This is a genomic window from Halorubellus litoreus (assembly GCF_055378595.1).
In genome coordinates, this window is record NZ_AP043834.1 from 339,712 (window position 1) to 453,122 (window position 113,411).

Here is a 113,411-nt window from a genome sequence, read left to right on the forward strand (position 1 = left end):
GTGGGCGCCGTCGCCGTGATGGTGCTCGTGAAGACCGTGCTCGACCTCCGCGGGCACTGGCGGGCGCACGACCGGGCGAACCGGCGCTCGAGTTCGACGACGGCGACGGGCGTCGAGTGACGTTCTCGACGATGTCCGTCGTGTCGCTCCGCGCGGCGGACGCTCGCTGGGTCGACGACCCGGTGGCGCCCTGGGTCGATGGGCCGCAGACGGAGTCGGCTGGCTGCGGGGGAAGTCGGCTGGCTGCGGACGGAGTCGCGGGGCCGCGGACGCGTCGTTCACGTGCGCGGGCTGGCGGTGCGGGCGTTCCCGACCCGTTCAAATAGGCCTCTAGTTATAAATCACCGCCGGGTGAAGGTGGCTTTATGCATCGTGTACTCCTTCCGGTTCATCTGAACGTCGAACGGGCACTCAGTCAGGCGAACTTCGTCGCGTCTCTCGCTGACGACGGTATGGACGTGGAAGCGTACGTGCTGTTCGTGTTCACGGGCCGCGAGCGCTCGCCGGATACGCCCGACGAGATGAAGCGGTTCGATTCGCCGACGCGCATCGACGCGGTTCGACGCGTGATGGAGGTCCTCGACGAGGCGGGCGTCGACTATCACATCCAGGAGGACAGTGGCGAGGTCGCCCAGGACATCATCGACGTCGCGGACTCGGTGGACGCGGACCAGATAGTTCTCGGTGGACGGAAGCGGTCGCCGGCGGGGAAGATCCTGTTCGGGAGCGTCACGCAGGAGGTCCTCCTGAACACGGACCGGCCGGTGACGGTGACGACGGCCGAGGAAGAGGAGGAGTAACGCGCGGAGCCGTTCCGCGGGGGGCTGTCGGCGGTCGCGCATCAGCGGGTGCGTCGGCGGTAGAATTCGCGGGTACGTCGGGGGTAGAGGACGACGAGCACGGCGTCTGACCGGTCAGGGGTCGCTGTCGGGCGCGCTTCTCTTCTAGATCGACTCGGGCGAAGCTCCGTGGCTGTCCCTGGGACGTTCCGGGGGAGCGTTTTTGAGGGCTCCGGGAGTTGGGGGAGTCATGTTCACACGACGCACGCGATGCGGTGGTGGGTGGCGGTGACGCGGACGACGGACGTCGTCGTCGAGGCGTTCGAGGCGGCGGGCGTGGAGACGGTGTTCGGATTCCCGTGCGAGCAGATGGACCCGTACTACGCGAGTCTCGCCGAGAGCGACCTCCGGCACGTCCTCGCGCGCAGCGAGGCGAGCGCGGCGCTGATGGCGGACGGGTACGCGCGGGCGGCGCGGACGCTCGGCGTCGTCGACGGCGTGAGCGGGCCGGGCGCGGCGTACATCGGCGCCGGGCTCTCCGAGGCGTCGGGCGCGTCGTCGCCGGTGCTCGCGCTCACGGGCGGGAACGACCGGGCGACGCGCGGGAACGGCGTCATCCAGGACGCGGACAACGAGGCGGTCCTGGAGCCGTGGACGACCTCGACCGCGGACCCGGAATCCCCGACGCGAGCGGTCGAAGCCGTCCAGCGCGCCGTCCGCACCGCGACCGCGACCGTCCCGTCGCCGGCGCACGTGAACCTCTCCGAGGACGTCCTCGGTGGGGACGTCGCATCGAACGAAGCGGCGGACGACGCGAGCGACGAGCCGGCAGCGAGTTCGTTCCTGCGCGGTGACGTCGACGCGTCGTATCCGCGCGAGCGCCCCGAGCCGAGCGCTGACGCGGTCGTGGACGTCCTCGACCTGCTCGCTGGCGCGGAGCGTCCGGTCGTGGTCGCGGGCGAGGGCGTCGTTCGCGCCGACGCGACGGCGGCACTCGCGCGGTTCGCGAGGACCGCGGACGTGCCGGTGGTGACGTCGATGAACGGGAAGGGCGCGGTCGCGGAGACGGAGCCGCACGCCCTCGGTGTGGTCGGCCGCTGGGGGTTCTGTCGGGTGGCGAACGACGCGCTCGCCGACGCGGACCTCGTGCTCGGGTTCGGGACGCGATTCGGCGAGCTGACGTCGGTCGGGTGGTCGCTCGTCCCCGAGGACGCGCCGCTCGTGCACGTCGACCTCGACCCGGAGTGGCTCGGCCGGAACTACGAGCCCGCGGTCGGTATCCGCGCGGACCTGCGGGCGACGCTCGACGCGCTCGCGGACGCGGTCGACGCGGACGCCCCGGCTGGCGCCGACGCTCGCGCGGACCGGGTCGCGTCGCTCGCCGCGGACCGCGAAGCGTGGCGCGAGGAGCACCGCGACGACCTGACGAGCGACCGCTCGCCGATCCAGCCCCAGCGCGTCGTCCACGAGTTGAACGAACGGATCCCCGCCGAGGGCGTGCTGGTGAGCGCGACGAGTTTCCCCGGGTTCTTCTCGGGGGCGTTCTACGAGACCGAGGAGCCGGGACTGCGGTACCTGCAGGCGCGCGGGAGCGACGGCATCAACGCCGCGCTGCCCCAGGGCCTCGGGGTGCAGGCGGCGCGCCCGGACGCCCCGGTGGTCGTGCTCTCCGGGGACGGCGGCATCGGCTACCACATTGCGGACCTCGAGACGGCGGCGCGCGAGGACCTGCCCGTGACCGTCGTCGTGACGAACAACGAGTCGCTGGGGTCGTCGAAGATGAGTCAGATGGCGACGCACAGCGTCGACCAGTCCACGGACTTCGACCCGAGCGTCGACTACGCGCAGGTCGCGCGCGGGTTCGGCTGCGAGGGCGAACGCATCGAGGACGCCGAGCGCGTCGGGCCAGCCATCGAGGACGCCATCGCGTCCGAGGAACCGACGCTGCTCGACGTCCACGTCGACCCGTTCGCCGCGCCGCCGCTGCTCGTCGATTGAGCCCCGCGGCGTCGTGGCACCTCAGAATACGGCGTCGTACACGGCCGCCTCCGTTTCCTCGTATCGGGCGTCGAGGACGTCGCGGAGGTAGTCGGCGCCGAACGTCGCTTCCAGATCGAACGGGCCGACGTCGCCCCCGCTGCCGCGCTTGAGGACGTCGTTCACGGTGTCGCGGTCGCCGACGCCGTCGTCGACGAGGCGGTGCGCTTCGTTGACGAGCGCGGCGAGCACGGGCGTGACGTCGTGCGGGTCGTCGACCTCGGGGAGGAGGCACGTCTCGCCGTCCCACTCGAAGAACCCATGGCCGCTCTTCTTGCCGAGGTCGTCGCGGTCGACCATCGCGTCCATGCGTTCGCGGACGGATTCGGGCGGCGCGTACCGGTCGCCGTACGCGTCGGCGAGGTTCTCGACGGTGTGCAGGTGGACGTCGACGCCGATGAGGTCGACGAACTCGATGGGGCCGCGGTCGAACCCGACGTTGCGCGCGCCGCGGTCGACGGCGGCGGGGTCGGCGTCGAGCAGCTCCCACGTGCCGGCGCACTTGATGCTGGCGGAGAGCCTGCTGAGGCAGTTCGCGCGGTACTCGGCGCCGAGGACGACGGGATGGCGGTCGATGGCGTCGGCGACGGCGCGGGCGACAGCGATGGCGCGGTCGGTGGCGTCGTCGCCGGCGATCTCGACGAGGTCGCGGGAGAGTGCGGGGTTCGCGAAGTGGAAGAGGACGACGCGCTCGGGGTGGGTGGCGTCGGCGGCTATCTCGCCGGGCGTGAGCGAGGACGTGTTCGTGCCGACGACGGCGTCCGCGTCGAGGACGCGTTCGAGGTCGGCGAGCACCGCGCGCTTGAGGTCGAGTGTCTCGGGGACCGCCTCGACGACGAACCCGCAGTCGGCGAGTGCGTCGACGTCGGTCGCGTACTCGATGCGGGCCGTGAGGTCGTCGTCGGGGTCGAAGCCGCCGGCGCGGAGCGCGTCCGCGAGCGCGGTCTCGTGGTAGTCGCGGGCGGCGTCGAGGGCGTCGGAGTCGACGTCGACGAGCGTGACGTCGAACCCGGCGTTCGCGAGGAGGCCGGCGACGTCGCGGCCCATGAGGCCCGCGCCGACGACGCCTGTTCGTTCGAGGTCGAGTGCGTCGGTGTGTCTCTGTTGTGTCATCGGTGTCGTGTGGTGTCAGTCCGCGTCTGGGTCGGTCGTGAGTTCGGTGCGACTCGTGCTGGCCGTCCGGGTGCGGACGAGGTAGTACCCGCCGAGGACGGCGAGTGCGGCGAGCCACGCGACGAACAACGTGGGCGATTGCGTGGCGAGGAGGGCGAGCAGGAGGCAGTTGAGTGGGACGGCGAGCGCGGCCATGGCGGCGAGTGCACGGCCGGGGAGGGGGAGGGTGTCGGCGACGTCCTCCGGGTGGTCGCGGACGGCGACGATGGCGGCGAGCATGACGGGGACGACGAGGGCGGCACCGCCGAACCCGAGGAGGGCGCCGAGGTCGGCGATGGGGAGCGGGGAGACGAGCGCGGCCGCAGAGCACGCGTAGACGAGCGCGGTCGCCCAGTGTGGGGTGCCGAAGCGGTCGTTGGTCGCGGCGAGCGCGTTCGGGGCGAGGCCGTCGGCGGCGAGCGCTTCGAGGTACTTCGGGGTGATGATGTAGACGGCGTTGATGCTGGTCGCGATGGCGAACAGCGCGCCGCCGACGACGAACAACTCCTCGAAGCCGCGGGGGAGGATGGCTTCGGCGGGGACGGCGAGCGTCGCGCCGGCCATGGCGTCCGCGCCGACGGTCCCGACGGCGACGAGCCCGATGCCGGCGTACGTGACGAGGACGAGTGGGACGGACACCGCGAACGACTTCGGGATGGTGACGGTGGCGTCGCGGACGTCGCCGCCGACGTCGACGACGAAGTTCGCGCCGAGGCAGACGAAGTAGAGGACGCCGGCGGCGGTGAGGACGCCGACGGTGCCGCCGGGGAACGCGGGCGTCAGGTTCGCGGGGTCGACGGCGGGGATGCCGAACGCGACGAACGAGGCGAGGGCGGCGACGAGTCCGACGAACATGACGAGCTGGGCGGTGGCGGCGGGACGGAGCCCGAGGAGGTTCACGGCGAAGAACAGCGTGAGGAGCGCGAACCCGACTGCGGTGGGGCTGACGGGGAGGAGGGCGTCGACGTACTGGCCGGCGGTGAGCGCGTACAGCGGGAGCCCGCCGGTGAACATGCTGACGCCCAGTCCCATGGCGGCGAGGAACGCGAGCGGCCGGGAGACCAGGGCGGCTGGGTAGCGGTAGTTCCCGCCCGTGGTGGGGTAGGCGGCGCCGAGCATCGCGGTGGGGAGGAGGCCGAGGATGGCGATGCCGAACGCGACGCAGAACGCGAGCACGACTCCGGGGCCGGCGAGACCGACGGCGACGCCCGTGAGACTGAAGAGTGCGCCGCCGACGATGAGGCCGACCTCGATGCTCACCGCGTGCAGCAGGCCGATGTCACCGTCCCCACCCTCGGTTCGAGCCATTCGGTATCACGTCTCATGCGGGTGCGGGTGAAAGTAGTTTTCCCGCGACGAGCGTCTCGCCGGGGGGCATCGAGCGGAGCGTCGAACCGGGGCGTCGGCGTGGTCGTTCGTACTCGGGCGCGGGGCCTGGTCGGACGCGCTCAGGCGCGTGCCTGCTCGACCGTGTCGGTTCGGTTGTCGGCGTCCCCGCTGCGGCCGTCGAGGACGACCGCGTTGTAGGTCGCGCCGAGGAGGAGGACGACGCCGGTGAAGTACAGCCACGTGACGAAGAGGAGGATGCTCGCGATGAGGTTGCTCTCCTCGCCGCCGAGCGAGGCGTACACCTGGAACCCGATCTGGAGGAGCGTCCACCCGACGGCCGCGATGACCGTCCCGGGGAGGGCGTCGCGTGGTTCGTGGTCGACGTCCGGGAAGAGGTAGTACATCGGGAGGAACGCGAGGACGAGCGCGCCGAGGAGGACGAACGGGACGAGGAGCCCGAGGAACGGGATGGTGGAGATGAACGAGACGACGCTGGTTGCGCCGACCATCGCGACGACGCCGAGCGTGAGCGTGGCGAGGACGAGCAGGCTCTTCTTGATCTGGTCGAGGAACGTGTCCTCGGCGGTCGTCTCGTAGATCGTGGAGAACGCGGTGTCGAGCCCGCGGAACACCTTGATGGCGCCCCAGACGAGGACGAGCGCGCCGATGACGGTCGCACCGAGCGTGGACCCGGTGCTGGCGTCGCGCTGCGAGTCGATCATCACCTCGATGACGCCGCCGACCGCTGGCGAGACGCTCTGCGTTGCGACCTCGACGATGCGAGCCTGGAGCTCGGGCGCGCCCAGGACGGAGACGACGAGGAAGAGGAAGAGCAGGAGTGGGACGAGGGAGACGAACGCGCTGTACGCGATGCTGCCGGCGAGAAACGTGACGTTCTTCTCGCCGAAGACGGTCTTCACCTCCTTTGCGCGTGAGACGACCAGGTCGAGGTCCATGGGTACAGTATGGTCGCGAGGCGCCGTAATGCCATGGCTTCAGTGGGGTGGTCGCGACTCAGGGGGTGGCGTACTCGCTGAGGGTGCGGTTCTCGTAGTTCCGGTTGGCTTTCCCGATGGCGAGGAGTTCGAAGTCGTGGACGTCGACGCCGCTTCGGTCGCGGATGTCTGCTTTCGCGGTGTCGGGGAGCGAGACGGTGTCGACGACGGTGAGCGCGTGGCCGTGGAGGAAGTAGGAACTCGCCATACTGGTCGCCCGGAGCCCGAGGACGGCGTCGCTGGGCGTCGATTCGAGGATTCGTTTCGCGTCACGGCGCTGGTAGACGTCGCACGGGAGGTCCTCGACGGGGAAGACGCTGGACGCGGCGCCGTGTGGAATGCGCGTCCCGACCAACTTCTGATGCTTCTCACTCATACAAGGAAACAATAGTATGCTTCCTGCTTATTTCTTCTGGTGGGTGGTCGTCCGCGACGCGGCCGCCGTTCCCGCGAGCGTCCAGGCTCGGGCTCGGATGGCGGATTGCGAAGGAAGGAGCGCGGGGCAGTGACCGCTCAGTTCGACTGGTCGCTCGCCGCATCGAGGGACGCGAAGAACCCGTAGTGAGCGACGACGCCACCGGCGAGCGTCAGGTGGTAGACCCACCGCGGGCCCTGCAGCACGTCGAACAGGAGCGTGACGACGGCGACCCAGACGACCGCGAACGCGAGGTCCGCGAGCACCGTCTCCCGGTTCTCGACGACGTGGTCGCGGACGCGGTCGAGGCGGGACGTCGCGGTCATTCGCCGTCGCCTCCGCGGTCCTCGGCGTCCTCGCCGGCGTGCCCGGTGTCGACGACGAGCACCGACTTGTGGGTCTCCCGAAGGACGTGCTCGGTGACGCTCCCGAGGACGACCCGGGAGAGGCCGCTTCGGCCGTGGCTCCCCATCACGATCAGGTCGACGTCCGCGTCGTCCGCGAAGTCCGCGATGACCGACGCGGGCCGCCCGGCGCGTGCATGCTCTTCGACGTCGACGCCGCGTTCGCGAGCGCGCTCCGCGACGTACGCGGTCGCGTCGCTCGCTCGCGCCTCGAGGTCGTCCATCTCGCCGAACCGCCCCTGGCGGATGCGGTCGACCTGCTCCGCGCCGAGACTGATACCGACGGAGTCCGTGTCGACGACGTACAGCGCCGACACCGTCGCGTCGAACCGCGAGGCAACCTCCAACGCTTCGTCGACCGCGTGTTCGGACGTCTCGCTACCGTCGGTCGGGATGAGTACGTGCTCGTACATCGGTCACACCTCCTCCGTCGCCGCGTCGTCGTCGGTGGCCGCGTCACGACTGCCGTCGGTCGCGGCGTCGCGGCCACCGTCGGTCGCCACACCACCGTTTCCGCTGTTCCCGACGACGTCCTCGGCGGACTGCTGTTGCCCCATCGGTTCGGGGCTGTGGCACTGCCGGACGATGCGCTTTATCTCCTCGCTCGGTTCCTCCGTCGCGTACGACACCGCGATGGTGACCGCGAACACGACGGGCGTTCCGGCGAGCGCGGCGCCGATGGCGGGGAACACGTCCGCGTAGACCGGGACGATTGCGCCGGCGTCTCCGGCGGCGTCGCCGAGGAACCCGACGTAGTTCGGGAGCACCTCGTTGATGATCGCGGTGAACCAGATGAGGAGGCCCGTGGTCATCCCGGCGAGCGCCCCCTGCCGGTTCGTGTTCTCCCACCAGAGCCCGAGGAAGAACATCGGGAACAGCACGAGGCCGGCGAGCGAGAACGCGTACGCGACGAGTTCGCCGACGAGCGCGGGCGGGTCGAGCGCGGTGACGGTGACGACGGCGCCGAGCGCGACGATGGTCGCGCGACCGACGAGGAGCTGCTGGCGCTGGGTCGCGTCGGGATTCACGATGTTCGTGTAGATGTCGTGCGCGGCGGCGGAGGACGCGGCGATGAACAATCCGGCGGTGGTCGCGATGGCGGCGGCGATGCCGCCGGCGGCGACGAGACCGACGAACCACGTCGGGAGGTTCGCGAGCTGGCTCGCGATGACGACGATGACGTCGCCTTCGGCACCGCTCATGCCGTTCGCGCCGTAGACGGCGCCGACGTTCTTCGCGTAGAGGTCGGTGCCGAACGCGGCGAACGCGGGCGCGGAGAGGTACAGCAGGCAGATGAAGAACAGCCCCCAGACGGTCGACCAGCGCGCGGTCCGCTCGCTCTCGACGGTGTAGAACCGCACGAGCACGTGCGGGAGCCCGCACGTCCCGACGATGAGCGAGAAGGCGGTCGCGATCCAGAGGTAGTAGCTACCGGAGGTGAACGGTTCGGTGAACTCGCGGCCGAGCTGGTCGAGGAGCATCCCGTACTCGACCTGCGGGAGCACCGTCGAGTACCCTTGCGTGAACCCGACGGCGTAGAGGCCGGCGAGGAACGCGACGATGAGGATGACGTACTGGACGGCCATGTTCTTCGTCGCGCCGAGCATCCCCGACAGGGCGAGGTACCCGACCGTGATGGCCATCAGGAGGACGACCATCGTCGCGTAGTCGCCGCCGAAGACGTAGATGCCGACGAGCCCCATCCCGCGTGCTTGCCCGACGGCGTACACGAACCCGATGAGGATGGTGGTGAGGGCGGCGATGGCGCGGGCGGTGTCGGAGTCGAAGCGGTCGCCGACGAAGTCCGGCGCGGTGTACTTCCCGAACCGCCGCATCTGTGCGGCGAGGAAGATGAGGAGGATGAAGTACCCCGTCGACCAGCCGACGACGAACGCGAGCCCGTAGTACCCCGAGAGGGCGATGAGCGCCGCCATCCCGAGGTACGACGCGGCGGACATCCAGTTCGCGCCGATGGCCATGCCGTTCTCGACGTTCCCGATGGAGCGCCCGGCGACCCAGAGGTCGTCGGTGTCGGCGACCCGGAACGCGTACCCGATGCCGAGGAACAGCAGGAGCATCCCCGTCACCATGATGGCGGGGACGAGCTTGAACGAGCCGTTCAGGGCGTCCGGGAGGAGCTGGAGCGGCGTCGCGGTCGCGTCGAGCGCGAGGCTGGCAGCCGCGGCGGTCGGTGCGGTGGCGAGCGTCATTGTTCGACCCCACCGTCGGCGGCGGTCGGTTCGGCGGGTGCGTCCTCCTCGCTCTCACCGGCGGCGTCCGTGCCGTGGTCGATGCCGTACTCGTCGTCGAGCTGGTCGCGCTTGCGAGCGTAGACGAACGAGAGCACGAGCGCGCCGGTGGGCGCGCCGATCGCAGTGGTGATGTAATGCAGCGGGAACCCGATGACCGTGATGCTCGTCATCGCGTCCGGCGCGAGCGCGGTCGCCGTCACGGGCCCGAAGACGACGACCGCCCACGCGGCGAACATCGCCCAGACCACGCGGAGGTGGTCGCGCATGAACGGCGTCGACGGCTTGAAGATGTTCACCTCGCGTTCGAGGTAGTCGACGTCCTCGCCGCTGTCTGTGGCGGGTGTGTCGGTGGTGACGGTGCCGCCGTCGGTCCGCGGGTGCGGTGCGGCCGGGTCGTGGGGGTGTTCGGTCGGCGCGTCGGTGGCTGCGGCGTCGCCATCTTCGGTGGCTGCGCCGTCGCGTTCTCCGCTCGATGCGTCGGTCGTAGTCGAGCCGCGACCCGTGGTCCGGTCGCGGGCCGTGGTCGACTCGCGTTGTGAGTCAGTGTCTCTCATGCTGTGTGCGTTGTCTGGTCGGTGGTCGGTCTGCGGTCGTCGCGGAAAGCGTCGGGGGTCGGCTGTCGATTCTCCTGGGGCTGCGGCGCGTGACGGGGCGAGCGTGCGCTCCTCGGTCAGTCACCTCCCGCGTCCACGGCGGCCTGGATGTCCTCGACGATGCCGGGGTTCCGGAGCGTCGAGGTGTTCCCGAGGTCGTCGCCGTTCGCGATGTCCTCCAGCAGGCGCCGCATGATCTTCCCGGAGCGCGTCTTCGGGAGTTCGGGCGTGAAGACGACGCTTTCGGGGCGGGCGATGGGGCCGATGGCGTCCTCGACGCCCTCGATTATCTTCCCGCGGAGTTCGCTCCCGCCCTCGGCGTCGTCCTCGGTGATGACGTACGCGTGCACGGCCTCGCCCTTCACCGGGTGGTTCCCGCCGACGACGGCGGCTTCGGCGACGCCTTCGACGCCGACGATGGCGCTCTCGATCTCCATGGTGCCGAGGCGGTGCCCGGAGACGTTGATGACGTCGTCGACCCTACCGAGGACGGTGATGTAGCCGTCGTCGTCTATCTTCGCGCCGTCCTCGGGGAAGTACGTCCAGTCGTCGGGGTCGTCGCTGTCGGTGTCCGAGTACTCCGCCCAGTACTCCTGGACGTAGCGTTCGTCGTTCTGGTAGAGCGTGCGGAGCATCCCCGGCCACGGCTTGTCGACGGTGAGGTAGCCGGCCTCGCCGGCGTCGACCTCGTCGCCGACGGCGTCGACGACGTTCACGTCCATTCCCGGCAGTGGCGGGCCCGCCGCTCCCGGCTTCATGTTCTTCACGCCGGGGAGCGTGGTTATCATCATCCCGCCGGTCTCGGTCTGCCACCACGTGTCTACGACGGGACAGGATTCGTCGCCGACGTGCTCGTAGTACCACTTCCACGCCCGCGGGTTGATGGGTTCGCCGACGGTCCCGAGCAGGCGGAGGCTGGAGAGGTCGTGCTCGGCGGGATAGCGCTCGCCCCACTTCATGAACGCGCGGATGGCCGTCGGCGCGGTGTACAGCTGCGTGGTCTCGTACTCCTCGACGATGTCCCACATCCGGTCCTTCTCGGGGTAGTCGGGCGTCCCCTCGTACATCACCGTCGTCGTCCCGAGCGAGAGGGGCCCGTAGACGATGTAGGAGTGCCCCGTGATCCACCCGATGTCCGCCGAGCACCAGTACGTGTCCTCGGGCTTGACGTCGAGCACGGCCTGGCTCGTCCACGTGACCCACGACAGGTACCCGCCCGTGGTGTGCTTCACGCCCTTCGGCTGGCCGGTCGTCCCGGACGTGTACATGAGGAAGAGCATGTCCTCGGCGTCCCGACTCACGGGGTCGACCTCGGCGCCCGCGTGGTCGTCGACGAGCGCGTCGTAGTCGTGGTCGCTACCGGTCGCACCCCCGTTCCCGCCGTCGCGCATCGGGTGGTCGTACGCGTCGCCGAGGCGGTCGACGACGACGCCCGTCACGTCGTGGTCGACGCCGCCGAGCCCGTCGTCGGCCTTCGCCTTGTGCTCCAGGGCGTCGCCGCGACGGTAGTAGCCGTCGCACGTCACGAGGTACTCGCTGTCCGCGCTGTTCATCCGCGTCGCGAGCGCGTCCGCGGAGAACCCCGCGAACACGACGCTATGGGGGGCGCCGATGCGAGCGCACGCCAGCATCGCGACCGGGAGTTCGGGCACCATCGGCATGTACATCGTGACGACGTCGTCTTCGCCGACGCCGAGGTCCCGGAGCGCGGCCGCGAACTCGTTGACCTCGCGGTGGAGTTCGCGGTACGTGTACGTGCGGTTCGCCTCGTCAGTCGGCTCGCCGATCCACTCGATGGCGGCCTCGTCGCCGCGCTCGTCGAGGTGGCGGTCGAGCGCGTTGTAGCTCGCGTTCAACTCGCCGCCGGTGAACCACTCGAAGAACGGCGGGTTCGAGTCGTCGAGCACCGTGTCGTACTCGGTGTCCCAGTCGAGGAGGTCGGCAGCCTGCTCCCAGCACTCGGGCCACTCCGATTCGAAGTCGTCGTATATCTCCGGGTCGGTGACGTTCGCCTGCTCGACGAACGACGCCGGTGGTTCGAACTCGTCGGCGTCCGCGATGCGCGCCTCGATGCTATGTTCGGTCTCGCCCGACATACCTCGCACCGCGACACCCGACGTAAAAAGGACGGTAACTAATCCGAGGAACGACCGTGATGGAATCCCGGAAGCCGCGAGAAACGCAACGAAACGGGCTCGACGTTGGGGAACGTGCGTTCTCGATGGCGACCATGGTCGGCCGGCGTGGTCGACGGGACGCGACGGCCGCGCCTAAACAGATAGTCACTCGTTCGCGGCGGTCGCCGGTGGCGTCCCGCGAGCGCTCAGGATTCGAAGAACGCGTCCAGGAGCTTGCGTTGGGCGACCCGGAGGTGGTTGTGGAGCGTCGGCGCGGCGACGTCCAGCGAATCGGCGAGTTCCTCGCCCGTGGACTCGCGAGGCCACTGGAAGTACCCGCCGTGGTACGCGGACTGGAGAACCGCGAGCTGGCGGTCGGTGAGGTCCTCGCGGAGTCGGTCCTGGAACCCGCGGGCGTGCTCGACGGTTCGTTCGACGGTCTCCTGGCCGACGAGCGCCGAGTCCGGCCACGCGTCCCGGACGCGGTCGCGGACGGCTCTGACGTCGGCGTCCGCGGGCACGACGGCGGTCAGTCGACCGCCGTCGGCGTCGACGCGGTAGGACTGGACGCGTGCGTCGAGTTCGACGAGCGTCCGCGCCGGCGAGTCCTGCACGACGAACTCGAAGACCGGGCCGTCGTCGCCGTCGTCGACGTACCGGACGCGAGCCACGCCGGCCGCGTCCTCGTCGTCGGCCGCGTCGACGACGTCCTTCGGTGCGACGTCGGCCACCTCCGCGTACAGCACGAGCCCGGGGCCGCCCGGGACGACGCCGGTGACCTCGACCGTGGTGTCGAGCGAGTCGGCGAGCGCGACCAGGACCGCGTCCCGGTCGTGGACGTCGAACCGGAGTTCCGTGACGACGTCCGCGACGAGCCGCCGGCGGCGACGGGTCGCCTCGAACGCGCGAGCGACGAGCGCGCCGAGCGCATCGTGGAGCGCGGCGACCGTCCCGGCCGCGTCGGGGACGTGCTCGACGCCGAGGCCGAGCGCGTACGCGACGCCCTCGAACTCGCCGAGAGGGAGCGTGAGGACGCCCCCGCGGTCGCGGTCGAAGCTGCGGACGCCACCGCGCTCGCCACCGGCCGGTTCACCGTCCTTCGCGGTGCTATCGCCACCGCCGGCGTCCCGGATTTCGGCTGCTGCGACGGCGGCGTCGACACCGGCGTTCGCGACGACCTCGGCGGTCGCGTCGTCGTCGGTCCACCGGCCGACCCACGCGTACCGGTAGCCGTCCGTGCTCGCGACCCGTTCGACGACCGCGTCGAACAGCGCCTTCGGTGACTCCTGGTCGCCGAGTGCGTCGCCGACGGCGGCCAGCAGGCTCGCGGCCTGCCTGACGGGCTCGGGCGTCCCGTCGTCGGCCGCGACTGCCGCGGCGTCGTCGACCGCGGCCGCGACCTCCGCGGGGCTCGGGTCGTCGAGGTACGGTGCGAGGCCGGCGACGCTCTCGAACCCAGCGACCGCGGCGACGACGCGAACGTCGACGCCCTGCCGGAGGAGTGAGACGACGAAGTGCTCGCGGAGCGACCGCGAGTCGACGTCGGCGAAGCGGTCGTCGCCGGTCGCGGCCGCGGCGCGGTCGGCGACCTCGCGGACGAGCATCTGGACGCGCCGCGCGGAGACGTCGACGAGCGATTCGCTCTCACCGACGTCGTTCGACGCGGCGTACTTCTCGACGTCGTGCGCGACCGCTGGCGGGAGCACCGTCGCGTGGTCGTCGACCGACGCCACCGTCGTTCCATCCACCGAACCGACGTCGCCGGGGCTGAGGGACGCGATCTCGGCGGGCCGCAGGCCCGCCTCGCCGCAGAGGCGGACGACGAGGTCCTCGCGGTGCGTGCGGGCGTGCCGGCGGAGCCGCGCGTAGTCGGCGTCCGAGAGCGGGTCGACCACGTTTCGCGCTAGCAGACGAAGCGCAATAGTTCTAGGGTTCAAAAACTGCTATCCTGGCGTTCGAGAGCGGGACTGCTCGAATAGATGCGCCGATTTGTTTCGCTTCTCTGTTGACCACGAAACGATGGGTGGGGGGCGGGGGGTCGGCTCGCTGGTCGTCGAGAAACGTGTCCGAAGCGAGGAGGCCGGCCGTGAGAACGTGGTTCTCGGCGTCGACCGTCGTCAGTCGTCGTGGCGCGCTTCCAGTTCCCCGACGACCTCGGGGTTCCGGAGCGCGCTCGTGTCGCCGTAGGACTCGCCGTTCGCGATGTCCTCGAGGAGGCGACGCATGATCTTCCCGGAGCGCGTCTTCGGGAGGTCCGGCGTGAACACGACCTGGTCGAGGCGCACGCCCGCGCCGATGGCGGCCGCGACCGCGTCGTCGAGCGCGTCCCGGAGCGTCGACACGTCGGTGCGGTCGTCGTCGGTCGTGACGTACGCGACGAGCGCGTTCCCCGAGTCCGGGTCGTCGCGCGCGATGACCGCCGCCTCCGCGACGCCGTCGACCTCGACGAGCGCGTGCTCGATCTCGCCCGTACTGAACCGACGCCCGTCGACGTTCACCACGTCGTCCGCGCGACCCAGCACCGTCACGTACCCCGCGTCGTCCACGACCGCTTCGTCGCCGACCCGATACCACCACCCGTCGGCCGCGCCGCCGCCACCGTCCTCCTCGGAGCCCGCGTCCCCGTCGTCGAGCGCGCCCGACTCCACCGCCACGCGCTCGCCCCACGCCGTCCCGGTCGCGAGCTCGCGCGCCATCGCGGGCCACGGCCGGTCCACGGTCAACCAGCCGCGAACGCCCGGCTCGACCGGGTCGCCCGCACCGTCGCGGACGGAGACCGACACGCCCGCGAGCGGCCGCCCCACGGACCCCGGTTTCGCGTCGTCGACGCCCGGGAGCGTCGACAGGAGGACCGCGCCCGTCTCCGTCTGCCACCACGTGTCCACGACCGGACAGTCGCCGCCGCCGACGTGCTGGAAGTACCACGCCCACGTCTCCGCGTCGAACGGCTCGCCGACGCTCCCCAGGACGCGGAGACTCGAGAGGTCGTGCCGCTCAGGGTACTCCGCGCCCCACTTCGCGAACGACCGGACGACCGTCGGCGCGGTGTAGAACACCTCCACGTCGAGGGCCTCGACGAGCGCCCACGGGCGGTCGCGGTCGACCGCGTCCGGACTCCACTCCGTCAGCACCGTCGTCGCGCCGAGCGCGAGCGGCCCGTACACGCCGTAGGAGTGCCCCGTGATCCACCCCGGGTCCGCCGTCGACCACACCGTCGTGTCCGCAGTAACGTCGAGGACGCGCCCGGTCGACCACGCCACCTGCGCGAGGTACCCGCCCGTCGTGTGCGTGACGCTCTTCGGCTCGCCGGTCGTCCCCGACGTGTAGATGCGGAACAGCGGGTCCGTCGCCGCGCGCGCCACCGGCGCCACGGTCGCGTCGCGGTTCGCGTCCACGAGCGCGTCGTACGCGTACCGGTTCTCGCGGTCGACGTCCGGGTCGGTCCCGAGGCGGTCGACGACGACCGTCGCGTCCAGGTCGTACGACAGCGACATCGTCGCGTTGTCAGCGCGACGGCGCTGGTCGACCGCCTCCCCGCGCCGATAGTAGCCGTCGCTCGTCACGAGGTACCGCGAGTCCGCGCGCTCCATCCGCGTCGCGAGCGCGTCCGCGGAGAACCCCGCGAACACGACGTTGTGGACCGCGCCGAGGCGAGCGCACGCCAGCATCGTCACGACGACCGCGGGCACCGCCGGGAGGTACGTCGTCACCACGTCGTCCTCGCCGACACCGAGGTCGCGGAGTCCGGCGGCGACCGCGTTCACCTCGCGGTGGAGCTCGCGGTACGTGTACGTCCGGGACTCCCCCAGGTGACCGTTCCACTCCAGCGCGACCGCTTCACCGCGGTCGTCGAGGTGGCGGTCGACGCAGTTCGCACACGCGTTCAACTCACCGCCCTGGAACCACTCGAACGGCGGGCCGCCGTCGGCGGCCGAGGAGAGAACGCGCTCGTAATCGACGGTCCAGTCGAGCGCGTTCGCGGCCGTCGCCCACGCGTCCGGCCAGTCCGCGTCGAACGACGCCCTGTCGTCCGAGGTCGGCGTTACACGCCCCTCGAACGCCGCCGGTGGCGGAACGAGCGTCCGGTCGTCGGGCGAAGAGCCGTCGGATGCCGTCATCACTCCTGCTTACTCGCTCGCTCGCTTAAGGATTGGCCTCCCTCTGGCGATACGGCTCGCGTTCGGCCGCGAGACCCGCGGGTATCGACGACGGGTAACGACGAAGAGTGCGGTCGCGTCGACGCGGCGGGCAGGGCAAGTGCGCCGCGTCGACGCGGTGTGTCAGACAGGCTGGTGCTCCGTCTGGCCGAGGCGTCCTGGCAGGCGCCCCAGCCGCTTCCCCCGGAGTCGATGGGCGGTCGACTCGGGCGTGCGGCCGGCAGCGATGGGCTGTCGCGCCGGCGATTCGGTCAGGCGGACCGAAGCACCACCTGATGCTACCACGGCATCTCACTTCAAGGACACGTTCACTCAAACGGTCGTTTGAGTCCGCTCGTCCCGACGGACGGCGGGAACGGGTGTCGAACGAACGACCGCCTCGTGGCGGTCACGTCATCGCGTCGTTCCCGACGTGCGGATGCCGTCGGACGTAGTCGACGAGCCGGGGCGCGTACTCGCGGAAGTCCGGGCACTCGATGCCCTCGTCGGCGAGGACCGCGCTCGCTTCGGTCGTGTCGTAGCGCGTCGGATGCGTGAAGTAGTCGACGATAGCGGGGTCGATACCCGTCCAGTCCCGGAACGCGTCGACCTCGCGGAGCAACCACTGGAACGCGGCCTTCGAGAAGCGGACGTCGACGGTCCACGTGTTCGCCGCCGCGGCGAACGCGGCCTGCATCTCCGCGACCGAGGGCGGGTCGGGGTCCGCGAGCTGATAGACCTCTCCGCGGGTGTCCTCGCGCGCGCTGATGGCGTCGATGGCGTCGACGACGAAGTCCCGGGGGACGACGTTCACCTCGACCGCACCGGGGTCACCGAACTCGGGGACGACCGCGACCCCGGGCTGGTCGAGGAAGTACCTGATGACGTGATAGGGGCCGTCGTACTTCTGGGTCTCGCCGGTCTCGCTGTCGCCGACCGCGATACTCGGCCGGTACACCGTCGCCGGGAGGCCGTCGTCCATCGCGTCCTGTACGCGGACCTCCGCGAGGAACTTCGTGGACTCGTAGTGGTTGTTGAACGATTGCCCTTCGACGAGCATGTCCTCGGTGAACTCACCGGGATAGCGGCCGCTGACGTAGCACGTGGAGACGTAGTGGAGTCGGTCGAAGGGGTCGCAGGCGCGACAGAAGTCGAGGACGCGCTCGGTGCCGTCGACGTTCACGGCCATCGCGAAGTCGCGGTCGACGCCGAGGTCGTAGACGGCCGCGAGATGATACACCTCGGTCGTCCGGTCCGCGAGCGCGTCCCGGGCGAACTCGCCGTCGTCGGGGAGTCCGAGGTCGGGCTCGGTGATGTCGCCTTCGACGAGCGCGATGGCGTCGTCGACGCCGTGCTCGCGTTCGAGGTCGTCGCGGCGGTCCTCGGCGAGGTCGCGGAACTTCGACTGGACGAGGCAGGTGACGTGCTCGCCGCGAGAGAGGAGACGGTCGACGAGCGCGCTCCCGAGGAATCCCGGGAAACCGGTGAGGAAGACCGTATCGTCTGACATGGCCGTGTCGTCGGCCGCCCGTGTGAAGGGTCTGTCGCCGGAACCGCGTCGACGCCGCCGACCGCGGAGGTGCTGTCGCCGGAACCGCGTCGACGTTACTGCGCGGACCGGAACGAACCGAGCGCCTTCAGGGCCGTCCCCTGCGTGGTCGCTGCCGTACTGTACTTCGGCCCACCCCAGTTGTACATGACGAGGCTCACCGGCCACGAACCGTCGTCGCGCTGCGTCTCGAGGAGGTAGTTCACGCCGTGCTGGACCGCGTCCGAGTTCGGTGACACGCCCGCGGCGAACAACGCCTGGAGCGCCCACGCAGTCTGCTCCGGCGTCGACTCGTCCGGCTCGTACGGGACGTCCATCGGGTCGTCCTGTTCCGCCGCGTAACTGCTCTCCTCGCCCCATCCACCGTCGTCGTTCTGCTTCTCTCGGAGGACCGAGACGGCGTCCTGTACGACGTCGCGGTCCATGTCGACGCCGACCTCGCGGAACCCGCGGAGCACGCGCGCCGTCCCGTACGTGAACGCCTGCCCCCAGATGGCGACCCACATCCCGTTGTCCGAACGCGCGTCCTCCAGCCACGAGACCGCGTCGCGGACCGCCTGCGAGTTCCCGACCGTGTACCCGAGTTTCCCGAGCGCCGAGAGCGCACCGCCCGTGACGTCCGTCGCTCGGTTCCGACCGAAGAACCGCCGGAAGACCGCGGGATGCAACCGGTCGCGGACCGCGTCCTCCACGGCGTCGTCGAGCGGGTCGAAGTCCTTCGCGAACGTCGACCAGCTCCCGTCGCTGTTCTGGACGTCAAGCAGGAACTCCGCGTCAGCGCCCATCTGGGGCGCCATGAACGGCGCGAGCGCCTCCATGCACATCGACGTCGTGTCCCAGTCGCTGTAGATGTTCTCCCGGTACCCCCAGCCGTCGCCCTGGTGATTCCTGTACGTCGCCATCGGCCGGTCGAGCTTCGCGTTTATCGGTTTGGCGGCGTGTTCGGGGACGCGAGCGTTGTACAGCCACTGTGCGGCCTCGCGGACGCGCTCGTCGTCCGTGTCCAGTCCGGACGCGAGGAGCGCGTCGATGACCTTCGCGGTGTCCCACGTCGGGAGGTTCCATATCTCCACGCGGCCCGCGTCGGTCACGCGGTTCCGCGCGATCCAGTCGACGGGATACCGGACGGCGTCCTCGCCGGCAGGCGACACGCCGGTCTCGCGGAGCGCGAGGATCGCGAGAACCGACACCATCGACGTCGCCCACACGCCGCTACTGAGGCGGCGACTGATGAGCACGCGCTTCAGGAGCGGGCGGAGCTTCCGGTCGCGTTCGCTCAACGACCGCTTCTTCTCCGAGGCGATGAGGAAGTGCGCGCAGATGGCGGCGACGAACGACTGCCGGAAGCTCTGACCGGTCGCAGAGATGGTGTCACCGTCGAACGCCTCCGTGTACGCCATGAGTCGACCGATCTCGAGGGGTGCGTCGAGCGGAAACAGCTCCTCGTAGCTGTACGCGTCGGAGAGCGCCGCGTACATCACTCGCATGTCGTAGGTGAGTCCGGTGTCGACGTCGTCGCCGTCGGACACCGTCGGCGCGAACTCGAACCCTTCGCGTTCGTTCTCCGCTTCGATGTCCGCGACCACGTCGTCGTACCGCGAATCGTCGGCGAGGTCGAACAGGAGCAGCGCGCCGTAGTTCGTCGTGACGTCCCCCCAGCCACCGCCGTCCTCGCGAGCGTCGAGCAGGAACGAGATGCAGCGTTCCTTCACGTCCTCGCGGCGGTCGAGATGCTCGAGCAGTATCGCGTAGTACAGCGTCTGTCTGTACTTGCCGTTCTCGTTGAGGCCGAGGATGTGGGTCTCCCAGTGGCGGAACGTCCGTCCGCCCAGCTGGTTCGTGCCGCGACGGTTCGAGAACAGGTACTCGTGCGAGGCTTCGATGGCGTCCGCGACGTCGCCGTCGGAGACGTCGACCGACCCGGTCGGTCCTCCATCGGCGGTCGTGTCGTCGTCGGTCCCCTCTCCTTCGAACGTCGCGACGTCGACGTTCGGGATCGTGGTCGCGACCCCGCCGAGGAACGCTCGCCGGGGGATGCGAGGTGCGTAGTGCATGCCGCGAACATTTCATAACGCAGCAAATAACCTTACGATTACGCTCTGCACTATGAATAAAAACTCAGAGGGGGCGCGTTGGCGGTCAGACGTCGGGTCCGAGGTCGTCGAGGACGGCGTCCACCAGCTTCGCCTCCGCACGCTGGAGGTGGTCGCTGGCGGCCGCCGGCGAACAGTCGAGCTCGGCCGCGACGTCCTCGTGGGTCGCGCCGCGTGGCTGCCCGTAGTACTCCAGGCGATGCGCGGCCCGGACGGCCTCGAGCTGGCGGTCGCTCAGCGCGTTCCGCGGGTCGTCGAGCACTCCACGGAACGACCCGACCTCGTCGATGCGGACCTCGAACGCGTCGGGCGCGACGTCCAGTGCAGCTTGCAGCGGCGCCGGGTCGCCGACCGCGCGACACTGGACCTCGCCGTCGCGGTACACTATCGGCGTCCGGATGACGAGCCCGGCCTGTGGACCGAGTCGCTGGAGCGCGCCGAACAGCGGCGTCTCGGCCGGCCGCATGACGACGAGCGCGTACGCCCACTCGCCGTCGCTCGAAGCGACCTCCACGGACTCGATGCCCGGCGAGTCGGTGGCCTCGCGCTCGAACGTCGACGTGTCCCCGTCGATGGCGAACAGGAGCGTCTCCACGCCGTCCATCGTCGTGTTCACGTCCAGAAGCCGTGCCTCGTCGACGTCCCGCGAGTTCGCGAGGAGGTTGTAGAACTTCGGTGCGTCCTCGGCAGCCATCCGGGCGGTTGCTCGCAGGCGCTTCATCGCTGCCACCCACGAGAGACGTCCTTAAAAAACCGGTTTCTATGCCTCGCAGAACGTTCTCGTATCCCGAACCGATACATTATTCCAACAGATGGCCGACCAAGAATTAATGACTGGGACGAACGACACCGACCGCCCGACCGACGAGGCACCTGCCATCGACGTCGAAGACCTCACCTTCCGGTACGCCGACGGCACGACCGCCGTCGACGACATCACGTTCTCCATCCCGGAAGGCGAGTTCTTCGGGTTCCTCGGCCCGAACGGCGCCGGGAAGACGACGACGATAAAGATACTCGCGACGCTACTGGAACCGACCACGGGCACCGTCCGCGTGAACGGCTACGACGCGACCGAGCAACGGACGGCGGTACGAGGGTCCATCGGGTACATGGCCCAAGCGGTCAGCGTCGACGAGGAACTGACCGCCCGCGAGAACCTCCGGTTCGCGTGCGAGGCGTACGGCGTCCCGAGCGAGCACCGCGACGACCGCATCGACGAACTCCTCGCGCTCGCCGACCTCGCGGACGTCGCCGACCGGCCAGCCGAACAGTTCTCCGGCGGCATGAAGAAACGTCTCGACGCGGCGACGGCACTCGTCCACGACCCCGAACTCGTGTTCCTCGACGAACCGACCACCGGCTTGGACCCGAAGGCCCGCAACCGCCTCTGGGACTACTTCCGGCGGATCAACGACCAGGGGACGACCGTGTTCCTCACCACGCAGTACCTCGAGGAGGCGGACTCGCTGTGCGACCGGCTCTCGGTCATCAAGGACGGGGAACTCGTCGAGGACGGGTCGCCGGAGTCGCTCAAGCGCCGCGTCGGCGGGCAGGTGCTCCGCGTCGACCTGGCTGGTGACGAGTCATCGGTCACGGCCGCGGCGGACGTCGCCCGCGACTGCGACGTCCTGGACGCCGACTCGACCGTCGAGTGCGGTTCGGGGAGCGTTCGCGTGACGACCCAGCGCGCGAACGAGGTCGGGACCGAACTCCTCGTCGAACTCCGCGACGCCGGCCATACGGTCACCGGGTTCGACATCGAGGAGGCGACGCTCGACGACGTGTTCCTCGCCATCGCGGACGAGGACGTCGCCGACCTCGACGCGGACGCCGAGCCGGCGGAGGCGAGTCGATGAGTACGCCCGACGCAGACGTCGTCGGCCCGAACACGGGGAACTCGGTCCTCGGCGATGCCTGGGTGAACTTCAAGCGCTGGAACCGGAAGACGGTCCGGAACCCGACGGCGTTCGTCCTCGAGATCGTCGTCGCGGTGTTCTCGCTACTCCTGTTCACCGCGGTGTTCGGCGACGTCGGCGGGTTCGCGCTGGAACGTGCGGGGTTCGCGGGCGTGGAGTACGTCACGTTCCTGCTGCCCGCGGTCCTCCTGCAGGCGACGATGGGGTCCGCGTTCACGTCCGGGATGGGGCTCGTGAGCGACCTGGAGAGCGGGATGTTCGAGAAGGTCGTGGTGACGCCGATGACGTGGACGGCCGTGTTCGCGGGGAAGGCCGCGTCCGAGCTCGCGCGTATCGTCCTCCAGTTGCTCGCCGTCCTCGGCCTGGGGGTGCTGATGGGTGCGGACGTGACGACCGGCGTGCCGGGGGTGCTCGGCATCGTCGTCGTGTGCCTCCTCGTCGGGCTGCTGTTCATGTCCATCTCGAACGTCATCGGGCTCGTCACGCGCGACGAGGAGGTTTTGAACGCTGCTTCGATGCTGTTCATGTTCCCGCTGTTGTTCCTCTCGCCGGCGTTCATCCCGATGTCGTCGGAGGTCGAACTGATAGCGACGTTCAATCCGGTGACGTACGCGGTGGACGCGGTCCGCGCGTTCGTCCTCGGCGAGGACGTCATGACCGTGGTCACCGTCTCCCGGTTCGGCGGGATGTACGACACGCTCGTCCCGGCGTTCGCGGTACTCGTCGGGTTGAACGTCGTGTTCGGTGCTATCACGGTGTCGTTGCTCTCGCGAGCGAGCAGCGCCGAAGCGGAGTGAGGGCCATCGAACGCGACCACGGCATCGAGCGCCAGACTGGCGCCATCTGGAACGCACCACTGGGACGAAAACTTCTTATTTGAGAAGTAAAATAACTTGAAATATAATGGGGAGAAAATTCGCATATAGTCGCCTGCGCTGCGGCCGTGCTCGCCAGGAGCGAGCGCGACGCCGACCGACACCAGCGACGCACCGACCAGACGGACAGTCCGACGCGACCGTGACGAACCAGGTGAGTACCGGCCATCGATGTCGACGATAGACAGACTCGCGTCGGTGGCCACCGACCATCCGGCCATCGTCGTCGCCGTCATGCTCGTCCTGACCGGGGTCTTCGGCGCCGGCCTCGCCGACGTCGAGGAGTCCTCGTCGATAAGCGGGTTATCCGGCGACTCACCCGCCAGAGAAGCGTACGACGAGGTCGAACAGCGGTTCTCCGACCAGGGGTCGAACACGACCGTCACGATGGTCGCGGTCCGCAACGACACCGGGAACGCGTTGTCGAGAGGGTCGTTGCTCTCGACGCTCCGTTACCAGCGGTCACTCCACCAGAACCGAACGCTGAACCGGACGCTCGCTGGCGATCAGGCGACCGCGAGCGTGGCGAACGTCGTCGCTCGGGCAGCGGTCGCAGCGGAGCGCGAGCGAACGCTCCCAGACCCCGTCCTCACGGACTGGACGGACTCCGAGCGCACGGACATCGACGCGAGCGAGAACGCGTCTGCTCGCCCGGAGCCGCCGACGCTCGACGAACAGATAACGCAACTCGAATCGATGAACGCGTCCCAGGTGTCGACGGTCGTGGAGCGCGTCCTCGACCCGGACCGGTCGTCGCCGGGGAAACGCGCGGCACTGCGCTTGCTCCCGCAGTCCTACGAGCCCGGGTCGACGACCGCGGATACGCACCTCGTGGTCGTCGTCCAGGAGACCGGCGGTGACGTCGCCGTCGAGGTCGCCCTCCCCGAGCGCGTGACCGACGGGCAGGTCGCGGCGAGAGAACTCGCGAAGGACCGGTCGGACGGCCAGCAGTACTACCTCTACAGCGGCGGCCTGATGAGCGGTCAGCAGTCGACGGCCATCTCGGATAGTCTCGCGATACTCGGCCCGCTCGCACTGCTGTTCGTCCTGGTCGTGCTCTCGATAGCCTACCGTGACCCCGTCGACATCGTCCTCGGCCTCCTCGGCATCGGCGTCGTCCTCGCGTGGACGATGGGGCTCATGGGGTGGCTCGGTATCGCGTTCGGACAGACGATGATCGCGGTGCCGATACTCCTCATCGGGCTGTCGGTCGACTACGCGCTCCACGTGGTGATGCGGTACCGCGAGGAGCGAGCGGACGAGGCGGCGTCGCCGGCCACGGCGATGCGTCGGTCGCTCGTCGGGGTCGGGCCCGCGCTCGCGCTCGTGACGGCGACGACCGCCATCGGATTCCTCGCGAACCTCACGAGTCAGATGGGGGACATCCGGATGTTCGGCGTGGTTTCGGCGATCGGTATCCTGGCGACGCTCTGCGTGTTCGGCCTGCTCGTGCCGGCACTGAAGGTCGGCGTGGATTCGCTGCTTGCACGCGTCGGACTGGACCGGCGGCCGTCCTCGCTCGGGTCGAACGAGACCGTCAGCGGACTCCTGCGTGGCGGCGCGTCGGCGGCAACGCGGGCGCCGGTCGCGGTGTTGGTGCTGGTCGCGCTCGTGACGGCCGGCGGTGCGGTCGGCGCGACCCAGGTCGACATCGCGACGCCGGAGACGTCGTTCATGGCGGACGACCCGCCGGCGTGGACGGAGGACCTCCCGGAGGCGGTCCAGCCGAGCGAGTACTTCCTGAAGGAGAACCGCCGGTTCATCTACGGGAACTTCCAGACGCCGGACAAGCAGGGGTACGTGTACGTCGAGGGGAACGTGACGTCGGCGGCGGTCCTCGACGACGTGACGCGTGCGACCGACGTCGCGGAGTCGTCAGACGCCGTGTTGACGGGGCCTGACGGCGACCCGGTGGTCGTGACGCCGGTGACGGCGATGCGGACTGCGGCCTCCCAGAACGATTCGTTCAACGCGACGTTCCACGCGGCGGACACGGACGGGAACGGCGTTCCGGACCGGAACGTCGCGTCGGTCTACGACGCGTTCTACGAGACGACTCCGCGCCTCGCCGCGCGGACGCTCCACCGGAGCGACGACGGCACCTACGACGGCTTGCTCGTCCGTATCGCGGTGAACGGGAACCTCGACCGGGATGCGGCGGTGGCGCCGCTGTACGGTGCTGCGGAGACGATGGAGGACGCGGACGGCGTGTCGGTCATCGCGACCGGGTCGCCGGTCACGTCGAAGAACCTGAACGACGGACTGGCGACGACTGTCATCGAGAGTCTGACGTTGACGCTCGGTGTCGTGCTCGTGTTGCTGACCGTCATCTTCCACGTCCGTGAGGGGGCGGCGTCGCTCGGTCTGGTCACGCTCCTCCCCATCTTCTGTAGTGTGACGTGGTTGCTCGGGACGATGTGGTTGTTGTCCATCCCGATCGGACTCACGACGGCGCTGGTCGGAAGCATCTCGGTCGGGTTGGGCGTGGACTACGCCATCCACGTCAGCGAGCGGTTCGCCGAGGAGTTCGAGGGGGAGACTGATTCCGAGACGGCGTTGCAGCGGACGAGTACTGGGACCGGCAGTGCGTTGTTCAGTAGTGCGATGACGACCGCGGCCGGGTTCGGCGTGCTCTCGTTCGCGCTGCTGCCGGCACTCCGGCAGTTCGGTATCGTGCTCGCCATCGGTATCGTGTACTCGTTCGTCGCGAGCGTGTACGTGCAGCCGAGCCTCCTCGAACTCTGGTCGCGGTACCGGTCGGAGACCACTCTCCCGGCGAAGGCGACGCCTTCGGCTTCGGACGACTGACAGTATCTTCTCGGTATATATTTTTACATACTAGTATTAATTTATTTAATAACTAGCCTACTATCCAACAGATACAAATAGTGATTGTTATTACTAGCTCTCGCTGTGAAATTAAAAGGGTGCGGGTGTGCGAACTCGTGGGGGATAGAACCGAAAGAGGGCTCTGGGGCTGCTTCGCCGAACTGGCCGACGGCCGACGGCGAACCGGGGGGCACGGAACGATGAGGGGGCCGAAGTACACCGTGAGCGATATCTACGACCTCGTCGTCAGTTGCAGCCTGTACCTGAACGTCAACTCGGTGCTGATACTCGTCATCTCGGCGGTGTACCTCGGCGGCGGGTACTTCGCGGCAGGCGAGGGGTTCGTGACCGCCACCGCCGTGATGACGCTCATCTACGTCGTCGACAGGCTCGACGTGACCGAGGAGGACGAGATAAACAACCCGGGGCGAACAGCACTCGTCCGAAAGTACCACGCGGAACTCGTCGGGCTCGGAGTGGTGACGTTCCTCCTGTTCGAACTATCGCTGTTCGCGACAGTGTTCTCCCCGGACGTGACCGGCGTCGCGACGGTCGCGCTCGCGCACGTCCCCCTCGTCGTCCTCGCGCTCTACGACGAGATAAAGACGGTCCCGCTCCCCCTCGACTCGCTCGCGGTCGCGTTCACGTGGGGGTACATGCTCGTGTTCATCTTCGTGTTCATTTCGCCGCTGTCGGTCTCCGTAGCCGACGCCGCCGGACTGTTCAGTGGGTGGTTCCTCATCGTCTTCGCCGGTCTCGAAGCGCGGAACGCGAAGGACGTCGAGGGCGACCGGGAGGCGGGGAAGGTCACGCTCGCCTCGCGGTTCGGGTGTCGACGGACCAAGCAGGCCGAGGTGGCGCTCAAGTCCCTCGGCACGCTCGTCCTCGTGGTGCTCTCGGGGAGTCCCGTCGTCCTCGCGCTGCTGGCCTGCCACCTCGGGTCGCTCTGGTTCTTCGGAACGCTCGAGACGAACTTCCGAGGGGAACGGGACGGCTCGGGAACGGCGTCGACGTGACCGAAGACCCGACACGAACATAATTTCAACGCTCCTATATCAGTAGTAATATACGGTTCCGTCCGGTAGCCCGTTCCATGTCAGACGCGCAGTCCCCGCCGAAGCCCGAGGGCACGCCGTTCTTGGGGCACGCCCTGGAGTACGCACGGGACCCTATCGACGCGATAGAGACGTTCGGAAACAAGGGCGACATCGTCGAGGTGGACACGCCCATACAGTCGTTCTACCTCGTCACCGGCCCGGACATGATTCAGGAGATCCTCGTGAAGAAGCACGGGAGCTTCACCATCGGTCCCGCTCAACAGGAGAGCTTCGCTGGCATCACGGACAACGCCGTGAACATGTCCACGGGCGAGGACTGGCGGCGACGCCGGAAAGCGATGGGACCGGCGTTCACGGGGGACACCGTGGAGGCGTACCGACAGCGGATGATCGACGAAGCCGTCGAGTCGGTCCGCGCGTGGTCCGACGGCGAGACGTTCGACCTCCACAAGGAGATGCGCGTGTTCACGATGCGGATGCTCACCGATACGCTCCTCGGCATCGACATCCGCGGGGACGAGGACGTCGTCATCTCCGCGTCGGACGCACTCATCGACCGCGCGAACCTCCGGCGGATCGGTCGCTACCTCCCGGACTGGGTGCCGACGCCGACCGACCGCCGGTTCGAGCAGTCCGTCCGCACTCTCGACGAGTACGTCGAGGAGTGCATCCAGGAACGACGAGGGGAATCCGAGGGTGAAGACGTCTGCTCGCTCCTTCTGAAAGCAGCAGACAGGGGCGTGCTCTCGACGGTCGAGGTGCGACACAACCTCGTCGGACTCCTCCTCGCCGGAACCTCTTCCCCGGGCGGGTCGCTCATGCACGCCTGGCGGTTGCTCGACGAGCACCCGTCGGTCCTCGAGTCGCTCCGCGACGAGTACGACCGCGTCGTCGACGGGGACGCCCTCGAACCCGCAGACGTCGACGAACTGGAGCTCGCCCAGCACGTGCTCTCGGAGACGCTCCGGCTCTACCCGCCGACCGTCGGCGTCAACCGGATGGCGACCGAGTCGGTGACCGTCGGCGGCTACGAGTTCGACGAGGGAACGCAGTTCATCCTTCCGCAGTGGGTCCCCCATCGCGACGAGCGCTTCTGGACGGACCCGGAGTCGTTCGATCCGTCGCGATGGCAGGGCGACTTCGACAGACCGCAGTTCTCGTACTTCCCGTTCAGTGGCGGCCCGCGGTTCTGTCCGGGGAAGAAGGTGGCGCGTCAGGAGATGGTCATCGCACTCGCGGAGATGGTCGGTCGCGTCGACCTGGACGTGTCCGTCGACGGCGACATCGAGTTCACGCCGTCGATGACGCTTCGGCCCGCGACCGAACACGTGGCGACCGTCCAGCGGCGATGACCTCCATTCGAGGACGCGGCTGGGGACCCGCGAACCGAGCTCGCGAGGACGACTGGCCTGCGACGGGGGTGGTCGCGCGGTGAGTTCGCCGCGTGCGGACGCGTCGGAGTCCGAGACCGTGGGTGGTTGCGAGCGGTCACTGCGGCGGGACGTGGTCGCGAACTTCCGCCGGTGGAACGTGAAGACGATGCGGAGTCCGTTCGTCATCATCGTCTCGCTCGTCCAACCGATACTGACGCTCTTGATGTTCGGATTGGTCTTCGGCGGTGCCGCGTCGATCGTCCTCGCTGACACCGGGTTCGAGGGCGTGAACTACGTGACGTTCATCGTGCCGGCGGTCGTCATGCAGGTGTCGCTCGCGTCTGCGTTGACGTCCGGTATCGGACTGGTGACGGACATCGAGAGCGGGATGTTCGAGAAGGTACTCGCCAGTCCGATGCGGACGACGGCGGTGTTCGCGGGGAAGGGCATGTCCGAGTTCCTCCGTATCGTCGTGCAGGTGCTCGTCGTGCTCGCGCTCGCGGTTGCGGTCGGTGGAGAGGTCGCGACGGGTGCGTTCGGTGTCGTCGCCGTTCTCGTCATCTGTCTGCTGGTCGCGCTCTGGTTCATGATCGTCTCGAACGCGCTCGGGGTGGTGACGACCGACGAGGAGTCGATCAGTGCGGGGACGAACCTCCTCCAGTTCCCGTTGTTGTTCCTCTCCTCGGCGTTCCTCCCGCTGTCGGCGCTGCCGGGATGGATTCGCGCGTTCGCGACGGTGAATCCGGTGACGTACGCGGTGGACGCCCTTCGCGCGCTCGTCCTCGGTCGTCGCGTGCCGATGGTGGTCGAGGTGTCGTGGTTCGGTGGCATCCTCGATCCGGTCTTGGTCGCGGTTGTTGTCCTGGTCGGACTGAACGTCGCGTTCGGCGGGCTCCTCGTGGCGTACGTCGACCGGGTCGACGCGTCGACGTTCGTCTGAGCGCAGTCGCCCTCGGGGGGTGTCGAGCGCGTCAGATTGGACCGTAACCGTTGTATGATTACGGAGGAAAGAGGTGTGTAGAAAAGAAGATGGACGTGTTCAGGCTGGCCGATCTGGCGACGCAACCGCGGTTCCTGCTCCCGATGCTGTTCCCGGTGATGGCGTACCTCGGGTGGCGATGGGGGGGCGGCGGTCGCTTACGGAATCATCTCCTCGCGGTGCTGGGCATCGACGTGGCCGGCTTCCTGCTGGCGATGGCGCTCGAAGCGCAACCGATCGACGGGGACCTGGTGAACGTTCTCCAGGGCGTGGCGTTGCTCGCGGTCGCCGTACTCATGTACGCGGTCTGGCGCTGGTTCGACTGGTCGTCGCTCGTTCAGGGATGGGCGCTCGTTGCCGCGGTGAGTGTGCTCGTGTGGCTCCCGGCACGGACGGTTTTCACGCTCTCCGGTGGCGTCATCATCCCCACCGCAACGTTACTGTATCTCGCGACGCAGCGTCGGGTGCTCGCGGTTCTCCTGCCGATACCGGCGTTCAGGGTCGTGGTCGCCGTGACCCGGGAGGGATTCGGCGCGGTGGACGTCCTGGTTGCGCTGTCGCTGGCGGCTGGGGCGGTCGCGTTCGTGTTGCTCGGCTGGGACTCGGATGCGGACAGTCCGTTCGCGGTCTCGCTCGAGAACTGACGCCGGACTACTTCCGAGCTGCGGGACGCCAACTAGGTATTTTTCGAAGGGTCTTAACGGGAAGAATACGTGTTTGTCGACGATGTTGAAGCTTGGGGACGTGAATCCGGAACAGGAACGGGGACGGGAACGCTCGACGCGACCGACCGAGAGCGAGGTCACCGGGCGACCATGAGCGGGACTGCGGCGACAGCTGGCGACGACGGCCCTGCACCACGGGACGGGAACTCGTTCGTCGGCGACGCGTGGGCGAACTGCAAGCGATGGCATCGGAAGGCGCTCCGGAACCCGTTCGTCATCGTCGTCGTCCTCGTGCAACCCATCGTGGCTCTCCTCTTGTTCACGGAGGTGTTCCGCGCGGTCGGTGCTGCAGCACTCGCGGAGACGGGGCTCGAATCCGTCGAGTACGTCACGTTCCTGCTGCCGGCGGTCGTCGTGCAGGCGGCGCTGGCGGCGGCTATCTCGTCTGGGGTCGGGACGTTCGACGACATCCGGTCGGGGATGTTCGAGAAGGTGCTCGTGTCGCCGATGAGTACCGGGGCGGTGTTCGCCGGGAAGGCCGCGGCGGAACTCGCTCGGATCGTCGTCCAGGTGCTCGTCGTCGTCGCGCTCGGCGTCGCTATCGGCGCGCGGATCGAGACGGGGTTGCTGGGCGTCGTCGGCATCGTCCTCGTCGCCGTGCTATTCGCGCTCTGGTTCATGGCGGTCTCGAACGCCATCGCGCTCGTCGTGGAGACCGAGGAAGTCATCATCGCGGTCGCGAACCTCCTCCAGTTCCCGTTACTGTTCCTCTCCTCCGGGTTGCTGCCACTCGGAGCGTTCCCGGATTGGGTTCGAGCGGTCGCCGCCGTGAATCCGGTGTCGTACGCGGTCGACGCGGTTCGCGCGCTCGTTCTGGGCGGGGACGCAGTGACGGTCGTCTCTGTGTCCGGCCTCGGGCCGATTCTGGGCGCGTTCGTTCCCGCGGTGTGTCTCCTTGCGGCGCTGACGTTCGTCTGTGGTGCGTTCACCGCGTCACTGATGGCTCGTTTCGGCGACGACGCTGGCGCGTAACGACCGAGTGCGAGGATTGTGCGTGCCCCGGGTTCTTCGTTGGGAGTTAGCGTGAGGCGTGCGCTGTCGTTTCGGGCGTGGGTTCGACCGCTTCAGTGTCGTCCTTGACGTCGGTCGTGTCCATCGGAGAGCGAACGGGGACGGTCGTCTGGAAGACGTGCGTGGCAGCTCCACGATGGGCAGCGGCGTGGATCTCAAACGGATCCCATAGACGGCTGTCTTGTTCGAGCGGCCGTCCGGGACCGTCAGTGATTTCGACGGCGACGCCGTCCTCGTCGGCGCTGGCTCTCCGCGTGCCCGCGAAGGTGTCGAGCATGACGTCGTCTGCGTCGACCTGGTCGAGCGCCCACGTAGCAGCGTGGACCGTCTCGTTCGTGGTTGGGTTGGTCGCGCCCCCGTCCTTGCGGACGGCGGTGACAACGGTCCTGGGCGGCGAGTATTGGGGTTCCAGCGCGCAGAAGAGCGCGACTGCGGCACCGTTCGTTGCTGCGTCTGGATGGGTGACGCCGCTGTCGCGATGACAGTGATATCTGGTGAACGCGTGCCGGTCGGGGACGTACTGTGTGGCGTCGACGACGAGTGTGTCGTGCTTGTTGCAGCGGTATTTGTCCACTGTGACCGTTCTCATCGATGGCCTCCGTCGTCGGTAGCGAGGAAGAAGGCTGTCCGCGTTCGGGGTGGCGTCGGCTCGGGGCGACCGACACGAAAACCAGTCGTCCAAGACATTGATTCAAATACAATTAGCACGAAACAAAAGCGTTCGGTTCCTGTCATGCCTCCTGGCCGGGTGAATGCTTCCTCGTCGTGCTGGGCGAGCTTTGGGGGGATGGACCCCGGAGCGAAGGAATTTTATAATTGGGTCACACCGGCTGTGGTGTAAAGCATACTTTACGACAAACGAGCTTTCCACTACCGCCATGTTCGAACGCGAACTCGACCACGACCCGCTCGTCGCCCGGAAGCGCAACAGGCGCGTCATCTGGGGGCTCGTCGCCCTCGGGTGCGTCGCGTACCTCGCCGGCCTCGCGCTCGACTACCCGCTCGTCAGCGTGGGCCTCTACTGGTTGTGCTACCTCGGGTTCATCGCGTACGGGTCACTCACCGACGCGGACTCGTACGACGAACGAGACCACGAGATCATGGCGAAGGGCGCTGGCACGACGCTCACCGTCGCCGCGTTCGCACTCATCGCCGGTGCACCGGGGATGGCTGCACTCCAGGCCGCGGACGTCGCGGCCGCTCCCGAGGCGTTCTGGGGGGCGATGTCCGCGCTCGCCGGCGTCTTCGGCGTCTACATAATCGCCGTGCAGTACCACCAACGACTGATATGACGAACTCACTCACTTCCATGCTCGGAGACGACGACTCGGACCCGCTCGCGAACCGCCGCCGCGACAGACGCCTGTTCGCCGCTCTCGTCGCCGCCGCGATGACCTCGTTCCTCACGCTCGACCTCCTCGGACATCACGTGGTCGCCGTCGCGACGTACTGGACGCTCTCCGTCGTCGCGTTCGCCGTTCTCTACCGGAGCGACGTCGTCGTTGACGAGCGCGACGTGGCCCTCGAACAACTCGCGAGCCACCACACGATACTCGCCGTCGTCGCTGCACTCGTCGTCCTCGGCCCCGGCCTCAGCGCGCTCGCGGATGCCGGCATCTACGACGCACCGCCGCTCGTCGACGGCGCCCTCCTCGGCTGGGTGGCCGTCCTGGCAGCCTGGGGGCTCGCGTACGGGGTGACGCGACTCCGCCGATGAAGAACCACGTCCGCGAGCACCGGACCGACGCCGACATGAGTCAGGCCGACCTGGCCGCCGCCGTCGACGTCAGCCGGCAGACCATCAACAGCATCGAACGCGATCGCTACGACCCGTCGCTCGAACTCGCACTGAAGCTCGCCGCGTACTTCGACTGCCTCGTCGAAGACCTCTTCGAGCTCGAGGCGGACGCCGAGACCGCCTGATCACCGACCCGCCCGAGAAACGAACGCAAACGGACCGCCAGAGAAACCATCGCTCGCTCGACAGCGAGTCGTCGAATAACGGAGACGCTCACCAGCCACGCGACCGCCTCGCTCGACACGCCACGACACGGATTCACCCACCGATGACCGACGCACACACCACCACGTCCGGAGTTGCATCGCCCACCAATTCGACCGGTCCGTCCCCGCCCTCAGCACCCTCCTCTGGGTGGTCGGCAAGTTCCCCATCCGCCGCGGCCTCATCGCGCCGCTCGTCGCGTACGTCTTCGTGACTATCCACACCCGCACCCCTCTTTCTCCCCGCACCCCTCTTTCTCCCCGCACCCCTCTTTCTCCCCGCACCCCTCTTTCTCCCCGCACCCTCCCCGCACCGCCCCATGACGCCCTCGCGCCGCGCCGCCCGTTGCGTCCCGGGCGTCGCGAGCCCGTGGTCGAGGGCTCGGCCGCGGTGCGGTGCGCACTAGCCCTGGGGGGTGCCCAAACGATTTGTGCGATGGGTTGGTGGTGGGTGGTATGAGTGCGCGGACGCGGGTGACGAGCGTGGAGGCGGTGCACGAGTCGGGGTCGTACCTGTTCGCGGTTCGGGATTCGTACGGTGACGATGGTGAGGTGGTGGTGGTGCCGTGCGAGGATGGGGTGGCGGCGTTCCGGAACTTCTGCGTGCACGAGCCCGATCAGCGGCTGGCGCGGGAGGGTGTTGGGGCGGTGGTGCGGGATGGGGAGATGATCTGTCCGCGGCATGGGTCGACGTTCGATACGTGTTCGGGGGACTGTGATAGCGGGAAGGCGGAGGGGATGACGCTCGCGGACGTGGACGTGGTGGTGGAGGACGGGCAGGTGTACTTGGTGGACGAGGAGTTGACGTATCTCTACGAGGGGCCGGTGCAGGGTGACGACGACGATGACGACATGCCGTCGTCGACGTCGCACATCAACCTGTAGGGGGGTATTGAGGCGTTAATCGGGCGCTGTCGCTCGGGTATCTACTCAGTGTAACTGGTCAGTGTGACTCGTATTCGCGGTGTGGGTGCCGGTCTGGTCGCCCGTCCTCGATGTATCTCGTGGCGTGCTAACAGCTACCGGGCGGTGTATATACGAGTGGTGCTAACCCGAGGTTAGTTCGGCGGCGACGACGAGGTGCGTGGTCGTCGGCGACCCCTACCACATGGACGAGGAAACCACGTACGCGGCGCTGTATCGGGAGACGATTCCGTCGGTTGTGTCGGTGTACCTGACCGCCGACGCCGACGACCCCCGGTCGAGCGGTGGTGCCGGGTCCGGGTTCGTGTTCGACGAACGCGGGTTCGTCGTGACGAACGCGCACGTCGTCCGGGACGCTGACGCAGTCGACGTGCGATTCAGTGGCGGCGAGTGGCGGACGGCGACCGTCGACGGCGTGGACCCGTACACGGACCTGGCGGTCCTGTACGTCGACGACCTGCCCGTGGAGGCGGTGCCGCTCCCGGTCGCTCGCGAGAACCCAGTGCCGGGGACGGCGGTCGCGGCGTTCGGGAACCCGATGGGGTTGGATGGGACGATGACGCGCGGTATCGTCTCCGGGACGAGTCGGTCGTCGCCGTCGGGGAACGGGTTCGCTATCCCGGACAGCATCCAGACCGACGCGGCGATCAATCCGGGGAACAGCGGCGGGCCGCTCGTCGACCTCGACGGGCGCGTCGTCGGTGTGAATCGCGCGAGGAGCGGGGACAACATCGGGTTCGCGATCAGTGCCCCTATTCTGCGTCGGGTCGCGCCGTCGCTCGTCGAGTACGGCGAGGTCGGGCACTCGTACGCGCGCATCCGGACGCTCGACGTGTCGCCGACGGTCGCGGCGGGGAACGACCTCGACGAACCGGGTGGGGTGCTCGTCGTCGACGTCGGTGACGGGCCGGCGGCGGGCGTCCTCGTGCCTGCGAGTGGAACGCGGACGGTCCGGGGGCGCGAGGTTCCGGTCGGTGGGGACGTGGTCGTCGGTATCGACGGGCGGCCGGTGAACTCCCACGAGGAGCTCACGCGGTACCTCGTGACGGAGACCGAGCCCGGGCAGGTCGTCTCGGTCGAGGTGCTCCGGGACGGTGAGCGCGTCACCGAGCGGTTCGCGCTCGACGAACGGCCAGCGCCTGGTGAGCGGTCGCGGTGGCGTGGGCGCCGCCGGAGGGGCGCGAGCGGGTGAGGTGGTCGCGGTGGTGTCGACGACGACAGACCGCCGCGAGGGCCTGGCGCGGTAGCGAGTAGCTCGAGCGGGTTCGGTCAGTGTCGGGTCTGCATGCGGCCGTGTTCGCGGACGGTGGCAGCGAGTTCGCGGTAGAGGTGCGCGCAGGAGTCCTCGGGGGTTCGGTGTGGGGCGACGGTGCCGAGGGTGTCGAAGTCGCCGACGAGGACGAGGCGTTTCCGGGCGCGTGTGAGGGCGACGTTGAGACGGCGTGGCCCGACGGTCGGCGTCTCGAGGAAGCCACTGTTCCCGGTGTCGTTGCTGCGGACGAACGAGACGACGATGGCCTCGCGTTCGCCGCCCTGGAAGGAGTCGACGGTGTCGACGGTGACGAGGCGGCCGCCGGGGACGTCGCCGTTCGCGAGTCGCGAGCGGATGCGGTCGGCCTGCGCGGCGTACATCGAGATGACGCCGACGTCGGCCGGGTCGAGTGCGCCGTCGACGAGCGCCGTGACCTCGTCGGCGACCGCGTCGACCTCGGTCGGGTTGTAGTAGGAGTCGCCGCCGTCCTCCTGGCGCTCGGGGCCGTGGACGTCGACGGCCACGAGCGGCTCGCGGTCGTCGACGCGCCAGTCGGCGTTCCTCGCGGCGGTCTCGAGCCGGCCGTCGTAGAACGCGTCGTTCGGGAACGCGGCGATGGCGTCGTGCATCCGGTACTGGCGGCCGAGGAGGACGGCGACGTCGTCGCCGTACGCGTCGAGGACGTCCTCGAACCACGACCGTCGGAGGTCGGGGTCAGTACCGGCGTCGGTTTCGTCGGCGTCGGCGTCGACGGCGGCGTACGGCGGGAGTTGTCGGTGGTCGCCGGCGAGCACGACGCGCTCGGTGGCGTCGAGGACGATGGCGGTCGCGGCGCGACTGGCTTGGGTCGCTTCGTCGACGACGCCGACGTCGAACGCGTCCGCGTCGAAGCGCGCGGCGCCGTTCGTGGTGGCGGCGACGACGTCGGCGGTGGCGACGGACGCGCTCGCGTACTCGCGGTTCACGACGTCGTTCGTGGACTGCCGGCCGACGCGCGCGACGTCGACGTCGATGTCGCCCTGTGCGCCTGTCGCGAACGCGTGGAGCGTCCCGGCTTCGGGCGAGTCGAGCGTGCTGTCGCCGACGAGGAGGTTGTCGACGGCCTGGTTCGAGTGCGCGGTGACGAGCACGCGTTCGCCGCGGCTCGCGGCGTGCAGGACGAACGCGGTGAGCGTCCGGGTCTTCCCCGTTCCGGGTGGGCCGTGAACGAGCGCGACGTCCTGGGCGTCCGCGGCCCACTTGAGTGCGCGTTCCTGGTACTCGTTCAGGTCGAGTGGCGTGCTCGGCGTCGACATGGTGTCGCCGTCGAAGCGGATCGGGCGTGTCGTCGCGAACAGCGCGCGTTTCGCGTCGCGTTCGGCGACGGCGTCGAGCGCGTCCGTCCGGCGTTCGAACGGGACGGGGTTCAGGAGCGGGGCGAGGTAGAAGTCGCGGTCGCGGTCCGTGAGGAGGTCCTCGAATCGCTCCAGTGGAACGTCCCCGGCGCGTGCGGGTTTGACGCGGACGACCGGGTCGTCGACGCGGGTCGTGCGCACGGCGAGTGGCAGGTCGGGGTCGTGGTCGTCGCTGTCGACGAGCAGGACGCTGTCGCGATGCAGCGTCGGTCCCGTTCGCCCGTCGTGCGCGCCGGTCGTGGTTCCCTCGGGGCGTTGGAGGACGAACTCGCCGATGTGGTCCTCGCGGTTCGCGCGCCCGAGCGACACGAACGGCCCGGCTGCGACGCCTTCGTTCGCGAGCGCGCGCAGGGTCGCGTTCCGGTGCCGGGCGCGATTCGCGCGTCTGGCTGCGGCGCGCTCGGCGGTCACGGTCGCCCGGAGGTCGTCGAAGAACGCGTCCACGTCGTCGGGCGACCGCGACGCGTCGGGGTCGACGACCGTCGGCGGCACCGCGCCCGCATCCTCGTCGGCGTCGTCGCTATCGCTGGCCTCGCTCGACGTGGGTTCCACGTCGCCCTGCTCGTCGGGATGCCACAACCGCAAGCGGTCACAGACCGTCGTTCGCGCGGCGTCGGCGACGTCGACGAACCGGACCGTGCCGTCGATACCGAACCCGGTGTCGTACCACCCGAACTGCTCGGATTCGGGCCGCCAGAGCACGTACTCGTCGGTGACGCGCGGGCCGTCGGCGTCGTGGAGCGGGACCGCGTATCCCTTCGCGTCCGGCGGGGATTCCCGAACCGTCTCCGCGGCGCGGTCCAGCGCCGTCGCGAGCGCGCTCGCCCCCATCGTTCCCCCGAATCGCTCCGGGTCGCCAGGGTCGTCGTCGGCGCGGTACAGCGACGCGCCCGCGACGCTCCACGCGTCGTCGAGGTCGTCGACCCGGTCGTCGCTCGGGCCGTGGTCTCCTTCCGTCATGGCGAGTCGTCTCGTCCGTGCGGAATCGACCGTTCGGTATAGGCGCTCCGTTCGCGGCCGGCGACTCGCCCGGCGCGTGCGAAGATCCTCGCTCGCGGTGCGTGCGAAGAACCCACTCGCGGTGCGTGCGACGACCTCACTCGGTGCGGGCGCCGTGGATGGAGAAGCGCGCGCCGCCTGCGTCGCTCTCGTCGACGCTGACGGTCCAGCCGTGCTCGCTGGCGACGTCGGTGACGATGGCGAGCCCCAGTCCGGTTCCGGTCTCTGAGGTCGTGTGGCCGGTGTCGAAGACGCGCTCGCGGTCGGCTTCGGGGATGCCGGGGCCGTCGTCGGCGACGTAGAATCCGTCGTCGAGCGCGCCGACCGTGATCGTCACGTCGCCGCTGGCCGCGGTGTCCTCGACGGCGCTCCGAGCGTCCGAGTCCCCCGTCGCGTCGCGGTCGGTGGTCGTTGCTTCGTGCTCGACGGCGTCATCGGCCCCCGGCCGATTGCTCGTGGAACCATGTTCCACGGCGTTCCCGGACTCCGTCCGGGAGCAGGGAGAGCCGTGCTCGACCGCGTTCCGGAGGAGGTTCTCGAGGAGTTGACTGAGTCGTCGTTCGTCGGCCCAGAGCGTCGTGTTCTCGCCGAAGTGCACGGTCGCGTCGCCGAGGTCGAGCGTTCGGAGGGAGCGGTGGACGGTCTCGTGGAGGTCGACCGGTGCCGTGTCGAGGTGGTCTTCGCCGTGGCGCGCGACCGCGAGGACGTCCTCGATGATGGCGTCCATCCTGTCGAGCGCGTCGGATGCTCTGTCCAGATGCGGGTCGTCGCAGTCCATCGCGACGAGGTCGATGGCGCCGACGGCGACCGCGAGCGGGTTCCGGAGGTCGTGGCTCACGACGCTCGCGAACCGCTCGAGGCGTTCGTTCGTCGCTTCGAGCTCGCGCTGTCGCTGGTGCCGTTCGGTCACGTCCCGGTTCACGGCGAGGATGCCTTCGACGTCGGGGTCCTCGAGGAGGTTCACGGCGCGGTTCTCCATCCACCGCCAGTCGCCGTCCTGGTTACGGTAGCGGTACTCGGTCGTCACCGCTTCGGTCGGGTTCGCGAGGAGGTACTCGAAGTCCGCGAGGACGTCCTGGCGGTCGTCCGGGTGGATGTACTGGAGGACGCTCTCGCCCTCGAGGTCTCGCCGTTCGTACCCGAGGACGTCCGCGGACGGATGACTCTGGAACGTTATCTCGCCGGCTGCGTCGGTGACGTAGAACGCGTCCGGGCTGTTCTCGAGGAGTGCCTCCTGGCGGTGCAGGCGGCGTTCGCGAACGCGGCGCTCGGTGACGTCGCGCGCGAACCCCTGGACGATGTGGACGTCGTCGCCGCGGTACACGGGGCTGGCGCTGACCTCGGTGTCGATACGGACGCCGTCTTCGCGTCGCAGGACGACGGGGAGGTCGTGGACGACGTCGCCGTCGAGGACGCGCTGGAACCCCGAGACGGCCGTCTCGAGGCTGTCCGCGTCGACGAGCATTTGGAATTGCTCGTCGACGAGGTCGTCCGGCGCGTACCCGAGCAGGCTCTCGACGGCGGGTGAGACGTACCGGATGGTGCCGTCCGCTTCGATGCGGAATATCGCGTCGGGACTCAGTTCGCTTATCTCGCGGAACCGACGTTCGCTCTCGCGACGACTCGACGGGTCGAGCGAGACGCGGTCGGTTCGGATGCTCGTGGTCTGCGTTCGTTCGACGGCTTCGCGGACGCGCCGTGCGAGTTCCCTGGCGGTGCGGCGACCTGGCGGGGACGGGACGTAGTCGGTGACGCCCCGGCGGACGGCCTCGCTCGCGACCGCTTCGCTGCCCTCGTCGGTCGCGAGCACGAACGGAAGGACGGGATGGTGGTCGCGGACGGCGGCGAGGAACTCCGGGCCGGTGGCGTCGGGGAGTGGGTGGTCGGCGAGCACGCAGTCGTACACGTCCGCGTCGAGTCGCGCGAGCGCCTCCTCGGCGGTCGCCGCGACGTCGACCTTGAGGAAGTCCGATTCGCGTTCCAGGGCGGCGCGCAGTCGCGCTGCGCTCTCGCTTGCTGCCGGCACGAGCAGCACGCGGACGGGTAGTGTCATGGAAGACGTACGACGCCGTTCGTCAAAAGCAGTGGGCCTGTATTGCCGGAATCGGCCGCGAGGGCGACAGGTTACGTCGTTCTGCTGGCCGGCGTCGGTAGCGTGCCTCCGGTAACTCGTTCTGCTGGCCGGCGTCGGTAGCGTGCCTCCGGTGACTCGTTCACTCGCCGGCGTCTTCGTGGTCGGTGCCGGAGTCCATGCCGGACTGCATGAACTGCGCGAGGATGCCGCCGATGCGGGAGTCGGCGGTCCACATCGCTTCCTCGCCGAGCGGGTCGTCGTCGGTCTCGACCGCGAGCAGGACGGTGCTGTCGTCGACCATGAGCGCGCGTCCGGCGAAGTCCGCGGGGTTGTCCTCGGACATGACGACGACCTGCACGGGATCGTCGGCGAACCGGTCGTTCACCGACCGGTCTGCGGTGAGGACCGTGACGCGTCGGCCGCGGGCGGCGGCGTCCCGGAGCGACGCGGTGACGCGCTCACTCAGGGAATCGCCTTCGGGGGCGACGAGGACGACGAACGCGTCGGCGTCCTCGACGAGGGAGACGATGCGGTCGTCGATGGGTTGGCGACCGCGGAGCGTGGAGACGTCCTGGCCCTTCGAGTGGTCGCTGCCGGTCGCCTGGATGGCTTCGAGGTTCTCGAACGCGCGCGAGCGCTCCCGGTCGAGGCGCTCGGTGAGGAGGTCGCGTGCGGTCGCCAGGTCGACCGGCCGGTACTCCTTCGGGCTGGATTCGACGACCTCGACGAGTCCGCGTTCGGCGAGTTCGTCCGCGGCGCCGTACACCTGCGAGCGCGGGACGTCGGAGCGGTCGCTGACGGCCTGTGCGGTCCCGGCGCCGAGTTCCTGGAGGGCGACGAACACGCGCGCCTCGTAGTTCGGCAGGCCGAGTCGTTTCAGTGCGGCGACGGCGTCCTGTGCGCTCATGGTGAGTGGCGGAGTCTGTGTCGGGTGGCGTCGCGAATCGCGTTCGGTCGCGTATCGCGTTCGGTCGCGACGATGCGACCGCGTGCTCGGTCGTCGAACGCGGTCGCGTCCGGTGGTATCGGGTCTACGGGGAGGGGTCGTATCAGTCCCCCGGTCCCGAATCCAGTGTTTGTTGTAGGATTCTACAATACTTATTTGCTCCGGCGTCGTAGGGACGCCCAGATGACACTCCCGGCACGCTACGCGGCCTTCGTCACCACCTACAGCAAGACGGTGGTCGCGCTCATGCTCGTCGCGACGCTCCTCGTCGGCGCGGGCGCCGCGAACCTCGACGGTGGCCTCTCCATCACGAGCTTCGAGAGCGACTCCGCGGCCGCACAGAAACTCGACTACGCCGAGGCGAACTTCACGACCGACGGCGAGAACAGCACCGTCGTCCAGGTCGTCGTCCGCGGCGACGACGTCCTCACGAAGGAATCGCTCCTCTCGACGCTCCGATTCCAGCGCGCGATACGCGACGACTCCGACGTGAACGCGACGCTCCGCGCCGACCAGCCGGTCGTCGGCCTGTCGAACGTCGTCGCGACCGCCGCCATCAGGGCGGAGGCCGCCCGGAACGGGAGCGGCGGCGGACCCCCCGGGGGTTCTGACGGGTCGTCAGGTGGTGCCGCTGGCCCGCCGAGTCAGCCGACGCTCGACGAGCAGATCGCGCAACTCGAGTCGATGTCGCCCGCAGAGGTCGAGTCCGTCGTCGCGGACGTCCTCGACCCGGAGCGCGAGGACCGCGGGCCCGTCGACCCGTACACGCTCCTCGCGACCGACTACGAGGCCGGGTCGACGTCCGCGAGCGGCCGCATCATGTTCGTCTTCCAGGACACGAGCGGGGCCGCGTCCGACGACCTCCCCGCGGCCGTGACCGACGGGCAACTCGCTATCCAGGAATACGCCGAGGACGTCATCGAACCCGAGGCGTTCGCGTTCGGGCTCGGTATCGTCGACGAGGAGGCCGGGACCGCGACCGGCGAGAGCTTCGCGTTCATCTCGCCCGTCGCGCTCCTCCTCATCGTCGCCCTCCTCGGGGTCGCGTACCGGGACGTCCTCGACGTCGCGCTCGGCCTGCTCGGCGTCGTCCTCGTCCTCGTCTGGATGGGCGGCGCGATGGGGTGGCTCGGCATCGGCGTCACGCAACTCATCATCGCCGTCCCGTTCCTCCTCATCGGGTTGAGTATCGACTACGCGCTCCACGTCGTCATGCGGTACCGCGAGGCGAAACTCGACGACTCCGACCGCGACGTCCGGCAGGCGATGACGCGCGGGCTCACCGGCGTCGTCGTCGCGATCGGCGCGGCGACGTTCTCGACCGCGGTCGGGTTCGGGTCGAACCTCGTCAGTCCTATCGTCTCCATCCAGCAGTTCGGGACCGTCGCCGCGGTCGGTATCGTCTCCGCGTTCCTCGTGTTCGGCGTCCTCCTCCCACCGCTGAAGGTCGAACTCGAGGAGGTCGCGGAGCGTATCGGGTTCGCTCGCAAGAAGCGCCCGTTCGGCCGCGGTGGCGTCGCCGGCCGCGCGCTCTCGACGGGCGCGACGGTCGCACGGCGGGCGCCCGTGGTCGTCGTCGCGCTCGCGCTCGTCCTCAGCGCCGGTGGCGGCGTCGCCGCGACCGACATCGACACGAGCATCGACCAGGTGGACTTCCTCCCGCGGGACACTCCCGACTGGATGAGTTCGCTCCCCGAGCCGTTCGCGCCGAGCGACTACTCGCTCCGGTCGAACGCGGTCTACATCAACGAGCAGTTCGTGCAGTCACGCGACCAATCCAGGGCGATATTCCTCGTCGAGGGCGACGTCACCGCGCCCGACACGCTCGAACGGCTCGCCGCCGCCGAAGGCGACCTCGAGGGCACCGAGACCGCGGTCACGCTCGCCGACGGCAGCCTCCGCGTCGACGGCCCGCTCGAGGTCGTCCAACGGACGGCCGCCGCGAACGAGACGGTCGCGGACGTCGTCGCCCGCAACGACGCGGACGGCGACGGCGTCCCGGACGGGAACCTCACTGCGGTGTACGACGCGGTCTACCGCGCGAACCCAGACGCCGCGGAAGCCGCGTTCTACCGCGAGGGCGGCGAGTACCGCGCGCTCCGCGTGAGCGTCGCGCTCGTCGGCGGCGCCGACACCGGCACCGTCACCGCGGAGATGCGCGACGTCGCCACCGCGATGGAGTCCGGGAGCGACCTCACCGTCACCGCCACCGGGACGCCCATCGTCCAAGAGCTCGTCCAGCGCGGGCTCCTGGAGACGCTCGTCACCGGGTTCGCGATAACGTTCGGCGTCATCATCGTCTTCCTGACGGGGGTCTTCTGGCGGCGGTACGACACGCTCTCGCTCGGCGCGGTCGTCATGACGCCGGTCGTGTTCGCGCTCGCGTGGCTGTTCGGGACGATGTACCTCGCAGGCATCTCGTTCAACACCGAGACCGCCATCATCGCGAGCATCGCCATCGGTATCGGCGTCGACTACGCCATCCACATCGGCGAACGCTTCGTCGAGGAACTCGGCGAGCAAGGCGACGCCGTTCCGGCGCTCGAACGCACCCTCCAGGGGACCGGCGGGGCGCTGCTCGCGAGCGCCGTCTCCACCGCGGGCGGGTTCGGCGTCCTCATGCTCGCGCTCGTCCCGAGCCTCCAGCGGTTCGGGTTCGTCACCGCGACCGCCATCATCTACGCGTTCCTCGCGAGCGTCTTCGTCCTCCCGAGCCTCCTCGTGCTCTGGACGCGCTACGCCGACGTGGACATCGAACCAGCCGCTCGCCCCGCGCCGGGCGACGACTGACCGACATCGCCACTCGCAAGGCGACGACTGACCCACGTCGCCACTCGCCCACGGACGTCCGTCGACCGGTCGACCCTCACGCGGCGGAAGCGGGATCGCGTGGCGGAAGCGGGATCGCGTGGCGGAAGCGGGATTGGACGGAGGAAGCGAGAGTAGGGGAGTGTGCCGACCTGCGAGCGAGGGGCGCGAGTCTCGGGCCGGTCGAACGACTGGTGGGACGAAGAACCTGCTAGCGTGGCGCGAGGCCGACTGGTCGTCGGCGGCCGCGTCCGGGGACTGACGCCATCACGTCACCGTGTCAGTTACTGACCGAGACCGAGCCGCCGGCCGCGACGTACACGGTGTACCCGAGGTACTCGAAGGACATCTCGAGGCTCGGTTCGTCCGCGTTGGTCTCGTTGGACGAGACCAGCGCGTTCAGGAGGTCGCCGTCGAGGACGTCGAACAACGGCGGGTCGAGGTCCACTGGCTCCACGCCCTCCGCGTCGGCGATGGCCTGTACGATGCGCTGCGTCGGTTCCGCCCACGTTCTCGTCTCCACATTCATCGAACCAGATACGTGAGGGGTTAGCATAAACATTCGCGAACTTCTATGCGGGATCCCCGTGCACGAAACGCGTTCACCGCCAGAATACGTCGACGCGGGCCGGAGTGCGTCGATTCAGGGCGTTCCGACGTCGTCCGGCAGACCGGGAGCATCGACTCGTTTCGAGCGGGCGAGCGTCTCGTCGCCGACGCGGAGACCGAGCGCTCGCAGCCCCTGGGCGGTCTCGGTGAGTGCGTCGGTCGACCGCGCCACGGTCTCGACGTGAACGTTGTCCGCTCCACGCACGAGTTCGAGGACGTTCACGACGCCCGGAACGTCGAGCGCCGTGGACCTGGAGGGCCTACAGGATACGGCGGTCGGTCTCGTCGAGGGCGCCCGCTGTCATGCGAGGACTACGTCCGCTGTGCGACGAGCGTGTGACGGTTATGCACGGTGGGCTCCTGCGGCCGTCAGACGTGGTCGACGAGTGCGCCGACGACCTTCTCCTCGGCGAGCCGGAGGTGTTCCTCGAACGTGCGGCGGTCGACGCCCATCGCGGCGGCGAGTTCGGTGGTGGTCGTGCGACGCGGCACGTCGTAGTAGCCGTCGGCCCACGCGGCGCGGATGGCTTCCGTCTGGCGGTCGGAGAGGTCGGGTGCGGCCGACGCGATGCTCGCACCTGCTTGCGGGACGGCGTCGACCTCGCGTTTCTCGCGTACCGTCACGTCGAACGACGCGCGGACGTCCTCGTAGAACGCCGCGAGGTTCCCGGCGTCGAGCGTGAGGACGCGCACGAGTTTCCCGCCGTCCTCGTACCGGAGTGGCGGGAGGAGCAGGCAGTCGTGGCGCTCGAGGTAGCCCTCGACGTTCCCTTCGGTGTGCGGGCGCAGGCAGTCCTCCGTGACGACGACCGCTTCGGTGCCGCGTTCGACGACGTCCGCGACGCCGACCGCGGCGTCGACCGCCTCGCGCACCGCGTCGGTCGCGTCACCGCGGACGTGCAGGAGGTCGCAGTGCTCGTTGCACCAGAGTTCGACGCGTGCAGCGCCGTCCGCGGTCGCGTCCGCGTAGGGGACGTCACCGCGGATGTGGAACGTCGCCTCGTACATCTCGTCGACGATGACGCCCCGGCCGTACTTTAACCCCACTCCGTGTGGAGGTGAACGCGGCGGGTACCTACTATCGACTGGACATATCGGAATCCGTAATCGAGTGACGGCGGGTAGGCTCGCACGATGCCGAACTCGAATCTCTGGATGGCCGTGGCACTGCTGGGATTGACGTCCATCGGCTTCGGCGTGGTCCTGGCGTTGAACGTCATCTCGGGCGGTGTCGGCGTCGGATTCGTCGCCGTCGGTCTCGCGCTCCTCCTCGTCTCGCAGGGCGCGCTCTCGGTGTACGTCGTCGTCGCGAACGACCCGAAGACGCGGGGCGGTGCGCTGGACGGCCAGTAGCCGTCCCGTCTGCGGTTCGCTCGTCCACAGCGACGTCTGCGTGGACCTGTTCGCCGCGAGCGTTTATGTCGACCGCCGCCGACGTTCGTGGTATGACAACACCACTCAAGACGGCGCGGCGCGAGGTCGCGCTGGACGCCGGCAACCCCGGCCGCCTGCCGACCACGCGCGACAGTCCGAACCCCGGACAGAACACCGCTGTCGTCGACATCGACGCCAACGACGACTGAAGAACGCAAGGACGATGCCAGCCACGAACGACGGCGCGTACGCCGAACGTGCTCGCGGCGACGACTGCGTGCTGATAGCCGACGAGACGGGCGTCATCCGCTGGGCGTCGCCGACCGTCGAACGCGTCCTCGGGCGACCGCGGAGCGACCTCTCGACGGAGACCACCGTCGCGGACCTCCTCGGTGCCACGTTCGTCGACCGCCTCGACCCCGGTGACCCGGACGACGACGCACCGACGCGGCGAGAGACGACCGTCTCTGGCCCCGACGGTCGCGACATCCCCGTTACTGTCACCGTAGAGGACGTCGACCCGTCGAGTTCGCTGGTGGCGTACCACTGCCGTCGTGCAGGCCCCGAATCTCCGGACGTGGCGACGGTCCTGTCGCGCGTCACCGACGGCGTCGTCGAACTCGACGCCGACTGGCGGTACACGTTCGTGAACGACAAAGCCGCGGCACTCGTCGACGAACCACGCGAGTCCCTCCTCGGTCGCTCCATCTGGGACGTCTTCGAGGTGGTCGCGGGCACGCGGATGCAGGCCGCGTTCGAGCGAGCGATGACGCGACAGGAACCGGTGACGATGGAGTGGTACGCCGACACCCTCGACACGTGGTTCGAGATCCGCGCGTTCCCGTCACCGACCGGGCTCTCGATATACTTCACGGACGTCGCCGAGCGCATCGAGCGCGTGCGCGCGCTCCGACACGAACGCGACGTCTTCGACGAACTCCTCGAACTGGCGCCGATGGGTATCGCCGTGCACGACGCCGACGGACGGTTCGTTCGCGTCAACCAGCGCGGCGCCGAGATACTCGGTCTCCCGCCCGAGGCCCTCGTCGGATCGACGCTCACCGACCGCGCGTGGAACGCGCTCGACGCCGACGGCGACCCGCTGCCCGTCGAGTCGTTCCCGCTGAATCACGTGCTCGAGACGGGTGACGCGGTACGGAACGTCGAACTCTCCCTCGGTCATCCCGACGAGTCACGTCTCTGGTTGGTCGTCGGCGCCGCGCCCGTCTTCGACGACGACGGTGACGTCTCCAGGGTCGTCGTGACGTTCGAGGACGTCACCGACCGCAAGCGCGCGGAGACGAAGCTCAGAGAACGCGAGCGCCTGTTCAGCGGCGTGTTCGAGGGCACGCTCGACGCGCTCGTTCTCGCCGACGACGACGGAAACTACGTCGCCGTCAACGAAGCGGCGTGCGACCTCTACGGGCTCCCCGAATCGGAACTCCTCGGACGACACCCGCGCGACTTCGCGCCGCCCGAGATGGACGTCGACGCGGTCTGGGAGACGTTCCTCGAGGACGGGTCGATGCGCGGCGAGTTCACGCTCGTCAGACCGGACGGCGACGTCCGCATCACGGACTTCGCGGCGACGGCGAACGTCCGCCCCGGCCAGCACCTCTCCGCGCTCAGGGACATCACCGAACGGCGGGAAGCGACGGCGCGACTGGAAGCCCAGCGCGACGAGCTCGACAGACTGAACCGCGTGAACGAGATCATCCGGGACGTCAACCGAGCGATCATCGCTGCGACGGACCGCGACGCGGTCGAGGAGGCGGTCTGTCGGACGCTCGGCGCGACGGACACGTACCCGCTCGCGGTCTCCGCTCGCGTGACGTTCGGCGACGAGATCCAGTTCGAGCACGCCGCCGGTGCGACGCCAGCGGAGATGAACGCCCTCCAGGCGTCGACAGCCGGCACGCTCAAGGACGCGATCGTGGAGGCCGTGGAGACGGTGACGCCGACCGTCGTCGACGTCGAGCGCGACGACCGACTCTCGCAGGCCTTCGACGAGTACGCTGCGACCGAAGCCGTCCGTGCTATCGCGAACGTCCCGCTGTCGTACGAGGGCGTCGTTCACGGCGTCCTCACGATCGGCGCGGCCGACGAGGACGCGTTCGCGTCGGAGGAACTGGCCGTCCTCGCGGAACTCGGGCAACTGCTCGGCACCGCGATCGACTCGATACGCACGAAGCACCTGCTTCACGCGACCGTCCTCGAGGAACTGGAGCTCGACGTCTCCGGCGACCCGGCGCCGTTACCGACGCTGAACGAACGCGTCGGTGGGACGTGGACGCTGGAGGGCGTGGTTCCGGTCGAGGACCACGAGTACTTGCTCTACCTCACCGCCGTCGATACCGACGACGACGCGCTCGAGCGCGCCGCCGCCGACCTCGACGTCGTCGAATCCGTTCGTGTCGTGGGCGCGGACGGTGACCGGTTCGCGTTCGAACTCCGGGTCAGCGAGGCGTCACCGGTCAGCGCGCTCCTGGACGCCGGCGGCTGGATCCGCGGTGGGACGATCGAGGGCGGCCGCGCCCGGTTCGTGGTGGACGTGACCGCGGGGTCCGACGTCCGAGCGTACCTGGACCGCGTCGAACACCGCGGCGTCGACGCGAACCTCGTCGCGAAGCGAGAGGTGGAGCGAACCGTCCCGGGCGCGCTGTTCGACACGATGACCGAATCGGAACTCACGGACCGCCAGCGGAGCGTCCTCGAGGCAGCGTACCTCTCGGGGTACTTCGAGTGGCCGCGTCGACGCACGACCGGCGAGGAACTGGCGGTCGCACTAGATATCTCGTCGTCGACGCTCCACCAGCACCTGCGGATCGCCATGGCGAAGGTGCTCTCGCAGTACCTCGGGCTCGACTCGGTCGAATCGTCGACGGACGACCCGACCTGACGTGGCGGTGACAAACCGGCTTGTTCCGGTAGGACGCTCTTGAGCGTGAGGCGTGTTCACGCTAGTGATGACAGTGGAGTACGGGGTTCGACGGGCGCCGGAACGTGTCGCGTGGTCGGTGCTGGCGAGACCGCTCACACGGTCTGTGCTCGCGATCCTCACGACAGCGAACGAACCGCTCGACCGCTCGACGCTCGCCGAGACCATCGCGGAGCGAGCAGCGGCCGGGAGGGCCCCGGACAGCCCGCGCGACGACAGGGACGTCGAGGTGTACCTCCATCACTCCGTCCTCCCGAAACTCGACGCTAACGCCCTCCTCGAGTACGACCCAGTGAACGGCATCGTCGTGTGCGAGGACCTACCAATCACGGGCGACGAGTGGCTCGAACCGACGGTCCTCGACGACTTCGCCGACTTCGAGACCCGGTCCTGAGTACGCCGCCGTCGTCGCGACTCGCGTCGAGCGCGAACGACGCGACTCGAGAGAACAGACCGCACGAGCCTTCTTCAGAAACTACAACCGGCCAAGCAGAGTTCGACGACGCCGGAGCTCCCGTCGGTGAAGTAGAACGTCACCCTGAGGTCCGCGCCCTTCATTTCCGCGTTCTTCCCGCTACTATCTCTGAAACGGTCGAACTCGAAGGACTTCGTCTGGCCGGCGTTCAGCGGAACGGACTGGTCGAAGTCGACCCGCGTATCGCTGCTCGGGTCACTGCTATCGACGGGTATCTCGTTGGAGACGACCGACCCTCCCGGTGCGATGAGGATGCCGCCCCCGTCGACCTGGGTGGCGTTCGGGTTCGTGGTCTCGTTCACGCCCACGCCGACGAGACTCACGTCGACGTTGCCCGTGTTCTCGAGTTCGAACTCGTACTTCCCGCTGTTCCCGGCGGCCTTGGCGCTCCCCGCTATCTCCTGGACGACGTTCGACTGCGGGACGTCGATGACGCGCTGGAGCTCGATGCGCCCCGTCGTGGTGCCGTTCGCGGAGCGTACCGCCGTGATGTCCGCGGTCACCTCGTCAGCGCCCTTGACAGCCAACTCGGTCGACGACCCGCTCCCCAGCGTGAACGTGACCGGGTCGGTGACGTAGGTACCGTCGTCGCCGAGGTCCCACTCGATACCGGTCTCGACGGCGTCCAGCGTGACGTCCATCGTCGCCGAGGACCGGTTCGTGAACGTCGGCGTGACGCTCGTATCAGTCAACCCCTCCATGCCGAGGACGGCGTTCGGGTCGTCGGTGACCGCCGCGTTCGCCCCGCGACCGAGGACTGCGGACGTGTACGCTTCGGGTTTGAGGACGTTCAGGCCGATTCCGATGCCGGCGACGCCGGTGGCGACCGCTGCGAGCAGGTTCCGGCGGCCCGTGCCCCCGTTGCGGCGAGGGTGTCGTCGTGGCATCCGTGACTCACCTCGTCGTCAGTCGCTCGGTCGTTCCCGGTTCTCGGCGGCTTCGAAGTTCTCGAAGTTCGGGAACTCGGTCTCCTCTAAGTCCTCCTTGCGGAGCCCGAACAGTTCCGTGCTTCCGGCGTCCTCGCCGACGTCCGGCGTGAACTTGTACATCACGTCGTTCTCGACGACGATGTACTCCTCGACGGGACGGTGGAAGAGCACGCGGCGGTTCGTGTCGATGGCGAGGTTCACGAGGTCGTTCAGGTTCGTGACCTCGACCGTGTTCACGTCGCCCTGGGGCGTGTACGACTCGACTTCGGTCACCCAGTCCCGGAACCGCTGCCACTGTATCTCGCGAGCGACCTCGTCGGCGTCGATGAACCGACCGCTCACGACGGTCGCGACCCCGAACACGACCGAGGACAACAGGGCGATGATGGCGAGCCAGTTCACGAACGGCGACACGCCACCGCTCGCGTCCGGATTCGCCCCGGTGCGGTGGGTCGCGCGGTCGCTCCCGGTCGGGAGCGCGTACAGCTGGCCGACCGGCTCGATGCCGCCGCCGGTCTGGATGGTGCGCGTGACCGTCCGCCCGGTCGGCGTCTCGTAGGAGTACGTCGCCGTCGCCGCGATGGACACCGACACGGACACGCCGTCGCCGAACTCCGCTTCCAGGTCGTCACGCATCTCGAAGACGTCCTCGATGGGGATGTCGGCGGTGACGTTCGCCGAACTCCGGGGTCGGTCGACCGCGGCGACGACGACGTCCTTCTCGTAGAACCCGCTCCCGTCTCCCGCGGCTCGCGTCGCGGTGTACGTGAGCGTGACGTTGAGGGCATCGAGCGACCCGCGGTCGACGGTCGCGGTCGCGTTCACGGTCGGGTCGCTCGCGTTCCGGCGCGGGTACAGCGACGCGTCCCGGAGCGTCTCGCCCTTCTCGTACGCGTCGGTGTCGTTGCGGACGGTGACGGTCGCGTGCTGTTCGACGCTCGCCGCGTGGAACGACGTCGCCTCGTCGTCGTCGGCGAGCGGGCTGAGTGCGCTCGCCTCCGTCACGAACCCCGTCGTGAGCATCGTCGTGGTGAAGAGCGCGACGACGACGCACGCGACGACGATCGCTTTCGTGTTCGTGGCGAGCGCGTGCTTGAACCGGAGCCACGAGTACGATTCCATCATCGTGGGTCACCGTTCCGTGTCGGGGTCCGCGTCGACCGCGACGGGAACTCGCGACCGAACGTCGCGGACGTGGAGGGGCTTGGATGAGTCATGTCAGTCGAGGTGGGGCGTGTCGGTTCGCTTGCGGCGCCGGCGTCGCTGGATGGCTTTCCGACTCGCTCGAAGCGGGAGTCGCGGGTCGATGAACAGGAGTGCGGCGACGAGGACGGTCCCGCCGATGGGGAGCGCGGCAGCGAACCCGGCGACGAACGGATGCACGTCGACGAGCGTGGCGAGCACCGGCTTGGGGAGCGTCGCCGGGAACGAGTAGACGGTGATGGTGCCCCGCTGCACCTGCGGGTCGTCGACGGGGTCGTTCACCACGGTTACCTCGCGCGTTCCGCCGCTTGCAGCGCTGACGGAGCGGATTCGGAGGTCGCCGTCGACCTCGGCGGTCGTCTCTAGCCCCCAGATGACGGGCGAGGACACCTCGATGGTGCGCTCGCCGACCTCGCCGGGCGCGACGATACCGGGGTTCTCGCCGGTCGCGGTGGTCGTCGTCAGTATCTCCGCGTCGACGCTCGCCGGCGCCGCCACCGTCGCCGCCGGGACGACGACGAGGATGGCGACGGCGAGCACGACGACGTGCACGCGGACGGGGACGGCCGCGACGGTCTCGCGGACCGCCTGCCCGCCCGTCGTCGTGTACAGGAGCGACGCGCCCAGGAGCGCCCAGACGCCGAACGCGAACACCGGATTCGTCAAGACGAGCCCGGCGTAGGGTATCACGAGCGGCTGGCCGAATATCGTCGGGACGGTCCCATAGACCTGGTCGGGCGACACCGGCGGGTCGCCCGCCGCCTGGTCGCTCGCGGCGTTCGCGTCGCCCTGCGTGACGAACGCCTCGCCGTCCGCGGTCCGATCGACGAGCCGATGCAGGACCGCGCGGTCCCGCGTCGGCGTCTCGAACAGCGCGATCTCGCCGACCGTCGGCTCCGTGTCGAGCACGACGACGAGCGAGTGCGTCTCCGCCGTCGGCACCATGCTCCCCGACTCCGGCGTCGCGACCACGACCGGCGCGATACCCGGCGCTATCGCGCCGAGCGTGAGCAGCATCCCCAACGCCATCACGGCGAGTACCGCACCTCGGTTCATGAAGAATGTCTACTGTTAGGCGGTGAACTTCATCGCCCCGGTGATGTCGGAGTTCGACGTCGGGGTCTGGATCTCGATGACGGCGTAGGCCTCGTCGGTGGTCTCGCCGCTCGCGTCGAGCGGGATGTCGAGGGACGACCCGGGCGACGCGGTGCCGACCTTGTTCGAGGAGGACGTGTGGACGTGGATGTTGAAGACGGCGTTGGTGGGGAGGTTCATCGCGCTGCTGGAACCGTCGGTCAGCGCGAGCGTGATGGTCTCGGAGGAGTCAGAGTTGTTCGAGATTTTGAACGCGTACGTCGAGGTCGGTGAGCTGTCGTCGCCGTACCAGAACGTCGAGTCGACGTTGAGTCCGCTGGAACTCGCGTCCGTGTTGATCTGGAGTTTGCCATTGGTCTTGCTGACGGCACCGACGCCGCCGTCTACGAGACCGATGATCGCGCTCGCGTCCGCAGCGACGCTCGAGGTCACGTCACGTTCGACCGTCGCGCTTGTGTACGCTATCGAGCCGACTGTGCTGGCGCCGACGATGCCGGTGGCGCTGAGCAGGAATTCTCTCCTGTGCATTGTCGAACCATATTATCTCTCTTACTGACTTAATCATGTTGGCCAAATCGTGGATTTCTCCTCGATTTAGGCAAATTACAGACGACGTGGCATGGGATACCATGGTCTGCAAAACGGGAAAATTGGGGGTTCAGCCGCTCTCAACGGGAATCACCGTTAAGGACGCAGCTCGAACCGAACGCTCGATACAGTCGGCAAAAATTGCTGACACGCTAAAACGTCGAGAGTCCGGCCTCGAGTCGGTCCAGTCCTTCGCGGAGTCGGGCCCTCGAGTTCGCGAACGACAGCCGGAGGTGGCCGCGGCCGGCGTCGCCGAATCCGCTCCCCGGGGCGAGGACGACGCCGTGCTCGCGCAGCAGGTGCTTGGCGAGCGCGAGCGAGTCGTCGACGCCCGGGTCGAGGAACGCGTAGAACGCGCCCTCGGGGCGCGGTGCGGTCACACCAGGTATCTCTGCGAGGCGGTCGTGGACGAGGTCGCGGCGCTCCTCGAACGCCGCGTACATCTCCTCGAAGGGTTCCTGGGGCCCGGTCAGTGCGGCTTCGGCGGCGGCCTGCGCGACGCTCGACGGGCACGCGGTCGTGGACTCGCGAACCGTCACGACGCGTTCGAGGACGTCCGCGTCGCCGGCGAGCCACCCGAGGCGCCACCCCGTCATCGCGTACGCCTTCGAGCACGAGCCGACCGTGAGGACGTGGTCGGGCTGGCCCGCGTACTCCGCGACGGCGCGAGCGTCGCGGTCGTAGCACAGCGAGAGGTACACCTCGTCCGCGACGACGAACGCGTCGTGGTCGCGGGCGGCGTCGACGACGCGCTGGCAGTCAGCGGGGTCGTAGACGCGCCCCGTCGGGTTGTTCGGCGTCGTCAACACGACGGCGGCGGTGTCGTCGCTCATCGCGTCGACGACCAGGTCCGGGTCGAGGTCGTACCCGGTCTCCGCGGGGAGTTCGACCTCGGTGAACGTGCCGTCGGCGAGCGCGGCCTGCGTCTCGTAGTTCGGCCACGTCGGCCCCGGCGCTAGCAGTTCCTCGCCGGGACCGACAGTGGCGAGAACGGCGAGGAGGAGCGCCTCCATCCCGCCGACGGTGACGCAGAGCTCGTCGACGCCGTAATCGAGGTCGTATCGGTCGGCGAGCACGGTCGAGATGGCGTCGCGGCACGCGACGGTGCCGGCGTTGGGCGTGTAGTGCGTGTCGCCGTCGCGCGCCGCTCGCATCGCGGCGTCGACGACGTGCTCGGGCGTGTCGAAGTCGGGTTCGCCGACCTCGAGGCGGACGAGGTCGCCGTCGTGGGCCTCGGCGAGGTCGTACATGACGCGGATCGAGGAGCGCTCCGGTGCGCGGACGCGCGCCGTCAGCGGTGGCATACGCGCAGCGTCGACCGCTCGCGTGAAAGCCGTTCGCATGGCTCACGGGATTCGCCGGATTCCGACCGCGTTCGGTCCAGACCGCGGATTCAGCGGTTCGAACCGGTCGCGAAGTACGCCGCGCTCGCGTCGTCGAGCGTCGACGTCACGTCGTCGAACGCGGCCGCTCCGCGACGACCGCATCGCCCGCACTCGCCTGGCGGGTCGACGTCGGCGTGCACGGCGTCACAGCGCTCGCAGACGTAGTATCTGAGGGCCAGCACGACCGACTGAACGCGCTGGAGGGGGAAGACGGCACCGGCGACGCGGTCACTTTTGGCGCTGCACGTCGTCGCATTCGGTATGCAACCCGACTTCGCCGACCGACTCCGCGACGGCGACGCGCTCGTCGGCGCGTGGTGTACCGTCGGCCACCCGGTCGTCGCCGAGGTGCTCGCTGCCGAACCCGTCGACTTCGTCGTGCTCGACGGCGAGCACTCCGAGAACGCCATCGGTGACCTCGCGGACTGCGTTCGCGCGGTCGACGCCGCGAACCACCGCGCCAGCCAGCGGAACCCAGATGCGACCGCCACCGCGACCGTCGTGCGCGCGAGCGGCCCTGACCGCGCGGAGATCAAGCGCCTCCTCGACCTCGGCCCTGACGGCATCCTCGTCCCACAGGTCGAGTCGGTCGCCGACGCCCGCGAAGCGGTTCGAGGAAGCCAGTACCCGCCAGAGGGCGTCCGCGGCGTCGCCGGTGGCCGCGCGGCTGACTACGGCCGGACGCTCGACGACGCGGTCGAGACCGCGAACGACGACGTCGCGACCATCCTCCAGATGGAGACCACCGGCGCCATCGACGACGCGGACGCCATCGCCGCGCTCGACGGCCTCGACGCCCTGTTCGTCGGGCCCGCGGACCTCTCCGCGCGCCTCGGCGACTTCGGCGCGTTCGACAGCGACGCGTTCCGCGCCAGCATCGACACCGTCGTCGACGCCGCAAGCACGGCTCCAGGGTCGGTCGCGGTCGGCACGCTCGCGACGAGCCACGAGAACGCGACGCCGCGCCGCGACGACTGGGGGATGGACTTCGTCGTCGCCGGCGTCGACGTCGCGTACCTCCGCGACGGCCTCGCCGGCTACCTCGACGCGCTCGCTAGCGGGGACGAGGCGCCCGATGGAGGTGACGACTGAGTGGTCGACGAGTCGTCGACGGCCGACGACGCTGCGGTGCCTGCGAACCGCGAGCGAGTCGAGCGCGTGCAGGTGTCGACAGCGTACGGGTCGGGGCCGGAGGGCGGGAATAGCGCGTGGGTGCTTCCAGACGCGGGCATCGTCGTCGATCCGGGACCGCCGGGTGATTCGGCGTTCGATAGCCTCCGCGATGGACTCGCTGACGTCGGCCTCCCGGTCGCGGACGTCGAGGACGTGCTCGTGACGCACTGGCACGTCGACCACGCGGGGCTCGCGCCGCGGCTCGCGGACGCGGCGGATGCTACCCTCCGCCTCCACGAGCGTGACGCGCCAATTATCGCGGACTACGCGACTGAGCGAGCGCGACGCGTGGACCGCGACGCGGCGGCGCTCTCGCGGTGGGGCGTCCCCGAGGAGGACGTCGCGTCGCTCCGCAACGCGGACTCGCCGTCGCCGCTGCCCGACGAGACGCCGGTCGAGGCGCTCGCCGCCGGTGACGCCGTGGGGCCGCTCTCCGTCGTCGAGACGCCCGGCCACACCGCCGGACACGTCGCGTTCTCCCTCGACGCCGCGGTCGACGGGGGCAGGGCGGACTCGCGCGTGCTCGTCGGCGACGCGGTCCTGCGGACGGTGACGCCGAACGTCGGCGGCGGCGACACCCGCCAGACGGAACCGCTCGCGGACTACCGGCGCGCGCTCGACCGGCTCGCTGGCGCGGGCTGGCGCGCGCTCCCCGGGCACGGCACCGCGTTCGACCTCGCGCCGCGCCTCGCGGAACTGCGCGCGCATCACCGCGAGCGCGCCGGTCTCGTCGCGGACTCGCTCGCCGAACTCGCCACTGCCGGGGACGACACGGCCGGCGACGCCCCCGGTGTCACCCCGTGGACGGTCGCCCGGGACCGCTTCGGCGACATGAGCGGCTACCACGTCAAGTTCGGTGCGGGCGAAGCGTTCGCGCACCTCCAGGACCTCACGGACCTCGGCGTCGCCGAACGCGTCGCGGACGACCCGTTACGGTTCCAGGCCCGGGACGTCGCCGACGTGAGCGGTCGGATCGACGACGTCTGGCGACGCGAGCACTGACCGGGGTCGCGTCTGGACGCCGCCTCACTTCTCGGCGACGACGAGCAGTCGCTCGGCCTCGTGGTCGTACGCGTCGGCGTCGAGCGTCCCGTACGCGTTCACCGTCTCGAATCCGACTCGTTCGAGGAGCGACGTGAGTTCGTACGCCGAGTAGAGGCGGTGGGAGACGTCGTACTCGCGGACGTCGCCGTCGACGACGAGCCGCCAGGAGTTCTCCATCCACGACCAGTCGTCGGTCACCGTTCGCTCCTCGAGGACGTACCCGTCCTCGAATTCGTCCCACGTGCGGGCTCGGAAGTCGCGAGCGAGCGTCTCCTTGGACGCGAGGTCCATGACGAGCGTGCCGCCGGGGGCGAGCGACGCGTGGAGGTGCTCGGCGACGCGTTCGTCGTCCGCGCGTTCGTCGAAGTATCCGAACGACGTGAAGAGGTTCAGCGCGAGGTCGAACGCGCCGGGTCGCGTGAACTCGCGCATGTCCGCGTCGACGAACGAGACGCGGTCGGCGACGTCCGCGTCGCTGGCGCGCGTTCGGGCTTCGTCGAGGTACGCGGGGGTCGCGTCGACGCCGGTGACGTCGAACCCGCGCTCGGCGAGCGCGACGCTATGCCGCCCCGGTCCGCACGGGAGGTCGAGAACGGAATCGCCCGCGGTCACGTCGACGCCGGGGAGCGCGAGGATGCTGTCGAGTTCCTCGCCGGCGCGCTCGAACTTCTCCTCGGGGAACATCGCGTCCCGGAACGCCTCCCAGAATCTGTCGTCCTCGTGCCACGGTCGGGTGTCGCTCATACCGATAGCGAGGGCGCCCACCGTCCTCCCCTTTTCCACCGTGCAGGTGACTGGTGTCGGACGTGCAGAGCCGGAGCTTTACCGTGCCGTGCCACGGTTGGTCGTCCATCATGGTCGACCAGACGACCGTTCTGACCGTACGCTCGTGATGGTGCAGGTCGGGGTGCTGGACGGGAATCGACGAACGCTACGTGACTGAGAGAACGTCTCCGTTCCCGTCTAGGGTCACCGTGAGCGCGTCGTCGTCGATCTCCAGTTGGACCTCGAGTTCGAACGGGTCCTCGGTGACGACGGTCTGGGCGGCGATGGTCTCCGTCGCGACGCGGAGCCACTCGGGGCCGAACGGGTCGTAGCCGTGGTCGTGGTAGAACGCGGTGACGGTCGGATGCACGACGAAGTGTCGGTCGAGGAATATCCTGGGTGAGAACCCGCAGACTGCACATCGGTGGCGGTACCAGACGAAGAAGATGGTTTGACAGCTCTCGCAGACGGTTCCGTCACCGGGGTCGTGGTCGTCGCAGACCTGTGGTTCGGCGGTCATCCGTCCAGCGCAGTGCGGACAGACGCCGTCGACGATGGTCCGGAACTGATTCCCGACGAAGCTGAACGTGGCGAGGTAGGTCTCGATGGGGTCTCGCGTCTGCATCCCGATTGGTGGCATGGCGTCGGTCAACGAGAGCATCCCTGGTGGTCGTCCGGTACCTGACATGACGCCTTCGCAGTTGGTGCAGCGGACGACGAGGTAGTCCAGGTACGGTTCGACGTTGTAGTCGAGGACGACGTCGCCACCACAGATGGCACAGGGCGTAGGAATCGGTTCTGCGTCGTAGACGACGGCGTCGGCGTATTCGCCCGCGAGGACTGCGGTGACGATGCGTTCGCCTGCTCGCCGGAGCACGTACCCGTCCTCCGTCTGGGTGACGAAGGGGCCGACGAGCTGCTTGAGGTGGTAGTTGAACTGCGAACCGTCCGCCATCCCGACGCGTTTTCGGAGTTCGCTGAAGGGAGTCGGGCGAACGTCCGGGTGTCGGTCGGTGTCTCGCGCCAGGTAGAGCGCTTCGAGGATGCGAAGCCGGGTCTCGTCACCGACCGCGGCGAGAGCCGCTTTCGAGAGAGTTCTGTCGCTATCGACGTCGGGGTGCTGGGTTGCTCTCTCGTTCGGGTTCATCTCTTGGTGTACGTCGCCGTGGAACATAACTCTCGTCGACCGTTCGGGCGGGTAGCATGAAGTGCGCGTTCGGTACTGAGGAGTTACGCCCCGTTCGTGGTACGTATTCGACCTGTCGGTCAGCGAAGGGACGAGAATTTCCGTCCAAATCCCTATAGAAGTTATTTTCAGCTGACACTTATCCTGTTGCGTGCCCTACCCCCACACGAGCATCCATGAGCTATCACGACACCAAACGAATCACGCTCGCACTCGGACTCGCGCTCCTCCTCGCACTCGGAGCAGGCATCGCGAACGACGCCCTCGGAACGAGTTCGGATCACGTCCCGCTCCGTCTCGTCGAACCCCCGGACGTTGACGACCCAACTGGCCGCAACAGCGCCAACTCGACTGATACCGAGGCAGTCCCTGCCGACCCGGCCCGGTCAACGTCGAACGGCGCGCTCGGCAGGTCCACCGAACCCGGCGCAGACGATGCGGGAACGAACGAACCGATCGCGCACGACACGCAATCGAACGACTCGTACACGAATACGGTCTCGTTCACGCACGCTCACGCGACGGTCACGCTGGACTGTGAGGTGCTCGTGGTCGCGGTCTCTCCAGCGAACGTCTCCTACGACCTCGCGCTGACGTACGTCGACAGGACGACCGGGACGCCCATCTGGATGGCTGTCGGGCCACTCAACGGCACCATCGTCGACCCCTTCGGTGAGACCGACTTCCGTCTCCTCGAGGTGAACGTCCAGATGTACGGCGACCCCTGGGCCGGTGTCCAGACGGCAACGGTCGTCGGACCGGACGACTGCGAATCCGTCCGAGGCTCGTCGACGAACGACTCCACCTGAACCCCCCTCTCATTCACCCTCCGCTCGGAGCCGCCGTTTATCCCGACCGCCCCATCCTTCACCGAATACCGCCGGACCGGCCGCGACCGGTCCACGCTCGAAACCGTGACCCGGGACTCGTCGACCGCCGTCGACGCCGACCCCGGACTGGCGACGATGACCAGCATCCCGACGTCGTACTCCCGTCAGGAATGACTCCCGACCCGAGCGGTGACGGCACCGACACGGCCGAGAACGCCCTCGGAGCGGCGATCGAGTACTCGCGAACGCTCGACCGTGAGTGGCCTGCGGTCGCCGTCGCGAGTATCGTCACGTTCATCGTGCAGTTCAGCGTACCCGTCCCGTATTGACCACGCGATGACGGCCGACGAAGACGCCACGTCGTCGGCGCGGTCGACCGTTCGACGGGTAGCACCAGGGGTGGCGTTCCTCGCCGTCCTCGCCGGGGTCGCTCGCGCGGCAGCGGGCGTCGTTCCGGTCGCGAGCGAGCTCGTCGTCGCGGTCGCGCTCGGGCTCGTCGTCGCGAACACGGTCGGCGTCCCCGAGTCGCTCGCGGCGGGCGTGGAGACGCACACGCGCTGGCTCGAGCTCGGTATCGTCCTCATGGGCGCCAGGGTGTCGCTATCGACGCTGCTCTCGACGGGGCCGACGCTCGCCGTGCTGGTCGTCGGCGTCGTCCTCCTCACGCTCGTCCTCGTCGAGGCGCTCGCGAACGGCGTCTTCGGTGTCCGCGGGAAGCTCGGGTCGCTGCTCGCTGCGGGGGCGAGCGTCTGCGGCGTCTCCGCCGCCGTCGGCGTCGCCGGGAGCATCGGCGCGAACGAGGACGACCTCGCGTACGCCGCCGGCACCATCCTCCTCTTCGACGTCGTCACCCTGTTCGCGTACCCCGTCGTCGGCAGTGCGCTCGGGCTCACCGAGCGCGTCTTCGGCGTCTGGGCGGGCCTCACGATGTTCTCGACGGGCCCCGTCACCGCGGCCGGGTTCGCGTTCGGCGACGTCGCGGGGCGCTGGGCGACCGTCACGAAACTCACGCGGAACCTCCTCCTGGGCGTCCTCGTCGTCGGGTACTCGCTGTGGTACGCGAACGCCGATACCGCAGGGAGCGAACGCGACGACGACACCGAGACCGGGCGCGACGACGCCACGACGTCGTCGTCGTCCAGCTTCGCGGGCTCGCTGCGCGCGATCGCGTCGTCGTTCCCGACGTTCGTCCTCGGGTTCTTCGCGGTGGTCGTCCTCACGTCCAGCGCGGTCGTCCCCGACGCCGCGACCGCGAGCATGGAGCGCGCATACCAGGGGCTCTTCCTCGTCGCGTTCGCCGGACTCGGCCTCAGCGTGGACGTCGACGACCTCCGCAGTACCGGCGGCGCACCCATCGCGCTCGTCCTCACCGCCCTCCTCGCGACGAGCGCGGTCGCCCTCGTCGCCGTCCAGACGCTCCTCGGCCCGTGAGCGAATGCGTGCGCGCCCTCGGCCGGAGTCGCCCCTCTCGGTCTTGCTGGACGACGACGTCCTCGGCACGCGGGCCCTCCAGAGAATCGAGCACCACCCGATGGCGGTCGCTGGCGCAGTTCCCGCTGATTGCTCGGCATCACGCTGGACGCCGGGCTCGCACTCCCTCGTCGCGCCGGTCAGCGCTTGTGCGTGAAGATGACGGTCTTGTCGTCGACGTTCCCGACGCAGAGGTCGAGTTGTCGCGAGATGTTGAGGCTCGTCGGGTTCTCCTTGCAGACGACGAGGTCGTCGAAGGGGTCGTCGCACGCGGGGCAGACGACCGAGACGGTGTTCTGGTAGCTCTTCAGGGCGGTGTTCTCCTCGCGGAGCGTGAGCGAGGCCACGAGTTCGTCGAAGTCGACGTCGTCCATACCGGCCTTTCCTGTTGCGTCGACATAAATCCGGGCGGGAACGCCTGGCGTTGCGGGTGCGGGGAGCGCGCTCGTCGCCGCGATCCCATCAACGGAGCGCCTGGGTGCTGCTCGGTCACCTCGGCGGTCCCCGGCCCTGCGTGTAGCTGGCCGGGAACTCGTACTGTTCTCCCGCGACCGTGAGGTCCCGGTAGTACGCGTCGAGCTTCGAGGGCCCGTAGTAGGGGTCGCCGCGACTGATGCCCACGCCGACGACGAGCGCGTCCTCGTACGTCGTCGCGACGCTCGAGTCGAGTCGTTCGAACCGTCTGCCCTCCAGGTCCAGTTGCTTCCACCCGGATGCGTCGAACTCGGCGGTCACGTCGCGCGTGTTCCACTCGCCGAGCTCCCAGTCCTCGGTGAACCCGCCAGAGTCGTCGTTCCGGTCCGCGTACAGCGTCCTGAACACCGCCTGGGTGTCCCTGAACTGCGGCCACGCCCCCTGGGCGTTCGACCCGCTGTTGTCGGGGTCAGTGTCGAGGAACAACCATACGTCGTCGGGCGAGCCGACGCCCTCGTGGTCGGTGTCGACGCCGACGACGTCGGCCTCGGTCGTCCCCCAGTCGTACGCGAATCCCGACGGCGAACCCCCGTCGTCCGCGATATCGGACACGGTCAGCTCGCGCTCGCTGACGTCCACGAGCGACAGCCCGATGTCGAACGTCACCTCGGGCTCCGACGCGCCGCGCCCCTGTCCCGGGGCCGAGGAAACGTGCAGGACGTCGTTCCCCGGAGGAGCGTTGCCGTCGTTGCCCTGTCCGTCGCCGTTGCCCTGTCCGTCGCCGTCGCTGTTCCCCGGCTGCCAGGGGTCCCGGACGCGTTCGAGTGTGGCGGTTCGACTGAGTCCTCTGAACTCCCGGTCGTCGTTGACGGCGATGGCGACGCCGACGCTGTTCGACGAACTATCCTCGACGAGGTTCCATCCGAATTGCCAGAAGCGGTCGCCAAGCGCTGCCAGTCCGGCCGTCCCGACCAGTACCGACCGACGGGTCAAATCCATGGACTGGCTTCGCCGGCCACATTGATTGTTATACTCTTGATAGATGACTCGGACGAGGGGTAAGCACCGCCTCAGTCACATCGCGGACGCGTCGCGACGCGTCGATGACGATTGGTTGTCGAATGTGCCGCGAGAGCGTACTGAGAACCTCCGAACCGTTCACGCCGTCGACACCGGTACGAGTCTCATACGACTCCCCCCGCGGCAACTGAACTCTCGCAAAAGTTCCCGAAAACCTATACTTACATCGGGATACCGACGAGTAGCCATACCACCCCACCCCGCTCGGTTCCGACCGGTCTCCAACACTCGAGGTTCGACCGTGACGAACCGTCACGTGGACGGGGACTCGCCGCACGACGCACCACCGAATGTCGTCACTCCGAAGCTATGACCGTCCGTGCGTTCGCTCCGGGGCGGTGACCGTCCGCACGTGTGCTTCGGCCGCGACGAGCAACCCGGGTGCGAGCACGCTCTGGCCCGAACGACCAGCCGTACTACTTGAATGCCCCTCCTCTTGGTGGGTGAAGGACCAACGGGTTCCCGGTCGAAGTCGAGAGCATGGCTGACAATTCCGGCGGCGGGAACCTGGACGTCGGCGACGTGAGCGAGCAGTACCGCGAGTACGAGGGCGCACCGACCGGGACCGACATCGAGTGCGAGGGCTGGCGGCAGGAAGCCGCGCTTCGCATGCTGAACAACAACCTCGACCCAGAGGTCGCCGAGCGACCCGAGGACCTCGTCGTCTACGGCGGGACGGGTCGTGCGGCGCGGAGCTGGGACGCGTACGACGCCATCATGGCCGAGTTGCGCGACCTCCCCGACGACGAGACGCTGCTCGTGCAGTCCGGGAAACCCGTCGGGCGGTTCGAGACGCACGAACGAGCGCCCCGAGTCCTCATCGCGAACTCGAACCTCGTCGGCGCGTGGGACGACTGGGAGCACTTCCACGAACTCGAGGCCGAAGGGAAGATCATGTACGGCCAGATGACCGCGGGGTCGTGGGCGTACATCGGCACGCAGGGCATCATCCAGGGGACGTTCGAGACGCTCGCGGAAGCGGCGCGACAGCACTTCCCCGAGACGGAGGGCCTCCGGGGAACCATCACCGTCACCGCCGGGCTCGGGGGGATGGGTGGCGCGCAGCCGCTCGCGGTGACGATGAATCACGGCGTCTGCATCGCCGCGGAGGTCGACGACGCCCGCATCGATCGCCGCATCGAGACCGACTACTGCATGACGAAGACCGGCGACCTCGACGAGGCCATCGCGATGGCCGAGGACGCCGCGGAGAGCGGCGACCCGCTCAGTATCGGGCTGCACATGAACGCCGCGGACATGTTCGAGGGGATGCTCGAACGCGGGTTCGTCCCGGACGTCGTCACCGACCAGACGAGCGCGCACGACGAACTCGAAGGGTACTATCCGAGCGGGTACACCGTCGAGGAGGCCGACGCGCTCCGCAGCGAGGACCCCGACGCGTACGTCGAGGAGAGCCTCGACACGATGGAGCGCCACGTGCAAGGCATCCTCGACATGCAGGACGCCGGCGCGATAGCGTTCGAGTACGGGAACAACATCCGCGGGCAGGTCCAGACCCACCGCGGGTTCGAGGAGGCGTTCGACTTCCCCGGGTTCGTGCCGGCGTACATCCGCCCGCTGTTCTGTCGCGGGAAGGGTCCGTTCCGCTGGGCGGCCCTGTCGGGGAACGAGGCCGACATCGCGCGCACCGACGAGGCGGTCCTGGAACTGTTCCCGGAGAAGGACGACCTCGCACGCTGGATCGACCTCGCCCGCGACCAGGTGTCGTTCCAGGGGCTCCCGAGTCGGGTCTGCTGGCTGGGGTACGAGACGACGCCCGTGAGCGAGACGCCGCTGGACGCGACGCACGTCGACGCGGACGCGGAACTCACCGAGCGCGCGCTGTTCGCGCTCCGCATCAACGAACTCGTCGCGAGCGGCGAGATAGCGGCGCCGGTCGTCGTCACGCGCGACCACCTCGACGCGGGCTCGGTCGCGAGCCCGAACCGCGAGACGGAAGCGATGAAGGACGGAACGGACGCGGTCGCGGACTGGCCGATACTGAACGCGCTCGTGAACACCGCCGCTGGTGCGGACATCGTGAGCGTGCACGACGGCGGCGGCGTCGGCATCGGGAACTCGCTGCACACGAACAACCACGTCGTCCTCGACGGGACCGACCTCGCCGCGGAGAAGGCCCGGCGCGTGTTCACGACCGACCCCGGGATGGGCGTCATCCGGCACGCCGACGCTGGCTACGAGGACGCTATCGACGAGGCCGACCGGAGCGGCGTCGCGGTCCCGATGCGCGACCGGAACGAGTCGCCACGCGACTCGGAACGCGCGAGCGGCGGCGCCGCGAGCGAGAGCGGGGGGTCGGACTGATGCCGGGCGGTGAACTCCAGACGGTCGTCCACGACGCTTCGGAGGTCGTCGTCGGGAAACGCGACGGCGCGTGGCCCGGCGAGGGCAGCGAACTCCTCGAGACGTACGAGGACGCAGCGGTCGCGGTCGTCGACGGCGAGATCGCGGCCGTCGGTCCGACCGACGAGGTCCTGCGCGAGTACCCCGCGGAGAACGCCGAGGAGGCGTACGACGCGACCGGGCAGGCGGTCGTCCCGGGGTTCGTGGACCCGCACACGCACGCCGTGTTCGCCGGTGACCGGAGCGACGAGTTCGAGGCGAAGCTGAAGGGGAAGACGTACCAGGAGATACTCGCGGACGGCGGCGGCATCCTCCGCACCGTCCGCGCGGTCCGGGAGGCGACCGAGCGCGAGCTCGCCGCGAACCTCCGCGAGCACCTGGACGCGATGCTCGCGTACGGCACGACGACCGTCGAGGTGAAGTCCGGGTACGGGCTCGACGCCGAGAGCGAACTGAAGCTCCTCTCGGCGGTCGAGACGGTCGCCGCGGACCACGTCGTCGACGTCGTCCCGACGTTCATGGGCGCGCACGCAGTCCCGGAAGGCCAGGATACCGACGACTACGTCGACGACGTCGTCGACGAGCAGATTCCGGCCGCCGCCGAGCAGGGCGTTGCCGAGTACTGCGACGTCTTCTGCGAGGAGGGCGTGTTCTCCGTCGAGCAATCCCGGCGGGTCCTCGAAGCGGGCCGCGACCACGGGCTCACGCCGAAGGTGCACGCCGAGGAGCTCGCGCACATCGGCGGGACGAAGCTCGCGGCTGACGTCGCGGCGACGAGCGCGGACCACCTCCTGCATTCGACGCGCGAGGACGTCGACGCGCTCGTCGACGCCGACGTCGTCCCGGTCGTCCTCCCCGGGACCGCGTTCGGGCTCGGCGCGGAGTACGCGGACGCCGCGGAGATGCTCGACGCGGGCGCTCCGGTCGCGGTCGCGACCGACTTCAACCCGAACTGTCACAGTCGCTCGATGGGGTTCGCGCAGTCGCTCTGTTGCGTCGAGATGGGGATGACGCCCGCGCAGGCGCTCGTCGCCGCCACCGAGCACGCCGCCATGGCGCTCGACCGCCCCACGAAAGGTCGACTCGACGAGGGCGCGCCAGCCGACATGGCGATAGTGGACGCGCCCAGTCACGTCCACGTCCCCTACCAGTTCGGCGAGAACGTCGTCGACGCCGTGTTCAAGGACGGCGCGCGCGTCGCCTGACCCCGGGATTTCTCTTCGCTCCGGGATTCTCGACGGACTCTAGACGGAGTTTGATAAATCGCTTTCATATCAGGTGGCGTCCGAACGGGTATGAAACGACGGACGCTCCTCGGCGCGGTCGGTGGTGTGACTCTCCTCGGCGGCGGGTACCTCGGGTGGGAACTGTTCGCGCCCGAGCGGGCGACCGTGGTCGACGAGGACCGCGTCGCGGGGAAGAGCGACGACCAACCGCAGGAATCGATGAACGACACGACCACGACTGGCGACGGCGGCAGCGAGGCGGTGGTGCGACGGTCCTGAAGCGCGGCGAGTTCGCGGGGAAGGACGGCCACGAGTGCTCGGGGACGGTCGAACTCGCCGAGGACGCCGAGGGGCGATTCCTCCAGTTCCGCGACTTCCAGATGACGCAGGGCCCGGACGTCTACTGTTACCTCACCCCCGACGCGGACCCGGACACGAAGGCCCAGATAGCGGCCGGGAGGAGAGTCCGCATCGACGGTGGCGCGGACGGTGGCGAACTGACGAAGACCGGGACGTTCGCGCAGTCCCTCCCCGCTGGCGTCGACGGCGACGACGCCAACGGCGTCGCCGCGTGGTGCGACGACTTCTCGGTTCCCTTCGGCGCCGCGACGCTCGAATCCGTCTGAGCGCGCCGCGCTATCGGTGCTCCCGGCTGCCGTCGCGGTCGCCGGAACGCTATAGACGGCTGCCCGCCTCACTCGAGGTATGTCGCCGGACCTCCCCCGCCAGCGGTTCGTCCTCGACACGTCGCTGTTCATCACCGAGGCGATACGGCGAGACGGCGAATCGATGGAGGACGCCGTCCTCCGACTCCTCGACCTCGTCGCGACCGCACGACTGGAGCTCAACATCTCCTGTTACGTGCCGCCCTCGATCCACGACGAACTCTCCGCGATGCTCCGCGAGCGCGACGTCGCGGACGAGGTGTTCGAACGCCTCGACACGTGGGTCGTCAGGAAGAGCCCTGACCGCTACGGCGTCACCATCCCGGCGGACATCGTCTACGAGTTCATCGACGAGATGAGCGATCGCGTCGACCGCGGCCTCCGCGTCAGCGAGGAGGCCTTGCGCGAGGTCGAGCAACTCGACCCGGAGGCGCTCGCGGCCGACGAGAACAGTGGGGATTACATGACGGAAGCCGACCGCATCCTGTCGTCGATGCGGGACAAGTACCGGCGTGCGCTCCGCAAGGGCGTCCTGGATTCGCGCGAGGACTTCGACCTGCTCGTGCTCGCCCGCGAACTCGACGCGGGCGTCGTCACCGAGGACCGCGGCATCATCTCGTGGGCCGACGAGTTCGGTCTCCGGTACGTCCGCGGCGGACAGTTCCCGACGCTCCTCGAGGAGTACCTCCGCGCGACCGGCGTCGACGGCTACGACGACGCCTGACGCCGGTTCTCAGACCGCCGGGTACGTGCCGTTCCGGTACTCGCCGACGACCTGCCGGATGCGGTCCGCGAGCAGGTCGAACTGCGCCGCGCCACCGCTCTTCTGGAGGTACGCACTCACGCCGTGGTCGGACGCCTTGAGCCGCGTCTCCTCGGTTCCCTTCCCGGTGTAGATGACGAACGGCACGGTCTCGTCGACGCGACGGATGGCCTTCAGGAAGTCGAGCCCGCTCGACCCCGGCATGTCGTAGTCGCTCACGATGCAATCGAACACGGTCGACTCCAGGGCGTCGAGCGCGCTCTCGGGGTTCGACGCGGTCGTCACCGAGATGTCGTCGTGGTCGGACGCGAACTGGTCGACGAGTACCTCGCGGAGCGGTTCGTAGTCCTCGACGAACAGGACCTCGATGCCTTCGGCGTCGCCCAGTACCGCGACGTCGTTCGTCCCGGTCGCGCCGTGAACGCTCTCGGCGAACGAGAGCTCGAGCCAGTCGTCGAGCCGGTCGGGCTCCGCGCGTAGCACGACGTCGTTCGTGTCGCGGTTCCAGTCGACGACGCCGAGCAGCTGGAGTTTCGGGAGATGGAGGTGAAAGAGCGCGTTCTCGACGGTCGACCGGACGTCGTCTGCGTTCGTTCGGTTTCGCGGCGGGACCGTGGCGACGACGACGTCGACGAGGTCGTCGAAGGAGGCTGTTCGGTGACGTTTGAGGTGGAAGAGGACGTTTCGACGACTCGGGTCGCCGAGGGCGACCCCGAAGTTCTCGGCGGAGACCGTCTCCCGTCCACCGGTCTCGTTGTCTTCGGGCTGTTCGTGTGCCATAACTGCGTGAGATAGGGTTTCTGGTCGCTTAGCTGTACCGTTGGGGTCGTCGATGGGCGAGGTGAACGCCTCCGGTCGCTTCTCGCGAAATATCAACGCTAAAGGTGGCCGACCGGCGTTCTCTACCAGATGCTCGTCCTCGGCGACGCACACGCGGTCGAACCGGACCGGCGACGAGCGCTTCGCTCGGCGTACGAGGCGTCGGGCGCGGCGACGGCGCTCCAGCTCGGCGACCTCATGTACTACGATCTGCCGGTCCCGACGTGGTTCATCGCGGGGAACAACGAGGACCTGGACGTCATCGAGGCGCTCCGCGCCGGCGAGCACCCGCCGGGGACGGAGAACGCGAACCTCCTCGCCAGCACGACCGTCGACCTCGAGGGCGTCCGGTTCGCGGGGCTCTCCGGGAACTTCGCGCCGACGCAGTACCACAAGTCGCGAGCGAACCTGCACGGCGACCGCCGCCGACATTTCGTCCGCGACGACGTCGACGCGGCGAAACGCCTCGAGGACGTCGACGTCCTCCTCTCGCACGAGGCGCCGAACGGCCTCCTCCAGTACGAGCACTACGACCCCGGCTGCGACCAGGTCGACGACATCCTGGACGCGCTCGACCCCGACCTCTGTCTCGTCGGGCACCACCACGAGCACCTCGAGATGACGTACGGTGACACGCGCGTCGTCGGCCTCGACGCCGCCTGGCGGAGCTACTACGACCTCGACACGTCGAACCTGACGCTCGAACGGTTCGAGACGCCCGACGCCTGAATCGTCGCCGACCGGTGCGTCGACGTTCGCCGAGAGCGCTGCCGAACCCGCAGACGCCGCGAACGAGGACGACGAGGGTCCGCGGCTTCCGTCCCCGGACCACCGGCCGAACACGCACCACCACCTGTCCTGTCGGTATCCAGTTAGAGACTCCCCGCCAGTGAGAATCATGCCCGTCGCTTTCGACCACTGATACCCCTCATCAGGTATGGGAGAACTCGAAACGGAAGAACAGAAGACGCGTGCGGAGGTCGCGTCGTCCCTCCGAGACCTGGCCGAGCAACTCGACGGTGACGGCGGCGTGACGCTCGACCTCGGCGGAACGACGGTGCAGTTTCGGCCGACGGACCCCGTCACGTTCAAGCTCGAAGGAGAATCGGACTGGTCGCAGGGAGACACGGAAGCCAAACAGAGCATCGAGCTCGAACTCGTCTGGTGGCGAGCGGCCGCTTCCGCCGAGGAGGGGGCACTCGACGTCCGCGAGTGACCGGTGGCCATCGGTCGTGTTCCGGGCGAAACTCGGATGCACGACCGACTCGCTCTTCGTCTGCAGTATCGTCGTCGAGATGACTCTCAGCGGCGGATTTCGACGACGGCAAAGAAGCCGAACGCGGCGTGGTTGGGGTGGACTCAGCCGCCGAGGTAGAGCCGCGACACCTCGGGGTTGTCGAGCAGGCCGTCGGCGTCGTCGGCGTACGCGACCGTCCCCTGGTCGAGCACGAAGCCCTTGTCGCTGATGGCGAGGCCCTTCCGGGCGTTCTGTTCGACCATCAGGATGGCGGTGCCGAGTTCGTTCACCGCCTGCACGTCCGCGAACACCTCGTCCGCGGTGTTCGGTGCCAGGCCCGCCGAGGGTTCGTCGATGAGGAGGACGTCCGGCTCCATCACGAGCGCTCGCGCGAACGCGAGCACCTGCCGCTGACCGCCCGAGAGCGTCCGCGCCTTCGCGGACTGCTTCTCGGTGAGCAGCGGGAAGCGGTCGTAGAGCTGGTCGATGATCGGGTCGAGGTCGTCGCTGCGCGCGACCCCGCCCATGCGGAGGTTCTCCTCGATGGTGAGGTTCCCGAACACGTTCTCCGTCTGGGGAACGTACCCGATGCCGGTGCGGACGATGTCCTCGGGCGCCATCCCGCCGATGTCGTCACCGTGGTACTTCACGTGGCCTTCCCACGGCGTCAGCATCCCGAAGACGGTCTTCAGGACCGTGGACTTCCCCGCGCCGTTCGGGCCGACGAGGCACGCGATCTCGTCCTCGGCGAGCGTCATCGACAGGTCGTCGAGGACCTGGACGTCGCCGTACCCGGAGTCGACGTTCTCGACGGAGAGGACGACGTCCTCGTCCGCGTCGCGTTCGATGACGCCAGTGCTTGCGCTCATGCGGACGCACCTCCCGTCCCGGCTGGGTGCGTGAGCCCGGTCATTCGCCCGGTCCTCCGAGGTACGCGTCGATGACGCGGTCGTCGTTCCTCACTGCGTCCGGCGTCCCTTCGACGAGGACGCTCCCCTGGTCGAGGACGATGATGGGGTCTGCGAGGTTCATGATGAAGTCCATGTCGTGTTCGATGATACAGAACGTCACGCCCTCTTCGTTCAGGCGCGCGATCTGGTCGCGGAGCTTGTTCGCGAGCGTCGGGTTGACGCCGGCGACGGGTTCGTCGAGCAGGAGCACTTCGGGTTCGGCGAGCATCGCGCGAGCGAGCTCGACGAGCTTCATCTGCCCGCCGGAGAGGTCGGTCGCGGCCTGCGTCGCCAGGTGCCCGATCTCGAACTCTTCGAGGATGCGCTGGGCGTCCTCGAGGTTCTGCTTCTCCTGGTCGTGGACCTTCCCGGGGTTCGTGAACAGCGAGATGAACGACTCGCCGTCCTGCGCTTGCGGGCCGACGAGCATCGCCTCGCGGACCGTCATCCCTTCGAGCTTCCGGGGCGTCTGGAACGTCCGGATGAGGCCGTGTTCGGCGACCTCGTGCGGTTCCGCGTTCGTGACGTCCGCGCCGTTCACCCGGACCGCGCCGGAGTCCTGCTCGTAGAACCCCGTGATGAGGTTGAACAGCGTGGACTTCCCGGCGCCGTTCGGGCCGATGAGGCCCGTGATGGTGCCGCGCTCCACCTGGAACGAGGCGTTGTCGGTCGCGACGAGGCCACCGAACGTCTTCCGGAGGGTGTCGACCTCGAGGACGACGTCCTCCTTCTCCATGTTCGGGCCGTCGAGCAGCCGTTCCTGGGGCTGTTGTTCACTCATCGCGACCACCTCCGTTGGCTTGCACGTCGTCGCCGGACGAGGGCGCGTCCCCGCCGGAGTCGTCGGTCGCGTCCTCGGTCACGTCGTCGCTCGCGTCGTCGAGCGATTCGGGGTCGTGGACCGACCCGGTCTCGTTGTTGTTGTCCGTGACCTTCGCTTCGCGAGCGGCTTCGCGACCCGGGACGTCCGCGTCGGCGAGCGCGCTCGGCCAGATGAGTTCGCGCTGGGGCGGCAGGACGCCTTCCGGCCGCCAGCGCATCACGAGGATGATGATGACGCCGACCGCGAGCAGGCGCGTGCTCGCGAAGTTCCCGACGATGGTCGCGTACGTCGACTCGATGACGCCAAGGAGCGCCGGTAAGTCCACGGGTAACGTGTCGGGGAGTGCGCCACCGAGGAAGCGCGTGCCCTCCTGGATGGCGATGATGACGAACCCGCCGAACATCGCACCGCGGTTCGACCCGCTCCCGCCGAGGATCACCGCGATCCAGACGTAGAACGTGTTGATGGGTTCGAGGTCGCCCGGGCTCACGAACAGGTTCAGGTGCGCGTAGAACACGCCCGCGAGCGCCATGATGACGCTCCCGAGCACGAACGACTGCATCTTGAACGCGTACGTGTTCTTCCCGAGCGCCTCCGCGAGGTCGTCGTCGCTCCGGATGGTCCGGAGGACGCGCCCCCACGGGCTCTGGTGGACGTGCCGGAGCAGCAGGTAGACGACGCCGACGAACACGGCCACGACGAACACGTTCAGGAGCGCCTGCCAGAACGACTGCCCGATGGTGAACCCGAGGATGCGGACCGTGAAGATGCCCGGGATACCGACCTCCAGTTGCTGGAAGCGTAGCCCCGGCATCGTCTGCGGGAACGTCGCGAGGAACGGCCACCCCTCGAAGAACCCGGGGATGCCGCGGAGTCCCGCGCTCCCGTTCGTCAGCCAGCGTTCGTTCAGCATGAGCAGCCGAACGACCTCTGCAAGACCGAGGCTCGCGATGGCGAGATAGTCCGTGCGCAGTCGTAGCGTCGGGATGCCGATGATGACCGCGAGTACCGCCGCGAGCACGAGCCCGAGCACGAGCCCGACGAGCGGATTGAAGCCGCCCGCGAGCGGCGAGGAGTCCGCGGTCAGGAGCGCGGTCCCGTACGCGCCGAGGCCGAAGAACGCGGCGACGGAGAAGTTGATGAGGCCCGTGTACCCCCACTGGACGTTCAGTCCGAAGCTCAGCAGGATGTACATGCCGACGAGCCCGACGAGGTACAGGAAGTACGCCGGGCCGAGGCCACCCGTGATGAGGCCGTAGAACAGCAGCGCCATGAGGGTGACGACGAAGCCGGCGACCCCTTTCTCCGCGCGCGTCATCTCCGCGACGTACCCCCGCGGGTCGCCGAGGAACGTCGCTCGTTCGGTCATGACGCGGCCTCCCCCACGATACCCGTGGGGCGTGCGAGGAGCACGACGACCATGATGACGAACGCGACGGCGTTCGCGTACTCGATACCGATCGGGATGCCGATGTCACTGAGCAGTGGCGTCATCTGGTTGATCATCCCGATGAGGAACCCGCCGAGCATCGCGCCGTAGACGCTCCCGATACCGCCGAGGATGACGGCTGCGAACACGACGAGCAGGATGTCGAACCCCATGCGTGGCGACAGCTGGTTGAAGAGGCCGAGGAAGCCGCCGCCGGCGCCGGCGAGTCCGGCGCCGATGATCCACGTCCAGATCTCGATGCGGTTCGTGCGGATGCCCGAGATGCGTGCGAGGTCCGGGTTGTCCGCGGTTGCGCGCATCTTCCGGCCGAGGTCCGTGTACTGCAGGAGCGTGTGGAGGCCGGCGACGAGCACGACCGCGGACCCGACGATGGCGACGTCGTGCAGCGTCACGCGGACGCCGTACGGAATCAGCCACTCGATGGGTCGCAGGACCTGGATGCCGAACTCGGTGAAGTCGGCGCCGAACCCGAGCCTGATCGTGGCGCGGTAGACGAACGCGACCCCGATGCTCGTGATGAGCAGGCCGATGGAGTCCAGGTCGATGGGCTCGTAGATGATCTTGTGCGTGACGACCGCGACGAGTGCCGCGACGACGACGCCGACGAGTAACGCGACGAAGAACCCGTACGGGATGCCGAGGACGACGCCGCCGAGGGTGCCGACGGTGCCGAACGTGACGAGCGTCGCGTACGCGCCGACGGTCATCGTGTCGCCGTGCGCGAAGTTCGCGAAGTTCGCGATACTGTACACGAGCGACAGCCCGATACTTGCCAGTACGATGATGCTACTGAACACCAACCCGTTCGCTGCGTATTCGAGAACGGACATTGTCGGAGGGTGTTACTCCGAGGAGATGGTGCCCGTCGTGACGTACTCGTGATCTTCGACCGTGAAGATCTGGAGGAAGCCAGCGGGGTCGCCGTTCTCGTCGAAGTCGATGGGGCCGGACACGCCCTGGTAGTCGATGTCCGACGCGGAGCCGTCCTCGCCGAGGACCTCGACCGCTTCCGCGTACGTCGAGACCTGTTCGCCGTCCGGACGCGTGACGTCGCGGACGGTGTCCTGGAGCGCGCTCGGGCTGAAGTCGTCCGCGGTGTGGATGGCGAGCGCTGCCGTGATGACGCAGTCGTACGCGTACGCGGACCACGCCGTCGGCGCGCTCCCGTGCTCCTCCTCGAAGCGGGACGCGAACTGCTGGTAGTTGTCCTGGTCGATCGCCGCGCTCGGCGCGACGACCTTCATGCCGTCGAGGCTGCCCTCGGGCGTGTTGTTCAGGACTTCGGGACCCTTCACGGAGTCGGCGCCGTAGAACTGCGCCTCGTACCCGCTGGAGTACGCTTCCTGGGCCATCGTCGTGAACTCGGGCTGGTACGTGATGAACAGCCACGCGTCCGCGCCGGAGTTCGCCATCCCGGAGACGACGCTCGAGTACGACGACTGTCCCTGGTCGTGGCTCTGGTTGTACGCGACCTCGCCGTCCCACGCGCTCGTGAAGGCGTCAGTGATGCCCTGGCCGTAGTCGTTGTTGATCCACGTGATCGCGACGGAGTCGTGGCCGTCGTCGGCCATGATGTCCGCGAGCGCACCGGACTGGACGCGCCCGGTCGGGCTCATCCGGAGGAGGCCGGGGAAGTCGCTGAGCGCCGGGCTCGTGGAGTTCTGACTGAGCTGGACGACGTCCGTGTTCTGGATGACGGACTGGTAGATCGCCAGCGAGACGCCGGAGCCGACGGCGCCGATGACGAACGGAACCTCGTCCTGGTTGACGAGCTTCTGTGCGGCGGACACGCCCGCCTGACTCTGTGATTGGGAGTCCTCGACGACGATGTCGAGGTCGCCGCCCTTGATGCCTTCCGCGTTGACGTCCGCGAGCGCGAGGTCCTTCCCGCGCTGGTTGCGTTGCCCGAACGCGGACAGCGAGCCGGTGACGGAGTCAACCATCCCGATCTGGTAGCTGTCCATTCCGCTGCCGCCGTCGCCGCCGTCGCCGCCGTCGCTCCCGTCGCCGCCGTCGCCGCCGTCGCCCCCACTGCCGCCGTCGCCGCCGTCGCCTTCGGTCTCGGTCTCGTCTGTCGAGGTGACACAGCCGGCGAGCAGTCCGATACTGCCAACGCCCACGCCTTTCAGTACGTCTCTGCGAACCTTTCCGCGCTTGTCATCAGGTGCCATAGCGGTGTGCAGAATCAATAATGAACTACAGGCCTATAGTACCGCCCGACCATGGTCGGAATGCAGCCAAAATCGCCTGAGGACGGCGATAAACCGCCGTAAACGTTATTTGCTGACCATTCGGCCGTGAAACGGCTGGTCGGGTGCCCCTATACCACGACACAGCTATGGACTACACGCATGATTCCGCCGATAGCGAGTAACTTCGTCGCGGGGAAGACGCCCGCGACCGCACTCGACCACGCGGCCGAGACGAACCGGGACGACGTCGCCGTCATCCTGAACCTCCTCGGCGAGCACTATCACGACCGCGAGCCGGCCGACGCGGACGCGGACGCCTACGTCTCGCTCGCGAAGGACCTCGCGGCGAGCGACGTCGAGGGCTGTATCTCGGTGAAACCCAGTCAGATCGGGTTGGGTATCCGCGACGAGGTGTTCGAGGAGAACCTCGCTCGGATCGTCGACGCTGCCACTGACCGTGGCGTCTTCGTGTGGATAGACATGGAGGACCACGAGACGACCGACGTGACGCTCGACGCGTTCGAACGGCACGCCCGGGAGACCGACGGGAACGTCGGCGTCTGCATCCAGGCGAACCTCAAGCGCACGAGCGACGACCTGGAGCGCCTCGCACCGCTCCCGGGGAAGGTCCGCCTCGTGAAGGGCGCGTACGACGAGCCGAAGTCGATCGCGTACAAGGACAAGGCTCGCGTGGACGAGTCCTACCGGGAGCTCATCGCGTACGCGTTCGAGCACTTCGAGGACGGGGTCGCCGTCGGGAGTCACGACCCGGCGATGATCGAGCACGCTCGCGAGCTCCACGAGGAGTACGGGACGCCGTACGAGATCCAGATGCTGATGGGCGTCCGCGAGGACGCGCAGCGCGACCTCGCCGCCGAGGACGTCGACGTCTACCAGTACGTGCCGTACGGGAGCAAGTGGATGCAGTACTTCTACCGGCGGGTCCGCGAGCGCAAGGAGAACCTCCTGTTCGCTGCACGTGCCGTGTTATCATGAGTGCCGCGGGGCTCTGGCGGTCGGCTGGTGACCGGTCCGCAGAAGGGACGGGCGCCACCCGGTGGTACCGCGGACGGGCGGTTTCCTCCCTAGAAAAACCGGTTAACAGTTCAAAGTTGCAGTCTCTAAGTAGTCCCGAACCCTGTAACCGACAATGAATCCGATAGTCGACATCGTCAGTACCGTCGCGGAGGCCACGGGTGAGTCCCACACGGACCTCCCACCGCTCCTGGAGACCATCGACCCGGACGCGATCGTCGCGTTCGTCGACTCGGCCGCCGACGACGCCAGTCTCGCGTTCGACTATCACGGGCACCGCATCACCGTCGACGGAAGCGGTGCCGTCGAGACGGCGCGCCTCAGCGAAGCGGCACTGGACTGACCGCACCGGGCAGACCGCCGTCGCTGACTCTTCTCGCGTCGTTCGACCGTTTTACTCGGTCGTGCTCGTCGCTTCGGCCCGTGTTACTGTCCGGTCTTCTTTGGGGCGCTTGCCCGGTTCCGTCGGCCGCCAGATGGTGCAGCGAGTGTCCCCGAGCCACGAACCGGTGGATTTAGGTCTGCCTAACTTAGAGTCGTAGTCGACGGTTCCCGGACCGACCGATGGACCCGGCGTCGGACGACCATCTGGCTGCGTGGCCAGGCGTCGAACGACGACCCGTCGAGTGCCCCGGCGTCGGTTCGGCCCTCGCTCGTTCGCGTTCGCGTTCCTGCCTCCGACCCATCGACGCCCCATACGACACCGAACACCTGATTTAGGCCGGCCTAAAAATCGAAAGCCATTTAGTTGTTTAGGGTTGCCTAAATCGTATGAGCGACGAAGACGGTGCACGTCACACACGACGCGCGTATCTCCTCGGCGGGAGCACACTGCTCGCGAGCACGCTCGCCGCAGGCTGCATGAGCACGGGCGACCAGGGCGCGACCGACGACGAGAGCGACGCCACCGCCACCACCGAACCGACCACCACCGGTGAAACGACGACCCAGGACGACGGCCTCGACACCCCCTACAGCGTCTCCATCGAGCCCGTCGGCGAGGTCGAGTTCGACAGCGTCCCCGAGACGTGGGTCGCGAACAACGGCTCGTGGGCGGACATGGGGGTCGCGCTCGGCCTCGAACCCCCGAAGGCGCTCTGGCTCACGTCGCGCTACCACACCCAGTACTACGACGACGTCGACGGCGTCAGCGTCGACGCGAGCGACATGGTCTCGCTCTACCAGGACGGCGTCAGCAAGGAGCTGTTCTACGAGCTCGACGCCGACGTCCACGTCATGGACCCGAACTTCCTCCAGAACCGGTTCCAGGGATGGGACCAGAGCGACGTCGACGAGGTCGTCGAGAACGTCGGCCCCGTGTTCGGGAACTGCATCTACGCCCAGCACTACCCGTGGCACGAGGACTACCGGTACTACTCGCTGTACGAGGGCTTCGAGAAGCTCGCGCAGGTCTTCGGGCGCGTCGACCGCTACGAGGCGTTCGAGGCGCTCCACGACGACTTCCAGGCGAACCTCGCACCGGCGGTCCCCGGGAGCAGCGAGCGGCCGTCCGTCGCCGTGCTCTGGGGCGTCGGCGACCAACCCGAGCAGTACTATCCGTACATCATCGGCGACGGCACCGGGTTCAAGCACCTCCGCGACCTCGGCGTCCGCGACGCGCTCGCCGAGACGAGCATCAAGGACTTCCACGGGAGTCGCGCCGCCATCGACCTGGAGACGCTCCTCGACGTCGACCCCGAGGTCCTCATGCTCCGCGGCTACGAGTCGAAGACCCGGAGCGAGTTCGAGGACACCGTCGTCTCGTTCCTGGAATCCCACGACACCGCGAGCGCGCTCACCGCCGTCGAGAACGACGACGTCTACCGCGCCGGCGGCCTCTACCAGGGCCCCATCACGAACATGGTCCTGACCGAACGCACCGCCGAACAGCTCTACGGCGTCGAGAAGCAGCTGTTCGACCGCGACCGCGTCGCCGACATCGTCGCGGGGGACGTCTGAGATGGCAGCGACCGACGACACGGGAGACGACCGACCGACCGACGGTGTCGCCGACAGTGAGGCGACGAGAGTCGTCCAGGACGGCGCGGGAGCCGCGGACGCGGCCGCAGCGGTCCGGGAGGCGCGAGAGACGATTGCCGACCTCGCGGCCGACGACGGCGAGTTCGTCGTCGTCGGGAAGGACACCGGCGTCAGCCCGGACCCGGTGTCGTCGGTCACGTTCGACGCGTACGAGGCCGCGGAGCGAGCGCGCGACGCGGCGGCGCGGTATCGCGCCGCGATGCGCGACGTCGACCCGGACCTCCCGACGTACGACCTCGTCGTCTGCGAGCGCCAGACCGAGGCGGTGGAGCTCGCGACCGTCCGCGAGTCGACGGACGAACGCCGCAAGAACGGCGTCCCGCGCGCTCGCCAGACCGTCACGGTGACCGGTGACAGACGCGACGAGTGGCTGCGCGTCGAGAACGCACCGCTCGTCCATCTCTCGGGGCCCGAGTCGCTGCTCGACGACGAGTTCGTGACCAGACAACTGCAGTCGAAGCTCTGAGCATGACCGACGAGCACGCGAACGGCACGGGCGACGGGTCGGGGACGGAGCCCGACGCGGGCACCGTCGACGGCGCCGAAGTGGACGAGACGACGGTCGACGTGGTCGTCGTCGGCGGTGGCCCGGCAGGCTCTTCGGCGACCGTGTTCGCGGCCCGGTACGGCCTGGAGACGGTCGTCTTCGACCGCGGGAACTCCGCGCTTCGACGGTGCGCGTACCTCGAGAACTACCTCGGCTTCCCGGGGGGCGTCGACGTCGACGTCTTCCACGACCTCGTGCACGCGCACGTCGCCGAGATGGGCGCGCGCCGCGTCGAGGAACTCGTCGACGCCGTCGAACGGCTGGGGCGATCCGAGGACGACCAGGCGGTCGACGGCGCCGGCGATGCGAACGACCGCGACGACGCGCGCTTCCGCGTTCGGACCCAGGAGGGGACGACCGTCCTGGCGACCGACGTGGTCGCGGCCGCGTGGTACGACGGGTCGTACCTCCGGCCGCTCGAGGCGACGGCGCCCGACGGCGGCGGCGACCTGTTCGTCGAGCACGAGCACCACGGCGAGGTCGAGGAGCGATTCGACCCCGAGTACGCCGACGACGGCGGCCGCACGCCCATCGACGGCCTGTACGTCGCGAGCCCGTCGGGTGCGCGGAGCGCGCAGGCGGTGGTCGCGGCGGGGAACGGGGCGCACGTCGCCCGGTCACTCATCGAGGACCGGCGGCGCGCCCGCGGGCTCTCCGGCGAGGTCGCGCCGGAGTACGATTGGCTCCGGCAGGCGAGCGAGTTCAGCGGCGAGTGGGCCGACCGCGACCGCTGGCGCGAGTGGTTCGAGAACGAGCTCGGGGACGACCACGACCTCGACGACGACGAACTCGCCGACCTCCGGGACGACTACGTCGAGGAGGCCTTCGAGACGCGCGTCGACGACGCTACGGTCGACGAACGTGCCGAACGCGGGCTCGCGGCGTTCGTCGACGTCGTCGGCCTCGAACGCATCACGGACGCGGTCGGTGCGGAGGCGGTCGTCGACGCGGTCGGTGCGGAGGCGGTCGTCGACGCGGTCGGCGCCGACGCGGTGCTCGACGCGGTCGACGACGAGGCGATACGCGAGCGCGCCGCCGTAGACGATGCGATCACGGAGGCGAGCGACTAGTCATGGCGAGCGAGACCCAAGAGGCGCGGAGACGCTCCGAACAGAGCAAGGGCTACTTCGGGTTCGTCGACGCGTCGCTCGTCTCGCTGTGCATCGCGAGCGTCGGCGTGGTCGTGCTCGGCGGGCTCGTCCAGGTGAGCTTCGGTGCGTTCTCGATGACGCTCGTCGAAGCCTGGCAGGCCGTCTTCAACCCACAGGTCGTGTTCGATCTCGACGCGTGGAACGCGTTCGTCTTCGGTGGGGAACTCCCCGAGATGAACAAGCGCAGCCTCATCGTGTGGAACATCCGGCTGCCGCGCGTGTTCGTCGCCGTCCTCGTCGGCATGAACCTCGCGATATCGGGCGCTATCTTCCAGGCGGTCACGCGCAACGAGCTCGCGAGCCCGTTCATCCTCGGCGTCTCCTCGGGGGCGGGCCTGATGATCCTCGTCACGCTCGTCCTGCTCGCTGGCGCGAGCGTCACCGTCCCGTTGCTGTTCCTCGGCGAGTTCGTCCTCACCCCGTCGGCGTTCCTCCCCATCATCGCGTCGGTCGGTGGTATCGTCGCGTTCCTCGTCGTGTACGCGATCGCGTGGAAGAACGGGACGAGTCCCGTGAGACTCGTGCTGGCGGGCGTCATCGTCGGCACCATCTGTCAGTCGCTGCAGACGGGCCTGTTCTTCTTCGCGGACGACCTCGGCGTCGTCCAGTCCGCGATTGCGTGGACGACCGGGTCCTTGACAGGCACGGACTGGGAGCAGGTGCGGATGGCGCTCCCGTGGACGCTGTTCGCGGTCACCGCGGCGTTGTTCGGTGCGCGCCAGCTGAACGTCCTCTTGCTCGGCGAGCGCACCGCGAACGCGCTCGGGATGAACGTCGAGCGCGTCCGGTTCGCGCTCTCGGGCGTCGCGGTCCTCGCCGCGGCGGCGAGCATCGCCGTGGCGGGTATCGTCGGGTTCGTCGGGCTCATCGTCCCGCACATGGTCCGGAACGTCGTCGGGAGCGACTACAAGAAGCTCGTCGTCGGCTGCCTGTTCGCCGGCCCGGCGCTCATGGTCGCCGCCGACGTCGGTGCGCGCCTCGCGCTCAACCCCGTCCAGATCCCGGTCGGTATCGTCACCGGGCTCGTCGGCGGGCCGTACTTCCTCTACCTGATGCGGAAACAGGAGGCGATGGGGGAGATATGACGCGCGAACGAGACCACGCCGACGGCGGCGAGCGGACGCAGGCTGCGGACGGCGGACGCGAGCGGACGGACGGTGGGCCCGGAGCCGCCGCGCGACCGTCGGCCGCCGACGGCGAGCACGAGTCCCGGGACGAGACCGCAGCGTCCGGTCGCGACGCGACCGCTGACGCGAGCGAGCTCGTCGGCGAGCAACTGGAACTCGGGTATCCGACGACCGAGGAGCCCGTCGTCGAGTGCGAGCACGTCGTCCTGCCAGCCGGGGAGGTGACGGCGCTCGTCGGCCCGAACGGGAGCGGGAAGTCGACGCTCCTGAAGTCGATGTCGAACCAACTGGACCCGTGGGCGGGCGGCGTCGTCCTCGACGGCGAGCGCGTCCGGTCGTTCGACGCGAAGGACCTCGCGCGCAAGCTCGGGTTGCTCTCGCAGCACAACAACGCGCCCGAGAGCATCACGGTCGAGGACCTCGCGTACCACGGCCGGTACCCGCACCGCGGGTTCTTCGAGTCGGTGTCGGAGACCGACCACGAGGCGGTCGACCGCGCCATCGACCTGGCGGGCGTCGAGCACCTCCGCCACAGCGAGATGAGTAACCTGAGTGGTGGCCAGAAGCAGCTCGCGTGGATCGCGATGGTGCTCGCGCAGGAGACGGACGTCCTCCTGCTGGACGAGCCGACGAACCACCTCGACCTCCACCACCAGCTTCGCGTGATGGAGGTCCTGAACTCGCTGAACGAGGACCACGGCGTCACCATCGGCATCGTCCTGCACGACGTCGGGCAGGCGGCGCGGTTCGCGGACAACCTCATCGCGATGGCCGACGGCGAGCTCTACGACTGGGGGCCGCCGCGGGAGGTCCTGACCGAGGAGTTGCTCGCGGACGTCTTCCACGTGGACGCGACCGTCGACCACGAGAGTCCGACGGGCCCGCACATCTCGCCGCACGCCGCGCTCGAGAACGGTTGAACTGCTCAGTTTCACATTCACTCCGGTTTCCCTAGTATTACACCAGTTCGCAACTAAGTCCGTACCAAGTACGCCCCGGTTGCGTTCCCGGTCAAGCCATCTGTCGCATGCCGGCAGCTGGAATATACAAAGATCGCAGCCCGCACAGGTTGTCGCAAGGCAATCAGACCTCGCTTGCCGAATGGCAATGAGCCCACTCTCGGGGGCAATAGGAGGCTGACAAAGTACACCGAAGTGTGCGGCCCAGCATCCGTCTTGCTGGAGTCGACGGCGCGAGCCCTCGGCTGTTCGCGATGCTCAGGCAACCAGGTCTAGCCATGCGTATCCCTCTCCGTTGGCTACGGTCCCAGACCGAAACGGTTGATGCGGTGTTGTAGCGGTGCGGGATGCGGTGGTGAAGCGGTCCGAATTGTGGTGGAGTAGTAGTGCGAGTGCTGTGTGGTAGGTTGATCGTAGTGATGCGCAGAGTTGGTTTCTCGAATCTTCGTGGTTCGAAAAGTAGCTCCGTCTGTCATGTTTGGTTTCGCGGTCTGTCGCGCAGGACGCACTTAAACCGCATCGGTTGCGTCTCTCGACGGACCGAGTGGGAATAAGCGCGTCCTGCGGCGACGGTCGACCTGCGAAACATGACAGACGAAGTTCGTTATCTGTCCGGTAGTGGTAACGCTGACGACCAATCTAGTGGTGAGGACCGAGAGCTCGATACTCTCAAGGAGGTGTTCCTGATCTTGATTGGGGACGTGGAGCTTATCGCGGCCGATTCGCTTCCGTTACTGCTGATGCTGTTCGGGTATCTTGCACTCGTCGTGTATCGGTATCGTGTACGCCAGTCGGTCACTGAATCGGATACTCACTAACATTTCACTCCAAACGACAATGTCATCAACAGCGACAGCTACGTCCAGTTCCGAGACGAAGACAGTCTACATCCTTGCCCTGGCCGACGACACGTACTACGTCGGGGCAACGAACCAGCTCGCCCGCCGACTCCGGCAGCACCGAGACGGTCACGGTGCAAAGTGGACGCAGCGACACGAGGTCGTTGAACTCGCCGCGTTCAACGCGAACCTATCCCGCTGGCAGGCAGTCGAGAAGGAGACCACTTTACGCATGATGGCAGCGTACGGTTGGCGGAACGTCCGGGGCGGTCCCTGGACACAGCGCGATCTCTCGTCTCCGCCAGCGGCGCTCGACCAGTAGTCGGCGGGAGTCCCGTTGGATTCTCCGAGTCACGACTCAACTACCGTTGCTTCGGAATGCTCGCGTATTTACGGACTTTTAGCAGCGAAGCATCGGCTAACCGCTATTGAGAACGTGGGCTATGACGCTCTCCTTCGAAGATTGGTTCGGGTTCGGTCTCCTCGCTCGCGTCACAGATACGGATTCGACCGTCGTAACTCACGAAGATGTTCCACTTGTCTATCAGCAGCCCCAGGAGCAGTTCACCGTCTGAATGGTCACTATACCTCTGCATTAATTGCGTAATCGCGTCGAAGTCGACTGATTCGTACAATGGCGGCAAGTCCAGTGGGGCAACGCCTTCGGCTTCGGCGACTGCATCCACGAACGCTTCCGTGAACGTTCGCTCCCCGTCTTTCTTGAACGTCGTATCGCTGACCACTGTGCAAGTGCGATACAACGCCATCTCCGGTTCTCTTGCCATGACATAGTTACGCTCGGTGAATATATACTCCTTTGTTACTTTCTGAGTGACTGAGAACTGTGTGTGACTGGGGACGATGGGCGACAGGATCACACCGGAAACGTGCGATAACGGGGTTCTGATTGACGAAATCACCTATTCGTGTGGACGCCGGCCGAACGCTCACCTTGCGGCACGAATCAGCCGACTCGTCAAGAAGCCGTCGTCGTCGACCTGGGAGTCACTTGGTCGAAGCGTCCCGTCAGTAGCGACGTCACGCAGCGTGAACTGAACTCAGAGATCCTGTGGGTCGAGGAGCTTCGATTCGGCCTTCCGGAGGTGCTCGAGGAGCGTCGTCTTCGAGACGTCGAGGTCGTCGGCGAGGTCGCGCGTCGAGCAGCCGCGAGGCCACTGGTAGTAGCCGGCTTCGCGAGCGTGCTCGAACACCTTCCGTTGCGTGGGGGTGAGCGAGTCGAGGCGGCGTTCGCGTTCGCTGCGCGGGCTCCCGCTGTCCGGGCCGGTGATGGCGGCGATGGTGACCTCGGCGCCGGCGTCCTCGCGGACGCCGTCGAGCGCGTCCTCGATGTCCTCGCGTTCGCCCGTGAAGCACACCTGCCACTCCTCGCCGCCGTCCTCGATGCGGACGGGCGCGCTGTGGACGAACCCGTGCTCGAGTAGCGTCGGACACACCATGTCCGCGGGGTCGTACTCGAGGAAGAACTCGCGGACGACGTTCCCGGGGGCGTCCCGGGCGCGCCCGAATCGCTCCTGGAGTTCCAGGAGTTCGCCGGCGTACTCGGACTCCTGAATGGTCTCGAGGAGCGTGTCGACCTCTTCTTGGGTGTCGCCGAACGCGGTGAACAGTCCGTTCACCGATTCGGGCGCCGTCATCGGGGTGTTGTAGATGGCGTGTGCGAGGACGCCACCGTCTACCTGTTCGGTGGCCTCGATGGCCCAACAGTTCGGGTGCCAGAGCGAGAGCGTGAGCCGCGTCCCGGCGTTCGCCGCTTGACTCATCCTCGTATCGTACATGCTCAGCGAATATGTTTGTGACGGCCTGACAACCCGGGCGACCATGGTCGGCCTTCGGCAAGTATTGCTAGCCTGGGTTTCCATCCCGGTGGCGGCAACTACCGGGGCGGACCCCACGTGGTCTCCCACATATTCAAGCACCCGGGCGTTCCAGAGACGGTGACCGTGCGCCGCACGCCTCTCGAATCGATGCGGTCGTCGCTGTTCGCGCTCCTGCCACTCGGAGCGAGCGCGCTCTGGGGCGGCATGTACGTCGTCTCCAAGTGGGGGTTCGACGCCATCCCGCCGGTGACGCTCGCCGCACTCCGCGTGGCCGTCGGCGCCACCACGCTCCTCGTCGCCGTCGCGATCACGTACCCGGCCCGCGACTTCTCGCGGCGCGACTGGCGCGGGTTCACCGTACTCGCGGTCTGGGTGTCCGTGACGCTCGTCACGCAGTTCGTCGGCACGGACCTGACGACGGCGAGCGAAGGGTCGCTCGTCACCGTTCTCACGCCGGTTGCGACGCTCGCACTCGGCGTGCTCGCCCTCGGCGAGCGGTTGACTCGCCGGAAGACCGGCGGGATGCTCCTCGCGCTCGTGGGAACCGGTGTCGTCCTCGCGAGCAGGTACGGCCTCGATTCCCTCGGCGCCGGCGCCGCCTCCGGTATCGTCCTCCTCGTCCTGGCAAGCGTCGGCTGGGCCGCCTACACCGTCTGGGGGAAGCGACTCGTCCGCGAGTACTCCGCGCTGGAGACCGCGACGTACTCGTCGCTCCTCGCGACGCCACTGCTCGCGGCCGCCGCGGCCGTCGAACTCGCGGTCACCGACACCGCCCTCGCGAGCATCCCGATCACGGCGGGGACCGTCGGCGCGGTCCTCTACCTCGGCGTCGGCGCGACCGCCGTCGCGTGGTACGCGTGGTACAAGGGCGTCGAGTACGTCGACACCGGAACGGTCGCCGTCTACTTCTTCGCGCAACCCGTCGTCGGCGCCGTCCTCGGCGCGGTCTTCCTCCGGGAGACTCTCGGACTCGGATTCGTCGCCGGCGGCGTCGTCATGGCGGTCGGTATCTACGTGGTCACCACCGCGAACGCGCAGTCGGCTGGAACTAACGAGCCGCAGCGGACCGTCGACTGAGCGAAACGGGAACGCGGGCGAGGACGCAGCCACCGCGGCGGGGAGTCCTTCACTCCGCTATCGCTGGCGCCTCGGCTTCCTCGTCCTCACCGCGCTCGCCGCTGTCGGTAGCTTCGTCGCGCTCGCCGCTGTCGGTAGCTTCGTCGCGCTCGCCGCTGTCGGTGGCCTCGCCGCGCTCGCCGCTGTCGGTGGCCTCGCCGCGGTCGTCGGGGTCCTCGTGGTCGTCGGCGTCGTCGAGACCCATGGTGTCCCGGTACTGGTCGCGGGTCACCGTGTACCGGTGGACGTCCTTCGGGCCGTCGTCGGTCGGCAGTCGGTTCCGGATGACGCCGTCGTACTGGCCGCCGAACGCCTCGACGCCGTTCTGGAAGATGCTCCGCGCTCGCGCGTTCCCCTCGACGGCGTCCGCGATCATGAGCTCGATTCCGAGTTCGGTGAACGCGACGTCGAGGAGCTCGTAACTGCTCTCGGCGAACAGGCCCTGGCCGTAGAACGGCCGGCGGAGGAAGATGATCTGTTCACCGGCCTTGCGCTCCCAGTACGTCTCGAGGGAGGTGATACCGACGAGCGTGCCCGCGTCGACGTCCATCGACTCTCGGGCGCGCATGAGGTACGTCGCGCCGTCGCACTCGCGCCAGCGCCGTTCCTGCTCGTCGACCCACTGTTTCGTGTCGTACACGGTCTCGTGTGGCTCCCACGGCAGGTACTCGAACTCGTCCGCGGCGCCTTCGCGGTCCGCGTCGAACACCTCGAAGAGCCGCCGGAGGTCGACGTTCGCGTGCGTACAGCGCTCCAGTTCCAATCTCGCCGTCGTGATCGATTCGTCGTACACGCTCTCATCGATATATTCTAAATGCAACGACTTAAATTTTAATAGACTGAACTCAAATCGACATGCGAGCGTGTTCTTCCCGGTCTTGGTGGCGGGAACGACGCGACCCACGCCAAGCCAATTACTTGGTGGTACCACCAGTTAGTAACGCTTTTCTTCGACTGGGTGGTTGACTCAGCCGATGTCATTCACCGCCGACCTCGAACCCGAGGCAGACGCCTACTGGGACGCCATCGTCGACCACCCGATGGTGCAGGCGCTCGGCGCCGGCACGCTCGACGACGACCCGTTCCGGTACTGGGTCCGACAGGACTACGTCTACCTCGTCGACTACGCTCGCGTGTTCGCCCACGGCGCCGCCACCGCCCCGGACCTCGACCGGATGCGGACGTTCGCCGACCTCCTCGAATCGACCGTCGAGACCGAGATGGACCTCCACCGCGAGTACGCCGCCGAGTTCGGCATCGGCGAGGCCGCACTCGAGGCGACCGACCCTTCGCCGACGACGCGCGCCTACACCGACTTCCTCGTCCGCACCGCCACCGACGGCGACTTCGGCGACCTCGTCGCCGCCGTCCTCCCCTGCATGTGGGGGTTCAACGAGACCGGGAAGCGCCTCGCCGCGGACGGCCTCCCCGACGACGACCGGTACGCCGAGTGGATTCGGACGTACGCCGGCGACGAGTTCACCGAACTCACCGAGTGGTGCAAGGACCTCGCGGACGACGTCGCCGCCGAGCGCACCGCCGCGGACCGCGAGCGCTACTGCGACCTGTTTCGGACGTCCGCGCGCTACGAGTACCGGTTCTGGGACGCCGCGTGGCGCCAGGAGGACTGGACGCTATGACCGACGGCCCCGAATCGTTCGCTGCGTGGGCGACAGGCCGCGAGAACCCTCGCTTCTCGAACTGGCTGCGCGCGCGGAGCCAGCCCGCGTGGGAGGACGCCACCCGCCACCGGTTCGTCACCGAACTCGGCGCTGACACGATCGACGACGCGGTCTTCCGCCGGTACCTCGTACAGGACTACGCGTTCGTCGACGCGCTCGCTGGCGCGTTCGGGCACGCGGTCGGCGACGCACCGTCGATGGCGGCCCGCGGCCGCCTCGTCGACTTCCTCGCGACCCTGACGAGCGACGAGAACGACTACTTCGAGCGGGCGTTCGACGCGCTCGACGTCCCACCCGAGGACCGCGAGCGGCCCGCGCTCGCCGAACCGACGCGCGCGTTCCGGGACTGCATCGGTCGCGCGACCACGGGCGGCTACCCCGAACTGCTCGCCGTTCTCGTCCCCGCGGAGTGGGTGTACCTCGACTGGGCGACCCACGTCGCCGACCGCTCGCCGGACCGCGCGTACCTCGACGAGTGGATTCGACTGCACGCGAACCCCGAGTTCGAGTCGTTCGTGTCGTGGCTCCGCGCGGAACTCGACCGCGAGGGCGCCGCCGTCTCGCCGCGTCGGCAACGCGAACTCGCCGCCATCTTCGAGCGCGCCGTCGACCTCGAGGTCGCGTTCTTCGACGCCGCCTACGACGCCACCGCGACCGACACCGAAAGCACCGCGACCGAAAGCGACGCCGAAAGCACCGCGACCGACAGCACCGCCGAGCCGACGGCTGGAGGTGACGGCGCGTGGTGACGACCACGGTCGCGCTCGCACTCGCGGTCGTCGTCCTCGTCGGGTTCGCCGCGCTCGGTGTCTGGGGGTCGCGGGGCCAGGTCCGGTCCGTCGAGGACCTCGTGAGCGCGCGGAACGCCACGGGCCGGCGGCGGACGACAGCGTCGCTCGTCGCGAGCGTGATGGGCGTCTGGATACTGTTCTCCGCGCCCGAGGCCGGTGCCGGGTTCGGTATCGCCGCCGTCATCGGGTACGGGGTCGGCGAGGCCGTGCCGATGCTCGCGTACGCGAAGCTCGGGCCGCGCATCCGCGAACTCGTCCCGGACGGCCACTCGCTGACGGAGTACGCGCACGCTCGCTACGGCACCGCGTTCTACGCGTTCGTCGTCGCCGTCAGCGCGCTCTACATGTTCGTGTTCCTCGCCGCCGAACTCACCGGCATCGCGAGCGCGCTCTCGCTCGTCGCGGGCGTCCCACAGTACCAGACCGCGGTCCTCGTCGGCGGGTTCGTGCTCGCGTACACGACGTACGGCGGCCTCCGCGCGAGCCTGTTCACGGACGCCGTCCAGGCCGTCTTCGTCCTCCCGCTGCTCGCGCTCACCGTCGTCGCCGCCGTCCTCGTACTCGGCGGCCCTCTCGCGGTCGTCGACGGCGTGCAGACGACCGCGCCCACGCTCCTCGACCCCGGATTCCTCCCCGGCCTCCAGTTCGGGTTCGGGCTCGCGTTCGCCATCCTCGGCGCGGAACTCGTGAACCAGACGTGGTGGCAGCGCGTGTACGCCGCCGACGGCGACGACACCGTCGTCGCGAGCTTCAGGCGAGCGGCGGGACTCAACGGCCTGCTCGTCGTCGCCGCCGCGCTCTTCGGCGTCGTCGCGGTCGGGCACGCCGACGTCGTCGCGGACGTCACGAGCAGCGCGTACAACGCGGACGTCGCGTTCTTCGTCCTCCTGGAGGCGACGTTCCCCGAGTGGGCGGTCCTCGCGGTCGTCCTCCTCGCGCTCCTGCTCGTGATGAGTAGCGTCGACACGCTGTTCAACGCGCTCGCGAGCCTCGTCACCGTCGACCTCGCACGCCTCCGACCGAGGACGTCGGACCGTCGACTCGCGCTCGCCGCGCGAGCGGTCACGGTCGTCGTCGCGCTCGCCGCCATCTACGTCAGCCTCCGCGCTCGGAGCGTGCTCCGACTGTTCTTCCTCGCGGACCTGCTCGGCGCCGCCGTCGGCTTCCCGCTCGTCTACGGGCTCTACTCGCGCTCGCTCACCGGCCGCGGCGCGCTCGCCGCGAGCGCGTCCGGGCTCGCCGTCGGCCTCGCGTACTTCCCCGACCTCCGCGGGTACGTCACCGCCATTCCGGTCGTCGGCGACGCCCTCCCCGCGGCCGACCCGCTCTACCTCACGTCGTTCGCGGGCGCGTTCCTCGTCTCCACCCTCCTCGCGCTCGCCGCCGCTCGCGTCTCGGACGCGACCATCGACCTGGACGCGCTCGCCGACCGCGTCACCCGCCTCGACGACGTCGCTACCGACGGCGGCAGCAGGTCCGACGAGGTGCCGGCGGCGCGCGACCGAAGGTAGGGCACGGCCGCGGGCGACTCAGTCGAGGCGTTTCCGCTCGCCGTCCTCGGCGGCCCGGTGGATCGCGTCGATGGCCTGGAGGTCGACGAGGCCGTGGGCGCCGTCGAGCGAAACCGGTTCGTCGGTCAGGACGGCGTGCGCGAAGTAGTCGAAGAGCTCGCGCATCTGGTCGCGCTGGCGCCCTTCGACGGCGACCGTCGACCCGTCGACGGTCAGTGAGAGGTCGGTCTCCATGTGGAACGCGGGGTCGAGTCGGAGCGTGCCCTCGGTGCCCGTTATCTCGAGGAACGTGTTCGAGTGCGCGTTCTGGCTCGCCGTGCACGTCGCGTACGTCCCGTCGTCGAACTCGACGATGAACGCGGCGTGCTCGTCCGGGACGTCGTCGAACGCGTCGTGGTTCGACTGCATCGACGCCTGCACCGCGACCGGGTCGGCGTCCAGGAGGAATCGAGCGGTGTTGATGGGGTAGACCCCGAGGTCCATCACGCTCGTCCCGTACCCCGTCAGGTCCGGGTCGAGCCGCCACTGGTCGGGAGAATCGAAGATGTCGAGCAACCGCTGGGTGTTCGCGCCGTGGACGAACCGCGGGTCGCCGATGGCGCCCTCCCGTACGAGTTCGCGCGCTCGCCGGACCGCGGGCTCGGTCTGCATCCGGTACCCGACCGCGAGCCGGACGTCGTGCTCGTCGCACGCCGCGACCATGCGCTCGGCGCGTTCGACCGACGCCTCCATCGGTTTCTCGCAGAGCACGTGCTTCCCGTGCTCGGCCGCCGCCTCGACGTACTCCAGGTGGAGGGCGTTCGGCGTGCAGACGTAGACCGCGTCGTACTCGCCACGCGCGTCGCCCTCGCGGAACTCGTCGTACGAGAGGCCGCGCGGGCGGTCCGCGACGACGCCGTCGCCCCCTCCTTCGCCGCCCTCTCCAGCGACGTCGGCGGCGACGCGCTCGGCCTTCGCCGTCGAGCTACTGACGAGAACGGCGGTCTCGCAGTGGTCCGAGGCCGCGATCGCCGGGATCGCCTTCTCGATGGTCCACCACCCGAGGCCGACGAGCGCGAGTCGAAGGGTTCCGTCGCGCGTCGTCTGCCAGTCTCGCTCGTGGAAGTCGGTCAGGGCGTCGTGGACTGTCATCGTCGAACGTCCGTCCAGCAGCGGCAAAAACACACCGCCACGGGCAGGTGTCGCGAACCCCAGGCTGGCTGGGTGGACGAGCCCGCGGGCTCAGGGTCTCGCGGTCAGGTAGCCGCCGACGCCGACGAGGACGATTCCGAGTGCTGCGGCGCCGAACCGGAGCACGGCCGGCTGACTCGTCACCCCCGGCTTCGTCGTCCGGGTCTGCATCACGTCGTAGCGCGCGACCTGTCGGCGTATCTCGGCCTCGGACCGGGTCGTCCGCGACGCGGTGCTGGTCGTCCTCCCCTCGCCCTCTCGGTCTTCACGGGCTTGCTGGCGCTCCTTCACGATCTCGACCGCGTGCTCGACGTCCTCGTCGGCCGGCGGGAGGCTCGCGTTCTCGGGTCGCTCGATGACGACGTGAGACAGTTCGACGCGGGCCTCGTAGCTCCCCTGGGCGTCGACCTCGGCCTCGGTCGGATACCGGAAGTCGGACGCCCCCTCGCCGGTCGGAACGGTGTACGTACCCTCGTTCTGGAGGGTCTGCACGTACAGCGCCTTCCCGCGCTCGGAGAGGGCTTCGTACTCGACGACGCGGTACCCCTCCTCCTCGAGGACGGATTCGTTCTCGAAGGTTCCCCGACGCGTGTCGTGTTCGAGCACCGGCTGGAGCGGCGCGAACGCGGGCGCGACGAGCAGGAGGAGGCCGACCGCGAGCAGTGCGTGCGAGCGAGTCAGACGCGAGGTCATAGCGGGCATGGGTCGTGTTCGATGGGGCTCGATTGGCGAGTGATCATTGGAGGTCAGCGCGAACGAACCGCCAGTACCCGACCGCGAGCGGGACGACGATCCACGCGGCGAGGACGACGAGCGCGACCTCGTCCCGGAGGTACGCGGGGAGGTCGCCGGCCGCGTCGCCGTAGCGACGGAACACCGTCGTCTGGCGGTCGGGCGGCAGCAGGAGGTTCGTCGCCTTCCGGTAGGCGACGTACGGACTCGTGAACGTGATGGCGTTGTAGAGGTCGACGTTCGGGTCGAACCCCAGGAGCTGGGTGTGGAGCCAGCGGACGATCGCGGTGATGCGGACGCCGGGCACGACGTACAGGAGGACGAGCAGGAAGTAGCTCCCGATGGCGGCCGCGATGGCGCGACTCCGCGTGGCGAACGTCGCCGAGAGCGAGATGGCGATGCTCACGAACGCACCGCCGTACGCGAGCGAGAGCGCGAGCTGGCCGAGGACGAGGTCGGCGTGCACGACCCCGTGCTTCGCTGCGGCGACCGTCGTCGCGGCGAGGAACGGCACGGACAGGCCGGCGGCGACGACGAGGAATCGGCTTGCGAGCTTCCCGAGGAAGACGTCGCGGCGGGTGTTCGGGAACCCGAGGAGGAACTTCACGCCGCCGCTCTCGCGCTCCCCGGCGATCGCCATGTACGCGGCGACGAGCGCGACGATGGGGAGGAGGAAGGCCATCAGCATCCCGAGGACCTCGAACAGCGCGACGACGGTCTCGCTCGCGGAGAGCGCGTACCCGCTGAACCCGTACGCGATGGCGGCGAACAGGAGCGCGAGCAGGGTCCCGAGCACCCAGAGCCCCCTGGAGCGACTGGTGACCGCGAGGTCCTTCGTGGCGACCGCCCGGACCGTCATCGCGACACCTCCACGTTCCGCGCGTCCGCCTCCGAGCCGGACGAGTGCGCGCTCTCGCCGCGTTCGTCCGCGGTCTCGTCCCGGCCGCCCTCGGTGAGCTCCCTGAACAGCGACTGGAGGGAGGCGGCCTCTGAGCGGATGTCGTCGATGTTCGCCCGCGCCGCCAGGTGCGTCACGACGTCCTCCTTCACGCCCGGACCCGTACACGTCACCTCGACGGTGTCGTCCGCGACCGCGACGTCGACGACGCCGTCGACGGTCTCGAGGGCGTGGTCGGCCGGCAGGACGCTGCACTCGAGCGTGATGCTCGCGCGGCCACCGAGGTTCGCCTGGAGGCCCTCGATGGTGTCGACCGCGACGAGCCGACCGTCGTTCATGACGCCGACGCGGTCGCACACCGACTGGACCTCCGAGAGGATGTGACTCGAGAAGAAGACGGTCGTCCCGTTCGCGGCGCGCTCGCGGACGACCTCCCGCATCGTCGTCATCCCGTTCGGGTCCAGGCCCGTCGACGGCTCGTCGAGCACGAGGAGGTCCGGGTCGTCGACGAGCGCCATCGCGAACGCGAGCCGCTGCTGCATGCCCTTGGAGTACTCGGTCGCGTACCGGTCGGCGTCGTCCGCGAGACCGACGAGGTCGAGCAACTCGTCGGGGTCGTCGTCCGCGTCCTTCGTCTCGATCGCCCATTCGAGGTACTCCCGACCCAGCAGCGGGTCGAACCCGTAGCCTTCGGGGAGGACGCCCACGCGCTCGCGGACCGCGAGCGGGTCTTCCTGCACGTCCGTCCCGAACACCTCGATGCGCCCGTCGGTCGGCCGGATGAAGTCCAGGAGTAGATTGATCGTGGTGGACTTCCCCGCGCCGTTCGGCCCGAGGAACCCGAACACCTCGCCCTCCTCGACGGTGAGGTCGACGTCGTCGACCGCCACCGTGTCCGCGCCGAACTCCTTCCGTAACCCCTCAATCTCGATAGCGGCCATTCACGACCGATTCACCGACCGCCTGCGGTAAGTGTCTTCCAGTAGGTACGACGCCGCTTTCAGCTACCAGCCCCTTCGGTCTCGCGCTCTTCGTCACCGCCCTCGTCGTCGCTCGTGTCGATGGCGGGGTCGTGCCCGCGGAACCACTCGGTGACGGTCTCGAGGCGGTGCGTCGCGGTCTCCGGTGGCCCGTACGCGTGCGGGAGTTCGGGGTACACGACGAGTTTCGCGTCCACGCCCTGTTTCTTGACGCCGAGATACATCTGCTCGGCCTGCGTCGGCGGGCACCGCCAGTCGTTCTCGCCCGCGGTGAGGAGCAAGGGGTCCTCGATCTGGTCGACCTTCGTGACGCTCGAGAGGTCGTAGTAACTCTGGGGGTCGTCCCAGGGTTCGCCGAACTCCTCGTCCCACCAGACGTGGCAGTCGTCGGTTCCGTAGCTCGAGTAGAAGTCGTAGATGCCGTGCTCGGCCGCGCCAGCGGTGGCGACGTCGGTGTACGCGAGCACGAACGCGGTGTTGATGCCGCCCTGGCTGAAGCCGGTGACGAACACGCGCTCGGGGTCGACCCACCCGCGGTCGACGAGGTGCTCGACGCCCGCTTCGACGTCGCGAGCCTCTCGCGGCCCCCAGTCGCCGCTGATGGCTTCGGCGAACTCGTGCCCGAAGCTCGTACTTCCGCGGTAGTTCACGGTGAGGACGACGTACCCCTTCGACACCCAGTACGCGTAGTTGAACCGGAACCACGGCTGGTCGTACACCGTCGGGCCGCCGTGGATGTCCACGATGACGGGATACTTCGCGTCGTCGAGGTCCGCGTCCCCGGCGTGGTACGCGAGGCCGTCTATCTCGACGCCCTCGTCGCTCTCGAACGAGAGCCGCTCGCACTCGACGTCCACGCGGTCGCGGAACGCCTCGGTCGCGCTCGTGAGGCGCGTGAGCGGCCCCGTGGACTCGGCGCTCGCGGCGTCGCGGTCGCTCGCCACCGGCGCGTCTGCTGTTGCGGCGTCGAGGTCGAGCGCGTGCACGTTCCGCTCGTCCGCTCGCGTCAGCACGAACGCGGCCGTCGAGCCGTCGGCGGCCACGTCGACGCCCATGAACAACGCGCTCGTCATGCCGTCGTCGCTCGCGGGGAACAATCGCGTCCGTTCGCCGGTCGTCGCGTCGACGCGATGCAGGACGGTCTGGCCGCCGTCGCCCGTCGGCACGACGAGCGAGTCCTCGCCTACCCAGTGCGCGCCCCACTCGGGGAGTTCGAGGTCGTCCGAGAGGACGTTCGGGTCGGCGTTCGGGTCGTCCGCGCCGACGACGAGGTCCGCGGTCGTGTAGTTGTTCCTCGGGTCGCCGACGCTGTACGCGAGATGGTCGCCGTCAGGATGCCACGCCGCCACGCTCGCGCGAACCGAGCCGTCCGTGAGCACGCGGTGGTCGGTTCCGTCGGGCGCGACCGTGTGGACGTCCATCGCCCACGTCTCGTCGGCGTCCTCGCGCTGGTAGCTCGCGAACGCGATGCGGTCACCGCTCCCCCAGTGTGGGTCCATGGAATCCCCGCTCAGCGCGCTCGCCGCCCCACTCGCGTACGCCTCGTCCAGTCGCTCCGCTTCGCGGGAGTCGACGTCGACGACGAACAGGTACGTCCGCGCCTCGTTCGTCCACCCGTGCCCGTTCGCCTTGTGCTGCGTGCGCTCGATCTCGATGGGGCCGCCGTCCTCGCGCTCCTCGAGGTACTCCGCCTGGTCGTCCGTCGGGTCGAGTGCGGCGACGACGACGCGCTCGCCCTCGGGACCCCAGTCGAACGCCGAAACGCCGTGCTCGCGGGTCGTCACCTGCCTGGCGTCCCCGCCGAGCGCCAGGTCGAACACGAACACCTGCGACTGCTCCTCGCCGAGCGACGGCTCCTCGTCCTCGTCGTCACCGTCGCCGTCGCTGTCATCCGTCTCGTCGCCCTCTGCGTCGTCCGCTCCCTCGTCGTCTCCGTCCGCCTCCTCGTCCTCCTCGTCCTCCTCTTTCTTCTCGCGCGCTGCGCGCAGTTCCGGGTCGGGGTCCCGCGCCGCCAGGAACGCGAGTTTGTCGCCGTCTGGACTCCACGATGGCGAGCTCGCGTCGCTCGCTCGCGACAACCGATGCGGGTCGCGGCTGCCGTCCGCGGGCGCGACGAACAGCGACGTCACCGACTCCTCCTCCGCGCCGTCGAACTCGGTCGCCGTGAACGCCACCCGGTCGCCGCTCGGCGACACTGCGACGTCACCCACCTGCTGCTGGTCGTAGTAGTCAGCGAGCGACAGGCCTCGGTCCTCGTCGCTGCCTGCTGGTTCCGTCATGTACCAGACAGTGAAGGCACTCGACAAGAAGCTTCGGAAGGAAGCGACCCACTCACTGGCGGCGAACCCGGCGAAGTCGAAGGACTGATATCGCGTTCGACGCGAAAGCCTCGGGTATGTCCGTCGACTTGGACGCCGTCTCGCACGTGACGAAGGTCGACCCCGCCGAACCGCTCCCCGGGGACCTCTCCATCCTCGAACGCACGGACCTCGTCATCGTCGGCGGGTCGGACGGCGTCACCGAGTCGAACTCGCTTTCCGCCATCGAACGCATCAACGACGAGGTCGCTGGCGTCCCCGTCTTCCAGGAACCGTACAGCTCCAGTCACGTCTCCCGCGAGACCGTCGACGCCGCGGACCGCCTCGCGGTGCCCGCGGTGTTCAACGGGGACCGCGAGAACTTCGTCGCGAAGCACGTCGACTTCTTCGCCGAAGCCGCCGCGAAGCCAGCCGAGGCGATGGCGTCGAAGGTCCCGCTGCTCGGCGGCGTCGTCGAATCGAAGGGTCGCGAGGCCGTCGCGGAGATGGCCGCGGACGTCATCGGCGAGGGGTACGTCGTCCAGAACCTCGACTCGAAGGCTGCCGGCGAGTCCGGCGTCACCCGCACGTACAGCACCGACGAGGTCGCGGGCGCGGCGCTGGCGACCGAGTCCTTCTACGGGTTCCCGATCTTCTACGTCGAGTACTCGGGGACGTACGGCGGGCCCGCGGACGTCGAAGCGGCTGCGCAGTACCTCGACGACACGACGCTCTTCTACGGCGGCGGCATCCGGTCCGCGGAGCAGACCGCGGAGATACTGGACGCGGGCGCGGACGCGGTCGTCGTCGGCGATTGCTTCCACGACGACCCCGAGGGCTTCCGCGACACCATCCCCGAGTGACGCGATTGGGTTCTGCGACGCCATTACGGAGTGACGCGAGTGGCTCCGCCGCGGAGGACTCGCTCGGTCAGGCGTCGAACGCGACGAGGTAGCCGTCGTCGGTGACGGCGTAGCCGCGGCCGTCGTGCGCGAGCGCGGCGAGCAGGCCGCCGCGGGCGTCGTGCCCGAACCGCTCGCCGCCGTCGTGGTCGTAGCCGCGGACGCGGTACGCGTCGTCGCCGCCGGCGCGACCGCTCGCCGCGAGCACGACCACGCCGTCGCGGGTCGCGTCGAGCGCGCGACTCGGGAGTCGGAGGTCGACCGCCCACGCGCGTTCGCCGGTCGCCGCGTCGAGCGCGTGCAGCCGCCCCTGGGTGTCGGTGGCGTACACGCGGCCGCCGGCGACGACCGGGCCGTCGACGACGCGACCCGACAGCGTCGTCCGCCAGCGCGCCGCACCGCGAGCGACCGCCCAGAGCGCGCCGCTCGTCCCCGCCACGTACACCACCGCGTCCGCAGTTCCGTCGTCGTCGTCGCCAGACTCTCGGGTCGCGGACACCGGCGTGAACGCTTCGTCACCACTCCCTGCGAACGTCCACCGCTCGCGGCCCGTCGCCGCCGACAGCGCGACCAGCGGGTGCCCGCCCGCGCCGGTCCGTCGGTTCCGCGCGACGAACACCACGTCGCCCTGCACGCGCGGCGTCCACGTCGGCGGCGTCCCGCGATACGACCACACCGTCTCGCCCGTGCGGACGTCCAGACACCGCGTCTCGCGGGTCCCGACGGTCAGGTACGCGCGCCCGCCGCTGCCGACGCCAGCGAGCACGTCGCCGCTCTCCACGCGCCACCGGAAGCCACCACTGGGGGACCGCGCGGTCAACCGCTCGCCGGTCAACGCCACGCGCTCGTCGCGCGTCCCCGTCACCACCGCGTCCGCCGTACTCGCGGCGAGGAACCGGTTCGCGTCCGTCGTCGCGTCCGCCCACCGCGGCACGCCCCGCGTCACGCGCACCAGCCGATGGTCGACCCCACCCGGCCCACCGTACCACCCGAGGACCGCGTACGCACCCAGTCCCGCCGCGCGAGCGCCCGCCGTCCCGCCCGCACTCTTGCCTGCGTCGTCGCCGGCGACCGGCGCCACGTCCAGCACCGGCGCCGGCGCCGCGTACTCGAAGCGGCGCTCGCCATCAAGGCCGACGGCGTGCACGTACCCGGGGAACAGCGGCCGGAGTTCGTCGTCTCGCGCTGGCCGCTCGGCGGCGTCGTGCTCGCCCGTCCCAAGGAACATCGCGTCCCCGGCCACGACCGGCCGCGCCGTCACTGGTACTCCAACCGGTATCGACCACGCGACCGCGTCACCGGACGGCGGGTCGCCCGACGGCGACGCGTTCGGCTCCGAGCGCGTCGTCTCCACGCCACCGTACTGCGGGTCCGGCCCGAACGCGTCGTACGCCGTCGTCGACGTCCCCGCAGCGCCGTCGCCACCGTCGCCATCGCCGCCACCCGTCAGCACGCCACAGCCGGCCAGCGCGACCGCTCCGAGCGTCGACCCCGCGACCGCCAGGAACCGCCGTCTCGACGTCACTACCGCCGCTAGCGACTCACCGAGCGAAAACCTTCCGGCGACCGTGGTCGAGCGCGGTCAGCCTTCACGCGGGAGGTACGGCAGTGCGCTCGTCGGGCAGCACTGCGGGGTCTCCGCGAGGAGGTGCCGCAGCACGTGGACGTGTCCCGACCCGACGATGAACAGCACGCGCTCGTCACCGTCGTCGATCGCCTTCCAGACGTTGTGAACCATCCGGAGGTTTCGTCGGTACCACTTCGCGAGCGCGTCCGGCCCGGCGTAGTTCTCGCCGTCGCCGTACCTGACGTAACGGTCGAACATGCCGTCGTTCGCGTGCAGTGCCGCTTCCTCGTTCAGGTAGCGGTGGAACTCGGTGAGCGTCGACTCGGCGAGCCGCTCGTCCATCGCTTCCTGTAGTGCGGTCGGGTCGATGCGGGGGACGTCGACCTTCGTCGTCGGCTCGTAGCCAGCCGATTCGAGGTCGTCGAACGCGTCGTCGTCGCCGAGGGACTGCGGGACGTCGACGGGGACGACTTTCTCGTGGCCGAGTCGCTTCGCCAACCTGAATCCGACCTGGACGACCTCGCTCCGGCACGCCAGCTCCTCGTCGTCGCGCTCGGGGTGTGCCGGGTCGAACGCGTGTTCCTCGTCGAACGCCACCTCGTCGTCGCGATAGCGAGCGTACACCTCGTTGACGGCGTCGTCGCGTGCCGCTGGTCGTTCGACGGCGACGTGGTCGGGGTCGACGGCCTCGAGGTACGTGGCGAGCGTGGCGAGTTCGGCTTGCCGGGACGGTTCGAGGACGTCGCCGATGTCGAGGCTCACCTCGTCGAGTTCCGGGCGGTCCATGTGGTAGGTGCCGAGGAGGACGACCTCGACCTGTTCTGGGGTCGGGGTCGGCCACGTCGGCGTCTTTCGTGCGGTTGCCTTCGGTCGAAGCATGGTGGGCGGGTCGACGACCGCCGCCCGGTTAACTATTCGTAGAAATACACTTCTATCGGGTGGGTGATTGAAATCGATTCCAACGCCTACGCCCTCGCACACTACCGTGGTTTCAGTCGTGGTCGACGTCGACGAGCGCGAAGTCGCCGTCGAACGTGAACGTCCGCGCGTCGCCGTCCAGCGTCAACGCCACGTCCACTCGCCGCGGGTCGTCGGTGACCGGACACTCGCCGAGCGGCAGGTGGTCGAGCGTCCACCACGGTCGCTCCCGGAGGTCGATACCGTGCTCGTGGTGGAACCCCACGACCGCCGGTTCCGACAGCGCCGCGATCGGGGCGCTCGCGTGCCACCAGAACCCACACCCGCGGCACGCCGTCACGACGAGCGCGTCGGCGTCCTCGCCCTCGAACCACGCCGGTGCCGCAGGCCGCCCCGCCGCCGCTGGCTCGTTCGGACGTCGAACCCCACGGTCGACGCGGCCCTCGCAGTTCGGACAGAACCCGTGACTCGCTGCTAGCTCCCAGAGGCGGACGTACCGTCCAACGACCCTCGGAATCTCGTCCCGAGGCCACCCCGCGAGCACCCCTGCCGGGACGTCGGGATTCGTCTGCACGAACCCGCACTCGACGCACTCGATGGCGACACCGCCCTCGCGGAGTCGAGCCATCAGGTCACCCGAGCACTCAGAGCACGTCCCAGCCGCCGGAACGGACGCCGACTCCAGCGAATTCGTCAACCCACCCGAGACGATGGCGCCGACGAGCCGCCACCCGGCGGGCGACAGCACGTACCCGTCCTCGGTCCTCCGGACGAACCGACCGACGAGCCTGTCCACGTGATAGTGGCACTGTCCGGGGTCCTCGACGCCGACCGCGGTCCGTATCTCACCGAACGACAGCGGACCGCCGTCGGCCTCGCGGAGCGCGTCCAGCACGCCGATGCGCGTCTCGTGCGCCACGAGTTCGAACGCGGACGCCGCCGAGACCGCCTCCGTCACGACGCCGTCCCCTGCCTCCGTCTCGCGCTCGATCCCGTCTTCGCTCATGACGCACGATCGGTCGCGTACCGAGAAAAGTCCCCGCTTCCTCGCGACGATACCACACCGTCACCGACGGGAACCGTTCGAAGCACGCACCGTCGAGGAGGTGGTCGGACGAGTGCATCCTCGCCTGGGACGACCGGAAACTGCACCCGGTCTCCGGATGCTTGAGCACCTAGCGTCCGCGTTACGAAACCGAACGAGGCGGCTCGTTCCGGCGGTAACCCCCGCTTCATTCGCGGTAGGTGCCTCATTGTAACGACACCAGCAAGCGAACCGCATCGTATGCGAACCGTACCAGTCGTCGCCGTCCTCGGCATCGCGCTCCTCGCCGCGTCGATGGGTGGCGTCTCGCAGGTCGAACCGCCCGACGAAGGCACCGTCCTCGGGAGTCCGAGTCTGAGCGTCGCCGCACAGGACAACTCGTTCGAGTGGGGCGACAGACGCGACCTCGCCGTCACCATCGCGAACGCCGGCGACCTCGTCCGCGGCGGGCCCGAACGGTTCGAAGACCGCGTCACCACTGCGAGGAGCGTCGAGGTTTCCGTCGCGACGGACAGACTCCCGCCGGCGCTCGCGGGCCGCCTCCAGGTGGAATCCGGGCGCGTTCTCCTCGGTGAGCTCCCCGAAGCCGGCGCGAGGACGGTGAACTTCAGCGTCGGCGTCTCGCAGTCCGTCCCGCCGGGCACGTACCAGCTCCCGGTCCGAATCAGCTACGAGTACACGTCCTTCGTGCGGTACGGCCCGAACGAACCACAGTACAACGACGCCGACCGAGAGGTCGTCGAGCGCGTCACGATCGTCGTCGTCGACCGCCCTCGGCTCTCGCTGTCGGCCGTCCGGAGCACCGACGTCGAACCCGGAACGACGGGCTCGTTCCGGTTCACGGTGGCGAACACGGGCACGCGGGTCGCGCGTGACGTCGGCCTCACGCTCGCAACCGAAGGCACCGCCGTTGGATTCGGCGCCGAGTCGTTCAGGCGGTCCACGGTCGGCGTGTTCGTCGGGGACCTCGAACCGGGGGAGTCCGCGAACGTCACGGTGACCGCGAGCGCCGCGGAAGCGACGGCACCGGGAACGTACCTCGTCGAGACGACCGCTCGGTACACCGCTGTCGGGGGATTCCAGCGCGTTCAGACGGATCTCCGCAGCGGTCTCCGGGTCGCGGACCCGAACGTGACGACCCCCGACGAACGGCCGGCAGGCGATACGCCGTGGATCGACGGTGGCGTGGTCGTCGCGGCGGTCGGATCGGCCGGGGCTTCCCACCAGTCGGTCCTGTGCGGCCGGGACCCCGGCCCATCGGGGCGACTCGTCGACCGAACGACCGCCCCCTCGAGTTCTCGGAGAACACTCTCGTCTACTTCGAGGTTACCTGAGCACGACCGGACCTACTTCACCGTCGACGGCCGGTAGGACTCTTCGATACTCATCGCCCTCGGGATTACGGGACGTTACCTCCCTTCTATTCCGGTCGAAAGCCCGGATTTCGAGCGTCTCGGTGCGTTGTTACTGGTTGCCAATCGAAGCGAAGCGACGACCGCTCGGCAATCCAGCCAACTGGTCGCCGGTCGATTAGAGTAACGGACCGACCGTTGACGGATAACTTACGCCCTCTAATTTTCCCGGTTCTCGGGGGGAGTAGACAACGCCGCATTACGAACTGTCGTCTCATCATAACAATCCCTGTTCGAAACAAACTCATGGCCACCCCACACGGGGGTGAGAAGTAACCAAGGAAACCACGACACTCAGACGCGATGACGAGAACGTACACACAACGTTAAAGAAAATTAACACGAGAAAACCACTCCAATATGACAACCAACGCTGACCAATCATCACGGAAACTCGGCGCCATCACGATGGTGCTCCTGCTCGTCGCAGCCCCAGCTGTGGCGGGCCTCGCCTTCGGGTTGACCGTCCAGCGCGGCGGAAGCGCGGGGAACTTCAACCCAGGCGTCGGCGGACCGAACGACGTCCAGATCGCCACCGAGAAACCAGTCGTCTTCCAGGGCGAAGAGGACATCAACTTCCTCGGTGAAGACGGCACACCGATCGACTCGTCACAACTGACCGGTGTCTCGGGTGACGCGGAGGGCATCCCGCTCGAATCACCCATCCCGCAGGATCAGGAACGCGGGCAATATACGCTCACCGGGTCGGGTGACGCCGCCGGCGTCGTCGTCCAGACGCCCCGCGTCACCGAACTGGAAGTACTGAACGAACGCGGCGTGGACGTTGAAGGCTCCACGGTCCAGGAGGACGAGACGCTCCTCGTGCGCGCCGAATGGAACTTCGAAGAGGCAGAGGACCTCGAACTCGTCATCCGGGACTCCAACGGCGACGAGGTCACCGGCGAGGTGCTCGCTGACGCCGATGCACTCTCCGAACAGCAGAGAAACGAACTCTCCGGCCCGTACGCGGCGAACCCACAGAAGGTGACGAACCCCGGCCAGCGCGGCACCGGAACCGGTATCGTCTACCTGCAAGGCATCGGGCAGTTCGAGGAGGGTGAACTCGGCAACTCCTCGGTCGATGCAGCGTACTGGGCGCTCGACGTCAGCGACGTGGACGTCAACGACATCTCGATCACGGTCGAAGGCTGGGACGACCTCGACTTCGGTCCCGCCAGCCAGTCCACGTCCGTCAGCGTCCAGAGCGACGACGACGTGAACCTCGACCTCGAGGCTGACAGCGTCACTCGCGGCGAGAACGTGCGGTACGCCATCCGCGGATCCACCGCAGGTGCGAACCACTACGTCGTCATCGAGGACAGCGAGTTCCGGAACGACGTCGTCGACGCGGACGTCTTCCGTGACGTCCAGGACGTCGTCGACAAAGGCACGTTCGACACCGACGGCGACGGGACCGCCGACTTCGCGTGGGCGCAGATCGAGATCGACGAGGACACCGGTGTCGGCGTCGGTCAGATCGACACCAGACTCCTCGACGACGCATCGATCAGTATCGACCTCTTCCAGGCGGACCGGTCCCTCGAGGACGTCGCAGCGGACCTCGGAGACACCGAGGACGACAGGACGCTCGACGTCGACCAGGGCGACCTGAACTTCGACAGTCCACCCGGCGTCTACGTCGCCGGTAGCGACGAGGACGTGCGCGGCACCGCCGCGCTTGGCGTGGACGAAGTCGTGATCTACGCGCGCGACCAGGGCGACTGGGAGCTCCTCGACATCAACGAGGACGGCTCGCTGAACGCGGACGACACCCTCAGCGTGGACTCGACCGGCGAATGGGAGCGCGAAGACGTCGTGCTCTCGCAGGCCAGTGACATCTTCTCGATCCCCGGCCGGTACCGGATCGGCGTGGTCGAGGCGGACGACGTCATCTCGGACGGCGAGATCGCGACGACGCTGAGCACGTCCGACTTCTCGAGCGCCACGAGCTCGCAGATGTCGCTCGTCGTGCAGGAACCCGGGCTCGACGAAGCGCGGACGTTCCAGACGATTAACGCACAGGTCGCCGTCGAAGACGGGACCGTCGACGTGATCGGCACGGCGTCGGGTCTCGATGCCGTGCTCGCCGTGATGATCGACTCGAGAGGTCGCGTCGCGACCGAGCGGATCACGGTCGACGACGACGACACGTTCGACGAGGACGACATCTCGCTGACGACGATCGACGGACGGCAGCTCAACGAGGGCCAGATCCGCGCCTTCGTCATCGGCCTCGGTCGGGACGGCGTCGCCGGTGACGGCGTGCTGCCCGGTCAGCCGAACGCGGAACTCGCCTCGCTCGAGAACTACGTCCAGAGCTTCGGTGCTGGATTGACCCAGTCACAGATCGTCGCACGCCTCAAAGACGAGACCACGAACGAGGTCGCGAGCGACGACCTCGCCATCGAGGAGGCGTTCCGGCTCACCGACGGCGCGACGTCGATCGAGACCGTCGGGCCCGCAGGGAGCGTCTCGGATGGTGACATCCAGGATGTCCCCGTCGGCGACCAGATGATCGTCGCCGGGCTGACGAACCGGAAGCCGGACGATAACTCCATCTCCGTCGAGGTCATCAGTGGCCCAAGTGCGAACGACTTCGAGACGAACTCGACCGACGAGTGGGGTCTCACCGGTCGCTGGACGCTCGCGCTCTCCACGGACGGCGTGGAGCCCGGCACCTACACCATCGAGGTGGACGACGGCGACAACACCGACACCGTCCAGGTCGAGATCGTCGCGGCAGATGGAGACAACGGTAACGAGACGACTGAACCACCGGCGACGACGACGGAAGCGCCGGCCACGACTGCAGTGAACGAGACCGAGGGGAACGAGAGCGCGGCCGTCCAGCCCGCGGGTGACGCGAGTCCCGCTCAGAGTGGCCTGTCCGGTCTCGTCCTGCTCGCTCTCGCGCCGATATCGCTCGGCTACATGGTCGTCCGTCGCAGGAACCGGAGCTGACGACCAGCGCATCGTCTCCTTCTTCTTTCAGGCGCCCGGCGACGGAAGGTCGTCGTCGACGACCTCGTACACGCGACTGCGACTGGAACCGCTCGCGAGGAGGAGGTCGTACTGCTGCATCTTCGAGAGGTACGAGCGCACCGAGCGCTCGCTCTTGGGGTCGTCGACGCGCTCGCAGTACGCGTCGTAGATGTCGCCGGGGCTGACGGGGCCGTGATCGCGGACGACCTCGAACACCGCGACCTGGTCGGGCGTCAGGTTCGCGACGTCGGCGTGGCGCATCTCCGTCTCCGCGGTCGGCACCGCCTCTTCGATGATGGCGTCGGTTATCTCGTCGGCGTCCTCGCGTTCCGCGGCGCGCGCCGCGCTCCGAAGGATGCCGATGGCGAGCCTGGCGTCGCCCGCTGCCGCGTCCGCGATGCGCTCCAACTGGTCGGTGGTGACGACGTCGCGCTCCAGGCCGTTCTCGACGCGCGACCCCAGGATGGAGACGAGCTGGTCGGCGCCGTACGTGTCCATGCGGACGTGCTCGCTCGCCTGCAATCGCGACCGGAGGCGGTTCCCCTCGGGCGCGTACAGGTCCTGTTCGCGGTTCGCGACCACCACGACCGCGTACTGCGGGAGCCCGTGGAGGTCGTAGACGATACCGGGGTCCTCCAGTTGGTCCGCTTCGTCGAGGACGACGACCGCGCGCTGGTCCGCGTTCTCCACGCGGTCGACGAGGACGTCCGTCGGCGTCGACTGTCGATGCACGTCCACGGTCCGCCCGACGTGCTCGAGGACGCTGTAGAGCGCTCGATACCGCGTGTAGTTCCGCCAGCAGTTCACGTACACCGTCTCCACGTCGAGCGTCGCCTCCCGGAGCTTCCCGGCGACGAACCGCGTCAGGCACGTCTTCCCCGCACCAGAGGGCCCGGTGACGACCGCGGTATCGGCGGACTCGCCCCTCGTGAGCGGGTCGAGCACCGACGAGAGGTGATTCACCTCGCCGTCCCGATGCTCGACCTCGCTCGGCACGAAGTCCGTCCGCAGCACGCGCGCATCCCGAATCACGCCACGGCCTTCGAACGGGCCGGACGTAACTCTTCGCCCGTCGAACCGTCAGGCGCCACCGGGAACCACCGAAGGGAAGCCCCTGGGAGTCCACGTGTCCGACGAGATGACCCCGGACGCTCCCGTCGACGGAACCGACCCCGCGAACCGACGCATCGACGCGGTGATATTCGACATGGACGGCGTGCTCGTCGAGTCAGAGTCGTACTGGACCGAGGAGATGCACGACATCATCGACGCCGCGTACCCAGAGGGGGCGGACGTGACGCCCGCGGACCTCACCGGCGTCAGCATCTACGACCAGTACGACACGTTCGGCGCGGACCACGAGATGCTGGTGAGTCGCGAGGAGTACTTCGAGCTGTACGACGACGTCGCGGAGTCCATCTACCTGGAGCGCGCGAGCGTCACCGACGGGGCGGCCGACCTCGTGCGCGAGGTGAAGGACGCCGGGCTGCCGGTCGGGCTGGCGACGTCGTCGTTCCCGCAGTGGGTCGCGTGGACGCTCTCGCGCCTGGACCTCGAAGGCGTCTTCGACGTCGAAGTGCTCGCGCCCGAACTCGACGAACCCGGGAAGCCCGAGCCGTTCATCTACGAGGAAGCGGCGCGACGACTCGGCGTCGACCCCGTGCGCTGTCTCGTCGTCGAGGATTCGGCGAGTGGCATCGAGGCTGCGTCTCGCGCCGGCGCGTACGTCCTCGCGTACCGGTCGCCGGACTCGGACGGCGAGCAGGACGTCTCGCGCGCAGATGCGGTGGCGGACGGGCCCGCGGAACTCCGCGAACGCGTTCGCTCGCTCGCGCTCGACGCGTAGGACTCGGCGCGCGCACCGATTCAATTCGACCGCGAACCAGATGCATGGAAAGAACTAAATCCCCAGCGTGCGAAAATGTAAGCGGAGAAGACTGTAAATCGAAATAACAATTCTTTTCCGTAGCGACTGCTTCGATTCTACCGCACCAACCCGACCGCCACCAGCGCCACGGTCACCGACCGCGGCCACCTGTCGAGCCCCCGACGCATCGCGCGCCGACCGCACCACCAACCCATCATGACAGACGATAACGACGCCCAACAGGCCACGACGCGCCGCGCAGGAAGCGACGACGACACACTCGAGGCTCTCGCGTCCCTCCCCGAGTTCTACCATCCGACGGTGAGTCCCGACGGCGACCGGATCGCGTTCTACCACGACGAGACCGGACGGAACGAGCTCTACGTCCTCGACGTCGAATCGGGCGAGCGCACGCAGGTCAGCGACGGGAACGTCCCCGAGAACGCGATGTACCCCATCGCGTGGGACGCCGACGGCGACCGCGTGTTCTTCCACCGCGACCAGGACGACGGCGACGAGCAGAACGATATCTACGCCATCACGCTCGACGGGGACGTCGACCTCGTCGTCGAGACCGACGGCCAGACCAACCTCCAGGACGTCTCCCCGGACGGTTCGCGGCTCCTCTACTCGACGACCGCGACCGGCCAGATGAACCTTCACGTTCACGACGTCGCGACCGGCGAGTCGACGCAACTCACCGCGTACGACCGCCCGGCCTCCTTCGGCCAGTTCTCGCCCGACGGTGACCGCGTCGCCTACCGGACGAACGAGCGGGACGACCTCGACAACGAGGACCCGTACGTCGCCTCCCTCGCGGCCCTCGACGCCGACCGCGACGAGGGCGTCGCCCCGGCTGGCGGCGAGGACGCGGGCGCGTCCGGCGACGGTGACGCCGCCGTCGACGCGCACCGTCTCGACGTCGGCGACGTCGGCGCGGAGACGACTATCGCCGACTGGTTCCCGAGCGGCGACGCCGTCCTGCTCTCGGACGACAGCGAGGACACCACGCGCCCCGGCGTCTACGACCTCGAATCCGGGTCGGTGACGTGGTACGGCTCGCCCGACCGCGAGGAGGTGCCCGCGTTCGTCCTCCCCGACGGCGACGGGTTCCTCGCGCGTCGAGCGCGCGACTGCGCGGAGGTCGCCGTCCACTACGAGCGCGACGACACCGACGCCGCCACCGAACTCGACCTCCTCGAGGGCGTCGCCCGGTTCCCCGGGTCGAGCGCCGACGACGGCGTCCTCGCCGACGGCCGCGTGCTCGTCACGCACGAAACCCCGACCACGCGCCAGCGCCTGCTCGCGCACGACCTCGACGCCGACGCCTCCGACTCCCTCGTCGACGCCGAGTACGGACGGTTCGACCCCGACGACTTCGCGCCCTGCGACGTCGTCACGTACGAGTCCACCGACGGCCTCGACATCGAGGCACTCGTCTACGACTCGGGCGAGCGGCCGTCACCCGCCATCGTGATGGTCCACGGCGGCCCGAGCGCGGCCGAGTCCCGGCGGTTCAACGCGCGCGTCCAGTTCCTCGTCGACGAGGGCTACACCGTGATGCTCCCGAACTACCGCGGGTCCACGGGCCGCGGCCGCGAGTTCAAGCACCGCATCAACGGCGACTGGGGTGGCATGGAACAGGTCGACGTCGCGGAAGCCGGCCGCTGGCTGAAGCGCCGAGACTGGGTGGACGCCGAGCGCGTCGCCGTCTACGGCGGCTCCTACGGCGGGTACTCGACGTACATGCAGCTCGTGCAGCGTCCCGGGTTCTGGAGCGCGGGCGCGGCGTTCGTCGGGATGACCGACCTGGAACTGCTGTACGAGAAGTCGATGCCGCACTTCCAGTCGTACCTCGAACAGCTCGTCGGCGACCCCGACGAGGACGCCGACCTCTACCGCGACCGCTCGGCGATCACGCACGTCGACGACATGGAGGACCCGCTCCTGATGGTCCACGGCGTGAACGACCCGCGCTGTCCGATATCGCAGGCGCGGACGTTCCGCGACGCGCTCCTCGAACGCGGGTGGGAGGAGGGCGAGGAGTTCGAGTACGTGGAACTCGGCGAGGAGGGCCACACGTCGACGGACGCCGACCACAAGATCCGGACGTTCCGGCTGACGGCGGACTTCTTCGACCGACGACTCTAGGCGCTCGCGTCCCACGTCCGCGGCCGCGTTCGCAGCGCTCACCGCGCTTCTCGAACGCTTCCAGTTCCTCCCGTGACACCTTCGCCCGGTCAGTGCGAGACTCTGACCGTTCGACACCGACGGAATCGGGGACTCGGGCCGGATTCGGGTCGGATTCGGGCCGTCGTTACCCCGGAGGCTTTTTGCCGCGGGGCCCTTTTGGTCGGGTATATCTGATGAGCGGGCGTGAGTGTTATCGTGGTGATGTCGACGAGGCGTGGTGTCACGAGGCCGTACAGGGCGTGTCGCGGACGTTCGCCCTGACAGTCGACGTACTGGAGGAACCGATGTCGACCCACATCTGTCTGGGGTATCTCCTCTGTCGAGTCGCTGACACGGTCGAGGACGCGGGGCATCTCCCGCCCGAGGAGCAGGCGGCGCTCCTCCGGACGTACCGGGACGCGGTCGACCCCGACGCGGACGCGACCATCGAGGAGTTCCGCGCGGACGTCGACGCGTACGTGCCCGCCGAGGGCGAACGGAACGACGACTGGGAGGTCGTCGCGCGGTCGCCGACCGTCCTCGCGACGTTCGCGGCGCTCCCCGAGGACGTCCAGTCGGCGGTCGTCGGCCCGGTCGTCGAGATGGTCGACGGGATGGCGGCGTTCGTCGAACGGTACAGCAACGAGGGCGGGCTCCGCATCGGCGACGCCGAGGAACTCGAGGAGTACTGTCACTACGCCGCCGGGACGGTCGGCGAACTCGTCACGAACCTCCTGACGCGCACGGACGTCGACCAGGACCGCGCCCGCCGCATGCAGGGGACCGCCGAGGAGTTCGGGCAACTCCTCCAGTTGACGAACGTCTCGAAGGACGTCTACGACGACTACGTCGACGAGAACAACGTCTACCTCCCGAACGAGTGGCTCGAGGCCGAGGGCGTCCCCCAGGAGGAGGTCGTCGAACCCGAGCACCGCGGTGCCGCGGCCCGGGTCGTCCAGCGGACCGCCGACCACGCTCGCGGCTTCCTCGACGACGCGCAGACGTACCTGGAGTCGATGCCGCTCGTGCACGGGAACACGCTTGAGGCGTGGAGCGTCCCGTTCCTGCTCGCGGTCGGTACCCTCCGCGAACTCGGGGCGCGACCCGAGGACGCGCTCACCGAGCGCGGCGTGAAGATCTCTCGCGAGGAGGTGTTCGCGGTCACGCACGCCGCCTCGACGACGGGGCGGGAGGCGCTCGCGGACCTCCGCGAGACCATCTCGCGGGAGCCCTACGAGGGCGTCGAGCAGCACGCCGACTGACCCGCTGTCGTGGTCCGCGGCGACCCGGCCGCAGACGACCGGAACTAATCGTGTTCTGACACGCCCGGGATTGGGCGTTATCTGGGCTTTCGGCTCCTTTACTCTTGCTTAGCGTGGGGTGTGCTTCTCGACGACGCCGAGCTCTCGAAACACGAATGTTTATCACCAAGTGGTATCACCTAGTGGTGAATGGTTCGAACGCAACTGCAGCGCGCACGAGACGGCGAGATAACGGACGCGATGGAACGCGTCGCCGAACGAGAACAGGTCGACCCGCGATACGTCCGCGAACAGGTCGCCGACGGCCAGGCTGTCATTCCGGCGAACGTCCACCACGACGCGCTCGACCCGATGGTCATCGGGCGCGAGTTCGCGACGAAGGTGAACGCGAACATCGGGAACTCCGAGACGACGAGCGACCGCTCGGGCGAACTCGAGAAGCTCCACGCCGCCGTCCACCACGGCGCCGACACCGTCATGGACCTCTCCACGGGCGACGACCTCGACGCCATCCGCGAGGCGAACGTCGCGCACTCGCCGGTCCCCGTCGGCACCGTCCCCATCTACGAGGCACTCACGCGCGTCGACGGCCCCGCCGACCTCACGCACGAACGCCTCCTCTCCGTCGTCGAGAAGCAAGCCGAGCAGGGCGTGGACTACGTGACGCTGCACGCCGGCGTCCGCATGGAGCACCTGCCGCTCACGGACGACCGCACCACCGGCATCGTCTCCCGGGGCGGCTCCATCCTCGCGCAGTGGATGGAGGAGAACGCGATGGAGAACCCGCTGTACGCGAACTTCGACGACTACTGCGACGTCCTCGTCGAGCACGACGTCACCGTCAGTCTCGGCGACGGCCTCCGACCGGGGAGTCTCGCGGACGCGAGCGACGCCGCGCAGTACGCGGAACTGGAGACGCTCGGCGAACTCACCGCGCACGCCCAGGACCGCGGCGTCCAGGTGATGGTCGAAGGTCCCGGTCACGTTCCGATGGACGAGATCCGCGAGAACGTCGAGCGCCAGCAGGCGGTCTGCGACGGCGCGCCGTTCTACGTCCTCGGCCCGCTCGTCACCGACGTCGCACCCGGCTACGACCACATCACGAGCGCCATCGGCGCGACCGAGGCCGCGCGCCACGGCGCCGCGATGCTGTGCTACGTCACGCCCAAGGAGCACCTCGGGCTCCCCGAGGCCGAGGACGTCCGCGACGGCCTCGCCGCGTACCGGATCGCCGCACACGCCGCCGACGTCGCCAACGACCGCCCGGGCGCCCGCGACTGGGACGACGCCCTCTCGGAGGCCCGCTACGACTTCGACTGGCGCCGCCAGTTCGACCTCGCGCTCGACGGGGACCGCGCTCGCGACTACCACGACCAGACCCTGCCCGGTGACAACTACAAGGACGCCAGGTTCTGCTCGATGTGCGGCGTCGAGTTCTGCTCGATGCGCATCGACCAGGATGCGCGGGCGGTTGCGGACGGCGAGATGACCGACGAGCGCGAGCACACCGACCTCGCGGCGAGCGACGCCGCCGTCGTCAACCGGCCGCCAGTCGGCCAGCACGACACCAGTCGCGTCCCCGATCTCCCCGCGGACGTCGACGAACGCACTACCGTCGGTGACGACGCGGACGTGGACACGGACGCGGATGCGGAGGTCGAGCGCGGCGACTGAGAGCGACGCCCCCTCGTTCGCTCGGTTCGCTCGCGACGACCGGCGCGTCCGCGCCGTCACCGCCGTAGCGACAGCGAGTACGCGATACAGAGCAGGCCCGCGAGCTGACAGCAGCGGACGACGAGCCGGAACGCGTCCTGCGCGGGGAGCGCGAGCACCTCGAACCGGAGGAGGACCGTGCCCGCGAACGCCGTCGCGTACGTCACGACCGTCAGGAGGATGAGGCCGACCGCGAGGTAGAACATCGACCGGTCGTCGTACAGTTCCAGCGCCCGATACGCCTGATACCCGATGTAGAGACCGACGAGCGTCGACGCGCCCGCGGCCGCTATCACCGCGAGTTCGACGAGATTGAAGCCGTACACGTAGATCATCGTTTCAGGTCATCCCAGCGGCGCGCGAGCCGTCCCGCGACGTCCTCGCGCCGCCGCCGTAGCTCGAACTCCATGCCGTCGTCCGCGAGCGAGACCGTGAACTCGTCGAGGTCCGCGCTGTACACAGTGTCGTGGTGGCCGTCGGCGCGCGGCCGCGTCCCCTCGACGACGAGTCCAGCGTCGTGTAACCGCTCCAGTCGCCGGTAGACCGTCGAGAGCGAGGCGTCGAGTCGCTCCCCGAGCTCCGTCGCCGACAGCGACGCGGTGCTCGTCGCGACCAGGATGTCCCGCGCGCACTCGTCGTCCAGCAGCGAGACGACGGTCGCCAGGTCCACGTCCTCACTCACAGTTCCTTGCTGACACGTCCACGCTCGTAAACTGTCCGGAGTCGCGGGACGCGACCAGTTCGTCGTCGACGACCTCGAACTCGCGCGGCTCCGATTCGTCGACGCCGTCGCGGTCACGCATCCTCGCCGTCGAGTTCCACCGATAGCACCGTGCTGATCGAGTCGCTCTCGGGCGGTGACGCCGTGACGTTCAGTTTCCGCGCGTCCGCCGGGACGTCGTCGCGGTCGAGCGTCGCCACGTCCCCGGGACCGACCGTCCCCGACTCGAACAGCGCCGGCGGCGACTCGACCTCCGGGAAGAACGAGACGTCGAGCCAGCCGGCGTCGACGGGGTCGCCCGCCGCGTGCCGGACGCTCACCGACCGCTCCTCGCGCGTCACGCCCCACGTGACCTGCGGCCAGTCGTCGAGCGCGGCAGGGCTATCCCGTCGGTACGCCGCCCACGACAACTGTATCTCCACCTCGACCATCGCGTCCCCGACCGACACCTCCGTCGCCTCCGACTCCAGCGCTCGGTCGCGCTTCTCCATCGCGTCCCGAGCCGCTCCCACCGTCGGCGTTCCGCCGTCATCGAAGTAGAACGTCAGCACGAAGTAGACGCCGTCGTCGTCGGCGGTCGTCCCCATCCCGACGTGGGTCGCCTCCGGGAACGTCCGCTCGATATCGTTCGACTCCTGCTCGAACAGCCACGTCGAGGGGTGTTCGCCGACTGCGTCGACCGCGGTCGCGAACCCGTCGTCGCGCTCGTAGCGCGTCGGAATCCGGCCGTCGCGAGCGTCAAGGACCGCACCGACGTCCGTCCGCGCGGTCGACCCGTGCGCCCACGCGACCACGTCGTCGCCGACGAACGCCGCGCGCGCCACGTCGTCGCGTTCGTACACGTCGTAGGACTCGTAGCCGTCCGCTCGCTCGTACCCGCCGTCGACGGCGGTCCGCCCGACCAGTTCGCGGTCGACGTCGCCGACGAGCGCGACCACGGGCCCGTAACTGAACGCGCCGCGGTAGGTCTCGAACCCGTGCCCGAAGTAGTCGACGCGCGTCTTCAGGAACGTCGCCGGGAACGACGCGTGCCGTCCGAGCTCGGACGCGTGGAGCGCCGCCGGTGCGACGGACATCACGTCCATCGAGGCGTCGAGCGTCGTCTCCCCGTCGATCGCGTCGCCGTCGGGCGCCCACGTCGCGTACGTCGCGTCGTCGGCCGCTGGCGCGTCCACGCGACCGAACTGTACGCGTTCACCGAGCGGCGGGAGCGTCGCCAGACACCCCGCGCTCGCGCCGAGTCCACTCGCCGCGACGCCCGCCGCCGCCGTCCGGAGGACGTCCCGTCGCGTCCGCGTCCCATCGTCGTCGTAGCCACCAGCCATGCGTGTCCTCCCCTCTATCCTTCGACAAGTAATACCCGGGTCGCGTTCGTCACCGCCGACAAGCCGTCGGAAGGTTCAAGTACGGAACTCGAAGCGGGCGCCGCCGTCGGCGCTCTCGGTCACCGAGACCGACCACCCGTGCGCGTCCGCGACGTCCTCGACGATACGGAGCCCGAACCCCGTTCCGTCCTCGGCCGTCGTGTACCCGGACTCGAACACGCGCTCGCGCTTCTCCGCCGGGACTCCCGGGCCGTCGTCGGCGACGAAGAACCCTGCGTCGTCCGGGAGCGCCCCGACCGTCACCGAGACGTTCGCTCCAGCGTGCTCGACCGCGTCGTCGGACTCCGTCCGACTGCTCGTGGAACCATGTTCCACGGCGTTCCGGAACAGGTTCTCGAGGAGCTGGCGCAACCGGGACGGGTCCGCGTCGACCGTCGGCACGTCACCGACGGATACCGACGCCGTCGTCGACGACACGGGCGCCCACGCTTCGGTCACCGCCATCGCAACGTCCACCGGCTCGGTCTCCGCAGCGCCCTCGCCGGCGCGAGCGAGCGTCAGCAGGTCGTCGATGAGTGCGTCCATGCGCGTGATAGCGTCCCGGACGCGCTCGAAGTCCTCCGGGTCGCCGCGCTCCTCGGCCATCTCGAGTTCCGCCTGCATGAGCGTCAGCGGGTTCCGGAGGTCGTGACTGACGACGTTCGCGAACTCCGACAGCCGCTCGTTCTGCTCGCGGAGCTGCGCCAC

At 68.6% G+C, this 113,411-nt stretch carries 107 protein-coding genes (2 of these 107 only partly in view); 52 read left to right on the forward strand and 55 right to left on the reverse strand.

Going from position 1 to position 113,411, the window contains the following annotated elements:
• The 3 genes from ACZ48X_RS01540 to ACZ48X_RS01550 all read left to right on the forward strand — a co-directional run.
• Window positions 1–120, forward strand: the 3' portion of a protein-coding gene (locus ACZ48X_RS01540) for a DUF6498-containing protein (protein ID WP_336351336.1). Its footprint begins 555 nt before the window's first position; only the last 120 of its 675 coding nucleotides appear in the window; the start codon falls outside the window, past its left edge; it ends in the stop codon at window positions 118–120.
• A gap of 245 nt (window positions 121–365) precedes the next feature.
• Complete coding sequence (locus ACZ48X_RS01545) at window positions 366–800, forward strand: universal stress protein (RefSeq protein ID WP_336351335.1); 435 nt, start codon at window positions 366–368, stop codon at window positions 798–800.
• Between the two features lie 267 nt (window positions 801–1,067).
• Complete coding sequence (locus ACZ48X_RS01550; RefSeq protein ID WP_336351334.1) at window positions 1,068–2,777, forward strand: thiamine pyrophosphate-binding protein; 1,710 nt, start codon at window positions 1,068–1,070, stop codon at window positions 2,775–2,777.
• A 21-nt stretch (window positions 2,778–2,798) separates the two neighbouring features.
• Here the strand turns inward: ACZ48X_RS01550 and ACZ48X_RS01555 are convergent, their stop codons facing one another.
• The 14 genes from ACZ48X_RS01555 to ACZ48X_RS01620 form a co-directional block, all read right to left on the reverse strand.
• Complete coding sequence (locus tag ACZ48X_RS01555; protein WP_336351333.1) at window positions 2,799–3,929, reverse strand: 3-hydroxyacyl-CoA dehydrogenase; 1,131 nt, start codon at window positions 3,927–3,929, stop codon at window positions 2,799–2,801.
• A gap of 15 nt (window positions 3,930–3,944) precedes the next feature.
• Window positions 3,945–5,276 carry an APC family permease gene (locus tag ACZ48X_RS01560; RefSeq protein ID WP_336351332.1) on the reverse strand — a complete coding sequence of 444 codons (1,332 nt, stop codon included), beginning with the start codon at window positions 5,274–5,276 and terminating at the stop codon, window positions 3,945–3,947.
• 140 nt (window positions 5,277–5,416) lie between these two features.
• Complete coding sequence (locus ACZ48X_RS01565; RefSeq protein WP_336351331.1) at window positions 5,417–6,253, reverse strand: YihY/virulence factor BrkB family protein; 837 nt, start codon at window positions 6,251–6,253, stop codon at window positions 5,417–5,419.
• Between the two features lie 58 nt (window positions 6,254–6,311).
• Window positions 6,312–6,668: a DUF8165 family protein gene (locus tag ACZ48X_RS01570; RefSeq protein ID WP_336351330.1), complete on the reverse strand. Its 357-nt coding sequence runs from the start codon at window positions 6,666–6,668 to the stop codon at window positions 6,312–6,314.
• Between the two features lie 137 nt (window positions 6,669–6,805).
• Complete coding sequence (locus ACZ48X_RS01575) at window positions 6,806–7,033, reverse strand: hypothetical protein (protein WP_336351329.1); 228 nt, start codon at window positions 7,031–7,033, stop codon at window positions 6,806–6,808.
• Window positions 7,030–7,524 carry a universal stress protein gene (locus tag ACZ48X_RS01580; protein WP_336351328.1) on the reverse strand — a complete coding sequence of 165 codons (495 nt, stop codon included), beginning with the start codon at window positions 7,522–7,524 and terminating at the stop codon, window positions 7,030–7,032. The genes ACZ48X_RS01575 and ACZ48X_RS01580 overlap by 4 nt, the downstream gene beginning before the upstream one ends.
• 3 nt (window positions 7,525–7,527) lie before the next feature.
• Window positions 7,528–9,201: a VC_2705 family sodium/solute symporter gene (locus ACZ48X_RS01585; RefSeq protein WP_379762715.1), complete on the reverse strand. Its 1,674-nt coding sequence runs from the start codon at window positions 9,199–9,201 to the stop codon at window positions 7,528–7,530.
• A gap of 116 nt (window positions 9,202–9,317) precedes the next feature.
• Window positions 9,318–9,917 (reverse strand): DUF4212 domain-containing protein, encoded by a 600-nt coding sequence (locus tag ACZ48X_RS01590; RefSeq protein ID WP_379762616.1) that lies wholly within the window; start codon window positions 9,915–9,917, stop codon window positions 9,318–9,320.
• A 116-nt stretch (window positions 9,918–10,033) separates the two neighbouring features.
• Entirely contained in the window at window positions 10,034–12,052 is a 2,019-nt protein-coding gene (gene acs, locus ACZ48X_RS01595; RefSeq protein WP_336351326.1) for an acetate--CoA ligase, read from the reverse strand.
• A gap of 227 nt (window positions 12,053–12,279) precedes the next feature.
• Window positions 12,280–13,968, reverse strand: coding sequence for a bacterio-opsin activator domain-containing protein (locus tag ACZ48X_RS01600; protein WP_336351325.1), 1,689 nt, complete (start codon window positions 13,966–13,968; stop codon window positions 12,280–12,282).
• 222 nt (window positions 13,969–14,190) lie between these two features.
• Window positions 14,191–16,191, reverse strand: coding sequence for an acetate--CoA ligase (locus ACZ48X_RS01605; protein ID WP_464379791.1), 2,001 nt, complete (start codon window positions 16,189–16,191; stop codon window positions 14,191–14,193).
• Window positions 16,192–16,618: 427 nt separating this feature from the next.
• Complete coding sequence (locus ACZ48X_RS01610) at window positions 16,619–17,719, reverse strand: SDR family oxidoreductase (protein WP_336351324.1); 1,101 nt, start codon at window positions 17,717–17,719, stop codon at window positions 16,619–16,621.
• 95 nt (window positions 17,720–17,814) lie between these two features.
• On the reverse strand, window positions 17,815–19,812 hold the full coding sequence (locus ACZ48X_RS01615; RefSeq protein ID WP_336351323.1) for a prenyltransferase/squalene oxidase repeat-containing protein: 1,998 nt from the start codon (window positions 19,810–19,812) through the stop codon (window positions 17,815–17,817).
• Between the two features lie 85 nt (window positions 19,813–19,897).
• Complete coding sequence (locus tag ACZ48X_RS01620; RefSeq protein ID WP_336351322.1) at window positions 19,898–20,572, reverse strand: helix-turn-helix domain-containing protein; 675 nt, start codon at window positions 20,570–20,572, stop codon at window positions 19,898–19,900.
• A gap of 109 nt (window positions 20,573–20,681) precedes the next feature.
• On the opposite strand from ACZ48X_RS01620, the gene ACZ48X_RS01625 reads away from it, so the two are divergent.
• From ACZ48X_RS01625 to ACZ48X_RS01660, 8 genes are all read left to right on the forward strand, one after another.
• A complete protein-coding gene (locus tag ACZ48X_RS01625; RefSeq protein ID WP_336351321.1) occupies window positions 20,682–21,710 on the forward strand; it encodes an ABC transporter ATP-binding protein in 1,029 nt (342 codons plus the stop codon).
• Window positions 21,707–22,567: an ABC transporter permease gene (locus ACZ48X_RS01630; RefSeq protein WP_336351320.1), complete on the forward strand. Its 861-nt coding sequence runs from the start codon at window positions 21,707–21,709 to the stop codon at window positions 22,565–22,567. The genes ACZ48X_RS01625 and ACZ48X_RS01630 overlap by 4 nt, the downstream gene beginning before the upstream one ends.
• A gap of 249 nt (window positions 22,568–22,816) precedes the next feature.
• Window positions 22,817–25,453, forward strand: coding sequence for an efflux RND transporter permease subunit (locus ACZ48X_RS01635; protein WP_336351319.1), 2,637 nt, complete (start codon window positions 22,817–22,819; stop codon window positions 25,451–25,453).
• Between the two features lie 242 nt (window positions 25,454–25,695).
• Window positions 25,696–26,490 (forward strand): UbiA prenyltransferase family protein, encoded by a 795-nt coding sequence (locus ACZ48X_RS01640; protein ID WP_464379792.1) that lies wholly within the window; start codon window positions 25,696–25,698, stop codon window positions 26,488–26,490.
• Window positions 26,491–26,567: 77 nt separating this feature from the next.
• Entirely contained in the window at window positions 26,568–27,884 is a 1,317-nt protein-coding gene (locus ACZ48X_RS01645; RefSeq protein WP_336351317.1) for a cytochrome P450, read from the forward strand.
• 79 nt (window positions 27,885–27,963) lie between these two features.
• Complete coding sequence (locus ACZ48X_RS01650; protein ID WP_336351316.1) at window positions 27,964–28,845, forward strand: ABC transporter permease; 882 nt, start codon at window positions 27,964–27,966, stop codon at window positions 28,843–28,845.
• An 89-nt stretch (window positions 28,846–28,934) separates the two neighbouring features.
• Window positions 28,935–29,528, forward strand: coding sequence for a hypothetical protein (locus ACZ48X_RS01655; protein WP_336351315.1), 594 nt, complete (start codon window positions 28,935–28,937; stop codon window positions 29,526–29,528).
• A 171-nt stretch (window positions 29,529–29,699) separates the two neighbouring features.
• The gene (locus ACZ48X_RS01660) at window positions 29,700–30,581 is read left to right on the forward strand and encodes an ABC transporter permease (protein WP_336351314.1); all 882 of its coding nucleotides are present in this window, start codon (window positions 29,700–29,702) and stop codon (window positions 30,579–30,581) included.
• A 46-nt stretch (window positions 30,582–30,627) separates the two neighbouring features.
• Here ACZ48X_RS01660 and ACZ48X_RS01665 read toward each other — a convergent pair whose 3' ends face one another.
• Entirely contained in the window at window positions 30,628–31,209 is a 582-nt protein-coding gene (locus tag ACZ48X_RS01665) for a hypothetical protein (protein WP_464379793.1), read from the reverse strand.
• 289 nt (window positions 31,210–31,498) lie between these two features.
• Here ACZ48X_RS01665 and ACZ48X_RS01670 point away from each other — a divergent pair, with 289 nt between their 5' ends.
• From ACZ48X_RS01670 to ACZ48X_RS01680, 3 genes are read left to right on the forward strand one after another with little or no spacing between them, the layout of a single operon-like run.
• Window positions 31,499–31,912, forward strand: coding sequence for a DUF2178 domain-containing protein (locus tag ACZ48X_RS01670; protein ID WP_336351312.1), 414 nt, complete (start codon window positions 31,499–31,501; stop codon window positions 31,910–31,912).
• Window positions 31,913–31,929: 17 nt separating this feature from the next.
• Complete coding sequence (locus ACZ48X_RS01675; RefSeq protein ID WP_336351311.1) at window positions 31,930–32,337, forward strand: hypothetical protein; 408 nt, start codon at window positions 31,930–31,932, stop codon at window positions 32,335–32,337.
• Window positions 32,334–32,543, forward strand: coding sequence for a helix-turn-helix transcriptional regulator (locus tag ACZ48X_RS01680; protein WP_336351310.1), 210 nt, complete (start codon window positions 32,334–32,336; stop codon window positions 32,541–32,543). The genes ACZ48X_RS01675 and ACZ48X_RS01680 overlap by 4 nt, the downstream gene beginning before the upstream one ends.
• A 133-nt stretch (window positions 32,544–32,676) precedes the next feature.
• On the opposite strand, the gene ACZ48X_RS01685 is transcribed toward ACZ48X_RS01680, so the two are convergent.
• A complete protein-coding gene (locus tag ACZ48X_RS01685; protein WP_336351309.1) occupies window positions 32,677–32,943 on the reverse strand; it encodes a hypothetical protein in 267 nt (88 codons plus the stop codon).
• Window positions 32,944–33,077: 134 nt separating this feature from the next.
• On the opposite strand from ACZ48X_RS01685, the gene ACZ48X_RS01690 reads away from it, so the two are divergent.
• A complete protein-coding gene (locus ACZ48X_RS01690; protein WP_336351308.1) occupies window positions 33,078–33,506 on the forward strand; it encodes a Rieske (2Fe-2S) protein in 429 nt (142 codons plus the stop codon).
• Window positions 33,507–33,729: 223 nt separating this feature from the next.
• Window positions 33,730–34,737 (forward strand): S1C family serine protease, encoded by a 1,008-nt coding sequence (locus ACZ48X_RS01695; protein ID WP_379762713.1) that lies wholly within the window; start codon window positions 33,730–33,732, stop codon window positions 34,735–34,737.
• Between the two features lie 77 nt (window positions 34,738–34,814).
• Here the strand turns inward: ACZ48X_RS01695 and ACZ48X_RS01700 are convergent, their stop codons facing one another.
• The 3 genes from ACZ48X_RS01700 to ACZ48X_RS01710 form a co-directional block, all read right to left on the reverse strand.
• On the reverse strand, window positions 34,815–37,151 hold the full coding sequence (locus tag ACZ48X_RS01700) for an AAA domain-containing protein (RefSeq protein WP_336351306.1): 2,337 nt from the start codon (window positions 37,149–37,151) through the stop codon (window positions 34,815–34,817).
• Between the two features lie 136 nt (window positions 37,152–37,287).
• On the reverse strand, window positions 37,288–39,243 hold the full coding sequence (locus ACZ48X_RS01705; protein ID WP_336351305.1) for a PAS domain S-box protein: 1,956 nt from the start codon (window positions 39,241–39,243) through the stop codon (window positions 37,288–37,290).
• Between the two features lie 160 nt (window positions 39,244–39,403).
• On the reverse strand, window positions 39,404–40,171 hold the full coding sequence (locus tag ACZ48X_RS01710) for a TrmB family transcriptional regulator (RefSeq protein ID WP_336351304.1): 768 nt from the start codon (window positions 40,169–40,171) through the stop codon (window positions 39,404–39,406).
• Window positions 40,172–40,393: 222 nt separating this feature from the next.
• Between ACZ48X_RS01710 and ACZ48X_RS01715 the strand changes: the two genes are divergently transcribed.
• Window positions 40,394–43,000, forward strand: a complete 2,607-nt coding sequence (locus ACZ48X_RS01715) for an efflux RND transporter permease subunit (RefSeq protein WP_336351303.1) — start codon at window positions 40,394–40,396, stop codon at window positions 42,998–43,000.
• A 298-nt stretch (window positions 43,001–43,298) separates the two neighbouring features.
• On the opposite strand, the gene ACZ48X_RS01720 is transcribed toward ACZ48X_RS01715, so the two are convergent.
• The 3 genes from ACZ48X_RS01720 to ACZ48X_RS01730 all read right to left on the reverse strand — a co-directional run bounded on the left by ACZ48X_RS01720 (window position 43,299) and on the right by ACZ48X_RS01730 (window position 44,674).
• A complete protein-coding gene (locus ACZ48X_RS01720) occupies window positions 43,299–43,547 on the reverse strand; it encodes a HalOD1 output domain-containing protein (RefSeq protein WP_336351302.1) in 249 nt (82 codons plus the stop codon).
• Between the two features lie 114 nt (window positions 43,548–43,661).
• Window positions 43,662–43,850 carry a hypothetical protein gene (locus tag ACZ48X_RS01725; RefSeq protein ID WP_336351301.1) on the reverse strand — a complete coding sequence of 63 codons (189 nt, stop codon included), beginning with the start codon at window positions 43,848–43,850 and terminating at the stop codon, window positions 43,662–43,664.
• A gap of 146 nt (window positions 43,851–43,996) precedes the next feature.
• Window positions 43,997–44,674 (reverse strand): helix-turn-helix domain-containing protein, encoded by a 678-nt coding sequence (locus tag ACZ48X_RS01730; protein WP_336351300.1) that lies wholly within the window; start codon window positions 44,672–44,674, stop codon window positions 43,997–43,999.
• Between the two features lie 87 nt (window positions 44,675–44,761).
• Between ACZ48X_RS01730 and ACZ48X_RS01735 the strand changes: the two genes are divergently transcribed.
• The 4 genes from ACZ48X_RS01735 (at window position 44,762) to ACZ48X_RS01750 (ending at window position 48,333) form a co-directional block, all read left to right on the forward strand.
• Window positions 44,762–44,980, forward strand: coding sequence for a hypothetical protein (locus ACZ48X_RS01735; RefSeq protein WP_336351299.1), 219 nt, complete (start codon window positions 44,762–44,764; stop codon window positions 44,978–44,980).
• 92 nt (window positions 44,981–45,072) lie between these two features.
• Entirely contained in the window at window positions 45,073–45,210 is a 138-nt protein-coding gene (locus ACZ48X_RS01740; protein WP_336351298.1) for a hypothetical protein, read from the forward strand.
• Between the two features lie 14 nt (window positions 45,211–45,224).
• Window positions 45,225–47,900, forward strand: a complete 2,676-nt coding sequence (locus tag ACZ48X_RS01745) for a PAS domain-containing protein (protein WP_336351297.1) — start codon at window positions 45,225–45,227, stop codon at window positions 47,898–47,900.
• Window positions 47,901–48,045: 145 nt separating this feature from the next.
• On the forward strand, window positions 48,046–48,333 hold the full coding sequence (locus ACZ48X_RS01750) for a DUF7344 domain-containing protein (RefSeq protein ID WP_336351296.1): 288 nt from the start codon (window positions 48,046–48,048) through the stop codon (window positions 48,331–48,333).
• Window positions 48,334–48,407: 74 nt separating this feature from the next.
• Here the strand turns inward: ACZ48X_RS01750 and ACZ48X_RS01755 are convergent, their stop codons facing one another.
• From ACZ48X_RS01755 to ACZ48X_RS01780, 6 genes are all read right to left on the reverse strand, one after another.
• Window positions 48,408–49,301, reverse strand: coding sequence for a hypothetical protein (locus tag ACZ48X_RS01755; RefSeq protein WP_336351295.1), 894 nt, complete (start codon window positions 49,299–49,301; stop codon window positions 48,408–48,410).
• A gap of 18 nt (window positions 49,302–49,319) precedes the next feature.
• Window positions 49,320–50,468 carry a DUF5305 family protein gene (locus ACZ48X_RS01760; RefSeq protein WP_336351294.1) on the reverse strand — a complete coding sequence of 383 codons (1,149 nt, stop codon included), beginning with the start codon at window positions 50,466–50,468 and terminating at the stop codon, window positions 49,320–49,322.
• A gap of 93 nt (window positions 50,469–50,561) precedes the next feature.
• The gene (locus ACZ48X_RS01765; protein WP_336351293.1) at window positions 50,562–51,602 is read right to left on the reverse strand and encodes a S24/S26 family peptidase; all 1,041 of its coding nucleotides are present in this window, start codon (window positions 51,600–51,602) and stop codon (window positions 50,562–50,564) included.
• A gap of 15 nt (window positions 51,603–51,617) precedes the next feature.
• On the reverse strand, window positions 51,618–52,169 hold the full coding sequence (locus ACZ48X_RS01770) for a hypothetical protein (RefSeq protein WP_336351292.1): 552 nt from the start codon (window positions 52,167–52,169) through the stop codon (window positions 51,618–51,620).
• A gap of 212 nt (window positions 52,170–52,381) precedes the next feature.
• The gene (locus ACZ48X_RS01775; protein ID WP_336351291.1) at window positions 52,382–53,533 is read right to left on the reverse strand and encodes a pyridoxal phosphate-dependent aminotransferase; all 1,152 of its coding nucleotides are present in this window, start codon (window positions 53,531–53,533) and stop codon (window positions 52,382–52,384) included.
• 89 nt (window positions 53,534–53,622) lie between these two features.
• Window positions 53,623–53,796 (reverse strand): hypothetical protein, encoded by a 174-nt coding sequence (locus tag ACZ48X_RS01780; protein WP_336351290.1) that lies wholly within the window; start codon window positions 53,794–53,796, stop codon window positions 53,623–53,625.
• Window positions 53,797–53,875: 79 nt separating this feature from the next.
• Here ACZ48X_RS01780 and ACZ48X_RS01785 point away from each other — a divergent pair, with 79 nt between their 5' ends.
• Window positions 53,876–54,706: an HpcH/HpaI aldolase family protein gene (locus ACZ48X_RS01785; protein WP_336351289.1), complete on the forward strand. Its 831-nt coding sequence runs from the start codon at window positions 53,876–53,878 to the stop codon at window positions 54,704–54,706.
• Entirely contained in the window at window positions 54,707–55,789 is a 1,083-nt protein-coding gene (locus ACZ48X_RS01790) for an MBL fold metallo-hydrolase (RefSeq protein WP_336351288.1), read from the forward strand.
• A 24-nt stretch (window positions 55,790–55,813) separates the two neighbouring features.
• Here the strand turns inward: ACZ48X_RS01790 and ACZ48X_RS01795 are convergent, their stop codons facing one another.
• A complete protein-coding gene (locus ACZ48X_RS01795) occupies window positions 55,814–56,575 on the reverse strand; it encodes an SAM-dependent methyltransferase (RefSeq protein WP_336351287.1) in 762 nt (253 codons plus the stop codon).
• Between the two features lie 187 nt (window positions 56,576–56,762).
• Window positions 56,763–57,743, reverse strand: coding sequence for a winged helix-turn-helix domain-containing protein (locus tag ACZ48X_RS01800; RefSeq protein WP_336351286.1), 981 nt, complete (start codon window positions 57,741–57,743; stop codon window positions 56,763–56,765).
• Between the two features lie 215 nt (window positions 57,744–57,958).
• Here ACZ48X_RS01800 and ACZ48X_RS01805 point away from each other — a divergent pair, with 215 nt between their 5' ends.
• The 3 genes from ACZ48X_RS01805 to ACZ48X_RS01815 all read left to right on the forward strand — a co-directional run bounded on the left by ACZ48X_RS01805 (window position 57,959) and on the right by ACZ48X_RS01815 (window position 60,043).
• Window positions 57,959–58,591 (forward strand): hypothetical protein, encoded by a 633-nt coding sequence (locus ACZ48X_RS01805; RefSeq protein WP_336351285.1) that lies wholly within the window; start codon window positions 57,959–57,961, stop codon window positions 58,589–58,591.
• A 191-nt stretch (window positions 58,592–58,782) separates the two neighbouring features.
• Window positions 58,783–58,941 (forward strand): hypothetical protein, encoded by a 159-nt coding sequence (locus ACZ48X_RS01810; RefSeq protein ID WP_336351284.1) that lies wholly within the window; start codon window positions 58,783–58,785, stop codon window positions 58,939–58,941.
• Between the two features lie 7 nt (window positions 58,942–58,948).
• Window positions 58,949–60,043, forward strand: coding sequence for a YeiH family protein (locus tag ACZ48X_RS01815; protein WP_336351283.1), 1,095 nt, complete (start codon window positions 58,949–58,951; stop codon window positions 60,041–60,043).
• Window positions 60,044–60,222: 179 nt separating this feature from the next.
• Here the strand turns inward: ACZ48X_RS01815 and ACZ48X_RS01820 are convergent, their stop codons facing one another.
• On the reverse strand, window positions 60,223–60,456 hold the full coding sequence (locus tag ACZ48X_RS01820) for a DUF7385 family protein (protein ID WP_336351282.1): 234 nt from the start codon (window positions 60,454–60,456) through the stop codon (window positions 60,223–60,225).
• Between the two features lie 115 nt (window positions 60,457–60,571).
• On the reverse strand, window positions 60,572–61,495 hold the full coding sequence (locus ACZ48X_RS01825; RefSeq protein WP_336351281.1) for a hypothetical protein: 924 nt from the start codon (window positions 61,493–61,495) through the stop codon (window positions 60,572–60,574).
• Window positions 61,496–62,056: 561 nt separating this feature from the next.
• Between ACZ48X_RS01825 and hutU the strand changes: the two genes are divergently transcribed.
• The 5 genes from hutU (at window position 62,057) to ACZ48X_RS01850 (ending at window position 66,555) form a co-directional block, all read left to right on the forward strand.
• Window positions 62,057–63,901 (forward strand): urocanate hydratase, encoded by a 1,845-nt coding sequence (hutU, locus tag ACZ48X_RS01830; protein ID WP_336351280.1) that lies wholly within the window; start codon window positions 62,057–62,059, stop codon window positions 63,899–63,901.
• A complete protein-coding gene (gene hutI / locus ACZ48X_RS01835) occupies window positions 63,901–65,145 on the forward strand; it encodes an imidazolonepropionase (protein ID WP_336351279.1) in 1,245 nt (414 codons plus the stop codon). The genes hutU and hutI overlap by 1 nt, the downstream gene beginning before the upstream one ends.
• Before the next feature lie 90 nt (window positions 65,146–65,235).
• Window positions 65,236–65,445, forward strand: coding sequence for a hypothetical protein (locus ACZ48X_RS01840; protein WP_336351666.1), 210 nt, complete (start codon window positions 65,236–65,238; stop codon window positions 65,443–65,445).
• Window positions 65,442–65,792 carry a DM13 domain-containing protein gene (locus ACZ48X_RS01845; protein ID WP_464379803.1) on the forward strand — a complete coding sequence of 117 codons (351 nt, stop codon included), beginning with the start codon at window positions 65,442–65,444 and terminating at the stop codon, window positions 65,790–65,792. The genes ACZ48X_RS01840 and ACZ48X_RS01845 overlap by 4 nt, the downstream gene beginning before the upstream one ends.
• Window positions 65,793–65,871: 79 nt before the next feature.
• On the forward strand, window positions 65,872–66,555 hold the full coding sequence (locus ACZ48X_RS01850) for an RNA ligase partner protein (protein ID WP_336351278.1): 684 nt from the start codon (window positions 65,872–65,874) through the stop codon (window positions 66,553–66,555).
• A 9-nt stretch (window positions 66,556–66,564) separates the two neighbouring features.
• Here ACZ48X_RS01850 and ACZ48X_RS01855 read toward each other — a convergent pair whose 3' ends face one another.
• Window positions 66,565–67,374 (reverse strand): response regulator, encoded by an 810-nt coding sequence (locus tag ACZ48X_RS01855; RefSeq protein ID WP_336351277.1) that lies wholly within the window; start codon window positions 67,372–67,374, stop codon window positions 66,565–66,567.
• A gap of 129 nt (window positions 67,375–67,503) precedes the next feature.
• Between ACZ48X_RS01855 and ACZ48X_RS01860 the strand changes: the two genes are divergently transcribed.
• Window positions 67,504–68,142: a metallophosphoesterase family protein gene (locus ACZ48X_RS01860; protein ID WP_336351276.1), complete on the forward strand. Its 639-nt coding sequence runs from the start codon at window positions 67,504–67,506 to the stop codon at window positions 68,140–68,142.
• Between the two features lie 208 nt (window positions 68,143–68,350).
• Window positions 68,351–68,629, forward strand: a complete 279-nt coding sequence (locus tag ACZ48X_RS01865; RefSeq protein ID WP_336351275.1) for an amphi-Trp domain-containing protein — start codon at window positions 68,351–68,353, stop codon at window positions 68,627–68,629.
• A gap of 143 nt (window positions 68,630–68,772) precedes the next feature.
• On the opposite strand, the gene ACZ48X_RS01870 is transcribed toward ACZ48X_RS01865, so the two are convergent.
• Genes ACZ48X_RS01870 through ACZ48X_RS01890 form a run of 5 tightly spaced genes read right to left on the reverse strand, consistent with a single transcriptional unit; the run spans window position 68,773 to window position 74,044 of the window.
• On the reverse strand, window positions 68,773–69,519 hold the full coding sequence (locus ACZ48X_RS01870) for an ABC transporter ATP-binding protein (RefSeq protein WP_336351274.1): 747 nt from the start codon (window positions 69,517–69,519) through the stop codon (window positions 68,773–68,775).
• Window positions 69,520–69,559: 40 nt separating this feature from the next.
• On the reverse strand, window positions 69,560–70,381 hold the full coding sequence (locus ACZ48X_RS01875; RefSeq protein ID WP_336351273.1) for an ABC transporter ATP-binding protein: 822 nt from the start codon (window positions 70,379–70,381) through the stop codon (window positions 69,560–69,562).
• A complete protein-coding gene (locus ACZ48X_RS01880) occupies window positions 70,374–71,741 on the reverse strand; it encodes a branched-chain amino acid ABC transporter permease (protein ID WP_379762711.1) in 1,368 nt (455 codons plus the stop codon). The genes ACZ48X_RS01875 and ACZ48X_RS01880 overlap by 8 nt, the downstream gene beginning before the upstream one ends.
• 47 nt (window positions 71,742–71,788) lie before the next feature.
• The gene (locus ACZ48X_RS01885; protein ID WP_336351271.1) at window positions 71,789–72,703 is read right to left on the reverse strand and encodes a branched-chain amino acid ABC transporter permease; all 915 of its coding nucleotides are present in this window, start codon (window positions 72,701–72,703) and stop codon (window positions 71,789–71,791) included.
• A 12-nt stretch (window positions 72,704–72,715) separates the two neighbouring features.
• On the reverse strand, window positions 72,716–74,044 hold the full coding sequence (locus tag ACZ48X_RS01890; RefSeq protein ID WP_336351270.1) for an ABC transporter substrate-binding protein: 1,329 nt from the start codon (window positions 74,042–74,044) through the stop codon (window positions 72,716–72,718).
• 180 nt (window positions 74,045–74,224) lie between these two features.
• Between ACZ48X_RS01890 and ACZ48X_RS01895 the strand changes: the two genes are divergently transcribed.
• From ACZ48X_RS01895 to ACZ48X_RS01930, 8 genes are all read left to right on the forward strand, one after another.
• Entirely contained in the window at window positions 74,225–75,061 is an 837-nt protein-coding gene (locus ACZ48X_RS01895; protein ID WP_336351269.1) for a proline dehydrogenase family protein, read from the forward strand.
• Window positions 75,062–75,215: 154 nt separating this feature from the next.
• Window positions 75,216–75,443, forward strand: a complete 228-nt coding sequence (locus ACZ48X_RS01900) for a HalOD1 output domain-containing protein (protein WP_336351268.1) — start codon at window positions 75,216–75,218, stop codon at window positions 75,441–75,443.
• Between the two features lie 428 nt (window positions 75,444–75,871).
• Window positions 75,872–77,059: an ABC transporter substrate-binding protein gene (locus ACZ48X_RS01905; RefSeq protein WP_336351267.1), complete on the forward strand. Its 1,188-nt coding sequence runs from the start codon at window positions 75,872–75,874 to the stop codon at window positions 77,057–77,059.
• A gap of 1 nt (window position 77,060) precedes the next feature.
• Window positions 77,061–77,606, forward strand: a complete 546-nt coding sequence (locus ACZ48X_RS01910; protein ID WP_336351266.1) for a DUF7552 domain-containing protein — start codon at window positions 77,061–77,063, stop codon at window positions 77,604–77,606.
• 2 nt (window positions 77,607–77,608) lie between these two features.
• Window positions 77,609–78,757, forward strand: a complete 1,149-nt coding sequence (locus ACZ48X_RS01915; protein WP_336351265.1) for an FAD-dependent oxidoreductase — start codon at window positions 77,609–77,611, stop codon at window positions 78,755–78,757.
• A 2-nt stretch (window positions 78,758–78,759) separates the two neighbouring features.
• Window positions 78,760–79,923 carry a FecCD family ABC transporter permease gene (locus ACZ48X_RS01920; RefSeq protein ID WP_336351264.1) on the forward strand — a complete coding sequence of 388 codons (1,164 nt, stop codon included), beginning with the start codon at window positions 78,760–78,762 and terminating at the stop codon, window positions 79,921–79,923.
• On the forward strand, window positions 79,920–80,885 hold the full coding sequence (locus tag ACZ48X_RS01925) for an ABC transporter ATP-binding protein (RefSeq protein WP_336351263.1): 966 nt from the start codon (window positions 79,920–79,922) through the stop codon (window positions 80,883–80,885). The genes ACZ48X_RS01920 and ACZ48X_RS01925 overlap by 4 nt, the downstream gene beginning before the upstream one ends.
• An 876-nt stretch (window positions 80,886–81,761) precedes the next feature.
• The gene (locus ACZ48X_RS01930) at window positions 81,762–82,085 is read left to right on the forward strand and encodes a GIY-YIG nuclease family protein (protein WP_336351262.1); all 324 of its coding nucleotides are present in this window, start codon (window positions 81,762–81,764) and stop codon (window positions 82,083–82,085) included.
• Window positions 82,086–82,188: 103 nt separating this feature from the next.
• On the opposite strand, the gene ACZ48X_RS01935 is transcribed toward ACZ48X_RS01930, so the two are convergent.
• A complete protein-coding gene (locus ACZ48X_RS01935; RefSeq protein WP_336351261.1) occupies window positions 82,189–82,548 on the reverse strand; it encodes a HalOD1 output domain-containing protein in 360 nt (119 codons plus the stop codon).
• 273 nt (window positions 82,549–82,821) lie between these two features.
• Window positions 82,822–83,544: a helix-turn-helix domain-containing protein gene (locus ACZ48X_RS01940; RefSeq protein ID WP_336351260.1), complete on the reverse strand. Its 723-nt coding sequence runs from the start codon at window positions 83,542–83,544 to the stop codon at window positions 82,822–82,824.
• Window positions 83,545–83,748: 204 nt separating this feature from the next.
• On the opposite strand from ACZ48X_RS01940, the gene ACZ48X_RS01945 reads away from it, so the two are divergent.
• Entirely contained in the window at window positions 83,749–84,678 is a 930-nt protein-coding gene (locus ACZ48X_RS01945) for a DMT family transporter (protein ID WP_379762709.1), read from the forward strand.
• Between the two features lie 49 nt (window positions 84,679–84,727).
• On the opposite strand, the gene ACZ48X_RS01950 is transcribed toward ACZ48X_RS01945, so the two are convergent.
• A complete protein-coding gene (locus ACZ48X_RS01950) occupies window positions 84,728–85,510 on the reverse strand; it encodes a GNAT family N-acetyltransferase (RefSeq protein ID WP_336351258.1) in 783 nt (260 codons plus the stop codon).
• A gap of 181 nt (window positions 85,511–85,691) precedes the next feature.
• Here ACZ48X_RS01950 and tenA point away from each other — a divergent pair, with 181 nt between their 5' ends.
• The 3 genes from tenA to ACZ48X_RS01965 are packed head-to-tail and all read left to right on the forward strand — an operon-like array spanning window position 85,692 to window position 88,701.
• Window positions 85,692–86,357, forward strand: coding sequence for a thiaminase II (gene tenA, locus ACZ48X_RS01955; protein WP_336351257.1), 666 nt, complete (start codon window positions 85,692–85,694; stop codon window positions 86,355–86,357).
• Window positions 86,354–87,148: a TenA family protein gene (locus ACZ48X_RS01960; protein WP_336351256.1), complete on the forward strand. Its 795-nt coding sequence runs from the start codon at window positions 86,354–86,356 to the stop codon at window positions 87,146–87,148. The genes tenA and ACZ48X_RS01960 overlap by 4 nt, the downstream gene beginning before the upstream one ends.
• Window positions 87,142–88,701: a sodium:solute symporter family transporter gene (locus ACZ48X_RS01965; RefSeq protein WP_336351255.1), complete on the forward strand. Its 1,560-nt coding sequence runs from the start codon at window positions 87,142–87,144 to the stop codon at window positions 88,699–88,701. The genes ACZ48X_RS01960 and ACZ48X_RS01965 overlap by 7 nt, the downstream gene beginning before the upstream one ends.
• An 18-nt stretch (window positions 88,702–88,719) precedes the next feature.
• Here the strand turns inward: ACZ48X_RS01965 and gfo6 are convergent, their stop codons facing one another.
• The 5 genes from gfo6 to ACZ48X_RS01990 form a co-directional block, all read right to left on the reverse strand.
• Complete coding sequence (gene gfo6, locus ACZ48X_RS01970) at window positions 88,720–89,832, reverse strand: D-xylose 1-dehydrogenase Gfo6 (protein WP_336351254.1); 1,113 nt, start codon at window positions 89,830–89,832, stop codon at window positions 88,720–88,722.
• Between the two features lie 90 nt (window positions 89,833–89,922).
• Window positions 89,923–90,564, reverse strand: coding sequence for a hypothetical protein (locus tag ACZ48X_RS01975; RefSeq protein WP_336351253.1), 642 nt, complete (start codon window positions 90,562–90,564; stop codon window positions 89,923–89,925).
• A gap of 43 nt (window positions 90,565–90,607) precedes the next feature.
• A complete protein-coding gene (locus tag ACZ48X_RS01980; protein ID WP_336351252.1) occupies window positions 90,608–91,462 on the reverse strand; it encodes an ABC transporter permease subunit in 855 nt (284 codons plus the stop codon).
• On the reverse strand, window positions 91,459–92,442 hold the full coding sequence (locus tag ACZ48X_RS01985) for an ABC transporter ATP-binding protein (protein WP_336351251.1): 984 nt from the start codon (window positions 92,440–92,442) through the stop codon (window positions 91,459–91,461). Before ACZ48X_RS01985 ends, ACZ48X_RS01980 begins: the two co-directional genes overlap by 4 nt.
• 59 nt (window positions 92,443–92,501) lie before the next feature.
• Entirely contained in the window at window positions 92,502–94,760 is a 2,259-nt protein-coding gene (locus ACZ48X_RS01990; protein ID WP_336351250.1) for a S9 family peptidase, read from the reverse strand.
• 116 nt (window positions 94,761–94,876) lie between these two features.
• On the opposite strand from ACZ48X_RS01990, the gene ACZ48X_RS01995 reads away from it, so the two are divergent.
• The gene (locus ACZ48X_RS01995) at window positions 94,877–95,641 is read left to right on the forward strand and encodes a geranylgeranylglyceryl/heptaprenylglyceryl phosphate synthase (protein ID WP_336351249.1); all 765 of its coding nucleotides are present in this window, start codon (window positions 94,877–94,879) and stop codon (window positions 95,639–95,641) included.
• Between the two features lie 67 nt (window positions 95,642–95,708).
• On the opposite strand, the gene ACZ48X_RS02000 is transcribed toward ACZ48X_RS01995, so the two are convergent.
• The 3 genes from ACZ48X_RS02000 to ACZ48X_RS02010 form a co-directional block, all read right to left on the reverse strand.
• The gene (locus tag ACZ48X_RS02000; protein WP_336351248.1) at window positions 95,709–97,205 is read right to left on the reverse strand and encodes an outer membrane protein assembly factor BamB family protein; all 1,497 of its coding nucleotides are present in this window, start codon (window positions 97,203–97,205) and stop codon (window positions 95,709–95,711) included.
• A gap of 57 nt (window positions 97,206–97,262) precedes the next feature.
• Window positions 97,263–98,126 (reverse strand): DUF5694 domain-containing protein, encoded by an 864-nt coding sequence (locus ACZ48X_RS02005; protein ID WP_336351247.1) that lies wholly within the window; start codon window positions 98,124–98,126, stop codon window positions 97,263–97,265.
• 112 nt (window positions 98,127–98,238) lie between these two features.
• On the reverse strand, window positions 98,239–99,171 hold the full coding sequence (locus ACZ48X_RS02010; RefSeq protein ID WP_336351246.1) for a winged helix-turn-helix domain-containing protein: 933 nt from the start codon (window positions 99,169–99,171) through the stop codon (window positions 98,239–98,241).
• A gap of 279 nt (window positions 99,172–99,450) precedes the next feature.
• Between ACZ48X_RS02010 and ACZ48X_RS02015 the strand changes: the two genes are divergently transcribed.
• Both ACZ48X_RS02015 and csg read left to right on the forward strand, forming a co-directional pair.
• Window positions 99,451–100,581 (forward strand): COG1361 S-layer family protein, encoded by a 1,131-nt coding sequence (locus ACZ48X_RS02015; protein ID WP_336351245.1) that lies wholly within the window; start codon window positions 99,451–99,453, stop codon window positions 100,579–100,581.
• 401 nt (window positions 100,582–100,982) lie between these two features.
• Window positions 100,983–103,583, forward strand: a complete 2,601-nt coding sequence (gene csg / locus ACZ48X_RS02020) for an HVO_2072 family ArtA-dependent S-layer glycoprotein (protein WP_336351244.1) — start codon at window positions 100,983–100,985, stop codon at window positions 103,581–103,583.
• 27 nt (window positions 103,584–103,610) lie between these two features.
• On the opposite strand, the gene ACZ48X_RS02025 is transcribed toward csg, so the two are convergent.
• Complete coding sequence (locus tag ACZ48X_RS02025; protein WP_336351243.1) at window positions 103,611–104,636, reverse strand: Cdc6/Cdc18 family protein; 1,026 nt, start codon at window positions 104,634–104,636, stop codon at window positions 103,611–103,613.
• Between the two features lie 106 nt (window positions 104,637–104,742).
• Between ACZ48X_RS02025 and ACZ48X_RS02030 the strand changes: the two genes are divergently transcribed.
• The 4 genes from ACZ48X_RS02030 to thiC all read left to right on the forward strand — a co-directional run bounded on the left by ACZ48X_RS02030 (window position 104,743) and on the right by thiC (window position 110,579).
• Entirely contained in the window at window positions 104,743–105,450 is a 708-nt protein-coding gene (locus ACZ48X_RS02030; RefSeq protein ID WP_464379794.1) for an HAD family hydrolase, read from the forward strand.
• Between the two features lie 237 nt (window positions 105,451–105,687).
• Window positions 105,688–107,622 carry a S9 family peptidase gene (locus ACZ48X_RS02035; protein WP_336351241.1) on the forward strand — a complete coding sequence of 645 codons (1,935 nt, stop codon included), beginning with the start codon at window positions 105,688–105,690 and terminating at the stop codon, window positions 107,620–107,622.
• Window positions 107,623–107,837: 215 nt separating this feature from the next.
• Window positions 107,838–108,905: a phytoene/squalene synthase family protein gene (locus tag ACZ48X_RS02040; RefSeq protein WP_336351240.1), complete on the forward strand. Its 1,068-nt coding sequence runs from the start codon at window positions 107,838–107,840 to the stop codon at window positions 108,903–108,905.
• A gap of 189 nt (window positions 108,906–109,094) precedes the next feature.
• Window positions 109,095–110,579 (forward strand): phosphomethylpyrimidine synthase ThiC, encoded by a 1,485-nt coding sequence (thiC, locus tag ACZ48X_RS02045; protein ID WP_336351239.1) that lies wholly within the window; start codon window positions 109,095–109,097, stop codon window positions 110,577–110,579.
• A 56-nt stretch (window positions 110,580–110,635) separates the two neighbouring features.
• On the opposite strand, the gene ACZ48X_RS02050 is transcribed toward thiC, so the two are convergent.
• From ACZ48X_RS02050 to ACZ48X_RS02070, 5 genes are all read right to left on the reverse strand, one after another.
• Window positions 110,636–110,953 (reverse strand): DUF7521 family protein, encoded by a 318-nt coding sequence (locus tag ACZ48X_RS02050; protein ID WP_336351238.1) that lies wholly within the window; start codon window positions 110,951–110,953, stop codon window positions 110,636–110,638.
• Entirely contained in the window at window positions 110,950–111,300 is a 351-nt protein-coding gene (locus tag ACZ48X_RS02055; RefSeq protein WP_336351237.1) for an ArsR/SmtB family transcription factor, read from the reverse strand. Before ACZ48X_RS02055 ends, ACZ48X_RS02050 begins: the two co-directional genes overlap by 4 nt.
• Window positions 111,293–111,421: a hypothetical protein gene (locus ACZ48X_RS02060; RefSeq protein WP_336351236.1), complete on the reverse strand. Its 129-nt coding sequence runs from the start codon at window positions 111,419–111,421 to the stop codon at window positions 111,293–111,295. Before ACZ48X_RS02060 ends, ACZ48X_RS02055 begins: the two co-directional genes overlap by 8 nt.
• Window positions 111,414–112,664: a hypothetical protein gene (locus ACZ48X_RS02065; RefSeq protein ID WP_336351235.1), complete on the reverse strand. Its 1,251-nt coding sequence runs from the start codon at window positions 112,662–112,664 to the stop codon at window positions 111,414–111,416. The genes ACZ48X_RS02060 and ACZ48X_RS02065 overlap by 8 nt, the downstream gene beginning before the upstream one ends.
• Before the next feature lie 75 nt (window positions 112,665–112,739).
• Window positions 112,740–113,411: the final stretch of a PAS domain-containing sensor histidine kinase gene (locus ACZ48X_RS02070; protein WP_336351234.1), read on the reverse strand. It continues 1,653 nt past the right edge of the window; only the last 672 of its 2,325 coding nucleotides appear in the window; its start codon lies beyond the right edge, outside the window; its stop codon occupies window positions 112,740–112,742.

Coding starts and splice junctions, on each gene's coding strand:
- ACZ48X_RS01880 (WP_379762711.1), bottom strand. CDS start 71,741: ATGACGCGCGCGGAGAAAGGGGTCGCCGGCTTCGTCGTCACCCTCATG.
- ACZ48X_RS01840 (WP_336351666.1), top strand. CDS start 65,236: ATGAAACGACGGACGCTCCTCGGCGCGGTCGGTGGTGTGACTCTCCTC.
- ACZ48X_RS01745 (WP_336351297.1), top strand. CDS start 45,225: ATGCCAGCCACGAACGACGGCGCGTACGCCGAACGTGCTCGCGGCGAC.
- ACZ48X_RS02015 (WP_336351245.1), top strand. CDS start 99,451: ATGCGAACCGTACCAGTCGTCGCCGTCCTCGGCATCGCGCTCCTCGCC.
- ACZ48X_RS01610 (WP_336351324.1), bottom strand. CDS start 17,719: ATGTCAGACGATACGGTCTTCCTCACCGGTTTCCCGGGATTCCTCGGG.
- ACZ48X_RS01695 (WP_379762713.1), top strand. CDS start 33,730: ATGGACGAGGAAACCACGTACGCGGCGCTGTATCGGGAGACGATTCCG.
- ACZ48X_RS01625 (WP_336351321.1), top strand. CDS start 20,682: ATGACTGGGACGAACGACACCGACCGCCCGACCGACGAGGCACCTGCC.
- ACZ48X_RS01815 (WP_336351283.1), top strand. CDS start 58,949: ATGACGGCCGACGAAGACGCCACGTCGTCGGCGCGGTCGACCGTTCGA.
- ACZ48X_RS01865 (WP_336351275.1), top strand. CDS start 68,351: ATGGGAGAACTCGAAACGGAAGAACAGAAGACGCGTGCGGAGGTCGCG.
- ACZ48X_RS01630 (WP_336351320.1), top strand. CDS start 21,707: ATGAGTACGCCCGACGCAGACGTCGTCGGCCCGAACACGGGGAACTCG.
- csg (WP_336351244.1), top strand. CDS start 100,983: ATGACAACCAACGCTGACCAATCATCACGGAAACTCGGCGCCATCACG.
- hutU (WP_336351280.1), top strand. CDS start 62,057: ATGGCTGACAATTCCGGCGGCGGGAACCTGGACGTCGGCGACGTGAGC.
- ACZ48X_RS01870 (WP_336351274.1), bottom strand. CDS start 69,519: ATGAGCGCAAGCACTGGCGTCATCGAACGCGACGCGGACGAGGACGTC.
- ACZ48X_RS01820 (WP_336351282.1), bottom strand. CDS start 60,456: ATGGACGACGTCGACTTCGACGAACTCGTGGCCTCGCTCACGCTCCGC.
- ACZ48X_RS01765 (WP_336351293.1), bottom strand. CDS start 51,602: ATGAACCGAGGTGCGGTACTCGCCGTGATGGCGTTGGGGATGCTGCTC.
- ACZ48X_RS01635 (WP_336351319.1), top strand. CDS start 22,817: ATGTCGACGATAGACAGACTCGCGTCGGTGGCCACCGACCATCCGGCC.
- ACZ48X_RS01760 (WP_336351294.1), bottom strand. CDS start 50,468: ATGATGGAATCGTACTCGTGGCTCCGGTTCAAGCACGCGCTCGCCACG.
- ACZ48X_RS01985 (WP_336351251.1), bottom strand. CDS start 92,442: ATGGCCGCTATCGAGATTGAGGGGTTACGGAAGGAGTTCGGCGCGGAC.
- ACZ48X_RS01800 (WP_336351286.1), bottom strand. CDS start 57,743: ATGAACCCGAACGAGAGAGCAACCCAGCACCCCGACGTCGATAGCGAC.
- ACZ48X_RS01930 (WP_336351262.1), top strand. CDS start 81,762: ATGTCATCAACAGCGACAGCTACGTCCAGTTCCGAGACGAAGACAGTC.
- acs (WP_336351326.1), bottom strand. CDS start 12,052: ATGTCGGGCGAGACCGAACATAGCATCGAGGCGCGCATCGCGGACGCC.
- ACZ48X_RS01585 (WP_379762715.1), bottom strand. CDS start 9,201: ATGGTGACGGGGATGCTCCTGCTGTTCCTCGGCATCGGGTACGCGTTC.
- ACZ48X_RS01825 (WP_336351281.1), bottom strand. CDS start 61,495: ATGGATTTGACCCGTCGGTCGGTACTGGTCGGGACGGCCGGACTGGCA.
- ACZ48X_RS01720 (WP_336351302.1), bottom strand. CDS start 43,547: ATGAATGTGGAGACGAGAACGTGGGCGGAACCGACGCAGCGCATCGTA.
- ACZ48X_RS01905 (WP_336351267.1), top strand. CDS start 75,872: ATGAGCGACGAAGACGGTGCACGTCACACACGACGCGCGTATCTCCTC.
- ACZ48X_RS01715 (WP_336351303.1), top strand. CDS start 40,394: ATGACACTCCCGGCACGCTACGCGGCCTTCGTCACCACCTACAGCAAG.
- ACZ48X_RS01645 (WP_336351317.1), top strand. CDS start 26,568: ATGTCAGACGCGCAGTCCCCGCCGAAGCCCGAGGGCACGCCGTTCTTG.
- ACZ48X_RS02060 (WP_336351236.1), bottom strand. CDS start 111,421: ATGCGTGACCGCGACGGCGTCGACGAATCGGAGCCGCGCGAGTTCGAG.
- ACZ48X_RS01925 (WP_336351263.1), top strand. CDS start 79,920: ATGACGCGCGAACGAGACCACGCCGACGGCGGCGAGCGGACGCAGGCT.
- ACZ48X_RS01890 (WP_336351270.1), bottom strand. CDS start 74,044: ATGGCACCTGATGACAAGCGCGGAAAGGTTCGCAGAGACGTACTGAAA.
- ACZ48X_RS01920 (WP_336351264.1), top strand. CDS start 78,760: ATGGCGAGCGAGACCCAAGAGGCGCGGAGACGCTCCGAACAGAGCAAG.
- ACZ48X_RS01935 (WP_336351261.1), bottom strand. CDS start 82,548: ATGGCAAGAGAACCGGAGATGGCGTTGTATCGCACTTGCACAGTGGTC.
- ACZ48X_RS01605 (WP_464379791.1), bottom strand. CDS start 16,191: ATGACGGCATCCGACGGCTCTTCGCCCGACGACCGGACGCTCGTTCCG.
- ACZ48X_RS01685 (WP_336351309.1), bottom strand. CDS start 32,943: ATGGGGCGGTGCGGGGAGGGTGCGGGGAGAAAGAGGGGTGCGGGGAGA.
- ACZ48X_RS01710 (WP_336351304.1), bottom strand. CDS start 40,171: ATGAGCGCACAGGACGCCGTCGCCGCACTGAAACGACTCGGCCTGCCG.
- ACZ48X_RS01690 (WP_336351308.1), top strand. CDS start 33,078: ATGAGTGCGCGGACGCGGGTGACGAGCGTGGAGGCGGTGCACGAGTCG.
- ACZ48X_RS01580 (WP_336351328.1), bottom strand. CDS start 7,524: ATGTACGAGCACGTACTCATCCCGACCGACGGTAGCGAGACGTCCGAA.
- ACZ48X_RS01565 (WP_336351331.1), bottom strand. CDS start 6,253: ATGGACCTCGACCTGGTCGTCTCACGCGCAAAGGAGGTGAAGACCGTC.
- ACZ48X_RS01875 (WP_336351273.1), bottom strand. CDS start 70,381: ATGAGTGAACAACAGCCCCAGGAACGGCTGCTCGACGGCCCGAACATG.
- ACZ48X_RS01900 (WP_336351268.1), top strand. CDS start 75,216: ATGAATCCGATAGTCGACATCGTCAGTACCGTCGCGGAGGCCACGGGT.
- ACZ48X_RS01770 (WP_336351292.1), bottom strand. CDS start 52,169: ATGCACAGGAGAGAATTCCTGCTCAGCGCCACCGGCATCGTCGGCGCC.
- ACZ48X_RS01910 (WP_336351266.1), top strand. CDS start 77,061: ATGGCAGCGACCGACGACACGGGAGACGACCGACCGACCGACGGTGTC.
- ACZ48X_RS01575 (WP_336351329.1), bottom strand. CDS start 7,033: ATGACCGCGACGTCCCGCCTCGACCGCGTCCGCGACCACGTCGTCGAG.
- thiC (WP_336351239.1), top strand. CDS start 109,095: ATGGTTCGAACGCAACTGCAGCGCGCACGAGACGGCGAGATAACGGAC.
- ACZ48X_RS01560 (WP_336351332.1), bottom strand. CDS start 5,276: ATGGCTCGAACCGAGGGTGGGGACGGTGACATCGGCCTGCTGCACGCG.
- ACZ48X_RS01740 (WP_336351298.1), top strand. CDS start 45,073: ATGACAACACCACTCAAGACGGCGCGGCGCGAGGTCGCGCTGGACGCC.
- ACZ48X_RS01570 (WP_336351330.1), bottom strand. CDS start 6,668: ATGAGTGAGAAGCATCAGAAGTTGGTCGGGACGCGCATTCCACACGGC.
- ACZ48X_RS01980 (WP_336351252.1), bottom strand. CDS start 91,462: ATGACGGTCCGGGCGGTCGCCACGAAGGACCTCGCGGTCACCAGTCGC.
- ACZ48X_RS02050 (WP_336351238.1), bottom strand. CDS start 110,953: ATGATCTACGTGTACGGCTTCAATCTCGTCGAACTCGCGGTGATAGCG.
- ACZ48X_RS01895 (WP_336351269.1), top strand. CDS start 74,225: ATGATTCCGCCGATAGCGAGTAACTTCGTCGCGGGGAAGACGCCCGCG.
- ACZ48X_RS01590 (WP_379762616.1), bottom strand. CDS start 9,917: ATGAGAGACACTGACTCACAACGCGAGTCGACCACGGCCCGCGACCGG.
- hutI (WP_336351279.1), top strand. CDS start 63,901: ATGCCGGGCGGTGAACTCCAGACGGTCGTCCACGACGCTTCGGAGGTC.
- ACZ48X_RS01735 (WP_336351299.1), top strand. CDS start 44,762: ATGCCGAACTCGAATCTCTGGATGGCCGTGGCACTGCTGGGATTGACG.
- ACZ48X_RS01700 (WP_336351306.1), bottom strand. CDS start 37,151: ATGACGGAAGGAGACCACGGCCCGAGCGACGACCGGGTCGACGACCTC.
- ACZ48X_RS02065 (WP_336351235.1), bottom strand. CDS start 112,664: ATGGCTGGTGGCTACGACGACGATGGGACGCGGACGCGACGGGACGTC.
- ACZ48X_RS01960 (WP_336351256.1), top strand. CDS start 86,354: ATGACCGACGGCCCCGAATCGTTCGCTGCGTGGGCGACAGGCCGCGAG.
- ACZ48X_RS01850 (WP_336351278.1), top strand. CDS start 65,872: ATGTCGCCGGACCTCCCCCGCCAGCGGTTCGTCCTCGACACGTCGCTG.
- ACZ48X_RS01555 (WP_336351333.1), bottom strand. CDS start 3,929: ATGACACAACAGAGACACACCGACGCACTCGACCTCGAACGAACAGGC.
- ACZ48X_RS01940 (WP_336351260.1), bottom strand. CDS start 83,544: ATGAGTCAAGCGGCGAACGCCGGGACGCGGCTCACGCTCTCGCTCTGG.
- ACZ48X_RS02010 (WP_336351246.1), bottom strand. CDS start 99,171: ATGAGCGAAGACGGGATCGAGCGCGAGACGGAGGCAGGGGACGGCGTC.
- gfo6 (WP_336351254.1), bottom strand. CDS start 89,832: ATGACAGTCCACGACGCCCTGACCGACTTCCACGAGCGAGACTGGCAG.
- ACZ48X_RS01995 (WP_336351249.1), top strand. CDS start 94,877: ATGTCCGTCGACTTGGACGCCGTCTCGCACGTGACGAAGGTCGACCCC.
- ACZ48X_RS01860 (WP_336351276.1), top strand. CDS start 67,504: ATGCTCGTCCTCGGCGACGCACACGCGGTCGAACCGGACCGGCGACGA.
- ACZ48X_RS02035 (WP_336351241.1), top strand. CDS start 105,688: ATGACAGACGATAACGACGCCCAACAGGCCACGACGCGCCGCGCAGGA.
- ACZ48X_RS01975 (WP_336351253.1), bottom strand. CDS start 90,564: ATGACCTCGCGTCTGACTCGCTCGCACGCACTGCTCGCGGTCGGCCTC.
- ACZ48X_RS01775 (WP_336351291.1), bottom strand. CDS start 53,533: ATGCCACCGCTGACGGCGCGCGTCCGCGCACCGGAGCGCTCCTCGATC.
- ACZ48X_RS01665 (WP_464379793.1), bottom strand. CDS start 31,209: ATGAGAACGGTCACAGTGGACAAATACCGCTGCAACAAGCACGACACA.
- ACZ48X_RS01915 (WP_336351265.1), top strand. CDS start 77,609: ATGACCGACGAGCACGCGAACGGCACGGGCGACGGGTCGGGGACGGAG.
- ACZ48X_RS01990 (WP_336351250.1), bottom strand. CDS start 94,760: ATGACGGAACCAGCAGGCAGCGACGAGGACCGAGGCCTGTCGCTCGCT.
- tenA (WP_336351257.1), top strand. CDS start 85,692: ATGTCATTCACCGCCGACCTCGAACCCGAGGCAGACGCCTACTGGGAC.
- ACZ48X_RS01615 (WP_336351323.1), bottom strand. CDS start 19,812: ATGCACTACGCACCTCGCATCCCCCGGCGAGCGTTCCTCGGCGGGGTC.
- ACZ48X_RS01670 (WP_336351312.1), top strand. CDS start 31,499: ATGTTCGAACGCGAACTCGACCACGACCCGCTCGTCGCCCGGAAGCGC.
- ACZ48X_RS02005 (WP_336351247.1), bottom strand. CDS start 98,126: ATGCTTCGACCGAAGGCAACCGCACGAAAGACGCCGACGTGGCCGACC.
- ACZ48X_RS01620 (WP_336351322.1), bottom strand. CDS start 20,572: ATGAAGCGCCTGCGAGCAACCGCCCGGATGGCTGCCGAGGACGCACCG.
- ACZ48X_RS01810 (WP_336351284.1), top strand. CDS start 58,783: ATGACTCCCGACCCGAGCGGTGACGGCACCGACACGGCCGAGAACGCC.
- ACZ48X_RS01885 (WP_336351271.1), bottom strand. CDS start 72,703: ATGTCCGTTCTCGAATACGCAGCGAACGGGTTGGTGTTCAGTAGCATC.
- ACZ48X_RS01855 (WP_336351277.1), bottom strand. CDS start 67,374: ATGGCACACGAACAGCCCGAAGACAACGAGACCGGTGGACGGGAGACG.
- ACZ48X_RS02040 (WP_336351240.1), top strand. CDS start 107,838: ATGAGCGGGCGTGAGTGTTATCGTGGTGATGTCGACGAGGCGTGGTGT.
- ACZ48X_RS01945 (WP_379762709.1), top strand. CDS start 83,749: ATGCGGTCGTCGCTGTTCGCGCTCCTGCCACTCGGAGCGAGCGCGCTC.
- ACZ48X_RS01675 (WP_336351311.1), top strand. CDS start 31,930: ATGCTCGGAGACGACGACTCGGACCCGCTCGCGAACCGCCGCCGCGAC.
- ACZ48X_RS01755 (WP_336351295.1), bottom strand. CDS start 49,301: ATGCCACGACGACACCCTCGCCGCAACGGGGGCACGGGCCGCCGGAAC.
- ACZ48X_RS01785 (WP_336351289.1), top strand. CDS start 53,876: ATGCAACCCGACTTCGCCGACCGACTCCGCGACGGCGACGCGCTCGTC.
- ACZ48X_RS01655 (WP_336351315.1), top strand. CDS start 28,935: ATGGACGTGTTCAGGCTGGCCGATCTGGCGACGCAACCGCGGTTCCTG.
- ACZ48X_RS01545 (WP_336351335.1), top strand. CDS start 366: ATGCATCGTGTACTCCTTCCGGTTCATCTGAACGTCGAACGGGCACTC.
- ACZ48X_RS01805 (WP_336351285.1), top strand. CDS start 57,959: ATGAGCTATCACGACACCAAACGAATCACGCTCGCACTCGGACTCGCG.
- ACZ48X_RS01705 (WP_336351305.1), bottom strand. CDS start 39,243: ATGACACTACCCGTCCGCGTGCTGCTCGTGCCGGCAGCAAGCGAGAGC.
- ACZ48X_RS02030 (WP_464379794.1), top strand. CDS start 104,743: ATGACCCCGGACGCTCCCGTCGACGGAACCGACCCCGCGAACCGACGC.
- ACZ48X_RS01660 (WP_336351314.1), top strand. CDS start 29,700: ATGAGCGGGACTGCGGCGACAGCTGGCGACGACGGCCCTGCACCACGG.
- ACZ48X_RS01795 (WP_336351287.1), bottom strand. CDS start 56,575: ATGAGCGACACCCGACCGTGGCACGAGGACGACAGATTCTGGGAGGCG.
- ACZ48X_RS01680 (WP_336351310.1), top strand. CDS start 32,334: ATGAAGAACCACGTCCGCGAGCACCGGACCGACGCCGACATGAGTCAG.